Source organism: Microbacterium awajiense (genome assembly GCF_039536545.1).
GTDB lineage: Bacteria > Actinomycetota > Actinomycetes > Actinomycetales > Microbacteriaceae > Microbacterium > Microbacterium awajiense.
On sequence record NZ_BAAAYU010000005.1, the window covers coordinates 804,708 to 895,964 of the forward strand.

Annotated in this window: 83 protein-coding genes and 3 tRNA genes (1 of these 86 cut by a window edge); 53 read left to right on the plus strand and 33 right to left on the minus strand. The window is 69.2% G+C overall.

Features of this window, described 5'->3' with window-relative positions:
- Nucleotides 1-411: the 3' portion of a GNAT family N-acetyltransferase gene (locus ABD663_RS10475; RefSeq protein WP_344738237.1), read on the plus strand. Its footprint begins 81 nt before the window's first position; 411 of the gene's 492 nt are visible here — the last part of the coding sequence; the start codon falls outside the window, past its left edge; its stop codon occupies nucleotides 409-411.
- A 261-nt stretch (nucleotides 412-672) separates the two neighbouring features.
- Here the strand turns inward: ABD663_RS10475 and ABD663_RS10480 are convergent.
- Nucleotides 673-756, minus strand: a tRNA-Leu gene (locus ABD663_RS10480).
- A 143-nt stretch (nucleotides 757-899) separates the two neighbouring features.
- Here ABD663_RS10480 and ABD663_RS10485 point away from each other — a divergent pair.
- From ABD663_RS10485 to pknB, 7 genes are all read left to right on the plus strand, one after another.
- Nucleotides 900-1,640: an FHA domain-containing protein gene (locus ABD663_RS10485; RefSeq protein ID WP_344738239.1), complete on the plus strand. Its 741-nt coding sequence runs from the start codon at nucleotides 900-902 to the stop codon at nucleotides 1,638-1,640.
- The gene (locus ABD663_RS10490) at nucleotides 1,637-2,164 is read left to right on the plus strand and encodes an FHA domain-containing protein FhaB/FipA (protein WP_344738241.1); all 528 of its coding nucleotides are present in this window, start codon (nucleotides 1,637-1,639) and stop codon (nucleotides 2,162-2,164) included. The genes ABD663_RS10485 and ABD663_RS10490 overlap by 4 nt, the downstream gene beginning before the upstream one ends.
- Before the next feature lie 13 nt (nucleotides 2,165-2,177).
- Entirely contained in the window at nucleotides 2,178-3,422 is a 1,245-nt protein-coding gene (locus ABD663_RS10495; protein ID WP_344738243.1) for a PP2C family protein-serine/threonine phosphatase, read from the plus strand.
- Entirely contained in the window at nucleotides 3,419-4,813 is a 1,395-nt protein-coding gene (locus ABD663_RS10500) for an FtsW/RodA/SpoVE family cell cycle protein (RefSeq protein WP_344738245.1), read from the plus strand. The genes ABD663_RS10495 and ABD663_RS10500 overlap by 4 nt, the downstream gene beginning before the upstream one ends.
- 114 nt (nucleotides 4,814-4,927) lie before the next feature.
- Nucleotides 4,928-6,388 (plus strand): peptidoglycan D,D-transpeptidase FtsI family protein, encoded by a 1,461-nt coding sequence (locus tag ABD663_RS10505; RefSeq protein ID WP_344738248.1) that lies wholly within the window; start codon nucleotides 4,928-4,930, stop codon nucleotides 6,386-6,388.
- Nucleotides 6,385-8,091 (plus strand): serine/threonine-protein kinase, encoded by a 1,707-nt coding sequence (locus tag ABD663_RS10510; RefSeq protein ID WP_344738250.1) that lies wholly within the window; start codon nucleotides 6,385-6,387, stop codon nucleotides 8,089-8,091. Before ABD663_RS10505 ends, ABD663_RS10510 begins: the two co-directional genes overlap by 4 nt.
- Before the next feature lie 64 nt (nucleotides 8,092-8,155).
- Nucleotides 8,156-9,847, plus strand: a complete 1,692-nt coding sequence (pknB, locus tag ABD663_RS10515) for a Stk1 family PASTA domain-containing Ser/Thr kinase (RefSeq protein WP_344738252.1) — start codon at nucleotides 8,156-8,158, stop codon at nucleotides 9,845-9,847.
- Here pknB and ABD663_RS10520 read toward each other — a convergent pair.
- The 3 genes from ABD663_RS10520 to ABD663_RS10530 are packed head-to-tail and all read right to left on the minus strand — an operon-like array spanning nucleotide 9,819 to nucleotide 11,427.
- Entirely contained in the window at nucleotides 9,819-10,496 is a 678-nt protein-coding gene (locus ABD663_RS10520; RefSeq protein ID WP_344738255.1) for an anthranilate synthase component II, read from the minus strand. The genes pknB and ABD663_RS10520 overlap by 29 nt on opposite strands.
- Nucleotides 10,493-10,648, minus strand: coding sequence for a hypothetical protein (locus ABD663_RS10525; RefSeq protein WP_344738257.1), 156 nt, complete (start codon nucleotides 10,646-10,648; stop codon nucleotides 10,493-10,495). The genes ABD663_RS10520 and ABD663_RS10525 overlap by 4 nt, the downstream gene beginning before the upstream one ends.
- Nucleotides 10,648-11,427 carry a class E sortase gene (locus ABD663_RS10530; RefSeq protein WP_344738259.1) on the minus strand — a complete coding sequence of 260 codons (780 nt, stop codon included), beginning with the start codon at nucleotides 11,425-11,427 and terminating at the stop codon, nucleotides 10,648-10,650. Before ABD663_RS10530 ends, ABD663_RS10525 begins: the two co-directional genes overlap by 1 nt.
- Nucleotides 11,428-11,480: 53 nt before the next feature.
- Here ABD663_RS10530 and ABD663_RS10535 point away from each other — a divergent pair, with 53 nt between their 5' ends.
- A complete protein-coding gene (locus ABD663_RS10535; protein ID WP_344738261.1) occupies nucleotides 11,481-11,720 on the plus strand; it encodes a cell division protein CrgA in 240 nt (79 codons plus the stop codon).
- A gap of 75 nt (nucleotides 11,721-11,795) precedes the next feature.
- Here ABD663_RS10535 and ABD663_RS10540 read toward each other — a convergent pair whose 3' ends face one another.
- Both ABD663_RS10540 and ABD663_RS10545 read right to left on the minus strand, forming a co-directional pair.
- Nucleotides 11,796-12,671: a rhomboid family intramembrane serine protease gene (locus ABD663_RS10540; RefSeq protein ID WP_344738263.1), complete on the minus strand. Its 876-nt coding sequence runs from the start codon at nucleotides 12,669-12,671 to the stop codon at nucleotides 11,796-11,798.
- Nucleotides 12,672-12,676: 5 nt separating this feature from the next.
- Nucleotides 12,677-13,249 (minus strand): peptidylprolyl isomerase, encoded by a 573-nt coding sequence (locus ABD663_RS10545; RefSeq protein ID WP_344738265.1) that lies wholly within the window; start codon nucleotides 13,247-13,249, stop codon nucleotides 12,677-12,679.
- A gap of 97 nt (nucleotides 13,250-13,346) precedes the next feature.
- On the opposite strand from ABD663_RS10545, the gene ABD663_RS10550 reads away from it, so the two are divergent.
- Nucleotides 13,347-13,874 (plus strand): DNA helicase, encoded by a 528-nt coding sequence (locus tag ABD663_RS10550; RefSeq protein ID WP_344738267.1) that lies wholly within the window; start codon nucleotides 13,347-13,349, stop codon nucleotides 13,872-13,874.
- Between the two features lie 64 nt (nucleotides 13,875-13,938).
- Nucleotides 13,939-14,358, plus strand: coding sequence for an aminoacyl-tRNA deacylase (locus ABD663_RS10555; protein WP_425561795.1), 420 nt, complete (start codon nucleotides 13,939-13,941; stop codon nucleotides 14,356-14,358).
- A gap of 3 nt (nucleotides 14,359-14,361) precedes the next feature.
- On the opposite strand, the gene ABD663_RS10560 is transcribed toward ABD663_RS10555, so the two are convergent.
- The 10 genes from ABD663_RS10560 to dnaA all read right to left on the minus strand — a co-directional run bounded on the left by ABD663_RS10560 (nucleotide 14,362) and on the right by dnaA (nucleotide 24,954).
- Nucleotides 14,362-14,787: an NUDIX hydrolase gene (locus tag ABD663_RS10560; RefSeq protein WP_344738271.1), complete on the minus strand. Its 426-nt coding sequence runs from the start codon at nucleotides 14,785-14,787 to the stop codon at nucleotides 14,362-14,364.
- A gap of 34 nt (nucleotides 14,788-14,821) precedes the next feature.
- Nucleotides 14,822-14,894 (minus strand) — tRNA-Ala (locus tag ABD663_RS10565).
- A gap of 17 nt (nucleotides 14,895-14,911) precedes the next feature.
- A tRNA-Ile gene (locus tag ABD663_RS10570) sits at nucleotides 14,912-14,985 on the minus strand.
- A gap of 95 nt (nucleotides 14,986-15,080) precedes the next feature.
- The gene (locus ABD663_RS10575; RefSeq protein ID WP_344738273.1) at nucleotides 15,081-15,485 is read right to left on the minus strand and encodes a DUF3566 domain-containing protein; all 405 of its coding nucleotides are present in this window, start codon (nucleotides 15,483-15,485) and stop codon (nucleotides 15,081-15,083) included.
- Nucleotides 15,482-18,028: a DNA gyrase subunit A gene (gyrA, locus tag ABD663_RS10580; protein WP_344738275.1), complete on the minus strand. Its 2,547-nt coding sequence runs from the start codon at nucleotides 18,026-18,028 to the stop codon at nucleotides 15,482-15,484. Before gyrA ends, ABD663_RS10575 begins: the two co-directional genes overlap by 4 nt.
- Nucleotides 18,018-20,054 (minus strand): DNA topoisomerase (ATP-hydrolyzing) subunit B, encoded by a 2,037-nt coding sequence (gene gyrB / locus ABD663_RS10585; RefSeq protein WP_344738277.1) that lies wholly within the window; start codon nucleotides 20,052-20,054, stop codon nucleotides 18,018-18,020. Before gyrB ends, gyrA begins: the two co-directional genes overlap by 11 nt.
- Before the next feature lie 124 nt (nucleotides 20,055-20,178).
- A complete protein-coding gene (locus tag ABD663_RS10590) occupies nucleotides 20,179-20,688 on the minus strand; it encodes a DciA family protein (RefSeq protein WP_344738279.1) in 510 nt (169 codons plus the stop codon).
- Complete coding sequence (gene recF / locus ABD663_RS10595) at nucleotides 20,681-21,856, minus strand: DNA replication/repair protein RecF (protein ID WP_344738281.1); 1,176 nt, start codon at nucleotides 21,854-21,856, stop codon at nucleotides 20,681-20,683. Before recF ends, ABD663_RS10590 begins: the two co-directional genes overlap by 8 nt.
- 120 nt (nucleotides 21,857-21,976) lie before the next feature.
- The gene (gene dnaN / locus ABD663_RS10600) at nucleotides 21,977-23,128 is read right to left on the minus strand and encodes a DNA polymerase III subunit beta (protein WP_344738283.1); all 1,152 of its coding nucleotides are present in this window, start codon (nucleotides 23,126-23,128) and stop codon (nucleotides 21,977-21,979) included.
- Between the two features lie 410 nt (nucleotides 23,129-23,538).
- Nucleotides 23,539-24,954 (minus strand): chromosomal replication initiator protein DnaA, encoded by a 1,416-nt coding sequence (dnaA, locus tag ABD663_RS10605; protein ID WP_344738285.1) that lies wholly within the window; start codon nucleotides 24,952-24,954, stop codon nucleotides 23,539-23,541.
- A gap of 305 nt (nucleotides 24,955-25,259) precedes the next feature.
- Here dnaA and rpmH point away from each other — a divergent pair, with 305 nt between their 5' ends.
- The 12 genes from rpmH to ABD663_RS10665 all read left to right on the plus strand — a co-directional run bounded on the left by rpmH (nucleotide 25,260) and on the right by ABD663_RS10665 (nucleotide 32,455).
- Nucleotides 25,260-25,397: a 50S ribosomal protein L34 gene (rpmH, locus tag ABD663_RS10610; RefSeq protein ID WP_344738287.1), complete on the plus strand. Its 138-nt coding sequence runs from the start codon at nucleotides 25,260-25,262 to the stop codon at nucleotides 25,395-25,397.
- An 8-nt stretch (nucleotides 25,398-25,405) separates the two neighbouring features.
- Nucleotides 25,406-25,741: a ribonuclease P protein component gene (gene rnpA, locus ABD663_RS10615; protein WP_344738290.1), complete on the plus strand. Its 336-nt coding sequence runs from the start codon at nucleotides 25,406-25,408 to the stop codon at nucleotides 25,739-25,741.
- Nucleotides 25,738-26,094, plus strand: coding sequence for a membrane protein insertion efficiency factor YidD (gene yidD, locus ABD663_RS10620; protein WP_344738293.1), 357 nt, complete (start codon nucleotides 25,738-25,740; stop codon nucleotides 26,092-26,094). The genes rnpA and yidD overlap by 4 nt, the downstream gene beginning before the upstream one ends.
- A 3-nt stretch (nucleotides 26,095-26,097) precedes the next feature.
- Nucleotides 26,098-27,153, plus strand: a complete 1,056-nt coding sequence (yidC, locus tag ABD663_RS10625) for a membrane protein insertase YidC (protein ID WP_344738295.1) — start codon at nucleotides 26,098-26,100, stop codon at nucleotides 27,151-27,153.
- A 52-nt stretch (nucleotides 27,154-27,205) separates the two neighbouring features.
- Nucleotides 27,206-27,757 (plus strand): Jag family protein, encoded by a 552-nt coding sequence (locus tag ABD663_RS10630; RefSeq protein ID WP_344738297.1) that lies wholly within the window; start codon nucleotides 27,206-27,208, stop codon nucleotides 27,755-27,757.
- Nucleotides 27,758-27,774: 17 nt separating this feature from the next.
- Nucleotides 27,775-28,401: a 16S rRNA (guanine(527)-N(7))-methyltransferase RsmG gene (gene rsmG / locus ABD663_RS10635; protein WP_344738299.1), complete on the plus strand. Its 627-nt coding sequence runs from the start codon at nucleotides 27,775-27,777 to the stop codon at nucleotides 28,399-28,401.
- 117 nt (nucleotides 28,402-28,518) lie between these two features.
- Nucleotides 28,519-28,815, plus strand: coding sequence for a GIY-YIG nuclease family protein (locus ABD663_RS10640; RefSeq protein ID WP_344738301.1), 297 nt, complete (start codon nucleotides 28,519-28,521; stop codon nucleotides 28,813-28,815).
- A gap of 308 nt (nucleotides 28,816-29,123) precedes the next feature.
- Complete coding sequence (locus ABD663_RS10645) at nucleotides 29,124-30,053, plus strand: ParA family protein (RefSeq protein WP_344738303.1); 930 nt, start codon at nucleotides 29,124-29,126, stop codon at nucleotides 30,051-30,053.
- A complete protein-coding gene (locus ABD663_RS10650) occupies nucleotides 30,053-30,994 on the plus strand; it encodes a ParB/RepB/Spo0J family partition protein (protein ID WP_344738305.1) in 942 nt (313 codons plus the stop codon). Before ABD663_RS10645 ends, ABD663_RS10650 begins: the two co-directional genes overlap by 1 nt.
- A gap of 162 nt (nucleotides 30,995-31,156) precedes the next feature.
- Nucleotides 31,157-31,663, plus strand: coding sequence for a hypothetical protein (locus tag ABD663_RS10655; RefSeq protein WP_344738307.1), 507 nt, complete (start codon nucleotides 31,157-31,159; stop codon nucleotides 31,661-31,663).
- 4 nt (nucleotides 31,664-31,667) lie between these two features.
- Nucleotides 31,668-32,036 (plus strand): hypothetical protein, encoded by a 369-nt coding sequence (locus ABD663_RS10660; RefSeq protein ID WP_344738309.1) that lies wholly within the window; start codon nucleotides 31,668-31,670, stop codon nucleotides 32,034-32,036.
- Between the two features lie 77 nt (nucleotides 32,037-32,113).
- A complete protein-coding gene (locus tag ABD663_RS10665; protein ID WP_344738312.1) occupies nucleotides 32,114-32,455 on the plus strand; it encodes a tryptophan synthase subunit alpha in 342 nt (113 codons plus the stop codon).
- A 126-nt stretch (nucleotides 32,456-32,581) separates the two neighbouring features.
- On the opposite strand, the gene trxA is transcribed toward ABD663_RS10665, so the two are convergent.
- The 4 genes from trxA to ABD663_RS10685 all read right to left on the minus strand — a co-directional run bounded on the left by trxA (nucleotide 32,582) and on the right by ABD663_RS10685 (nucleotide 37,754).
- The gene (gene trxA / locus ABD663_RS10670) at nucleotides 32,582-32,905 is read right to left on the minus strand and encodes a thioredoxin (protein ID WP_344738313.1); all 324 of its coding nucleotides are present in this window, start codon (nucleotides 32,903-32,905) and stop codon (nucleotides 32,582-32,584) included.
- A gap of 93 nt (nucleotides 32,906-32,998) precedes the next feature.
- Nucleotides 32,999-33,985, minus strand: coding sequence for a thioredoxin-disulfide reductase (gene trxB, locus ABD663_RS10675; protein ID WP_344738315.1), 987 nt, complete (start codon nucleotides 33,983-33,985; stop codon nucleotides 32,999-33,001).
- A 77-nt stretch (nucleotides 33,986-34,062) separates the two neighbouring features.
- Nucleotides 34,063-35,664, minus strand: coding sequence for a murein biosynthesis integral membrane protein MurJ (murJ, locus tag ABD663_RS10680; RefSeq protein ID WP_344738317.1), 1,602 nt, complete (start codon nucleotides 35,662-35,664; stop codon nucleotides 34,063-34,065).
- Nucleotides 35,661-37,754 (minus strand): DUF6049 family protein, encoded by a 2,094-nt coding sequence (locus ABD663_RS10685; protein ID WP_344738319.1) that lies wholly within the window; start codon nucleotides 37,752-37,754, stop codon nucleotides 35,661-35,663. Before ABD663_RS10685 ends, murJ begins: the two co-directional genes overlap by 4 nt.
- A gap of 127 nt (nucleotides 37,755-37,881) precedes the next feature.
- Here ABD663_RS10685 and ABD663_RS10690 point away from each other — a divergent pair, with 127 nt between their 5' ends.
- From ABD663_RS10690 to ABD663_RS10720, 7 genes are all read left to right on the plus strand, one after another.
- Entirely contained in the window at nucleotides 37,882-39,402 is a 1,521-nt protein-coding gene (locus ABD663_RS10690; RefSeq protein ID WP_425561796.1) for a DUF7059 domain-containing protein, read from the plus strand.
- 102 nt (nucleotides 39,403-39,504) lie between these two features.
- Nucleotides 39,505-40,932, plus strand: a complete 1,428-nt coding sequence (locus tag ABD663_RS10695; RefSeq protein ID WP_344738323.1) for a CCA tRNA nucleotidyltransferase — start codon at nucleotides 39,505-39,507, stop codon at nucleotides 40,930-40,932.
- A 181-nt stretch (nucleotides 40,933-41,113) separates the two neighbouring features.
- On the plus strand, nucleotides 41,114-43,717 hold the full coding sequence (locus ABD663_RS10700) for a M14 family zinc carboxypeptidase (RefSeq protein WP_344738325.1): 2,604 nt from the start codon (nucleotides 41,114-41,116) through the stop codon (nucleotides 43,715-43,717).
- Nucleotides 43,718-43,823: 106 nt separating this feature from the next.
- On the plus strand, nucleotides 43,824-45,140 hold the full coding sequence (locus ABD663_RS10705; protein ID WP_344738327.1) for a GAF domain-containing protein: 1,317 nt from the start codon (nucleotides 43,824-43,826) through the stop codon (nucleotides 45,138-45,140).
- A gap of 159 nt (nucleotides 45,141-45,299) precedes the next feature.
- Nucleotides 45,300-47,468 carry a 4-alpha-glucanotransferase gene (malQ, locus tag ABD663_RS10710; protein WP_344738329.1) on the plus strand — a complete coding sequence of 723 codons (2,169 nt, stop codon included), beginning with the start codon at nucleotides 45,300-45,302 and terminating at the stop codon, nucleotides 47,466-47,468.
- A gap of 110 nt (nucleotides 47,469-47,578) precedes the next feature.
- Entirely contained in the window at nucleotides 47,579-49,129 is a 1,551-nt protein-coding gene (exaC, locus tag ABD663_RS10715; protein WP_344738331.1) for an acetaldehyde dehydrogenase ExaC, read from the plus strand.
- Between the two features lie 4 nt (nucleotides 49,130-49,133).
- Nucleotides 49,134-49,526 (plus strand): DUF779 domain-containing protein, encoded by a 393-nt coding sequence (locus ABD663_RS10720; RefSeq protein ID WP_344738333.1) that lies wholly within the window; start codon nucleotides 49,134-49,136, stop codon nucleotides 49,524-49,526.
- Between the two features lie 75 nt (nucleotides 49,527-49,601).
- Here the strand turns inward: ABD663_RS10720 and ABD663_RS10725 are convergent, their stop codons facing one another.
- The gene (locus ABD663_RS10725) at nucleotides 49,602-50,807 is read right to left on the minus strand and encodes a hypothetical protein (protein WP_344738335.1); all 1,206 of its coding nucleotides are present in this window, start codon (nucleotides 50,805-50,807) and stop codon (nucleotides 49,602-49,604) included.
- Nucleotides 50,804-51,805, minus strand: coding sequence for a hypothetical protein (locus ABD663_RS10730; RefSeq protein ID WP_344738337.1), 1,002 nt, complete (start codon nucleotides 51,803-51,805; stop codon nucleotides 50,804-50,806). The genes ABD663_RS10725 and ABD663_RS10730 overlap by 4 nt, the downstream gene beginning before the upstream one ends.
- A gap of 62 nt (nucleotides 51,806-51,867) precedes the next feature.
- On the opposite strand from ABD663_RS10730, the gene ABD663_RS10735 reads away from it, so the two are divergent.
- The 5 genes from ABD663_RS10735 (at nucleotide 51,868) to rplI (ending at nucleotide 54,991) form a co-directional block, all read left to right on the plus strand.
- On the plus strand, nucleotides 51,868-53,031 hold the full coding sequence (locus ABD663_RS10735; protein ID WP_344738339.1) for an acyl-CoA dehydrogenase family protein: 1,164 nt from the start codon (nucleotides 51,868-51,870) through the stop codon (nucleotides 53,029-53,031).
- A gap of 150 nt (nucleotides 53,032-53,181) precedes the next feature.
- Nucleotides 53,182-53,619, plus strand: coding sequence for a 30S ribosomal protein S6 (rpsF, locus tag ABD663_RS10740; RefSeq protein WP_344738341.1), 438 nt, complete (start codon nucleotides 53,182-53,184; stop codon nucleotides 53,617-53,619).
- A gap of 4 nt (nucleotides 53,620-53,623) precedes the next feature.
- The gene (locus ABD663_RS10745) at nucleotides 53,624-54,130 is read left to right on the plus strand and encodes a single-stranded DNA-binding protein (RefSeq protein ID WP_344738343.1); all 507 of its coding nucleotides are present in this window, start codon (nucleotides 53,624-53,626) and stop codon (nucleotides 54,128-54,130) included.
- Between the two features lie 144 nt (nucleotides 54,131-54,274).
- The gene (rpsR, locus tag ABD663_RS10750) at nucleotides 54,275-54,529 is read left to right on the plus strand and encodes a 30S ribosomal protein S18 (protein WP_045257356.1); all 255 of its coding nucleotides are present in this window, start codon (nucleotides 54,275-54,277) and stop codon (nucleotides 54,527-54,529) included.
- A gap of 9 nt (nucleotides 54,530-54,538) precedes the next feature.
- Nucleotides 54,539-54,991 carry a 50S ribosomal protein L9 gene (gene rplI / locus ABD663_RS10755; RefSeq protein ID WP_344738346.1) on the plus strand — a complete coding sequence of 151 codons (453 nt, stop codon included), beginning with the start codon at nucleotides 54,539-54,541 and terminating at the stop codon, nucleotides 54,989-54,991.
- Nucleotides 54,992-55,121: 130 nt separating this feature from the next.
- On the opposite strand, the gene ABD663_RS10760 is transcribed toward rplI, so the two are convergent.
- Nucleotides 55,122-56,330: a hypothetical protein gene (locus tag ABD663_RS10760; RefSeq protein ID WP_344738348.1), complete on the minus strand. Its 1,209-nt coding sequence runs from the start codon at nucleotides 56,328-56,330 to the stop codon at nucleotides 55,122-55,124.
- An 82-nt stretch (nucleotides 56,331-56,412) separates the two neighbouring features.
- On the minus strand, nucleotides 56,413-57,459 hold the full coding sequence (locus ABD663_RS10765) for a hypothetical protein (protein WP_344738350.1): 1,047 nt from the start codon (nucleotides 57,457-57,459) through the stop codon (nucleotides 56,413-56,415).
- A gap of 574 nt (nucleotides 57,460-58,033) precedes the next feature.
- On the opposite strand from ABD663_RS10765, the gene dnaB reads away from it, so the two are divergent.
- The 5 genes from dnaB (at nucleotide 58,034) to ABD663_RS10790 (ending at nucleotide 64,765) form a co-directional block, all read left to right on the plus strand.
- On the plus strand, nucleotides 58,034-59,398 hold the full coding sequence (gene dnaB / locus ABD663_RS10770) for a replicative DNA helicase (RefSeq protein WP_344738351.1): 1,365 nt from the start codon (nucleotides 58,034-58,036) through the stop codon (nucleotides 59,396-59,398).
- A 273-nt stretch (nucleotides 59,399-59,671) separates the two neighbouring features.
- The gene (locus ABD663_RS10775) at nucleotides 59,672-61,330 is read left to right on the plus strand and encodes a hypothetical protein (RefSeq protein WP_344738353.1); all 1,659 of its coding nucleotides are present in this window, start codon (nucleotides 59,672-59,674) and stop codon (nucleotides 61,328-61,330) included.
- Nucleotides 61,330-61,788 carry a DUF1643 domain-containing protein gene (locus ABD663_RS10780; RefSeq protein ID WP_344738355.1) on the plus strand — a complete coding sequence of 153 codons (459 nt, stop codon included), beginning with the start codon at nucleotides 61,330-61,332 and terminating at the stop codon, nucleotides 61,786-61,788. The genes ABD663_RS10775 and ABD663_RS10780 overlap by 1 nt, the downstream gene beginning before the upstream one ends.
- Before the next feature lie 11 nt (nucleotides 61,789-61,799).
- Complete coding sequence (locus ABD663_RS10785) at nucleotides 61,800-63,911, plus strand: prolyl oligopeptidase family serine peptidase (protein ID WP_344738357.1); 2,112 nt, start codon at nucleotides 61,800-61,802, stop codon at nucleotides 63,909-63,911.
- Between the two features lie 32 nt (nucleotides 63,912-63,943).
- Entirely contained in the window at nucleotides 63,944-64,765 is an 822-nt protein-coding gene (locus ABD663_RS10790) for an aldo/keto reductase (protein WP_344738359.1), read from the plus strand.
- Between the two features lie 34 nt (nucleotides 64,766-64,799).
- Here the strand turns inward: ABD663_RS10790 and ABD663_RS10795 are convergent, their stop codons facing one another.
- The gene (locus ABD663_RS10795) at nucleotides 64,800-65,438 is read right to left on the minus strand and encodes a DUF5701 family protein (protein WP_344738361.1); all 639 of its coding nucleotides are present in this window, start codon (nucleotides 65,436-65,438) and stop codon (nucleotides 64,800-64,802) included.
- Between the two features lie 114 nt (nucleotides 65,439-65,552).
- Between ABD663_RS10795 and ABD663_RS10800 the strand changes: the two genes are divergently transcribed.
- The gene (locus ABD663_RS10800) at nucleotides 65,553-66,419 is read left to right on the plus strand and encodes an alpha/beta fold hydrolase (RefSeq protein ID WP_344738363.1); all 867 of its coding nucleotides are present in this window, start codon (nucleotides 65,553-65,555) and stop codon (nucleotides 66,417-66,419) included.
- Between the two features lie 8 nt (nucleotides 66,420-66,427).
- Here ABD663_RS10800 and ABD663_RS10805 read toward each other — a convergent pair whose 3' ends face one another.
- The gene (locus ABD663_RS10805; RefSeq protein WP_344738365.1) at nucleotides 66,428-67,255 is read right to left on the minus strand and encodes a gamma-glutamyl-gamma-aminobutyrate hydrolase family protein; all 828 of its coding nucleotides are present in this window, start codon (nucleotides 67,253-67,255) and stop codon (nucleotides 66,428-66,430) included.
- Between the two features lie 20 nt (nucleotides 67,256-67,275).
- On the minus strand, nucleotides 67,276-67,719 hold the full coding sequence (locus tag ABD663_RS10810) for a hypothetical protein (RefSeq protein ID WP_344738367.1): 444 nt from the start codon (nucleotides 67,717-67,719) through the stop codon (nucleotides 67,276-67,278).
- Nucleotides 67,720-67,894: 175 nt separating this feature from the next.
- On the opposite strand from ABD663_RS10810, the gene ABD663_RS10815 reads away from it, so the two are divergent.
- From ABD663_RS10815 to ABD663_RS10825, 3 genes are all read left to right on the plus strand, one after another.
- Entirely contained in the window at nucleotides 67,895-69,271 is a 1,377-nt protein-coding gene (locus tag ABD663_RS10815; protein ID WP_344738369.1) for a threonine/serine exporter family protein, read from the plus strand.
- Nucleotides 69,272-69,362: 91 nt separating this feature from the next.
- Nucleotides 69,363-70,034, plus strand: coding sequence for a VOC family protein (locus ABD663_RS10820; protein ID WP_344738371.1), 672 nt, complete (start codon nucleotides 69,363-69,365; stop codon nucleotides 70,032-70,034).
- 69 nt (nucleotides 70,035-70,103) lie between these two features.
- Nucleotides 70,104-70,769 (plus strand): MBL fold metallo-hydrolase, encoded by a 666-nt coding sequence (locus tag ABD663_RS10825; RefSeq protein WP_344738373.1) that lies wholly within the window; start codon nucleotides 70,104-70,106, stop codon nucleotides 70,767-70,769.
- A gap of 168 nt (nucleotides 70,770-70,937) precedes the next feature.
- Here the strand turns inward: ABD663_RS10825 and ABD663_RS10830 are convergent, their stop codons facing one another.
- Nucleotides 70,938-73,115, minus strand: a complete 2,178-nt coding sequence (locus ABD663_RS10830; RefSeq protein WP_344738375.1) for a metallophosphoesterase family protein — start codon at nucleotides 73,113-73,115, stop codon at nucleotides 70,938-70,940.
- Between the two features lie 164 nt (nucleotides 73,116-73,279).
- Nucleotides 73,280-75,040, minus strand: coding sequence for a tetratricopeptide repeat protein (locus tag ABD663_RS10835; protein ID WP_344738377.1), 1,761 nt, complete (start codon nucleotides 75,038-75,040; stop codon nucleotides 73,280-73,282).
- Between the two features lie 214 nt (nucleotides 75,041-75,254).
- Here ABD663_RS10835 and ABD663_RS10840 point away from each other — a divergent pair, with 214 nt between their 5' ends.
- The 3 genes from ABD663_RS10840 to ABD663_RS10850 all read left to right on the plus strand — a co-directional run bounded on the left by ABD663_RS10840 (nucleotide 75,255) and on the right by ABD663_RS10850 (nucleotide 77,710).
- Nucleotides 75,255-76,232: an alpha/beta hydrolase gene (locus tag ABD663_RS10840; RefSeq protein WP_344738379.1), complete on the plus strand. Its 978-nt coding sequence runs from the start codon at nucleotides 75,255-75,257 to the stop codon at nucleotides 76,230-76,232.
- Between the two features lie 63 nt (nucleotides 76,233-76,295).
- Nucleotides 76,296-77,303, plus strand: coding sequence for a helix-turn-helix domain-containing protein (locus tag ABD663_RS10845; protein WP_344738381.1), 1,008 nt, complete (start codon nucleotides 76,296-76,298; stop codon nucleotides 77,301-77,303).
- 173 nt (nucleotides 77,304-77,476) lie between these two features.
- Nucleotides 77,477-77,710: a YkvA family protein gene (locus ABD663_RS10850; protein ID WP_344738383.1), complete on the plus strand. Its 234-nt coding sequence runs from the start codon at nucleotides 77,477-77,479 to the stop codon at nucleotides 77,708-77,710.
- 15 nt (nucleotides 77,711-77,725) lie between these two features.
- Here the strand turns inward: ABD663_RS10850 and ABD663_RS10855 are convergent, their stop codons facing one another.
- Nucleotides 77,726-78,856: a serine hydrolase domain-containing protein gene (locus ABD663_RS10855; protein WP_344738385.1), complete on the minus strand. Its 1,131-nt coding sequence runs from the start codon at nucleotides 78,854-78,856 to the stop codon at nucleotides 77,726-77,728.
- Nucleotides 78,857-78,884: 28 nt separating this feature from the next.
- On the minus strand, nucleotides 78,885-81,644 hold the full coding sequence (locus ABD663_RS10860; RefSeq protein ID WP_344738387.1) for an AAA family ATPase: 2,760 nt from the start codon (nucleotides 81,642-81,644) through the stop codon (nucleotides 78,885-78,887).
- Between the two features lie 126 nt (nucleotides 81,645-81,770).
- On the opposite strand from ABD663_RS10860, the gene ABD663_RS10865 reads away from it, so the two are divergent.
- Complete coding sequence (locus tag ABD663_RS10865) at nucleotides 81,771-82,595, plus strand: alpha/beta fold hydrolase (RefSeq protein ID WP_344738389.1); 825 nt, start codon at nucleotides 81,771-81,773, stop codon at nucleotides 82,593-82,595.
- Nucleotides 82,596-82,632: 37 nt separating this feature from the next.
- Nucleotides 82,633-83,463 (plus strand): alpha/beta hydrolase, encoded by an 831-nt coding sequence (locus ABD663_RS10870; protein ID WP_344738391.1) that lies wholly within the window; start codon nucleotides 82,633-82,635, stop codon nucleotides 83,461-83,463.
- 88 nt (nucleotides 83,464-83,551) lie between these two features.
- Here ABD663_RS10870 and ABD663_RS10875 read toward each other — a convergent pair whose 3' ends face one another.
- Complete coding sequence (locus ABD663_RS10875; RefSeq protein ID WP_344738393.1) at nucleotides 83,552-85,732, minus strand: glycosyl hydrolase family 28-related protein; 2,181 nt, start codon at nucleotides 85,730-85,732, stop codon at nucleotides 83,552-83,554.
- A 104-nt stretch (nucleotides 85,733-85,836) separates the two neighbouring features.
- Entirely contained in the window at nucleotides 85,837-87,036 is a 1,200-nt protein-coding gene (locus tag ABD663_RS10880) for an ROK family protein (protein WP_344738394.1), read from the minus strand.
- 216 nt (nucleotides 87,037-87,252) lie between these two features.
- Here ABD663_RS10880 and ABD663_RS10885 point away from each other — a divergent pair, with 216 nt between their 5' ends.
- The 4 genes from ABD663_RS10885 to ABD663_RS10900 all read left to right on the plus strand — a co-directional run bounded on the left by ABD663_RS10885 (nucleotide 87,253) and on the right by ABD663_RS10900 (nucleotide 91,097).
- Complete coding sequence (locus ABD663_RS10885) at nucleotides 87,253-88,566, plus strand: ABC transporter substrate-binding protein (RefSeq protein ID WP_344738395.1); 1,314 nt, start codon at nucleotides 87,253-87,255, stop codon at nucleotides 88,564-88,566.
- Between the two features lie 85 nt (nucleotides 88,567-88,651).
- Entirely contained in the window at nucleotides 88,652-89,626 is a 975-nt protein-coding gene (locus ABD663_RS10890; protein WP_344738396.1) for a carbohydrate ABC transporter permease, read from the plus strand.
- Entirely contained in the window at nucleotides 89,626-90,480 is an 855-nt protein-coding gene (locus ABD663_RS10895) for a carbohydrate ABC transporter permease (protein ID WP_344738398.1), read from the plus strand. Before ABD663_RS10890 ends, ABD663_RS10895 begins: the two co-directional genes overlap by 1 nt.
- Entirely contained in the window at nucleotides 90,477-91,097 is a 621-nt protein-coding gene (locus ABD663_RS10900; protein ID WP_344738399.1) for a hypothetical protein, read from the plus strand. Before ABD663_RS10895 ends, ABD663_RS10900 begins: the two co-directional genes overlap by 4 nt.
- The last annotated feature ends 160 nt before the right edge of the window (nucleotides 91,098-91,257 follow it).

Below are 91,257 nucleotides of genomic sequence, written 5' to 3' on the forward strand. Positions count from 1 at the left end.
GCGATGGCGGCCTTCACCGCCGAGGACCCCGACGACCGTGCTGCGTTCGACGCGTGGATCGCCCGCCAGCGTTCCGCCCAGGATGTCACCACGCTGGTGATCACCGAGGACGGGGGCTTCGCGGGCACTGCCGCCACGTTCTCGGTGGACGGTGACCGCGAGGTCTCGTTCTGGATCGCCCGCCACTCGTGGGGCCGCGCAGTGGCCACCGCCGCCCTGCGACTGCTCGTCGCGCGCGAGCCGACGCGCCCCCTGTTCGCGCGGGTCGCGGCGCACAACACGGCATCGATCGCCGTGTTGTCGAAGGTCGGATTCACCGAGGTGTCGCGCAACGTCGACTTCGCCCCGGGCGTGGGGCGCGAGGTCGAAGAGATCGTGATGACCCTCGTCCCGGCGCTCGACGGCGTCTGATTCCGTCGCACGCGCGGGTGCGCCCGGCGTCGCCCCGGTTCGGGGGGCGAGGGCGACGCCGGGCGCACCTCTACCGTCGTCCATCCCGCGGCGTCGTTGCTGCAGGAGCTTCTGTGGGGGGCACAAAACGGACAACGGTCGGTTCCGACCCTAGGGGCACGAGGCGGTGGGGCACCAGGCCTCTCATGCCATCGTTACCGAACGTCTCGCCCTGCCGTCCAACGACGAAGGGCCCCCTCACGGGAGCCCTTTGCACATGTGTGCGCGAGGGGGGAGTTGAACCCCCACGCCCTTTCGGGCACTGGCACCTGAAGCCAGCGCGTCTGCCTATTCCGCCACTCGCGCGAGTCGCCGCATGCGGTATGCCGCGAACTCAACCTAGCGAGGATATCACGGCGCCATCGATCTTCCGCGCGTCGACGGGTTCTCGGCGCATCCAGGCTGTGCAATTAGCATGTACCAACCGGAACCCCCGTGCGAGGAGCCCTGTGGGACTACTTGACAGCTTCGAGAAGGGTCTCGAGCGCGCCGTGAACAGCGCGTTCGCCAAGACCTTCCGCAGCGGCATCCAGCCGGTCGAAATCGCCTCGGCGCTGCGCAGCGAACTCGACAAGAAGGCCGCGATCGTCTCACGCGACCGCATCCTCGCCCCCAACTCGTTCAGCGTCCGGCTCTCGCCGGCCGACGACGAGAAGATGGCTGCGATCGGCGACGCTCTCACGGAAGAGCTGCACACCCTCGTCACCGCACACGCGAAGTCCCAGGGGTATACCTTCGCCGGTCCCGTGACGATCGCGCTCCAGCGCGACGATCAGCTGTCCACAGGAACACTGCGCGTCGATTCGTCGAGCGCCCAGGGCCGGGTATCGTGGCGCGGCGTGCTCGACATCGAAGGCCGGCGGCATCCGCTCGTGAAGGCGCGGACAGTGATCGGGCGCGGCAGCGACGCCGACATCACCATCTCCGACGCCGGCACCAGCCGCAAGCACGTCGAGATCCTGTGGGACGGCGAACGCGCGATGGTCCGCGACATGAACTCGACCAACGGCACGCAGCTCGACGGGCGCAAGGTCGTCGAAGCGGCGCTGCCGCCCGACTCGACGGTGACGATCGGTCGGACCGACATCGTGTTCCGTGTGGTCGCGCAGGCTGCGCCGCCCAAGCCCACCATGTCGGCGGTCGACGCGACGCGCGCGTACGACCTCCGCGACGGGGGGCCGCTGTCGTGAGCGAACTGACCCTGCTGCTGCTGCGCATCGGCTTCCTCGTGCTGCTGTGGTTCTTCGTGTTCGCCGTCGTCTACTCGCTGCGGGCCGACCTGTTCGGAGTCAAGGTGCGCAAGCTGCCCGAGCCGGCCGCCGCCGCACCGGCACCGGCGGCCGCCATGGGTGCGACGACACCGGTCGCCGGAAAGCCCGCCGCTCCCCAGAGCGACGGTGCCGGCGGCCGCGCGACCACGGCGACGGTCTCGCGCATCGTCATCACCAGCGGTCCCAAGGCAGGCCTGGAACTGCCGATGGGCACCGAGCCGCTCACGATCGGGCGCTCGAGCGAGTCGGGCCTGGTGATCCGCGACGACTACACCTCGAGCCACCACGCGCGCCTCGTGCTGTGGGGCGACCAGTGGATGATCCAGGATCTCGACTCGACCAACGGCACGTGGCACGACGGCAACCGCGTCAGCACACCCGTACCGGTGAACGTCGGCGCTCCGATCAAGGTCGGCGCGACGACGTTCGAGCTCAGGAAGTAGCGGCACCGCACGCATGGTCTTCCAAGGCTCGAGCGCCGCCATCTCGCATACCGGCAAGGTGCGCTCCAACAACCAGGATTCGGGCTACGCCGGCTCGAACCTCTTCGTGGTGGCCGACGGCATGGGCGGGCACGCCGGCGGCGATGTCGCCTCGAGCATGGCGGTCACCCGGCTCGAGGAACTCGACCATCCGTTCACGTCGACGTCCGAGGCCGAGCGAGCGCTGCGCGACGCGGTGGCGGATGCGGCAGCCGCCCTCATCGACACCGTCGCGGTGCGCCCCGAACTGGCGGGCATGGGCACGACGGTGAGCGCGCTGCTGATGGTCGACGACTACGCCGTCATCGCCCACATCGGCGACTCGCGCATCTATCTGTACCGTGACGGCACCCTGACCCAGATCACCACCGACCACACGTTCGTGCAGCGCCTCGTCGACTCGGGCCGCATCACGCCCGAGGAAGCTCGGTACCACCCGCGGCGCTCGGTGCTCATGCGCGTGCTCGGCGACATGGATCCGAATCCCGAGCTCGACACCTTCATCATGCCGACGCAGCCGGGCGACCGCTGGCTGCTGTGCTCCGACGGCCTGTCGGGCGTCGTGGACGACCCCCACACGGCGAAAGCCCTCGCAGCGGGCCTGGCCCCCGGCCGCACCGCCGACAACCTGCTCAAGCAGACCCTCGACGGAGGGGCGCCCGACAACGTCACGATCGTGATCGTCGACATCGGCGGCCAGCATCCGATGTTCTCGGGCACCGCGACCGTCGTCGGCTCGGCGTCGACCCCCCTCGGCGTCGAGGTGCCGTCGACTCCGGCGAAGCCGAGCCGAACCGGCTGGCTGCACCCCAACCGGCAGGCGGCGAACGAGCCGACGCACTTCGAGCCCGCGGCGGAGTTCCTCGAGGAGCTCATCGAAGAGGACCGCCGCCGTGCGAAGCGTCGCCGGATCGGCTGGATCGCCGGCCTCATCGTCGTGCTGGGTCTCCTCGCGGCGGCCGCGTTCGGTGCATACCAGTGGACGCAGACACGCTACTTCGTGGGCGCCGACGAGGACACCGTCGTGATCTATCGCGGCATCCAGCAGAACATCGGGCCCCTCTCGCTGTCGGAGCCGTACGAAGACACCGGCATCCCGCTCGACGACCTGCCGGAGTTCGCACGTGCGACCGTGGAGAGCACGATCACCGCGGCGTCGCTCGACGACGCACGGCGGATCGTCACGACGATCAGCGAGACCGCGGGAGGTGGAGGATGACCGGCACCCCGACCCAGCAGACCGGCCAGGTGACCGCCGACACGTCGGTGCTCAAGGCCCTGCGCAGCATCCGCGTGCCCCAGACCCACCGCAATCGCGAGCTGTTCCTGCTCGTGTTCGCCTTCGTGATCAACGGCTCCGCCGTCGCGCTGGTGCAGTTGGGGGCCATCGGCGCGATCGACTGGACGTTCCTGGTCTACTGCGGGGGCCTGACCGCCCTCGTGCTGGCCCTGCACATCGTGCTGCGGCTCGTGGCCCGCGACGCCGATCCCTTCGTCGTGCCGATCGCCACGCTGCTGACCGGCATCGGCATCGCCATGATCTACCGCCTCGACCTCGCGTGGGAACGTCACGGCTGGGAGGCCTTCTCGACCCGTCAGCTCGCGTGGGCGGCCATCGCGCTGGTGCTCGCGGTGATCGTCGTCGTCGCCCTGCGCAACTACCGCGTGCTGTTCCGCTACACGTATCTGTCGGGACTGGTGGGCATCGTGCTGCTGATCCTGCCGATCATCCCGGGCCTGGGCACCGACGCGAACGCAGACGTGTGGGTCTCGCTCGGATTCTTCTCGTTCCAGCCGGGCGAGCTCGCGAAGATCGCGCTCGCGATCTTCTTCGCGGGATACCTGGTGCGCACGCGCGAGAGCCTGAGCTCGGTGGGAACGCGGTTCCTCGGCATGACATGGCCGCGAGCCCGCGAGCTCGGACCGGTCGTGGTGATCTGGATCGTCTCGCTCGGCATCATCGTGCTGCAGCGCGATCTGGGCACCGGCCTGCTCATCTTCGGCATGTTCATCGCGATGCTGTACGTCGCGACCGGCAAGACGAGCTGGGTGCTGATCGGCGTCGTGCTGGCGGCCGGCGGGGCCTTCCTCGCGTCGCGGGTGCTGCCCTACGTCGGAGCCCGATTCACGAACTGGCTGGATGCCTTCAATCCCGCGCTGATGGACAACAGCAGCTTCCAGCTGGTCAACGGCATCTTCGGTCTCGCCCAGGGCGGCCTGCTCGGCACCGGACTCGGACAGGGTCGCCCCTATCTGACGCCGGTCGCCGAGAGCGACTACATCTTCCCGAGCCTGGGCGAGGAACTGGGCCTGATCGGCATCTTCGCGATCCTCTGCCTCTACATGGTCTTCACCAGCCGCGGCATCCGGATCGGCCTCGCCGGGCAGGACGACTTCGGCAAGCTGCTCGCGACCGGCCTGTCGTTCACCATCGCCCTTCAGGTGTTCATCATGGTCGGCGGCGTCACGCGGATCATTCCGCTCACGGGCCTCACCACACCGTTCCTCGCCGCGGGTGGCTCATCGCTCGTGGCGAACTGGATCATCGTCGCACTGCTGCTGCGCATCTCGGATGCCGTCCGCAGCCGCCCGAGGGTGGTGATCGGCTGACATGACGACCCTTCGCCCTTCGATACGGGCGCTGCGCGCCCTACTCAGGAACCCGAGCCGATGCGCGGCCTACTCGGGGACCAGCACGAGCTGCCCGCCGAGGGGGTGCAGCCGATGACGAAGGAGCTCCGGCGACTCAGCATCCTGATGCTGTTCATGTTCCTCGCGCTGTTCGCCTCGACCAGCTGGATCCAGGTCGTGCAGGCAGATGCGCTCAGTGCGAACCCCGAGAATCGCCGCGCGCTGTTCGACTCCTACGAGGTGCAGCGCGGATCGATCGTGGCCAGCGGTTCGGCCATCGCGTCGTCGGTGCCCTCCGACGACGCGTACAGCTGGCAGCGGGTGTATCCGGATGCCGCGATGTGGGCACCGGTCACCGGCTGGATCAATCCTGCGCTCGGCTCGGCCCCGCCCGGCATCGAGACGTCGATGAATCAGGTGCTCAGCGGCACCGCGAGTTCGCAGTTCCTCTCCCGGATCGAGCGCATCATCTCGGGCCAGCAGCCCCGCGGGTCCAACGTCGTGCTCTCGCTCGACGCGACCGTCCAGCGTGCGGCGTTCGAGGCCCTCGGCGGACTGCAGGGCGCAGTGCTCGCGATCGAACCGTCGACCGGCCGCATCCTCGCGATGGTCAGCAGCCCCAGCTTCGACACGAATCTGCTCGCCTCGCACGACACGACCGAGGTCAACGCCGCCTACGACGCACTCGAAGCCGACCCGACACACCCGCTCTCGAACCGTGCGATCGCCGGCGACCTCAACCCGCCGGGCTCGACCTTCAAGCTCGTCGTCGCCTCGGCCGCGCTGGCGTCGGGCGACTACACGCCCGAATCGACGCTTCCGAACCCCGCGATCTACCAGCTTCCCCAGTCGTCGAGCACCGTGCGCAATGCGAGCGGCGGCACATGCGGACCCGGCGACGAGGTCACGATCGCCGACGCACTGCGACTGAGCTGCAACATCCCCTTCGCCGAGCTGGCGGTCGAGCTGGGCGACACCGCCATCCGCGAAGAAGCCGAGAAGTACGGCTTCAACCTGGCGTTCGAGATGCCGCTCGTCTCGACGCCGTCGAGCTACCCGCGTGCGCTCGACGATCCGCAGACCGCGCTCACCGGATTCGGCCAGGGGCAGGTCACGGCCACGCCGCTGCAGATGGCGATGGTGTCGGCCGGCATCGCGAACGGCGGTGTCGTGATGAACCCGCGGATGGTCGATCGGGTCATCGGACCCGATCTCTCGGTACAGGAGCGGGTGGAGAGCACCGAGTTCGGACGCGCCCTGGAACAGGGCCTGGCAGAGGAGATGGTCGCGATGATGGTCGCCAATGTCAGTGACGGGGCCGCGTCGGGTGCAAGAATAGACGGGGTCGACGTGGCCGGGAAGACCGGAACGGCCGAGAACGGACCGGAGCAGCCGTACACGCTCTGGTTCACGGGGTTCGCTCCGGCGGACGATCCGCAGGTCGCAGTGGCCGTCGTCGTCGAAGACGGCGGTGGACAGGGGCAGTCGGGCAGCGGGAACACGATCGCGGCGCCCATCGCGAAGAAGGTCATGGAGGCGGTGCTGGGCAGATGAGACCGACGCAGGGTGTGACCTTCGGCGGCCGCTACGAGCTGGATTCGCGGATCGCGATCGGCGGCATGGGCGAGGTGTGGGAGGCGACCGACCATGTGATCGGCCGCACCGTCGCCATCAAGATCCTCAAAGACGAGTACATGGGCGACCCGGGCTTCCTCGAGCGCTTCCGCGCCGAGGCCCGCCACGCCGCGCTCGTCAACCACGAAGGCATCGCGAGCGTCTTCGACTACGGCGAGGAGAACGGCAGCGCGTTCCTGGTGATGGAACTTGTGCCCGGTGAGGCGCTGTCCACGATCCTCGAGCGCGACGAGTCGCTGTCGACCGACAAGACGCTCGACATCGTCGCCCAGACGTCCGCGGCACTGCAGGCGGCCCACGCGGCCGGGCTGGTCCACCGCGACATCAAGCCCGGCAATCTGCTCATCACGCCCGACGGCCGGGTCAAGATCACCGACTTCGGCATCGCCCGCATCGCCGACCAGGTGCCGCTCACGGCAACCGGACAGGTGATGGGCACCGTGCAGTACCTGTCGCCCGAGCAGGCGTCGGGACACCCGGCATCCCCCGCCACCGACATCTACTCGCTGGGCATCGTCGCGTACGAGTGCCTGGCGGGAAAGCGTCCGTTCACGGGCGAGTCGCAGGTCGCGATCGCGATGGCGCAGATCAACGAGCAGGCTCCGCCGATGCCGCCCACCGTGGGCGAGCCGGTGCGCAACCTCGTGATGGCGATGATCGCGAAGAAGCCCGAAGACCGCCCCGCGTCGGCCGCCACGGTCGCTCGCGCCGCCACCGCGTTGCGCCGAGGCGATCTCGCCGCCGCCGTCGCCGCTGTTCCGGCGATCGCCGCCGGCGCCGACACGGCCACGCTGCTGATGCCCGCCGGCGAGACCGCGGCCGCCACCCAGATCCTGGCAGCCCCGCTTCCCGAAGACGAGGTCGCCGCCGAAGAGCCACGCAAGCGCAGCCCGTGGACGTGGCCCCTCATCGCGCTCATCATCCTGCTGCTGCTCGTGCTCGGCGGCACGATCTGGGCGCTGCTGGCCAACCAGCAGCCCGAACCCGACCCGACCGGGTCGACGTCATCGGCCACGCCCACACCCACCGAGACCACCCCGACGCCGACGCCGACGACCGTCGACGTGAACGCGCTGGGACTCATCGGCATGCAGTGCGACGCCGCGCGGACGACGGCGCTCGACGCCGGCATCGAGACGGTGACCTGCACCGCCGGGCAGTCCGCCGAGAACCAGGATCAGGTGGGCACCGTCTACTCGGTCGAGCCGCAGGGCAACGTGCCGAAGGACCGCGAGCTCGTACTCACCGCCTACGCCGACCTGATCCCGATCGGCCAGCCGGGCGCACCGGTGATCGAAGTCGGCGGTTCGCAGGCCGCGTCGGTGGACGCCGGCTCGACCGTGCAGGTCAACTGGACGTCGTTCACCTGCCCCTCGGGCACCGGATCGGTGAGCTCGTACAACCTCACCGCGGTCAACGGCACCTTCGAGGTGAACGGCCAGTCCGAAGCGTCGTTCGGACCGACCGAGCGTCCCGTCAACCTGGTCGTCGCCGACCAGCCCGGCCAGTCGCTCTTCGTGACCTACACGGTGACCTGCACGGGGAACGACACGAACCGCACCTCCGACGAGTCGCCGCAGGCCCAGGCCACGATCAACCCCGCCCCCAGCCCCAGCCCGTGACACGCGGCCCGTTCCGGGCCTCGGCTAGGGTTGCTGGAAGGTACACCAGGGGGAGTGTGAGCAGGTGACAGCTGAGCGTGTGCTCGCGGGCCGGTACCGCGTCGACGAGCCCATCGGTCGCGGCGGCATGGCCAGCGTCTTCAGGGGATTCGACCTCACGCTCGGTCGTCAGGTGGCCATCAAGGTCCTCGACCCCGAGTTGGCCGGCGACAATTCGTTCCGCACCCGCTTCCGACTCGAGGCTCAGGCCGCCTCCCGCATGGCGCACCCGACGATCGTGCGGGTCTTCGACGCCGGCGAGGACACCGAGCGCGCATCGGACGGCACGACGCGTCCGGTGCCCTTCATCGTGATGGAGCTCGTGCACGGGCGGCTGCTCAAGGACATCATCGCCGCCGGCCCGGTGCCGGTCGACGACACGCTGCGTTACGTCGACGGCATCCTCGAGGCACTGGAGTACTCGCATCGGGCGGGCGTCGTGCATCGCGACATCAAGCCGGGCAACGTCATGATCACCGACACCGGCCAGGTCAAGGTGATGGACTTCGGCATCGCGCGCGCCGTCGCCGACGGCTCGGCCACCGTCGCCGAGACCACGGCGATCATCGGCACGGCGTCGTACTTCTCGCCGGAGCAGGCCAAGGGCGAGCCCGTGGATGCCCGCGCCGACCTGTATTCGACGGGGGTCGTGCTCTACGAGCTGCTCACCGGCCGCACGCCGTTCCGCGGCGAGTCTCCGGTCGCCGTCGCCTATCAGCACGTGAGCGAGGCTCCGCTGCCGCCGTCCGAGGTCAACGAGACGGTGCCGCGCGCGCTCGACGCCGTCGCCCTGCGCGCACTCGCCAAGGACCCGTTCCAGCGTTTCCAGGATGCCGCGGGCTTCCGCGAGGCGCTCGACGCCACCGTCGACGGTCGGTCGCCGACGAAGCGGCAGATGGGCGCGCTGACGAGCGAGCTGTACGGTCCGAATCCACGGCAGGCGGCCGAGACCGCGCGCTCGCTGAGGCAGCTGTCGACCGATACGACGATGCGACGCACGCAGGCCGGTCCGCCGGTGGCCTGGATCTGGGCGGGCGTGGCCATCCTCGCCGTCCTGCTGATCTCGGTCGTGTTCTGGGTGATGACGATCCGCCCGGGCGCCGAAGTGCCCGGCAACGCGCGCATCGTGCCGGATGTCACCGGCATGACCTACGAGCGCGCGAACGGCGAGCTCGCCGACGTGGATCTGCTCGCATTCCGCGTGGATGAGGACAACGCCGAGGTCGCCGAGGGCAACGTCATCCGCACCGACCCCGAGGCGGGGGCATCCGTCAATCCGGGCCAGGAGATCCGCGTGTACGTCTCACGCGGACAGGAGATGTCCACCGTGCCGGAGCTCGAGGGCCTGAGCCGCAGTGCCGCCGCCACGGCGATCAGCGACGCCGGGCTCGTCCTCGGCACGATCACCGAACGCAACGACCCCGTCCTCGCCGCGGGAACCGTGATGGATGCGGATCAGACCGCGGGCGCGTCGGTTCCGACGGGCACGGTCGTGAACCTCGTCGTCGCGTCGGGCGAGGTCGCCATCAACGACGTGACCGGCTACACGATCGATGCGGCCACACGCGAGCTCGAAGACCTGCAGCTGACCGTCGCGACGCAGGAGGACGCGGGCTGTCCCGGCGCGAATCCCCCGACGGTCGCGTCCCAGTCGCTGGCACCGGGCGACGTGCCGATCAACTCGACGATCACACTGACGTACTGCTCGGGTTCGTGAATCGGCGCCGCGGCTGCAACACGGCGCCGCGGCCCGCGGCATCCGGGTGACCGACGCCTGCCAGCCAGTTTCCGAGCAGCCGATAGCCGCCCTCGGTCAGCACGCTCTCAGGGTGGAACTGCACCCCCTCGATCGGCAGTGATCGGTGGGCGACGCCCATGATCACGCCGCCGTCGGTCTCGCTGGTGACGACGAGCTCGGCCGGCACAGTGCCGGGCACGATCGAGAGCGAGTGGTATCTGGTCGCCACGAAAGGATCGGGCAGTCCCGCATACAGCGCGCCGCCCCGATGGTGCACGAGCGAGGTCATGCCGTGCATCAGCTCGGGTGCGTGATCGACGCGCGCTCCGAACGCCTCGCCGATCGCCTGGTGTCCCAGGCACACACCGAGAAGCGGGATGCCGGCATCGGCCGCGGCCCGCACGACGGCGACCGAGGCGCCGGCCGCGGCGGGCGTACCCGGGCCGGGTGAGATCACGACCGCGCGATGGCCCGCGATCGCCTCGTCTGCCGCATCCGGGGCGATCACGTCGGCTTCGACCAGGTCGGTGTGCGCACCCAACTCGTGCAGATAGCCGACGAGCGTGTGCACGAAGCTGTCGTGGTTGTCGACGACGAGGATCGACGAACCGGGGTTCGGTCCGGTCACTGGACGGTGACCTCCTGCGGGTTGAGCAACGTGCTCACCCAGGGGAAGACGAAGGTGAAGAGCCCGTACACGACGACCGCGGCGGCCGCCAGGAGCAACACCACTCGCAGCCACGCCGGACCGGGCAGGATGCGCCAGAGGGCGGCGTACATCAGGCCGCCTCGATCGCGGCGACCGAGGTCGGCGGCCCGGCGGCACGCGGCGTGAACGACTCGAACACGCCGTACGCGATGATGCGCTCGGCCATCGAGCCGATCGGACTGCAGCTGATCATGGTGATGTAGGCCGTGCCCGCCGGCACCCCGGGCGCCTCGGGCACCGGAAGCAGCACCTCGACACGATCGGGAGGCACGTACTCGAGAGTGCGGAATCGATAGGTGTACCAGCCGTCGCGGGTCTCGACCACGATGGCGTCACCGAGCTGCAGCTCGCCGATGCGATGGAACGCCCCGCCCCACGTGGTCCGATGGGCGGCGATCACGAAGTTGCCGGGCTCGCCCGGCATCTGGGTGCCGGGATGGTGACCGATTCCGATCGGATCGAGCGTGCGAGCACGCGAGACGCCGCCGGCGATCTCGAACCGGTAGTCATCGCCGAAGCGCGGCACGCGCAGCACTCCGAACGTCTCGCCATCCGCAGGCTCCGCCAGGACGACCGGCTCGGCGACGACGGGTTCCGACGCGTCGTCGCCCTCTGTCGCGGCGGGCGGGTCCAGGGGGTCCTGGGAGGCTTCCGCCTGCCACTGTCCGGTCAGCGCGGCCCCGGCATCGTTGCGCTGGGCGCCGATGATCGCGTCTCCGATCCACAGGTACCAGACCACGAAGAGCAGCACCACGGCACCCGCAGTGAGGATGATCTCGCTCATGATCTGCGTGACCGACGCCCGTCGCGCCGCGGCGGGCGCGGCAGGTGCCCCGGAAGCGCGCTCCACAGGCCGATCATACCGAGCGGGGCTCGAAGGCCGACGGCGGTACGATGGACGGCATGGCACGATCTGGCAAAGACGACGACGCACTCGTGGAGCGCGCAGAGGGCGAAGCCGCCCCCAACCCGGTGTGGTTCAAGCCGATCATGATCGGCTTGATGCTGCTCGGCCTGGTGTGGGTCCTCGTCTTCTACCTCAGCGGCATGGCCTACCCGATCCCCGGCATCGAGGGCTGGAACCTCGTCATCGGCTTCGGCATCGCCTTCATCGGCTTCCTCATGACGACGCGGTGGCGCTGACCCCGCCCCGCACGACACCGAATGACATCGGTGTGATTCATCCCCACCTGTGGATGAAACTGTGGATAACTCCGCTCAGCCGTAGATGAGCGGCGGCACCAGCAGCAGCGCCAGCATCCCGACGCCGATCGCGATGAGCAGCCAGATCTGCAGCGTCCGCTGGCGCGCGGCGCGGGTGCGCGTGTAGACGAAAGCGACCAGCGCACCCGCGACGAGCCCGCCGACGTGCGCCTGCCACGACACGTTGAATCCGGGGATGAACCCGATCACCAGGTTGATGCCGAGGATGATGGCGATACCGGCGATGTTCGCGCCGAGGTGCCGACCGATGACCAGCAGCGCCCCGAAGAGCCCGAAGATCGCTCCCGACGCCCCCACCACGGGAGTGCCGAACGACAGGAGTGCGACGGCGACCGATCCGCCCAGAGCGCTCAGCAGATAGAGCACGATGAAACGCCATCGGCCCAGCAGCGGCTCGAGCGATCGACCGATCAGCCACAGCGCCAGCATGTTGAGACCGAGGTGCCAGAAGCTGGCGTGGACCAGCGCGACCGTCAGCAGTCGCCAGGGCTGGAACACTCCGGTGAACTCGGGGTAGAGGGCCGGCGCCCAGAACTGCAGGTACCCGACGACCACCCCGCCGATGCCGGGGATGAGCCCGATGAGATACGCGACCGCGGTGATCCCGATGATGGCGTACGTGACCAGCGGCCGCGAGTCACTCGCCACCGCCGCGGGTCGCGACCACCTGCGCTCGGCCTTGCGCTGTGCCGGCGTGCGGTCCTTCTGCTGGTCGCGCAGGCACTCGGGGCAGATGACCCCGACGGCGGCCGGGGTCTGGCATTCGGGGCAGATCGTGCGCAGGCATCGCTGGCACAGCACGAAGCTCTGCCGGTCGGGATGCCGGTAGCAGTAGTTGTCGCTGTTGCGGCGGAACTGGTCCGTGGACACGTGGGCTAAGCGGCCGCGATCTCGATCGACTCGATCACGACGGGCTCGAGGGGGCGGTCGCCGGCGGCGGTCGCGACCTCGCTGATCGTGTCGACGACGGCCTTCGACTCATCGTCGGCGACCTCACCGAAGATCGTGTGCTTGCCCTGCAGCCACTCGGGGCCCACTCCGCCGCGACCGGGCACGGTGATGAAGAACTGCGAGCCGTTGGTGCCCTCGGCCTTGCCGGTGATCGCGTTGCGGCGCAGTCCGGCGTTGGCCATCGCGAGCTTGTACGGCTCGGTGAACGTGAGTTCGGGATGGATCTCATCGTCGAACGTGTAGCCCGGGCCACCCGTGCCCTGGCCGAGCGGGTCGCCGCCCTGGATCATGAAGCCCTGGATGATGCGGTGGAAGACGACGCCGTTGTAGAGGGCGCCCTCGCCGGGCTTGCCGGTGGCCGGGTCGGTCCACTCGCCGGAGCCGTCGGCGAGACCGACAAAGTTCTGGACGGTGCGGGGGGCGTGATCGCCGAACAGGTTGACGCGGATGTCTCCGCGGTTGGTGTGGAAGGTGGCGACAGCGGTGGGAATCGGCATTCTCCCATTCTCTCAGAGTTCGGTGGGAACGCTCCGCGCACCGAACCCGTCTGGCAAGATGGGGACTTACCGACATCCCACCGACAGGGAGGGCCACGTGAGCCTCAGCCGCAAGCGCAAGAAGGAACTCCGCAAGCTCCAGGAGCAGGCGAACAAGCTGTGGGAGAGCCAGCAGGTGCTCGTCGGCGATGCAGCCGGCGTCGCCCGCGAGGCGAGCCGCCAGCTCGGCCACTACGGTCGCGAGCAGGTCGCTCCCCAGGTCAAGGCGACGTACAACCAGTACGCCGCGCCGTACGTCGACAAGGGCGTGAAGACCTCGAAGCATCTCTACAACAAGCGTCTCGTCCCGGCTGCCGGAGCCGTCGTGGGTTCCGCGCTGTCGGTGTGGGATGCCGCGAACGAGACCCGCGAGCGTCTCGCGGACGGCCGCGACCTCGACCTCGCCAAGATCTGGGGCAAGGCTCCGGTCGCACCTCCGAAGAAGGGCATCGGCGCCGGGGGCGTCATCGCGATCATCCTCGGCGCGGCTGCTGCGATCGGCGTGCTCTACGCCGCGTGGCAGACGCTGCGTGCCGATGACGAACTCTGGGTGGCCGACGACCCGCTGGCTGCGCCCGACGCGTAGACCGTCCGTGACGGAGGATCCGCTCGCGCGGGTGCGCGACGCGGCACAGCAGCGAGGCCTCACGGTGTCGTTCCGGCAGCGTCCGGCCGCCAAGAGTCTGCCTGAAGCCGCCGAACTGCTCGGCATCCCGGCATCGGGAATCGTCAAGACCCTGGTGGTGAAGCGTTCCGACGACACCTACCTGTTCGCCCTCGTGCCCGGCGACCGCGCGATCTCGTGGCCGAAGCTGCGAGCCGTGGTCGGCGTGAACAAGCTGCGTCTGCCAGAGCCCGACCTCGCGCTCGCGGCGACCGGCTACGAGCGCGGCACGATCGTTCCGGTCGGCAGCACCACCGACTGGCCGGTGTTCGCCGACGAGCGCATCGTGGGCGAGCACATCGCAATGGGTGCCGGCGCGCACGGATACAGCATGTTCGTCGACGCCGACGACCTCATCGCGGCGTACGCCGCGACCGTCGCCGACATCACCCAGGAGACGGCCTGACGTTCAGTGCAGACCGGCCATCCGCAAACCGATGTCGACGAGCTTGACCCGGCGCAGGTCGGCGACGCTGCCGAGCGGGAACCACTCCGCACGATCCGTCGATCCGTCGACCTCGTTGCGCAGCTTGCCGCCGGTGACTTCGGCGCGGTAGACGATGCGCAGCGTGTGGAGCGGATGCCCGGAGCCGCGATTGATGCGCCTTGACGCCGGGATCACCCGGGAGTGGATGCCGAGCAGGCCGCAGAGCTTGACGCGATACCCCGTCTCTTCGCGCACCTCGCGGCGCGCGGCTTTCTCAGGATCCTCGCCGGCCTCGAGTCCCCCGCCCGGCAGTGTCCAGCCGCTGCGGCCGTTCTCGTTCCAGTGGGCGAGCAGGATCCGCTCGCGTGTGTCGACGACCACGGCATAGGCGGCGACGCGCAGATCCATCGCGACAGCCTATCGGGAGGGGGGGCGAAGACTGTGGAGCCTAGCGGATTCGAACCGCTGACATCCTGCTTGCAAAGCAGGCGCTCTACCAACTGAGCTAAGGCCCCGGGGCTTTCGGGTTCTGTGGGGCTACCAGGACTTGAACCTGGGACCTCTTCATTATCAGTGAAGCGCTCTAACCGCCTGAGCTATAGCCCCGTTATAGGAGTCGCGACTCGCGTCGTGAACCTCCAAGACTTTACCCGACCCGCGGGCGATTCCGAAATCGGACGGGAGGTCTCGATACACGCTGTCTAGTTCGATGTGAAGCCGACGAGCAGGCCGCCGGTGACCTTGACCGCGAGGTTGTAGATCCCCGCGATCACGGCACCGAGCACCGTGACGACGACGAGGTTCAGGATCGCGACGACGGCGCTGAAGGCGAGCACCTGCGGCAGGCTGAGGAACTGGCCGAGCGTGAAGCTGCCGTCTGAGAAGCTGGCGAAGAACTCGTCGGCGCGCGTGATGAGTCCGGTTGCCTGCAGCACGAGGAAGACGAGAACGAAGCTGACCACGGTGACGATCGCGATCGCGATCGCAGCCAGGAACGACAGCTTCACCGCCGACCAGAAGTCGATGTAGACCAGGCGCAGCCGGACCTGCTTGGCGCTGGTCTTGTGGCTGGACTTCTTCGCGAGCTTGTCGGCAACCGTGCTCATGCGTCAGTACTCTCTTCGGGGATCGGGGCGGCGGGCCCGTCGGGCTCCACGGCGGCTTCGAGGTCGTCCGCCACGGCCAGTCCCCGCTCGCCGTTGCGCGCGATCGCGATGATGCGATCGTCGTCGTCGGTGCGGGCGAACACGACACCCATGGTGTCGCGACCCTTGGCTGGGACCTCGGCCACGGCAGAGCGTACCACCTTGCCGCTGGCAAGAACCACCAAGACCTCGTCGTCCTCGGCGACGATGAGACCTCCCGCGAGCACTCCTCGATCGTCGTTGAGGCGGGCGACCTTGATGCCCAATCCGCCGCGTCCCTGACCGCGATACTGCGCGACTTCGGTGCGCTTCGCATACCCGCCTTCGGTCACGACGAACACGTACGCATCGTCCTTCGCGACGGATGCCGACAGCAGGCTGTCGCCGGAGCGGAACGCCATTCCCTTCACACCCTCGGTCGAGCGCCCCATCGGGCGGAGGGTGTCGTCGGTCGCGGTGAAGCGCAGCGACATTCCGTTGCGGCTGATGAGGAGGATCTCGTCGTCCGGGTCGACGAGCAGTGCGCTGACGACCTCGTCCTCCTCGCGCAGCCGGATCGCGATGACGCCGCCCTGGCGGTTGGTGTCGTATTCGGTCAGGCGCGTCTTCTTGACAAGGCCCCCGCGCGTCGCGAGCACGAGGTACGTCGCGACCGCGTAGTCGCGGATGTCGAGGATCTGGGCGATCTCCTCCTCGGGCTGCAGCGCGAGCAGGTTCGCGACATGCTGGCCCTTGGCGTCGCGACCGGCCTCGGGGACGCGGTATGCCTTCTCGCGGTAGACGCGGCCCTTGGTCGTGAAGAACAGCAGCCAGTGGTGGGTCGTCGTCACGAAGAAGTGCTCGACGACGTCGTCGGCGCGCAGTTGTGCGCCCTTGACGCCTTTGCCGCCGCGGTGCTGCGAGCGGTAGTTGTCGATGCGCGTGCGCTTGATGTAGCCGTCGCGCGTGACGGTGACCACCATCTCCTCTTCGGGGATGAGGTCTTCGTCGGTCATGTCGCCGTCGAAGCCGAACAGGATCTCGGTGCGGCGGTCGTCGCCGTACTTGTCGACGATCTCGGTGAGCTCCTCGCGCACGATCGCGCGCTGACGCTCGGGCTTGGCGAGGATGTCTTTGAAGTCGGCGATCTGCGCCTCGAGCTCGGTCGCCTCGTCGACGATCTTCTGGCGTTCGAGAGCCGCCAGTCGGCGCAGCTGCATCGACAGGATCGCGTCGGCCTGGTCGTCGTCGATGTCGAGCAGCTTCTTGAGCCCCTCGCGCGCGTCTTCGACCGTGGGGGATCGACGGATGAGGGCGATGACCTCATCGAGAGCATCGAGCGCCTTGAGATAGCCGCGCAGGATGTGCATGCGCGCCTCGGCCTTGCGCAGGCGGAAGCCGGTGCGCCGAACGATGACCTCGATCTGGTGATCCACCCAGTGCGAGATGAAACCGTCGAGCGGCAGCGTGCGCGGCACGCCGTCGACGATCGCGAGCATGTTCGCGCCGAAGTTCTCCTGCAGCGACGTGTGCTTGTACAGGTTGTTGAGCACGACCTTGGCGACGGCATCGCGCTTGAGCACGATCACCAGGCGCAGGCCCGTTCGTCCCGAGGTCTCGTCGCGGATGTCGGCGATCCCGGTGATGCGGCCGTCGCGTGCGAGGTCGGCGATCTTCACCGCGAGGTTGTCGGGGTTGACCTGGTAGGGCAGCTGCGTGATCACCAGGCAGGTGCGGCCCTGGATCTCCTCGACGTCGACGACGGCGCGCATCGTGATCGACCCGCGGCCCGTGCGGTACGCCTCATGGATGCCGCGCGTGCCGAGGATCTGCGCTCCGGTCGGGAAGTCGGGGCCCTTCACCCGTTCGATCAGGGCCTCGAGCAGCTCTTCACGCGAAGCATCCGGGTTCTCGAGAGCCCACAGCGCGCCGGCGGCGACCTCCCGCATGTTGTGGGGCGGGATGTTGGTGGCCATGCCGACCGCGATGCCGACCGACCCGTTGACCAGGAGGTTGGGGAAGCGCGCCGGCAGCACGACCGGCTCCTGCGTCTGCCCGTCGTAGTTGTCCTGGAAGTCGACGGTCTGCTCTTCGATGTCGCGCACCATCTCGAGCGCGAGAGGAGCCATCTTCGTCTCGGTGTAGCGAGGCGCGGCCGCACCCTGGTTGCCGGGTGAGCCGAAGTTGCCCTGCCCGAGCGCGAGCGGATAGCGCAGCGCCCACGGCTGCACCAGACGCACGAGGGTGTCATAGATCGCGCTGTCGCCGTGCGGGTGGTACTGACCCATCACCTCGCCCACGACGCGGGCGCACTTCGAGAACGACTTGTCGGGGCGGTATCCGCCGTCGTACATCGCGTAGATCACGCGGCGGTGCACCGGCTTGAGACCGTCGCGCACGTCGGGAAGCGCACGCCCCACGATCACGCTCATCGCGTAGTCGAGATAGCTGCGCTGCATCTCCCCCTGCAGGTCGACCTGCTCGATGCGGCCGTGATCGTGCGGGGTGGTCTGATCAGATGTCAAGGAAACGCACGTCCTTCGCGTTCTTCTGGATGAACTGACGGCGCGACTCGACGTCCTCGCCCATCAGGGTCGTGAAGATCTGGTCGGCGGCCACCGCGTCGTCGATGGTGACCTGGCGCAGCGTCCTCGACGTCGGATCCATGGTGGTCTCCCACAGCTCCTTGTCGTTCATCTCACCGAGACCCTTGTATCGCTGGATGCCGTTGTCCTTCGGGATCCGCTTGCCGGACGCCAGTCCGTCGGTCAGCAGGGCGTCGCGCTCGACGTCGCTGTAGACGTACTCGTGCGGCGAATTCGACCACTTGAGCCGATACAGCGGCGGCATCGCGAGGTAGACGTACCCCGCTTCGATGAGACCGCGCATGTAGCGGAACAGCAGGGTGAGCAGGAGTGTCGTGATGTGCTGGCCGTCGACGTCGGCATCCGCCATCAGCACGATCTTGTGGTAGCGGGCCTTCTCGACGCTGAAGTCCTCGCCGATGCCGGTGCCGAAGGCCTGGATCATCGCCTGGATCTCGTTGTTGCCGAGCGCGCGGTCGAGCCGCGCTCGCTCGACGTTGAGGATCTTGCCGCGCAGCGCCAGGATCGCCTGCGTGTGCGGGTCGCGCCCCTGCACCGCTGAGCCGCCCGCCGAGTCGCCCTCCACGAGGAAGATCTCGCTGATCGACGGGTCCTTGCTCGTGCAGTCCTTGAGCTTGTCGGGCATCGAGGCGCTCTCGAACACGCTCTTGCGTCGCGCGGTCTCGCGGGCCTTGCGGGCGGCGATGCGCGCGGTGGCCGCGTCGATGGCCTTGCGCACGACGAGCTTGGCCTGGGTGGGGTTGCGCTCGAACCAGTCACCGAGCTGATCGCCGACGACCTTCTGCACGAAGGCCTTCGCCTCGGTGTTGCCGAGCTTCGTCTTGGTCTGGCCTTCGAACTGCGGCTCGGACAGCTTGATCGAGATGACGGCGGTGAGACCTTCCCGCACGTCGTCGCCCGAGAGGTTCTCGTCCTTGTCCTTGAGCAGGTTCTGCGCGCGGGCGTACTTGTTGACGAGCGTGGTCAACGCTGCGCGGAAACCCTCCTCGTGGGTGCCACCCTCGTGCGTGTTGATGGTGTTCGCGTAGGTGAAGACGTTCTCGTTGTAGCCCGTCGTCCACTGCATGGCCATCTCGAGCGCGATCTTGCGGTCGGTGTCCTCGGATTCGACCTCGATGATCTGATCGTTGACGACATCCGCGTGGCGCACCCTGTTCAGGTGCTCGACGTAGTCCACGAGCCCCCGCTCGTACAGGAACGAGTCGTGCGGCTGTTCGAGGACGATCTCGCCGTCATGCTCGACCTCTTCGGCGTGGTCGGGACGCTCGTCGTGCAAATCGATCCGCAGGCCCTTGTTGAGGAAGGCCATCTGCTGGAAGCGTGTGCGCAGCGTCTCGTAGTCGAAGTCGACCGTCTCGAAGATCGTGGGATCGGGCCAGAACGTGATGGTCGTTCCGGTCGCATCACTCTGCTCTGCCCGCTCGAGCGGGGCCAGCGGCACGCCGCCGTCGCGGTACGACTGGCGCCAGACGTAGCCCTGTCGCTTGATCTCGGCGTCGAGCCGTGTCGACAGCGCGTTCACCACCGACGAACCGACGCCGTGGAGTCCGCCCGACACGGCGTACCCGCCACCGCCGAACTTGCCGCCGGCGTGCAGAACGGTGAGGACGACCTCGACCGTGGACTTGCCCTCGGTCTTGTGCATGTCGACCGGGATGCCGCGGCCGTTGTCCACCACGCGGACGGCGCCGTCGGGCAGGATCGTGATGTCGATGAGGTCGCAGTGTCCGGCCAGCGCTTCGTCGACGGAGTTGTCGACGATCTCGTACACGAGGTGGTGCAGACCGCGCGGACCGGTCGATCCGATGTACATACCGGGGCGCTTGCGCACGGCCTCGAGACCCTCGAGCACCTGGATGGCGTCTGCTCCGTACTCGCGGAGGACCTTCGAATCGGGGTGCGATCCGGGATGGCCGGCTGCGCTTTCGGGATCAACAGGCGTCATGGGCTCTCGATTGCTCCACTTCGGTCGACGGGGGACGCCCCATCCTATCAACGGAGCGTGTCTTCCGGAGGCCTATGTGGCCCTGTGGCGCGATGAAATCGGCTAAAACGATATCTGACGTGGCTCAACCGTAGGTATCGCGTGGACCGCGCCCTGGAACGGCTCTGGGGCCCCATTTCCAGGAGGGGACGTCCGGCCCGATGAACCGGACCGCATCGACGCCCGCCTCGGGGAAGCGCCGGACGATCTCGGAGAGGATCTGCGCCCGCATCAGCTGGAGCTGCTTCGCCCACGCCGTCGAGTCGGCTTGGATCGTCAGCACACCGTCCGAGAAGGCCACCGGTCGGGTGTGGCGCGAGGTCTCTTCACCGGCGACCTCGGCCCACGTGCGCACGACGTCCTCGCGGGCGAGTTGCGCATCCCACCCCGACTGACGCGTGAGGTCGGCGATGACATCACCTACTCCGTGCGGATCGCGTCCTGGCGTGAAGGGTCCGTTCTCGTCGTCGTCGGCGCGGCGCCGGCGGCGACGACGCCACGAGTTCGGCGACGGCTGCAGCCCGCGCAGGCGCAGATAGGTCGCAACCGTCTCCGGCAGGTCGGCCGGCCGTGCGGGGTCGGCGGGTTCAGGCATCCGTCGTCTCCAGGATGCGCCCGCCCTGCACCCGGATGACCCGCGCACGCAGCGCGTCGGGCACGTCGTGTGCGACGGCGGCCGTCACGATCACCTGCTCGAACCCCTCGGTGAGCGACGCCAGCCGTTCCCGCCGCTCGGCGTCGAGTTCGGCGAAGACGTCGTCGAGGATGAGCACGGGGTCGCCCAAGCGCGATTCCGCCCGCAGCAGCTGAGCCGATGCCAGGCGAAGACCGAGCGCCATCGACCACGACTCGCCGTGCGAGGCGTATCCCTTGACCGGCAGCCCCCGCACGCGCAGGACCAGGTCGTCGCGGTGAGGTCCGACCAGCGTCACCGCGCGGTCGAGTTCGCTCGTGCGTCGGGCGGCGAGCGCCTCGCGGAACAACGACTGCACGGTATCGGGGTCGGGAGCGGCGATGTCGAGCGCCGCCCTGCCCGACGCATCCTCATCGTCGTCGTCGCCGGCACCCGCGACCGAGAGCGACCACTCGAGTTCCGCGCCATGGTCGGCGCCTGCGATGGCGGTGTACGCGGATGCCAGGGGCCCGGCGAGCTCGGATGCCAGCGTGAGCCGAGCACGGATCAGCTCGGACCCGAGCGCGACGAGCTTGTCGTCCCAGACCTCGAGTGTGGACAGACCCTCACCGCGGATGCCGCGGGCCCGGGCGGACTTCAGCAGTGCGTTGCGCTGCTTGAGCACGCGCTCGTAGTCGGCGATCACTCCGGCCAGCCGCGGGGACCGCTGCACGAGCAGCTGATCGGCGAACCGTCGACGGGCCGACGGGTCACCGCGGACGATCTGCAGATCTTCCGGTGCGAAGAGCACGACCTGCGCGTACCGCGGCAGTTCGGCCGCCTTGACGGCGGAACCGTTCACGCGCGCTTTGTTGGAACCCTGCCGGAAGATCTGGGCTTCGAGCTGCACGTGGCGTTCACCGTGCGCCAACCACGTTCGCACGACCGCCGATTCGGCGCCGTCGCGCACGAGCGGGGCGTCCTGCGCGACACGATGCGAGCCGAGGGTCGCGAAGAACGCGATGGCTTCGGCGAGATTCGTCTTGCCCTGACCGTTGCTGCCGACGAACACCGTTGCTCCGGGAGCGAGAGAGACCTCGGCCTCCGCATAGTTGCGGAAGTCGACCAGACTCAGGTGCTCGACGATCACGCGTCAACCCTAATGACCGGATACGACGGCCGGTCTTGATGATCTCGATACGCCCGCTTCGCGGGCTTCTCGATCTTGCGCTGCAGCCGCGTCGACGCTGCTTCGCAGCAGTGATCCGTCTCAGCGCAGGAGCAGGTTGGGCTGCAGCAGGTACTTGAAGGAATCGGCGCCCGCCTTGTCGACCGAGGTCTGCGGGGTGATGAGCACCGGGCTCAGCTTGTTGGCGTTCTCGCTCGAGGTGAACGTGATGCGCACGAACTCGCTGCGCACCGCACTGAGCGATTCGATGAGGTACTGCGGGTTGAGGCCGAGCGTCACGTCGTCACCGGACAGCGTGGCATCCACGGATTCGCTCGCACGCGCCTGCTCGGTACCCGAGGCATCCATCGAGACGCTGTCGGAAGTGAACGTGAAACGCAGGGGCGCCGAACGATCGAGCACGAGCGCCACACGGCGCACGGCCTCGACGAAGTCGGCGGTGTTGACCACCGCGTGGTGCTCGGTCTGCTCGGGGAACAGGCGCCGCACCGGCGGGAAGTTGCCCTTGATCAGCAGCGAGGTGACCGTGCGGTTGCCGGCCGAGAATGCGATGATCTCGCGATCGCCCGATCCCGAGAACGAGATCGACAGGTCGCCGCCATGGGCGAAGGTCTTGCCCACCTCGGTGAGGGTGCGCGCCGGCACGAGTGCCGCGGTCGACTCGTCGGATGCCGTTCCGCCGCCGTCCCACGGGATCTCGCGCAGGGCGACTCGGTAACGGTCGGTGGCCACGAGGCTCAGCTGCGTTCCCGACACCTCGAGTTGGACACCGGTCAGCACCGGCGTCACGTCGTCACGCGATGCGGCGAAGGCGACCTGCGCGATCGCCGTCGCGAAGTCTTCGCCGGGGACGACCCCCGATTCGCCGCTCACCTCGGGGATGGCGGGATACTCGGCGACGGGCATGGACGCGAGGGTGAACCGTGCCGAGCCGCACGTCAGTACGATGCCGCCGTCGTCGTCGACCTCGACCTGGATCGGTGCGTTCGGCAGTCGGCTCGCGATCTCGGACAGCAGACGGCCGTGGACCAGGATGGTTCCGGGGTCGTCGACCGTCGCCTCGATCACCGTGCGCGCGGATGCTTCGTAGTCGAATGCGGCGAGCGAGAGACCGGCATCGGACGCCTCGATGAGCACACCCGCCAGGATGGGCTGCGGATTGCGCTGCGGCAGGAGCTTGACGACGAACGACACGGCTTCGCTGAACACATCGCGATTGACGTGGAACCTCACGGGCGCTCCCTCAGATCGGGTTGGGCCTTCCCATGCTAGTGCCCGACCAGACGAACGCCAGTGCCCCGCAGGTCGGCCCGGGTTCCACAGCTCGAGGTGATGGGATCCGCCTTCATGTTCTCTTTCTTCGTCATGGTGTTAACCGCTGTGGAAACTGTGGACAACGTGGACGACCTCAGTGCGGACAGCGGAACTACAACCGTGTGAGATGTGGACGCGCTGCGGATGCGTGTTCCGTCGGCGTCCGGACGTACGACCATTCATCCACAGCCTCAGCGCGAAGACGGCACATGTTTCCGCAGGCGAATCGAGTTATCCACATGTTTTCCACACTGTGAAGAACGGCATGATGAAGCGTCGCGAGCCGCCTGTCAAGAACGGATCGCGACGTATGTCGCACGACGGCGGGATCAGCGGCCGTTGCGGCCCAGAGCAGCGGTGATCTCGGTCACCTGGTTGTAGATCGAGCGGCGTTCCTTCATCAGGTCGCTGATCTTCTTGTACGCGTACATGACCGTAGTGTGGTCGCGATTGCCGAAGAGCTGGCCGATCTTCGGCAACGAGAGACTGGTCCGCTCGCGGCACAGATACATGGCGATCTGACGTGCGGTCGCGACCGACTGCGACCGGCTGGACCCGTACAGGTCGTCGACGGTCAGTTTGAAGTACTGGGCGGTCGCCGTGATGATGTCGGTCGGCGACACCACGTTGGCGTCGTCCTGATCGACGATGTCGCGTAGCACCGTCTGGGCGAGCGACATGTCGAGGGTCGATCGGTTGAGACTCGCGAAGGCCGAGACGCGGATGAGGGCACCCTCGAGTTCGCGGATGTTCGACGAGACGACGGTGGCGATGTACTCGAGCACCTCGTCGGGGATGTGAAGACGTTCGGACTGCGCCTTCTTGCGCAGGATCGCGATGCGCGTCTCGAGGTCGGGTGCCTGCACGTCGGTGATGAGACCCCACTCGAACCGGCTGCGCATGCGGTCCTCGAAGCCGGTCAGGTGCTTGGGGGGCACATCGCTGGTGATGACGACCTGCTTGTCGTGATCGTGCAGCGTATTGAAGGTGTGGAAGAACGCCTCCTGGGTCTCGGCGCGGCCCTGGAGGAACTGGATGTCGTCGATCAACAGGATGTCGACGTCGCGATAGCGCGCCTGGAACGCGGATCCACGGTTGTTCGCGATCGAGTTGATGAAGTCGTTCGTGAACTCCTCGCTCGACACATAGCGGACGCGGATGCCGGCGTACAGGCTCAGCGCGTAGTCGCCGATCGCGTGCAGCAGGTGCGTCTTGCCGAGGCCCGAGTCGCCGTAGATGAAGAGAGGGTTGTAGGCCTTGGCCGGCGCCTCGGCGACGGCGACGGCGGCGGCGTGCGCGAACCGGTTCGACTGCCCGATGACGAAATTGTCGAACGTGTACTTCGGGTTCAGGCGGGTGTCTATGCGGGCGACAGGCGCGGTTGCGGCATCCTGCTCTTCCCTCGGCGCGCGTGTGACCGGCGAGGTCGTGTCCTGCACCGGGAGCGGTGAGGTGAGATGTGCGTCGGCGAGCTCGGGATTGACGACGACGCGGAATGTCGTCGCGACCGGGTCGACCTGGTCGGCGCGTGCGAGCGCCTCCATGATCGGCGTGCGCATGCGCTTGGTGAACTGCGCCGCGGTCAGGTCGTTCGGCACGTCGAGGTACAGCGTGCCGCTCATCACACCCTGCGGGACGGCGAGGTTGAGGAACCCCTGCAGCTGTGGCGTGATCCGCTCATCGTGGGTCAACTCGTCGAGCACGACCGACCAGACGGGAACATCTGGAATTTCGTGCGCTGACATGGCCCCCCCGGGTGTTGATGAATCCGCGGCCACCCGCGGAACGGTCACGCGGAGCCTGTGGATAACTGCCGGAGCAACGCTAGTTCGCGCTCGCCCCCTGAGCAAACCCCACTGTAGAGCGCGACCGCGTGTCAATGCCACCGCTCGAGCTCGCGGTGTGGATAATGCCCCGACATCCACTCGGTTTGAGTTCTCAGCCTTCTCGACGTAGCCTTAATCGGTTGACTTATGCCTTCACGGCAGTCCCTCTGTTCGTCGTCCCCGGTCTGAGCGTCCCGGTGACACCCTGATCCGGAAGAGATCCCATGAGCAAGCGCACCTTCCAGCCCAACAACCGCCGCCGCGCCAAGAAGCACGGTTTCCGCGTCCGCATGCGCACCCGCGCCGGCCGCGCCATCCTCTCGGCCCGCCGCGCCAAGGGTCGCACCGAGCTCTCTGCCTGAACGATCCGGTGCTAGCGCGGCCGAACCGACTCACCCGCGGGGCGGACTACAAGGCCGTCGTCCGTCGGGGCCGTCGGTGCGCCGCGCCGCATGCGATCACGTACGTCGTCGCCACCGGTGAGCAGCGCGCCCCCCGCTTCGGCTTCATCGTGAGCCGTCAGGTCGGGCCCGCAGTGGTGCGCAATACCGTGCGCCGTCGGCTGAAGGCCGTTTGCGCGGATGCGCTGCCGAACGTCTTGGACGGCAACGATGTCGTCATCCGCGCGCTGCCTTCCGCGGCTTCCGCACCGTACCGTCAGCTGCACGCCGATGTGTCGCGTTGCCTGTCTCGGAGCGCCGCATGAGCGTGCTGCCGGCGTACGCCCTCGGAACCGCGCACCTCGAGGCATCCGACACCGCACGCGCCCTGCCTCTCGTTCCACGCAACCTCGCGCTCGCCCTTCTGCACGGCTACCGCGCGACCATCTCGCACACCTACGGTGACGTGTGCAAGTACTACCCGTCATGTTCGGCCTATGCCGTCGGCGCCGTGCAGCAGCACGGAGCGATCAAGGGCATCGGCCTGACGGCTGCTCGGCTCGCCCGTTGCCACCCGTGGGCGGTCGGCGGCGTCGATGACGTTCCCCTTCACTCCGACTTCCGGCACGAGCTCACCCCGCGTGGGTTCGTCGTGCCGGGCTCCCCCCGAAAGGACTGATCCGTGCCGGACATCATCGGCGTCATCCTCTGGCCGCTCAAGTGGCTGGTCGAGCTCGTACTGGTCGCGTGGCACTGGGTGTTCACCGCCATCGGCCTGCCTCCCGGCGACGGCATCACCTGGGTGCTCGCCATCGTGGGTCTGGTCATCGTCGTGCGGTCGGCTCTGATCCCCCTCTTCGTCCGGCAGATCAAGAGCCAGCGCAAGATGATGGAAATTGCTCCTGAACTGCGGAAAATCCAGGAAAAGTACAAGGGCAAGCGCGATCAGCTCTCTCGTGAGGCGATGAGCCGCGAGACGATGGCGCTCTACAAGAAGCACGGCACCACGCCCGTCTCGTCGTGCCTCCCGCTGCTCGTGCAGATGCCGGTGTTCTTCGCGCTGTTCAGCGTGCTGAACGATGTCACCCGTCACGCCCAGGAGGGCATCGGCGGTGTGGGCCTGCTCAGTGCCGAGCTCACGCAGGAGTTCTACAACGCGAAGCTCTTTGGCGTCGCCTCGCTGCACGAGACGCTCATCGACGCGTGGAACTCGCAGAACCTGACGGCGATCATCATCCTCGTCGTGCTCGTCGTGCTCATGATCCTGTCGCAGTTCTTCACGCAGCTGCAGATCATCTCGAAGAACCTCTCCCCCGAGGCCAAGACCGGCCAGGCCTACCAGATGCAGAAGATCATGCTCTGGGTGCTGCCCTTCGCCTTCGTCTTCTCGGGTGTGTTCTTCCCGCTCGGTGTCGTCATCTACTGGTTCGTGTCGAACCTGTGGACGATGGGCCAGCAGTTCCTCGTCATCCGCGAGATGCCCACACCGGGGTCCGAGGCGGCCAAGCAGCGCGAAGAGCGTCTGGCGCGCAAGGGCAAGGCGATCGACGCCAACGGCAAGGTCGTGTCGATGGAGAAGTACCAGGCCGAGCAGCAGCGGTTGCTCGACGAAGCCGAGAAGCAGAAGTCGCAGGCGCCCAAGCGTCAGCAGCCGATGAACAAGCAGCGCGCGAAGAAGCAGGCCCAGAAGAAGGGCCCGAACGCGACCCCCGGCACGGCAGGTGCCACGGACGCTTGACCGGCGGCTTCCTGCACGTGCCCCCGTTCCGACCCACGCATAGAGGACAGTGATGACCAGCACTCTTCCCGAGACGCCTTCTGCGGGCGACTCCGACGCCACCCGCCCTTCGTCGCATGACGCGCACGTGCGTGCTGACGCCACGGTGGCGGAGCTCGAGCAGGAAGGCGACATCGCCGCGGACTACCTGGAGGAACTGCTCGACATCGCCGACATCGAGGGCGACCTGACCCTCGACGTCCGTGCGGGCCGTGCCTACGTGTCGGTGGAAGCGGACGGCGACGGCTCGCTCGATCTGCTTTCCGCACCCGACACGGTCCAGGCGCTGCAGGAGCTCACCCGCATCGCCGTGCAGAACCGCACCGGTCGGTTCTCGCGGATGATCCTCGACGTCGGCGGCTCGCGCGACATGCGCCGCCGCGAGCTCGAGAACCTCGTCGACCGCGCTATCTCGAGGCTCGACGACGGGGCATCGCAGGCATCCCTTCCCGCGATGTCGAGCTACGAGCGCAAGCTCGTCCACGACATCGTCGCCGACCGCGGTCTCGTATCGGAGTCGTATGGCGAGGGCGCGGACAGGCACACCGTCATCCGGCGCGCCTAGTTTCACGTGAAACATCGATGACGCACATCGAGCCGGAACCTCCCGAGGCGGTCGCGGTCTTCGGCGACCAGATCGATCTCGCCCGCCGATTCGCTGCGGCGCTCGGGGAGCACGGCGAAGAGCGCGGGCTCATCGGTCCGCTGGAGCCCCCACGGTTGTGGAGCCGTCACATTCTCAACAGCGCGGTGATCGCGCCGCTGTTCTCGGGGCGGGTGGCGGACGTCGGGTCGGGCGCCGGTCTTCCCGGGCTGGTGCTCGCCATCGCCCGTCCTGACGTCGACTGGGTGCTCATCGAGCCGATGGAACGCCGTGTGGCTTGGCTGAACGAGCAGGTGGACGGGCTCGGCCTCGCCAACGTGACAGTGGCACGCGCGCGTGCTGAGGACTGGCGCGACCTCGCGACCTTCGACGCAGTGACCGCGCGCGCAGTGAGCGCGCTGCGGACGCTGATTCCGCTCACGGCTCCCCTGCTGCGCGACGGCGGCGAGCTGATCCTGCTCAAGGGCGCGAGCGCCGAGGCCGAGATCACGGCGGCGCAGAAGCAGCTGCGCAAGTTCGGTGTGACGGATGCCCGAATGGAGCCTGCCGGCGAGGGTGTGATCGCCGAGCCCACCCGGGTGTTCCGCGGCACCATCCGCCGCTAGTCGTCCCGGTCCCCGTAGAGCCGCGCGGCCCCTGTCCGGTGATCGAGTGGCGCCGGGTTGTCCCTACTCGCCCCGGAGGGGTGAGTCCGGGGAGGCGGTCGCGAGCATCCTGCCGTCATGCCCTTCATGTACATCCTCGAGTGCCGCGACCGATCGCTGTATGTCGGAAGCACCCTCGATCTGGATCGACGGCTCGCACAACACGAGTTCGGAGAGGGATCCGAGTACACCAAGTCCCGACTGCCCGTGCGCCTGTTGTACTTCGAGGAGTTCGCTCGCGTCGACGATGCGTTCCGACGCGAGAAGCAGGTTCAGGGATGGAGCCGTGCGAAGCGGCTCGCGCTCATCAAGGGACGGACCGATCAACTGCGGCCGTTGAGTCGCAAGCGGTGGGGCTCCGTCGCTGACGAGTAGGTCCCGCCTCCGTGATCGAGTGGGGCCGCAGGCGAGCGATGTTTCACGTGAAACGGGTGCTCTCGGTCCGTCGGCTTCGCCGACTACTCGACCGCCGGAGGTGGGCGGGTTCCGGTGACCGAGTAGCGCCGGAGGCGCGTATCGAGATCAGCGCACGGGAAGAGGCTCTCGGTACGGCCGCTGCGCGGGCCACTCGACCGCCGGGGTAGGCGATGTTTCACGTGAAACGGGCGGGGTCGTGATGGGCGGGCGCGGGGGTGGGGTCGCGTAAAGTGGACGAGGTTCGAACGCGGCGAGGAGAGTTTCACGTGGAACAGGCCGATGAGGCGGATGCCGCAGCATCCTTCTCGCTCGACGACACCCCTCTCGCCCGCGAACTGGCCGACCTCTCGGCCCGACGCCGCGCGCTGGAAGACATCGACGTGCACCTCTCGGGTCGCACACGCGTGCTCACCGTCTCCAACCAGAAAGGCGGGGTCGGCAAGACCACGACCGCGGTCAATGTCGCGGCCGCGCTCGTGTCGATCGGCGCCCGAGTGCTGGTGATCGACCTCGACCCGCAAGGCAACGCGTCTACCGCTCTCGGGGTTCCGCACACGGCTGAGACCCCCAGCGTGTACGACGTGCTCATCGACGAGTTCCCCCTCGCCGACATCGTGCAGGTCAGCCCCGAGTCACCGAACCTCTTCTGCGCGCCCAGCACCATCCACCTCGCCGGCGCCGAGATCGAGCTCGTGTCACAGGTCGCGCGCGAACACCGACTCAAGACCGCACTCGAGGAGTATCTCGCCGGCGACCATCGGCTGGACTTCGTCATCATCGACTGTCCGCCTTCGCTGGGTCTGCTGACCATCAACGCCTTCACCGCCGCACACGAGGTGCTCATCCCCATCCAGTGCGAGTACTACGCCCTCGAGGGCCTGAGTCAGCTGCTCGGCACCGTCGGGATGATCCAGAAGCACCTCAATCCGAGCCTGTATCTTTCGACGATCCTGCTCACCATGTACGACGGTCGCACCCGGTTGGCGCAGCAGGTCGCCGAAGAGGTGCGCACGCACTTTCCCGACGCCGTGCTCGACACCGTCATTCCGAGATCCGTGCGCGTATCGGAGGCGCCGAGCTTCGGACAGACGGTGATCGCCTACGATGGGCAGTCGGCCGGCGCCATCGCCTATCGCGAGGCGGCCGTGGAGATCATCCAGCGCGATCGCGCAACCGTGAACGAAGGGGGCGCCTGATGGCCAAGCGCACAGGGCTCGGGCGGGGCATCGGCGCCCTCATTCCTACGACGGAAGCCGTCGAGAACCGGCCGGCCGACGTCTTCTTCCCTCGGGCGGTCGAGCCGGACGATATCGAGGCCGAACTCGTCGCGGTGCCCGGCGCGCATCTCGCTCACATCGACCCCCACAGCATCGTGCCCAACCCGCGTCAGCCGCGGACGCACTTCGACCCCGACGATCTCGCCGAACTCGTCCACTCGGTGCGCGAGTTCGGTGTTCTGCAGCCGGTCGTCGTGCGGCCGACCGGCGAAGGCACCTACGAGCTCATCATGGGTGAGCGGCGCACCCGCGCCGCGCGGGAGGCCGGACTCGACAGCATTCCCGCGGTGATCCGCGATACCGCCGACGAGCATCTTCTGCGCGACGCTCTGCTCGAGAACCTGCACCGCTCCGAGCTGAACCCGCTCGAAGAGGCGTCGGCGTACCAGCAGCTGCTCGAGGACTTCGGCATCACCCAGGAGGAGCTGGCCGGCCGCATCGGTCGCAGCCGGCCTCAGATCAGCAACACGATCCGTCTGCTCAAGCTGCCGCTGCCGGTTCAGCAGCGGGTGGCCGCGGGCGTACTGAGCGCGGGCCATGCGCGCGCGATCCTCTCGCTCGATGACCCCGAGGCGATGCAGCGTCTCTCGGACAAGATCGTCAACGAGGATCTCTCGGTGCGTGCGGCCGAGGCCGCAGCCAAGGTGCAGTCGGCCGGTCCGCGTCCGTCCAAGCCACAGGCCGGCTCGCGGCGGGCGCATCTCGACGAGGTAGCCGAGCGCCTCGGCGACCGCCTCAACACCAGGGTGCGCATTTCGCTCGGTGCCAAGAAAGGCCAGATCAGCATCGATTTCGCGAGCATTCAGGACCTCAACCGCATCGTCGCCGAACTCGGCGACGGCGGTTACGACGCGCTCTAGCCGCGACGCTCACGAACGCCGCGACGGCGCCCCGACGCCGGCGCGGTCCGCTGACCCTGCTCGCAGCCTTCCGTGTCCCCCGAATGGCCGACAGACGCACAGGCTTCTCCCAGGCTAGCTTTAGCTGCCGCACAGGGCGGTGCACAGAGAAAGCGGGTAAGTATGCGACACCTCACGAAGGCGGCGCTGGGAATCGCGGCCGGGGTAGGGCTCGTCCTCGGAATGACGACACCGGCGTCCGCGCTCGTCGACTACAGCTATCGCGTGGTCAACGCGTCGAAGTCGACGTACTACACGAACTTCGGCCAAGTGGTCGGATCATGCAAGGCGTTGACCACGGGCACCACGTGCACGATCTCGAAGGGGAAGACGGCGACGCGAACGATCGGCACGTCGCTGGGCTACACCCGTTCCGGTGTTGCTGCGAGCCTCAACATGAGCTCTGCGAGCTCGGTGACGATCTCGGTCTCGTGCACGTCGCCGGTGTTGAAGGCGGGGCAGACGTTCTACGCGTATCCGGTGGGCGATCGGTGGTCGTATCGGATCAAGAAGGACACCATCTACTCGTACACGAACACGGGAACCATCTACAAGACGACCACCGAGTACTCGAACTACCTCACCGCGTTCAACCCGTACGCATCGTCCATCGCGTGCCGGGTGGGGTAGAGCAGTGCGCCGGTGGGCCATCCTCACCGTCGCCGCCGCGGTGCTCGGGCTGAGTTCGGGATGCACGTCCACGGGTGGAGTAGCCGACGGCTGCGATTCCTCGCTCGACTCGACTGTCGGCTCTACGCTCGACGCCTTCGCCGCCTGCCTGTCCGACGACACGGACCTCATGATCCGCGATGTGAGCGTCCTCATCGGCGAGGATCCTTCCTACACCGATGTCGCGGAGCTGCGAGCCGAGTGGGTCGTCGTCGCAGCGTGCACGGTCGACGCCGATTGGCGCGACTCGGCGACGGTCGAGGTTGCCGTCGTACCGAAGCCGCATACGCCTTCCGACGCCGACTTCGACGGCACCGTGGCGTGTGAGCGATGATTCGTCGCGGGTCCCGGCCATCGGCGCACTCGCCGCCGCACGCGCCGCACCGCACTCGGTCGACGTACGCTGGACGGGTGACGGACGACGCGGGCACTCCCAGACGTCGGGCGAGTCTCGAGCTGCTTCGCGCCGAGGCGTCCGACGAGCTGTCGGTGCTGGTCGCCGAGCGGCTGCGCGGCGGTGAGGACCCGTGGGCGTTCATGGACGACCTGCCGACGGTCGACGAGCTCGTCGTGCTGCTGCTGCGCGCGGAGCGCAACGGCGGCACCGGTCGCCCGTCCGCGGCGCGCCACTACCGCGTGCTGCGGCAGATCGCGTTCGACTATCCGCCGCTCACCTCGACGGTGTGGCGGATGCTGGGCGACGAGGATTCCCATCGCCGATGGCATGCGACCGTCCGCGCGGACGCATCCTGACGTCGCAGCGATCCGTCTGCCGCCGCAGAATCTCACGCTGCCATCGATGGATGCCACCGATGGCATGTATCGGAAAGCCCCGGGCGTCCGCAGACGGCCCGGGGCTTCACCGGTGAACGGAAACGTTCAGCCGAGGTAGTCGGAGAGCTCCTGCTCGATGGCGTACTTGGGACGCGCACCGATGATGGTGGTCGCGACCTCGCCCTTGTCGAAGAGCTTCATCGCGGGGATGGAGGTGATCTGGTACTTCATCGCCAGGTCGGGGTTCTCGTCGACGTTGAGCTTGAGCACCGTGATCTTGTCGGGGTGCTCAGCCTGAATCTCGTCGAGCACCGGCGCGACCATGCGACACGGCCCGCACCACTCTGCCCAGAAGTCGACGAGCACCGGACCCTCGGCCTGGAGCACGTCCTGCTCGAAAGTGGCCGAAGTGGTGGCCTTGGCGGTCATTTTCTCTCCTTCAATCGGAAGTCGTGGGGAAGCATCCACACTGTGTGAACGTCGCGGCCGGCAGGAATGTTCCGGGCCCGCTTCGTGAACGTGTCAGGCGGCGTCGGCCTCGGGGAGTCCTTCGATCTGATCACCGGTGGCATCCGGGGCGCCGGCTTCGCCGAGTGCGGCGAGATAGTGCTCGACGTCGAGTGCAGCGATCGTGCCGCTTCCGGCCGCGGTGACGGCCTGCCGATAGGTCGGGTCGAGCACGTCGCCCGCGGCGAACACGCCGGGAACCGAGGTGCGCGACGAGCGGCCGTCGACCCAGATCGTGCCTTCGTCGGTCAGGTCCAGCTGTCCGTGGACGAGATGCGTGCGCGGGTCGTTGCCGATCGCGACGAAGATGCCGTCGAGCGCGAGCTCGCTGCGCGACCCGTCGACCGTGTTCTCGAGGACCACACCGGTCACGGCCTCGTCACCGAGGATGTCGGCGACCGCACTGTTCCAGACGAACTCGATCTTGTCGTTCTTGAAGGCGCGCTCCTGCATGATCTTCGACGCACGCAGCTCGTCGCGGCGGTGGATGACGTAGACCTTCGAGGCGAACTTGGTGAGGAACGTGGCTTCCTCCATCGCCGAGTCGCCACCGCCGACGACCGCGATCGTCTTCTCGCGGAAGAAGAATCCGTCGCACGTGGCGCAATACGAGACGCCGCGACCCGACAGCCGCTGCTCGCCCTCGATGCCGATCTTGCGCGGTGCCGATCCGGTCGCGTAGATGAGCGAGGATGCCTCGTGAACGGCGCCGCTTCCCATCGTGACCTTCTTGACCGGGCCGTCGAGCTCGACCGACACGACGTCGTCGTACACGACCTCCGCGCCGAAACGCTCGGCCTGCGCCTGCATCTTGGCCATCAGCTCGGGGCCCTGGATGCCCTCGGGGAAGCCGGGGAAGTTCTCGACCTCGGTGGTGTTCATGAGCTCGCCGCCCGCTTCGACCGAACTCGCGAGCACCAGGGGCTCGAGATTCGCGCGCGCGGCGTAGATGGCCGCGGTGTAGCCTGCGGGGCCCGAACCGATGATGATGACGTGACGCACAGCGCCCCCTTCTCGTGTTTCCACGTACTGCAACCAATGCTACGCACCGGTGATTCCGCCTTGGTTAACGGAAGCTGTCAACGACGACCGGGCAGCAGTCGCCGCGCCAGCGCGAGGGCGGGGGTCAGCTCCGGGGCGCGCAGGAGCGCCAGCATCCCGAGATAGACGGCGAGCACGACCACCGCGATGAGGCCCGCGCCGAGCGCGCCCCACCACTTGTCGGCGAGCATCCAGCCGTCGACGCCTCCGTTGAGCAAGAAGACGAGCCACCCCGCACCCGCCGCGGGGATCGCCGCGATTGTGAAGCGGGCCAGCGCAGTGAGCCACGTGCCGATCCGCAGTCCGCCGAGGCGGCGTTCGAGCAGCCACGTGGCGATGACGACCTGGATGATGCCCGCCAGCGACTGGCCGAGGGCGACACCGGCCGCCAGCCACTCGAGCGGCAGCAGGGCGCTCGCGATGAGCGCCGTGACCACGACGAGCACTGACTGTACGAGCATGAAGAAGAAGGGGGTGCGTGTGTCGTCGTAGGCGTAGAAGGTCCGTTGCACGACGAAGAGCACGGCCAGCGGCACGAGGCTCACGAGGAAGGCGACCAGCACCCACGCGGCGGCGACGGCGTCTTCGGCGCTGTTGGTGAGCATGCGCGACGCCGGTGCCGCGGCGACGGCGAGCGCGGCGGTGGCGACGACGACGAACAGGCCCAAGGTGCGGATGCTGCGCACGATGTCGCCACGCACCTCGTCATCGCGGCCGGCCTTGGCGTGTTCGCTGAGCTGTGTGAAGTAGGGGGTTCCGATCGAGAGCACGATGATCGAGTACGGGAGCATGAACAGCAGCCACGCGTTCGCGGTCGCGAAGTTGGCCGGACCGACGCCGGACGCGGGCGAGAGCACCCGCGACTGCACGATGCCGGCGAGCTGGCCGACGACGACCATGAGGAACGTCCAGCCCGCGAGTCTGCCGATGAGGCGGAGCCCCATGCCGCGCCACCGGAAGTCGGCGTGCAGACGCAACCCCGCTCGGCGCCAGAAGACGAGCAGCACCAGGCACTGGACCACGATGCCGAACGTGGCCGTTCCCGCGAGCAGGGTGATCATCTCGGGCGTCCAGCCGTCGAGGGTCTCTCGTGGGCCTCCGAACAGCGCGATGAACACGAGGAAGCCGACGATCGAGACGAGGTTGTTCGCGATCGGCGCCCACGTATAGGGGCCGTACACGCGCCGGGCGTTGAGGATCTCGCCGAGGATCGCATAGACGCCGTAGAACACGATCTGCGGCAGGCACCAGTACGCGAACGCGGTCGCGAGCGCCTGTTGCTCCGCGCTGAACCCGTCGGCGTAGAGCGCCACGAGAAGCGGCGCGCACAGCGTCGAGACGATCGTGACCGCCAGCAGCGCCACCGTGCCGAGCGTCACGAGCTTCGAGATGAACGCCTGTCCGCCGTCGGGGTCGGCGCCCGCGCGTACGATCTGCGGAACGATGACCGCCGCCACCAGACCGGTCGCCACGATGGCGTAGATGTTGTTGGGCAGCTGGTTGGCGACACCGAAGGCATCGGATGCCTGGCCGATGGCGCCCACGGCCGACACCAGCACGGCGGTGCGCAGGAACCCGGTGAGCCTCGAGACGATGGTGCCCGCGCCGATGATGACGCTCGCGCGTCCGATTCCGCTCATCGATCGGTCTCCGCCTCGTCGTGCACGACGGCGGGGTCGGGCCGCCCACGCCGCCGACGGAAGGTGCGGAACAGCCCGATCACCAGAAGGCCTCCGACGACGATCGCGAGCGCGGCGATGCCGACGCCCTCCCACTCGGCGCGGACGTTGACGTCGACGAACTCGGTGTCGCCGATCGCGACGCTCGTGGGGCTGCGCAGCTGCAGGGCGAGCGTCACCTCGCCGTTGCCGACGCGTGCCTGGACCGGCACCTCGACGCGCGTGTTGCTCGCGGCGGTCGCCGTGACGTTCGTCGCGCGCTGCACGTCGAGGCGCAGGTCGTCGGGCATCGCGTACAGCACGAGCGTGACGGGGTAGGGCAGGTCGTTGCGCACACTGAAGCGCAGGCCCGCGCCCGAGCCGACGAGGTTGACGGTGCTCGTCGGCAGCAGCCCGACCGAATCGAGCGTCGTCGCCGTCGCTTCTTCGTGGTCGACGACGGCGCGGCGCCACTCGCCCGGCTGCGGCCGCCAGGCGAGCCCGAGCAGCTGCAGGATCTCGGCGCGCTCCGGACCGGTCAGCAGCGCGGGGTCGTCGAGGATGGTCGCGAAGCGGCTGAGCTCGACCTCCTGGGCGAACAGATCGGATGCCGCAGCCGCGCGTGCGTCGTCGCCGGCTGACGCGGTGACGCGCGCCGTGACGGCGTCGGTGGCGATCAGGGTATCGAGGTCGCGCGGCGACAGGCCCGGGGCATCCATCGCCGTGGCGATCGCGGTGCGCAGCGCGATGCGCGAGCGGTCGTCGGCGCGGCCCACGGTCACCACGATGGGGCGGCCGGCGGATTCGGCCCGTGCGAACGCCAGGAATGCCGTCGCGGCTGTCAGCGACGAGGCGCGCAGCGCGGTTCCCTCGCGCAGCGACGCCTGTTCGAGCATCCTCGACACGTCGGCGTCGTAGACCAGCAGCGACGCGTCGTCGGCATCGGCGCGGGCCGACGCCGCGCTGCGATCGACCTCGGCCGAGGACAGCACGGTGAGGGATGCCGCCTCGTCGTCGCCGAGGCCGCCCAACGCGGCCACGGTGTCGGCGTCGACCGTCCCCGCGCCGGGCCAGTACACCGACGCGCGGGCCGGTCCGATGTCCAGCAGCTGCGTCAGGCTCGGCGGACTCGTCTCGGCGTCGGCGCTCTCGGTCGAGTCGGGGGTGGGCTCGCCGGCGGAGGCGGTCGAATCCAGATATGCGGTCAGCGAGGTCGGGCCCACCGGGCGCGTCTGCCCGGCGGCGAGCTGGGCGACGGGATCGGCATCGCCGAACTGCAGTGCGAAACGGCTGTTCGTCATGGTCATGAGACGCGCCAGCCATGCGGTGGCGTCGGCGGGCGCCTCGTCGCCGAGCACGCGGATGGCGGCGGGGATCGCCGGGTCGACCGCCAGGATCGCGCCGGTGCCGTCTGCGGCGTCGAGGGCGGCCGTGAGAGCGCCGGCCGGCGCCGTCAACCCGGCGACCGCGTCGGCCCCGAGCAGCCCGACGTCGATGGCGCCGGCCGTGATCGGCACGATCACCCCGACGCCCGACGCCGGGCCGTCGGGATCGGGCACGGTCATCACGCTCGTTGCGGTGAGTGGTTCGTCGCCGAGGGTCGCCTCGATCAGCAACGGGTAGACACCCGGCACGAGGCCGGTCAGCCGCGGATCGTCACCGGGAACGGCGATCGGCGTCGCCCCCGACGACGCGGCATCCACAGACGGGAGCACCGCTGTTCCCGCCGCTGCCACCGTCACGCCCGATGTCTGTCCGGCCAGCCATGCCGTGAGCGCACTTCGATCGGCGAAGGGCGCCGCGCCGATCGACAAGGTCGCCGGTGCGGGGACGGTCGGCGACGACGAGGCGTTCGCGAGCGCGACCGAAACGGTGAGCGCGTCGCCCGGCTCGACGATGCCGTTGCCGACCGGCGCCAGCGTGAGGGTGATGCCCAGCGGTGCGGCGCTCGCCTTCGGCGGGGCGATCGCGAATGCCAGCACCGCCAGCAGAGCCGCGAAGACCGCGAACGCCGCGCGGGCCCGCGGGGGGTGGTGCGCGGTCCGGCCGGGGCCGAGGGGGGTCACGGTCATCCTGGATTTCGCTCCTGTGCGATTTCGGACCGCACGATTCGACCCCGATTCTACGTTCCGGGCCTGCGCCCGCCCGCCGCGAGACGGTCAGTCGCGGTTGAATGGGCGGATGCCACCGATTGGACGGATGTCGCCGGTTCCCGACGCGCGCCTGTGCGGATCGCTCGCCGACGACCTGCGCGAGGCCGGTTTCACCGCGAGTGCGGTGCGTGAGGCGTGGGGTGCCCTCGCCGACGACGCTGTCGGACGCGGTCTGCGGTCACCTGCGGAGCGAGCGCTCGCGGGGAGGGCGGATCCGCTCGCCGTGCTGGCGCTCCTGCTCGCGCTGGGGGTGGCGCAGCCGCGGAGCGCGGTCGACGCCGCCCTTCCGCGCACGGGCGCGACCGGACTCGCCCACCTCGGACTCGTCGCCCTCGACGGTGACGCCGTCGTTCCGGCCGCCCTCGTGCGGCCGCAGGCGTACGCGGATTCCCGCGATGAGCGTGCGTGGTGGATCGCGAGCGACCTCGATGAGGCGGCGCTGCGGGGGCCGCTGCCCGAAGACCACGTCCTGGGGGTCGGCGGGGCATCCCTCACACTCGCCGCGTTGGTGGTTCCGACGCCGGCCGAGAGGGCGCTGGACCTGGGCGCGGGGTGCGGCATCCAGAGCCTGCGCGTGCGCCGCGACGTCGACGCCGTGGTCGCGACCGATGTCTCGGAACGCGCCTTGCGGTTCACCCGCCTGAACGCCCTGCTCAACGGTGTCGAGCACATCGAGACCCGTCGGGGCAGTCTGTACGAGCCTGTCGCGGGCGAGACGTTCGACCGCATCGTGTCGAACCCGCCCTTCGTCATCACACCGCGGCTCGACGCCGTTCCCGCGTACGAATACCGTGACGGCGGGCTGGAAGGCGACGCCCTGGTCGCGTCGGTGATCAGCGGAGCGGGGCGACATCTTCGACCCGGCGGTATCGCTCAGCTGCTCGGCAACTGGGAGACGCGAGACGGCACGCCGGGGCTCGAGCGTGCGGCGCAGTGGGTCGCCGCATCCGATGTCGCCGTCGACGCGTGGATCGTCGAGCGCGAGCGGCTCGACCCGCTCGCCTACGCGGCGCTGTGGGTGCGAGACGGCGGCACGGTTGCCGGCACCGACGAGTACGAACGGCTCATCACCGCGTGGCTCGACGACTTCGCACGTCGCGGTGTGACCGAGATCGGGTTCGGGTACGTGCTGCTGCGGCGCCCGGAATCAGGCAGCCCGACGCTGAGCCGCTACGAGACCGTGACCACCCCCGTCGCCGAGGGCGTGCTCGGCGGGCACTTCGCCGCTGCGCTCGCCGCGCACGACCGCCTCGCGGACCTCGACGACGATGCGCTGTCGGCGACGGTCTTCGTCGTCGCCGGCGACGTGACCGAGGCACGTCACCACCTGCCGGGCAGCGAGTCGCCGAGCGTGATCGAACTGCGCCAGGGCGCCGGCTTCGCCCGCGTGGTCGAGGTCGACCCGGCCCTGGCCGGCGTCGTCGGAGCCTGCGACGGCGACCTGCCCGTCGGCGTGCTCATCGATGCCGTCGCCGAGCTGCTCGACGCCGATGCGGCCGCGCTGCGCGCCGACCTGCTGCCGCGCATCCGCGAGCTCGTGATGACGGGATTCCTCGCGTTCCCCTGATCTGAGAATCGGCGTGCCGGCCGACAATCACCGGCGCGCCGCCGATTCCCGCCCGGCCCGCTGATTCTCACGGGGGTGGGCGACCGGCCGTAGGCTCGAACCATGCTGAACATGGCCGAGGGCGTCGCCCGATTGGGTGCACTCGCGACCTCGCCGGTCGTGTCGGCGCTCGCCGAGGCATTCGCGGCCGCCGGCCACGATCTCGCGATCGTCGGCGGTCCGGTGCGCGACGCGCTGCTGGGCCGCACCACCAACGACCTCGACTTCACCACCGACGCCCGACCCGACGACATCCTGCGCATCGTGACCCCGATCTCGCAGGCCCAGTGGGACATCGGCCGCGCGTTCGGCACCATCGGCGCGAAGGTGCGCGGCGAGCACGTCGAGATCACCACCTATCGGGCCGACAGCTACGACGGCGCCAGCCGCAAGCCCGTCGTCGAATTCGGCGACAGCCTCGAGGGCGATCTGCTGCGCCGCGACTTCACCGTCAACGCCATGGCGCTGCGGGTGCCCGCCCAGAACCTCGTCGACCCGACGGGGGGCGTCGAAGACCTCGTTGCGGCCCGACTGCGCACGCCGATCGACGCCGCGGTGAGCTTCGGCGACGATCCGCTGCGGATGCTGCGCGCCGCCCGCTTCTCGTCGCAGCTCGGCTTCGATGTCGACGCGGCCACGGTCGAGGCGATGGTGCGGCTGCGCGAGACGCTCTCGATCGTGAGTCCCGAACGGATCCAGGGCGAGCTGGTGCGCCTGCTGCAGACCGACGACCCGGTGCGCGGCGTCCGGCTGCTCGTCGACACCGGGCTCATGGAGCTGTTCCTGCCCGAGGTGCCCGCTCTGCGGCTCGAGGTCGACGAGCACCACCACCACAAGGACGTGTACGAGCACTCGCTCACCGTGCTGGCCCAGGCGATCGAGCTCGAGCATGCGCGGCATCCCGATGCCCCGCCGGACGTGCCCCTGCGACTCGCAGCGCTGCTGCACGACATCGGCAAGCCCGCGACCCGCCGACTCGAGCCCGGCGGCGGCGTCACCTTCCACCATCACGACGTCAAGGGCTCGCGCATGGCGCGCAAACGGATGAAGGAGCTGCGGTTCGACGCCGACACCACCACCGTGGTCGCCCGGCTCATCGAGCTGCACCTGCGCTTCTTCGGCTACGCCGAGGGCGCGTGGACCGACTCGGCGGTGCGCCGCTACGTGCGTGACGCCGGCGATGAGCTCGAGAGGCTGCATATCCTCACCCGCGCCGACGTCACGACCCGCAACAGACGCAAGGCGGCCAAGCTCGCCCGGGCGTACGACGACATCGAGAACCGCATCGCCGATCTCGCCGCACAGGAAGAGCTCGAGGCGATGCGTCCCGAGCTCGACGGCAACCGCATCCAGGAAGTCCTGGGGATCGGTCCGGGCCGCGAGGTCGGCGAGGCGTACCGGTTCCTGCTCGACATCCGCCTCGACGAAGGCCTGATCGGGCCCGAATCCGCAGAGCAGCGGCTGCGCGAATGGTGGGCTTCGCGAGGCTGAGTCGTTACACAACCGTAACGGGGCGCCTCTCCACGGAAACATCGCGATCGCTAGGTTCGGAGGCAATCCGCCTTTGCGGATCGTCAGTGGACCCCCCATCCGTCGCCGCGATCGCACACCCTGGGTGCCGTCGTGGCCCACCCGAATGGAGCAACCCGTGCTCAGACGTACCCTCGCGGGCGTGACCGCCTCCGCCGTCGTTTTCACGACGGTGCTGGTCGCCGCGCCCGCCGCCAACGCCGCCGTCGAGCCGCCCGCGCTCGACATCGTGCGGCCCTTCTCGCCATACATCGAGATGCCCACGTCCTACCCCTCGCAGCAGGCGCTCACGGTTGTTCCCGACGACCCGACCGACGCCTCGATCCACCGCGGTGTGATGCCGTACGACGAGATCGCGCCGTTCATCAACGACCTGATGGAGCAGAGCGACCGCGTCTCGGCGCAGGTCGTGGGCATGTCGGAGCTCGGCCGCGAGATCTACATGGTCACGGTCACCGCCCCCGAGACCGCCGCCGAGGTGAAGCAGCAGGCCGCGTGGCGCGACAAGGTCAAGTTCCAGCCCGACGCGGCGGCAGCGGATGCCGCACTGCAGGCCGGCTACAAGGTGCCGATCTGGTTCAACAGCAACATCCACGGCAACGAGTGGGAGGGCACCGACGCGAGCCTCAACTACATCGAGGACCTCGCGCTGAGCGATGACCCCGAGGTGCTCGAGATCATCGAGAACAACCGCCTCTACTTCACCGTCACCAACAACCCCGACGGCCGCGCTCTCGGTCAGCGGGCGACCGCCAACGGCTACGACGCGAACCGCGACATGGTGACCGGCGCCACGTCCGAGGCCGCCGTGATCCGCGACCTCTCGTCGATCATCCAGCCGACCTACTACATCGACATCCACGGCTACACCAACGTGCTTCAGATCGAGCCCTGCGGCCCGCCGCACGGTGAGAACTACGAGTACGACCTGTTCCTTCCCCACGCCTACGCGACGGCTCTCGAGATCGAGAAGAACGTCACCGAGGCTGACATCCCGGGCAACACCTACCTGGATGAGAACGGCCGCACGACCACGGAGAACACCGGCAAGATCCGCATCCCGTACCGCGACATCCGTGCCGGGTGGGACGACTGGCCGCCGATCTTCACCCCGCAGTACGTCGCGTACCAGGGTGCGATCACCAACACCGTCGAGCTGCCGCTCGGCCGCACGAGCAGCTCGACCGTGAGCGCTGAGCGGTCCGCGATCAACATCGAGGTGGCCGAGATCGTCATCGACACGATCGTCGACTACATCGAGGTCAACAGCGACGCGCTGCTCGAGAACCAGATCGAGATCTTCCGCCGCGGCATCGCGGGTGAGCCGAGCGTGGTCATCCCGGCCGACGTCGAGGCCTCGGACCTGCCGGCCGACATGCCGACCGAGTGGGTCGAGATCTGGGACGAGACCGACGTCTACAACGCGGACTACCCGCGTGCGTACGTGATCCCGATGGACGAGACGCAGCGCTCGACCTCCGACGCCGAGATGCTCGTCCAGCAGCTGCTGGTCAATGACATCCAGGTGTCGAAGACGAACGCCCCGTTCAAGTACGAAGGCGTCTGGTACCCGGCCGGCTCGTACTACGTCGACATGCACCAGCCGCTGCGCGGCCTCGCCAACGTGCTGCTCGACGAGGGAAGCGACATCTCGGAGCGCGTGCCCGACATGTACGACATCTCGGCATGGAGCCTCGCCCTGCTGTGGGGCGCCGACGTGCTGCCGATCGGAACCTCGGGCGGCTCGGTGCCGACCAAGGCGATCAAGCCCGTCACCGAGCTGTCGCTGTCGGGTTCGCTGCCGAAGAACCCGAAGAAGTGGGAGACCTACCTCGCGTTCGAGCCCCGCGGTGTCGCCGACTACCAGGCGATCAACGAGCTGCTCGGCGAGGGCATCGCGCTCTCGCAGCTCGAGGACGGCACGGTTCTGCTGAAGGCGGATGCCGCAGGCAAGGCAGCCGCCACCGAGGTCGCCGCGATCTACGGCGTCGACTTCACGGCGAGCGACGGTGCGGTGCTGGCGAGCGAGGAGTCCACGGCGCTGAGCCCGGTCACCGTCGCGTACGTCAACAGCACCGACGACCGCGACATGCTGACCAAGCTCGGGTTCACCGACATCGTGCCGGTCACGACCACGACGCTGTCGAACGGCACCGTCGACCTGTCCACCGTGGACCTGCTGTTCGTCGGGGGCAACCTCAACTTCGGCAGCTCGACCGCGGTCGGCCGTCAGCAGGTGGAGGACTTCATCGCGGCGGGTAAGCCGGTCGTGGGCCGCGGCAGCGCGGGCGGCAGCTTCGTGAACACCTTCGGGATCACGACGGTGTCGACGACCACGGGCACCGGCGGTTCGAACGGCATCGCGCTGGTCGACACCCCGGCCGACGGCGTGCTCGGCGACTACCCGCAGGACACGGTGTTCGGCTACCCGTTCGGCTGGTTCACCGGTCTCGGTGACAACGCCACCGTCGAGCAGACCTACGCCGCGACCGACCCGTTCGTCTCGGGTCACTGGGCCGCGTCGACGGGTCGTTCGCAGGCGGACTCGGCGGGCATGCCCTCCGCGTTCTCGGCGATCGGCGCCACCGGCACGAAGGCGTTCGTCTTCGGCAACAGCCCCACCTTCCGCACCCACCCGGTCGGCGCGTTCAGCGACATCGCGCGCGCGATCTTCTGGGCGGCACCGGAGGGCGCGGCCGTCGAGGTTCCGACCTCGGGCAAGCCGGGCAACGGCCCCAAGGGCTAGAGCCACCACACGCGGAGGGGCCCGGGCACTGCGCCCGGGCCCCTCTCGCGTGCGCGGGCGGCGCCTACACTGGTGGGCACGCTCCACCGACGTCGATCGGAGCCCCATGTCATCGCCGTGGTCGTCTCGGCGGGACGTCTCGGCTGAGACCTCCCGGCTGCTGATCGAGCGTGCGCACGAAGAGCTGCTCGCGGGCAATGCGGCCGATGAGCGGCTCGCCGACGTGCGCGACCTCGTGCGCGACTCGTGGCGCCGGTCGCTGGAAGGACTCGTCGGCGTCGAGGGCCTGCCGCCGCTCGACCTCGATTCCGACAGCCTCGACGAGTACCGACGGGCCCACCCGCTCGGCGGGGTGATCGACATGGTGCGCGGGCTCCTCCTGCCGGGCGGGGCCGAGGACTCGGGCGTGATCGTGGCGGTGGGGGATGCCGCGGGCCGCCTGCTCTGGGTCGAGGGCGACCGCTCGGTGCGGGCGCTCACCGCCGACATGGGCTTCGTCGCGGGAGCCAACTGGTCGGAGGCCGCGGTGGGGACGTCGGCGCCGGGCACGGCGCTGGCGCTCGACCGTTCGGTGCAGATCCGCGGGGCCGAGCACTTCAACCGCCTCGTCCAGCCGTGGTCGTGCACGGCAGCGCCGGTGCACGACCCCGAGACCCGCCGCCTCATCGGCGTGATCGACGTGACCGGCGGCGTCGAGGCGGTCTCACCCCAGGCGCAGCTGCTGGTCGACGCGACCGCCCGCGCGATCGAGGGCGAGATCATGGTCGCGCGCCTGCGCGAGAAGTCGATGACGCCCGCCCGTTCGCGGCGCTCGCAGCCGCGCGAGATCGAGCGCATGACCCTGCGGGTGCTGGGTCGCGACCGCGGGCTGCTCGAGGTGGCCGGCTCCGACGGCGAGCGCATCGTCGAACTCACCACTCGGCACGCCGAGATCCTGCTCATGCTCGCCACTCACCGGCAGGGTCTGTCGGCCGAACGGCTCGGCGAGCTCGTCTACGGCACGGCGGATGCCGCGGCCACGCTGCGCCCTGAGATGGTGCGTTTGCGCAAGTCGCTCGAAGCCACGGCTCCGGCGCTGGTCCCCACGTCTCGGCCGTACCGGCTGCCGGCGCGGCTCGAGACCGACGTCCAGCACGTGCTGTCGTTGCTCGATCGGGGTGCGCACCGGGTGGCGCTGGCAGCGTTCCGCGGCGAGGTGCTGCCCGACTCCGTCGCGCCGGGGGTCGAAGAACTGCGCACCCGGGTGACGGCGACCCTGCGCGAGGGCCTCATGGCCGAGGCATCCGTCGATGTCCTGCTGGCGTACGCCGACACCGAGGCCGGAAGCGAAGACGCCGACCTGCTGCGCCTGTGCCTGAGCATGCTGCCCGCCCGCTCGCCGCGCCGCGCGGGCGTCGTGGCCCGCCTGGAACAGCTGGAGTGACCGCACCCCGCGCAACTCCGCTGAGAATCGGTGTGCCGGCCGGGAATCACCCGCGCGCCGCCGATTGTCATCCGGCATGGCGATTCTCGCGGGAGGGGCGGCGAGCGTGCGCGGCGGGCGCGCGACCTGGCAGGATCAGGCGTGAGTCCGGAGGAACCGATGCCCACCGACACATCCGAACGCGATGACACGGATGCCGCGCCCGACGCGGCCCTCGTCGCGCTGGCCGAGGCGCACGGCGTCGCCGCGTCGTACTGGTCGTTCTTCGGCGATCACGTGCAGGTGCCCGCCGGCACCTTGCACGCGGTGCTCTCGGCAATGGGTGTGGATGCCTCCGATCCGGCGGCCGGCCTCGCCCGGGTCGAAGACGATGCGTGGCGTCGCCTGCTGCCGCCTTCCGTCGTCGTCGTGCAGGGCGCGGGTGAACTGCACGTCCACGTGCGCGACGGCCATGACGTGCGGCTCGAGATCAAGCTCGAGGACGGCTCATGGCGCGACCTGCCGATCCCGTGGCAGCAGCCTCGCCAGCGCGTCGTCGACGGAGTGGCGCTGTGGCGGGTGCGGGTGCCCGTGCCGGCGGATCTGCCGCTCGGCTGGCACGAGGTCTACGCGCAGCAGATCGCACACGGCGAGGGCGGCGCCGACGCCGACGCGAGCTGCGTGCTGGTGGTCACCCCGCGGCGGCTCGACCCGCCGCCGTCGCGCCCGGGATACGGCGGTCGCGCATGGGGGCTCATGGCGCAGCTGTACTCGGTGCGCTCGCGGGGGTCGTGGGGCATCGGCGACTTCGCCGATCTCGCCGATCTCGCCTCGATCGCCGGCGACCGCGGTGCTGACTTCCTCCTCATCAACCCCGTGCATGCCGCCGAGGTGACGTCGCCGATCGAGCCGTCGCCGTACCTGCCGGCGACCCGTCGATTCCTGGCTCCGCTCTATCTGCGCCCCGAGGACATCCGCGAGTCCGCCTACCTGTCGGCCGCCGATCGGGCGCGCGTCGACGACCTGCGCGCGCCGGTCGCGGCCTCGGACGACGATCCCGAGCGGATCGACCGCGATGCCGCGTGGGCGGCCAAGCGCGCGGCGCTCGAGATCGTCCATCGCGCGCCGCGTTCGGCGGCGCGCGCGCTCTCGCTCGAGGCCTTCCGCACGGCGCACGGCCGGCCCCTCGAGGACTTCGCGCTGTGGTGCGCGCTCGAGGAGCACTACGACGGCACCGATCGTCCGGTCGAGGCGTGGGACATCCACTCGTCCCTCGTGGCCGACCTGCGCGCGCAGTTGGCCGACCGCGTCGACTTCCACGTCTGGCTGCAGTGGATCGCCGACGAGCAGCTCGGCGCGGCGCAGCAGGCCGCCTGCGAGGCGGGCATGCGCATCGGCGTCATGCACGACCTGGCTGTCGGTGTGCACACGCAGGGGTCGGATGCCTGGTCGCTGCGGGACATGTACGCCACCGGGATGACCGTGGGCGCCCCGCCCGACATGTACAACCAGCAGGGGCAGAACTGGAACCAGCCGCCCTGGCTGCCGCACGCACTCGAACGCGCCGGATACGCGCCGCTGCGCGACATGATCCGCACGCTGCTGCGCAACGCGGGCGCGCTGCGGATCGACCACATCATCGGGTTCTTCCGGCTGTGGTGGATTCCGGCCGGCATCGGCGCGGACGCCGGCACCTACGTCCGCTACGACCACGAGGCGATGATCGGCGTGCTCGCCCTCGAGGCCCACCGTGCCGGCGCCGTCATCATCGGCGAAGACCTCGGCAACGTCGAGCCCTGGGTGCGCGACTACCTCTCGGCCCGCGGCATCCTGGGCACCTCGGTGCTGTGGTTCGAGCGCGACGGCGACCGGCCGCTCGCCCCCGAGCGGTACCGCACCGCGCTGCTGGCGACCGTCAACACCCACGACCTGCCCCCGACCGCGGGGTATCTCGCCGAAGAGCACGTGACCCTGCGCGCTCGCCTGGGTCTGCTCGAGCAGCCCGAGGCCGAGGCCCGCGCGCAGGCGCGCGCCGAACGCGAGGGCATGCTCGCCGCGCTGCGCGAGCGAGGGCTGCTCGGCCCCGATGCGTCCGAGGAGGACGTCATCGAAGCGCTGCACCGCTATCTGATCGCCGCTCCGAGCGAGCTGCTCGGCGTCGCGCTGGTCGACGCCGTCGGTGAGCGGCGCGTGCAGAACCAGCCCGGCACCGACACGCAGTACCCGAACTGGCAGGTGCCGCTGGCCGACTCGGACGGGCGGGCGGTGCTCGTCGAGGACTTGCCCGGATCGGCCCGCTTCGCCGCGCTGGCCCGTGCCGTCGACGAGGCCCTGCGCGACCGCGGCTGACGTTGCCCGGCGGGCCCCGGCATCCGCTCTGCAACGCGTTGCAACGTGGCGGGCCCTACCGTCGACGGCACACCGCGACAGCATCGTCGCGTACGTCGAAGGAGACCAGCATGACCATCGTCGAAGAAGGCGTCTCGAGCGTCTACGCCGCCCCCGGGCAGCGCGGTTCGATCGCCGACTATCGCTCCCGCTACGGCCACTACATCGGCGGCGAGTGGGTGGAGCCCGTCAAGGGCCAGTACTTCGAGAACATCTCGCCCGTCAACGGCAAGCCCTTCTGCGAGGTCGGCCGCGGCACCGTCGAAGACATCGACCGCGCCGTCGACGTCGCCTGGAAGGCATTCGAGTCGTGGAAGCGCACGACCCCCGCCGAGCGCGCCGTCATCCTCAACAAGATCGCCGACCGCATCGAGGCGAATCTCGAACAGATCGCCGTCGCCGAGACGTGGGAGAACGGCAAGCCCGTGCGCGAGACGCTCGCCGCCGACATCCCGCTGGCCGTCGACCACTTCCGCTACTTCGCCGGTGTGCTGCGGGCCCAGGAGGGCTCGCTCAGCCAGCTCGACGACGACACTGTCGCCTATCACTTCCATGAGCCGCTGGGCGTGGTCGGCCAGATCATCCCCTGGAACTTCCCGATCCTGATGGCGACGTGGAAGCTGGCGCCGGCGCTCGCGGCGGGCAACTGCGTGGTGCTCAAGCCCGCCGAGCAGACCCCGGCCAGCATCCTGTTCCTGTTCGACATCATCGGCGACCTGCTGCCGGCCGGCGTCGTCAACATCGTCAACGGGTTCGGCATCGAGGCGGGCGCGCCGCTCGCGCAGCACAAGCGCATCCGCAAGGTCGCCTTCACCGGCGAGACGACCACCGGCCGGCTGATCATGCAGTACGCGTCGCAGAACCTCATCCCGGTGACGCTCGAGCTCGGAGGCAAGAGCGCCAACGTCTTCTTCGAAGACGTCGCCCGCTCGACCGACGACGCGTACTACGACAAGGCGCTCGAGGGCTTCACGCTGTTCGCCCTCAACCAGGGCGAGGTCTGCACCTGCCCGTCGCGCGCGCTCATCCAGCGGTCGATCTACGACGGCTTCCTGGGCGACGCGCTGCAGCGCGTCGGCAAGATCGTGCAGGGCAACCCGCTCGACCCCGAGACGATGATCGGCGCGCAGGCCTCGAACGACCAACTCGAGAAGATCCTCAGCTACATCGACATCGGCACGCAGGGCGGCGCGAAGCTGCTCGCGGGCGGCGAGCGCGTCGACCTCGGCGGCGACCTGTCGGAGGGCTACTACGTCGCCCCGACGGTGTTCGAAGGCACGAACGACATGCGGATCTTCCAGGAGGAGATCTTCGGTCCGGTCGTCTCGGTCACGTCGTTCGACGACTTCGACGACGGGATTTCGATCGCCAATGACACGCTGTACGGCCTCGGCGCCGGTGTGTGGAGCCGCTCGGGCGACATCGCCTACAAGGCGGGTCGTGCCATCGAGGCGGGTCGGGTCTGGACGAACACCTACCACCAGTACCCGGCGCACGCTGCGTTCGGCGGATACAAGCAGTCGGGCATCGGCCGCGAGAACCACTTGAAGATGCTCGACCACTACCAGCAGACGAAGAACCTGCTCGTGTCGTACGCCGAAGGCGCGATAGGGTTCTTCTAGGCCGATGACCACCCACACCGTCAGCAGGGTCGCCGTGTCGGACGACGCGGCGGCTCTGCTGCGCACCCTGACGTTGCAGCACGGCCCGCTCATGTTCCATCAGTCGGGCGGATGCTGCGACGGCAGCGCCCCCATGTGCTACCCGGTCGGCATGTTCGTCACCGGTCCCTCCGACGTGCATCTCGGAACGCTCGAGGTGGGACTCGCCGACCCCATCGAGGTCTTCATCTCGGAGGCGCAGTTCGAGTACTGGAAGTACACGCACATCACGATCGACGTGGTGCCCGGTCGCGGCGCCGGCTTCTCGGTGGAAGGGCCGACCGGCAATCGATTCATCATCCGGTCTCGGATGCTCGACGCCGCCGAGCTCGACGCTCTCGGCCTCGGCCCGGGGTGACGCCAGTGCGCCCGGCGACGGTGCGCCCGGCGCCGGTGCGCCCGGCGAGGTTGCGTCCGGCGACCGAGCGCCGCGTCAGCGCAGCAGCGCGGCGAAGAACGCGAAACCGCCGAACTGGATGAACAGCCAGAACGCGACGAAGCCGCCGATCACCGCGATCGCCACCCACGGGATGCGACGGCGCAGACGTTGACCGCCGGCCGCGACCCCGGGGGGCGGTCGCAGCCGATCGGTCGGCGCGTCGAACGGAACGGTCGCCGACCACGCGGGAGGGGCTGCGGATGCGGCGTCCGTCGTCGTCGGTGCGGCCGCCGCCTGCGCCAGGCGGTCGTCGCGCCAGCGCTCCCACTGCGCGAGCTTGTCGAGGAGGGCGGCGACGACCGTGAACAGCCAGGCCCACATCGCCGGGTCGAGGGTCGAGAAGTCGCGTTTGGCATACAGGAACAGCCAGTCGTCGACGATCTCGACGTCGAGCGCCGCCGCGTTGTCGATGAAGCGCGCCATGATGTCGGGCGTGAACAGGTACAGGGCGTCGCGCTCGTACCCGGCCGGGCAGTAGAGCGAGAAGAACCGGTCGAAGTCGCCTTCCAGGCTGAGCCGCTGGTCCTTGTCGAAGGATGCCGGCAGGTTCGAGCCGAACAGGGTGTTGTTGCCGACCGCGTCGAGCACGATGTGCGGCAGCGGCACGTCGAGCTTGACGGCGACATATCCCCACTTGTGCACTGTGCGGTTGCGGCCCGAACCCGTCGTGTACCGATAGTTGGCGAACTCCACGAACCGCGGCCGGTCGCCGCGGACGACATCGCTCGCCTGGCGCGACCCGCCCAGACCGAAGATCATTCCGGGCAGCGGCGGGGCGCCGATCGCCGGCAGGTAGGTCATCGCGTTCGCCCGCGCGAAGTGGTCGAGCCGGTACCACTTGGCGTGCGAGCCCGACATCAGCCGCAGGAACGCGACGACGATGGCGACGACGACGCCGGCGAAGACCAGCAGGCCGAACATCACGACGAGCACGATGACGATGCCGGCGAACGCACCGCCCTCAGCCGACAGCACGGCGGCGAGGGCCCCGAACACACCGAAGAAGACGGGGATCGCGGTCGTCAGGATGAAACCTCCGACCATGACGAACACGATGATCGCGACGATGTTGGTCGGGGTCGACGGCAGCCGGCCCTCGGCGCGCATGCGGCGGGTGTGCTCGGCGACGGCCGACCGGTCGACGGGCTGCACGAGCGCCCGCGCATCGAAGGTCGGCGCCCAGCGCTGCGCGGTGCTCACCGGTTCACCTCATCGGCGTCCCACTGCAGGCGCGCCTCTGCCGGAAGCCCGAGCGCCTCGAGCCGGGGATCGGCGCACACCGCCGCGACCGTCTCGGCCGTTCCGCCGATGATCGTCGAGTCCCAGTCGACCTCGGTCACCGCCACCCACGCGCGGTCGGCCGGCCACACCAGACTCGGTGACAGGGCGCTCGGGTCGAAGCCGTGCTCCTCGGCGATGCGATCGCGCCACGGCACGTGCAGGGCCCAGTCGGTGCGCGCCAGCTCGGACACGCCCCCGCGGAACAGCACATGCGCGCGTCCCGGCAACTCCAGTCTCGGTCCCTGCGAGACGTCGTCGGGCAGCATCCCCTGCTGCCAGGTCGGCTTGCGGAACACGTTGTTGAACGGGTCGCGCACGGTGCGTTCGAGGAAGCTCCGATGCCGCGGGTCGTCGGTCTCGGGCGTCTGCTCGAACGTCAAGAAGGCCCGCGACGGCGTCTCGCCGTAGAAGCCGAGCAGTCCCCCGTGCCCCTCCCACAGCCCGACGATGCCGTCGTCGGGGGTCGTGGTGTGCGCGGCCAGCACCTCGGCGAGGGCGGCGACGGTCGCAGCATCCAGCCGGCCCTCTTCGGGGGCATCGTACTGCCAGCCGTCGGCGGCCTGCACCTGCTGCCACGCGTCGGGATTCCACTCGTCGCCGCGCGAACGCACGAGCGCACCCCACTGCGCGAGCGGGTGCAGCCGGGTGCCGAACACCCGAGCGGCGTCGGCCCAACGGATGCGCTCGCTGTCGATCTCGACGCCCGACCTGCCGAACGCGTCCCACTCGCGCTCGTGCGCGAGGTAGGGCAGCGGCGGCCAGGCGCGGCCGACGGGCCGCGACCGCACGGCGGGATGAAGCACACGGGCGTAGGCCTCGAACCCCCGCGGCACCACGTCGTGGATGGTGCCGCCCCACGGATCGTCGATGCGCTCGCGGATCCAGTCGCCCGCACTGACGTCGGCGGTCCACTCCATGCGCCCACGCTACCGGCGCATCCGCCAGACTGATCAGCGAACCCCCGACGAAGGGAGCCGCCATGCCGCAGACCGCCGATGAGGTGCTCGGTATCGACGATCGGCTCACCCCCGACGAGCTGCTCACGCGCGAACGGGTGCGGGCCTTCGTCGACGCCGAGGTGAAGCCGCATATCGCGGGGTGGTTCGACCGGGCCGAGTTCCCGGTGCACCTCGTACCCGCACTCGGCGAGCTGCAGCTGCTCGGCATGACGCTCGAGGGCTACGGATGCCTTGGGCGCAGCGCCGTCGAGTACGGCCTCGCCGCCATGGAACTTGAGGCCGGCGACTCGGGCCTGCGCACGTTCGCCTCCGTTCAGGGGTCGCTCGTGATGGGCTCCATCCACCGCTGGGGGTCGGAGGAGCAGAAGCAGCGGTGGCTGCCGCCGCTCGCGCGGGGCGAGAAGATCGGATGCTTCGCACTCACCGAGCCCGAGGCCGGCAGCGATCCCGCGAACATGCGCACCTTCGCCCGTCGCGACGGCGACGACTGGGTGCTGTCGGGCTCCAAGCGGTGGATCGGCATGGGCACGATCGCCGATATCGCCGTGGTCTGGGCGCAGACGGATGCCGGGGTGCGCGGATTCCTCGTGCCGACCGACAGCGTCGGCTTCGAGGCATCCGTTCTCGAGCCCAAGGGTTCGATGCGCGCGTCGATCCAGACCGCGCTGCGCTTCGACGGGGTCCGGCTGCCTTCCGGCGCGCTGCTGCCCGGCGCCGAGGGCCTGCGCGGGCCGTTCTCGGCGCTCAGCGACGCGCGGTACGGCATCGTGTGGGGTGCCCTCGGCGCGGCCCGCGACAGCTTCGACGCGGCCCTGACCCACGCGCTGCGCCGCGAGCAGTTCGACCGGCCGATCGCCGGGTTCCAGCTCACGCAGCGCAAGCTCGTCGACATGGCGGTCGAACTGCACAAGGGAGCGCTGCTCGCGCTCGAGCTCGGACGCGCGAAGGATGCCGGAACGCTCACCCCCGCGCAGATCTCGCTGGGCAAGCTCAACAACGTGCGCGAGGCCATCGCGATCGCCCGCGAGGCGCGCACCATCCTGGGCGGCGACGGCGTGCTGCTCGACAACCCGCCGATCCGCCACGCCGCCAACCTCGAGTCGGTGCGCACCTACGAGGGCACCGACGAGGTGCACACCCTGATCCTCGGGCAGCACCTGACCGGCATCCCGGCGTTCCGCTGATCGAGCCGATTCGGCGGGCGCCCAGGCATCCGGTACCATAGGAGGGTTGTCCGCACGCCCGCGATCCGCGAGCAGCCGGACGACGTGCAACACACCCTCCTGCTGTCGGGAAGTGCCCGACAGCCGTTCAAGTCCGAAGGAGGTGGGTTAGTGACGCACCAGTACGAGCTCATGGTCATCCTGAGCCCCGAGATCGACGAGCGCACGGTCGCCCCGAGCCTCGACAAGTTCCTGAAGGTCATCACGAACGATGGTGGCTCGATCGACAACGTCGACATCTGGGGCCGCCGCCGTCTCGCGTACGAGATCCAGAAGAAGAACGAGGGCATCTACGCCGTCGTGAACTTCACCGCCACCAGTGAGGCGACGCAGGAGCTGGACCGCCAGCTCAAGCTCGACGAGCGCATCATGCGCACGAAGGTGCTGCGCGCCGAGGAGGCCATCGCGATGGTCGCCGCCGAGAAGGTGCGCGCCGACGAGAAGGCCGCCCGCAAGGCCGCCGCCCCGGCGAAGGCCCCCGCGAAGTCGTCGGCCCCCAAGGCCGCCGCCCCCGCCAAGGCCGCCCCCGCCAAGGTTGCGAAGGCCTGACGCCATGGCCGGAGAGACGATCATCACCGTCGTGGGCAACCTCACGGCTGATCCCGAACTGCGCTACACGCAGAACGGCCTCCCCGTCGCGAACTTCACCATCGCGTCGACTCCGCGCAACTACGACCGTCAGACCAACGAGTGGAAGGACGGCGAAGCGCTGTTCCTCCGCGCGAGCGTGTGGCGCGACTTCGCCGAGCACGTCGCCGGTTCGCTCACCAAGGGCATGCGCGTGATCGCATCGGGTCGCCTCAAGCAGCGTTCCTACCAGGACCGCGAGGGCAACAACCGCACCGCGATCGAGCTCGAGGTCGACGAGATCGGCCCGTCGCTGCGCTACGCGACCGCGCAGGTCACCCGTACATCGGGTGGCGGTGGCGGTCAGCGCCAGCAGGTCGCTGCCGACGAGCCGTGGGCGACCCCCGGCTCGCAGAGCAGCGGCGGCAACAGCGGCGGCGGCGACGCCTGGAGCACCCCCGGCGCCAACTACGGCGACGACACCCCGTTCTGAGTCGACGGGGAGCAATGCGGCGCAGCCGCGTTGATGCCCCTGCGAGTCAAGATCGAGTAGCCGCCGCAGGCGGCGTATCGAGATCCAACGAATTCGAAGAGCCTCGATCAGAGGCATCCGATCTCTGCAAGTAAAGGAATCCCCATGGCTGGAAAGTCGAGCGGCGACCGCCGCAAGCCGCGGAAGGGTGGCAAGCCCACCGCTCCCGCGAAGTCCATCCGCGTGGGCGTGATCGACTACAAGGACGTCGCCACGCTTCGCAAGTTCATCTCGGAGCGCGGCAAGATCCGCGCCCGTCGTATCACCGGTGTCTCGGTGCAGGAGCAGCGTCTGATCGCTCGCGCGATCAAGAACGCGCGCGAAATGGCGCTCCTGCCCTACGCCGGCGCTGGCCGCTAAGGAGTACCGATGGCAAAGCTCATTCTCACGAACGAGGTCGCCGGGCTCGGCGGCGCCGGTGACGTGGTCGAGGTCAAGAACGGGTACGCCCGCAACTACCTCATCCCCCAGGGGTTCGCAGTGGCGTGGACCCGCGGCGGCGAGAAGCAGGTGGCGTCGATCCGCGCCGCCCGTGAAGCGCGCGCGATCCACGACCACGAAGACGCCGTGGCGCTCAAGAACGCCCTCGAGACGAACACCGTCCGCCTGGCCGTGAAAGCCGGCTCGGAGGGTCGCCTGTTCGGCTCGGTCAAGACCGCGGATGTCGCGGACGCCGTCAAGGCCGCGGGCCTCGGCGACCTCGACAAGCGCAAGATCCACATCACGTCGCCGATCAAGTCGACCGGCGAGCACGAGGCGACGGTTCGCCTGCGTGACGACGTGACCGCTGTGATCACCCTTCAGGTGGTCGCCGCGAAGTAGACGCGCACGCACGCGAACGCGCAACGGATGCCGCGACTCCCCCCGGGGTCGCGGCATCCGTCGTTCTCAGCGACGCGTGCAGGTCACGCGGGCGACCGGTCCAGGCACGGTACCGACCGCCCGCGAGACCCTACGCGGTGCGCCGCCGCACGAGGCGCCCGGCCAGGCCGGCCGCCACGAGCAGCATTCCGAACAGCAGCACGGGCAGGATGCCTGCGCTGCCGGTGTCGGGCAGCATGCCGGCCGTCATCGTGACGGCCGAGCCGGTGCCGCTGGTGCCACCCGGAGTGCCGGGCGTACCGGGCGTGCCGGGCTCGCCGGGGTCGCCCGGGTCGCCGGGGTCGCCCGGGTCGCCGGGGTCGCCCGGGTCGCCGGGGTCGCCCGGGTCGCCGGGGTCGCCCGGGTCACCGGGGTCGCCGGGGTCGCCCGGGCCACCCGGACCCGTCGTCGAGCCCGTCGTGGTGGAGTCGCCGATCACCGAGACGGCATTGCCGCCGATCGTGATCGGCAGGGTGATCGGTGCCAGGATCTGGGTGCCGCCGAGGATGGAGTCCTCGCCGTTGGTGATCCCGATGACGCCGCCGCCTGAGGTTCCGCCGGTGGTGGTGGCGTTCTCGGAGGTGGAGTCGCCGATCACGCTGACGGCGTTGCCGCCGACGGTGATGGGCGCGGTGATCGGTGCGAGCACCTGGGTGCCGCCGAGGATGGAGTCCTCGCCGTTGGTGACGCCCGCGGTCGTGCCGTTCGTGCCGCTGCTGCCGCCGGTGGTGGTGGCGCCGTCCGTGTGGCTGTCGCCGATCACGCTGACGGCGTTGCCGCCGATGGTGATCGGCACGTTCACCGACACGATGCCCTGGGTGCCCGAGAGCAACCCGTCCTCACCCGAGGTCTGCGCGACCACGGGCTCGGCTGAGGCGCCGCCCGACGGCTCACTGCCGGCAGGGGCGGTACCCCCCGACGTCTCGGCGTTCGACGACGAGCTGCCGCCGACGACCGAGACGGCGTTGCCGCCGACGGTCACCGGCGCGTTGACGGTGACCACCGCCTGCGAGCCGGATGCTGCGGCATCCTCACCCGATGTCGTCGCCGTCACCGGGGCGGGGGCCGCAGCGGGCGCCGACGTCGCGGCACCTTCGCTGGTGGAATCACCGATCACGCTGACGGCGTTGCCGCCGACCGTGATCGGGAGGTCGACCTCGATGAGGGCCTGGGTGCCCGAGAGCAGCCCGTCCTCGCCGTCGGTCGTGAGTTCGGTCGCGTTCGCGACCGTGGCGCCCAGCAGCGTGATGCCGCCGGCGAGCACGGTGCCCAGCAGGGCACGCGTGAGAAACGCGTTCATGGTGAAACTCCCTTGAGTTGACGGTTGGGTGCGCGCGAGCGCGCGGAAGACTCGTGCCGCTCAGAAGGCGGCGCGGTCCCCGTCAGTCAGGGGAGACGTCGGTGCCGTAGTACGGCGCCCGCGGGATGCGGTCGTCCTGCTGCCCAGCCCGCCGCGCCCAGGCACGGTGTGCGGCAAGCGGGAAGAGGGCGAGAAGCCCCAGGGCGCCCAGGCTCGCAGAGGCGGAACCTGGCGGGGATGTCGCGAGTGGACACACTCCGACACCGAGAGCAAGAGAAGATGTGGTCGTCGTCGCCGAGTTCGAGGCGACGACGAGGTGTGCGGCCGTCCCCGCACGCACGTGGGCGGCGGCGAAAGTCGAGGCGAAGAGGCTGGATGCGCGCACCATGGCGCCGTCCGTTGCGTCGGCGGCGAGCGGGGATCCGGTGAGGACTGCGGGAAGCTCGACGCCGCCCGGAAGCAGATCACCCGGCAGCACTCCCCCGGGTGTCGTGTCACCGGGCAGAACGCCCGGGATCTGGGTCACGGCGTCCGTCGCCGTGTCGGCGACGACGGTGACGACGCCGCCGACCGTGGAGTCGACCGTGCCGGCGAGGCTCTCGACCGCATCGGACAGGCCGATCGGGGCGACGATCTCTCCGAGGACCGGGGCTTTCTCGACCGCCTCGACGACCGTCACGACCGGCGCGACGACCCCCGAGACCAGGTCGTCGGTGACGACTTCAGCGACCTTATCGACGACCGGTTCGACGACCTTCGCGGTCGCCGATGTCGCGACCTTCTTCACCGTCGCGGTGGTCTTCGCGACCACCTTCTGAACCGGCGCGGGCGCCGCTTCGACGACCGGCTGGGTGGTCTCGGCGACGACCGTCGTCGCGGTCTCGGTCACGGCCGCAGCGGTGTTCGAGACGGCACCCCCCACGTCTGCGACGACGTCGGTGACCGCCGACGTGGTCGATGCCACGGTCTTGGTCACGCCGCCGAGCAGGCCGCCCGAGTCGTCGTCGGACGCGCGGGCCCCATCGCCGCCGATCAGCAGCGAGAGCGCGATCCAGGCGAACGCCAATCCGAGCCCGATGAGGGCCAGCTGGACCAGCCTCGGCGTCTGCCTGGCGGATGCGGATTCCACGTTCACCTCCCACGACGAACTAGACGTCACGTGTTTCCGAGCGGAATCACGTGCGAGGGGTGCCTGGACTCGCCAAGCTACTCCGGTCGGCGCGCCGTTGTAAAGCCCCCGCGCCGAGATGCCACGCCCGGCGTCTGGCCCGACTTGCGGAATCCCGCAGGTTGTGCACAACTTCCCCCTCGGCAACCCAACCTTCAATGCCGACTTCAATCACATCTCGATCCACAGGGTGTGAATCAGAGAAGCCCAGATCAAAGGCTTTTTCCTGAGCGCCGCGGACTGATCACGGCCACGTTCTCCACAGGTGTTGTGCACAGGCATCCCGGCGTTTCACGCAGGCTTTCCACACAGTTATCCACAGGGTGTGTTGCGGCACCGAAACGGCATCCCTAGCGTGGGGTGCGGCCCATCGGGAGGCGCGCAGGGGGCACGTCTCGAAGCCCGATGTCGGGGGTTCATGCTCTGCTCGAGCATGCGTACACGGATGCTGCGGCATCCGCGGTGCTGGGGATTCGCCCGGGCCCAGGGCCGGTGTGCGCGAGCGTGCCTGAGGAAGTGACGAGAGAGGACGCGGATGTCGATCGCCGATATCTCCGAGGACCGGCTGGGGGGCCCTCGCGAACCGGAGCGCACGCCGCCCCACGACCTGCTGGCCGAGCAGAGCGCACTGGGCGGCATGCTGCTGTCGAAGGACGCGGTGGCGGACGTGCTCGAGACGCTGCGGGGCGCTGACTTCTACATCCCGAAGCACGAGCTGATCTTCGAGGCCATCCTCAGCCTCTATTCGCACGGTGAGCCCACCGATGTGATCACCGTCACCGACGAGCTCATCAAGACCGGCGAGCTGCAGCGTGCCGGCGGCGCCGACTACCTGCACTCGCTGACCTCGATCGTGCCGACCGCCGCCAACGCGGCCTACTACGCGTCGATCGTCGCCGAGCGTGCGCTGCTGCGCCGGCTCGTCGACGCCGGCACCCGCATCGTGCAGATGGGGTATTCGGGTCAGGGCGACGCGGTCGACCTGGTCAACAACGCGCAGGCCGAGATCTACGGCGTCGCCGGTCACGAGACCGCCGACGACTACGTGCCGCTGACGACGGCGGTCGACGCCGCCGTCGAAGAGATCGAGGCCGCCCGCGGGCGCGACGGCCAGATGACCGGTGTGCCGACCGGGTTCCAGCAGCTCGATCAGCTCACCAACGGTCTGCACGCCGGCCAGCTCGTGATCATCGCCGCGCGACCCGCGCTCGGCAAGTCGACGGTCGCGCTCGACTTCGCGCGGTCGGCGGCGATCAAGCACGACCTACCCACGATCTTCTTCTCGCTCGAGATGGGGCGCAGCGAGATCGCGATGCGCCTGATGAGCGCCGAGGCATCCGTGCCCCTGCAGAACATGCGCAAGGGCACGCTCGACTCGCGCGACTGGACGACGATCGCGGCGACCCGCGGCCGCATCAACGACGCACCCCTCTATATCGACGACAGCCCGAACATGACGCTCGTCGAGATCCGCGCCAAGTGCCGGCGGCTCAAACAGCGCAGCGGACTGAAGATGGTCGTGATCGACTACCTGCAGCTCATGACCAGCGGCAAGCGCGTCGAGTCGCGCCAGCAGGAGGTCAGCGAGTTCTCGCGTGCGCTCAAGCTGCTCGCGAAGGAGCTGCAGGTTCCCGTCGTCGCGCTCTCGCAGCTGAACCGTGGGCCCGAGCAGCGCGCCGACAAGAAGCCCGCCCTGTCGGATCTGCGTGAGTCGGGCTCGCTCGAGCAGGATGCCGACATGGTGATCCTGCTGCACCGCGAATCGGCCTACGAGAAAGAGAACCCCCGCGCCGGCGAGGCCGACTTCATCGTCGCCAAGCACCGCAACGGCCCGACCGACACTGTGACCGTCGCCTTCCAGGGCCACTTCTCGCGCTTCACCGACATGGCGGTGGTGTAGCGCGGAGTCGGTCAGGGTACACGCGACTCCAACTTGGTGATGCTGGTACCCGAGGTTCAGCAGGCCTGCGCAGGCGGCGGAACGTCATTGCGGCACGAGACCAGCTTCGGTGTGCGCCATGCTTGGCGTATACGCGTTCTGGGGAGATCAATGAGACGTGCGGGGGTGCGGCTCACGGCCGCGGCAGTGGCAGTGGCGATAGCCGCGGGGGCTTTGGTGGCTTGCTCGCCTGAGACGCCGACGTCGGCCGGTCCTGGCGAACTCACCGTCGACATGGCCGGAGGAACGCAGCCTGCCATCGAACCAGCGATGCTCTCGGCGCCGGCGGCCGCCGAGATCGACGGGTTGGAGAAAGTCACCGACTTCATCATGGGCACCCCCATGGACATCGCACATGAGGGAGGCTTCCCGGTCGGGGGCGCGACGCTCACTCGCTCCTATGCGACCCCGCTGCCCCAGGATGTAGCTGCGACGTTCGCGTACTGGGACGAGGATCACGAGACCTGGCAGGCGGTTCCGACAACCATCTCGAACGACCGACTCACCGTCAGCGCGACCGTCGATCACTTCTCGATATGGACCGACTTCGTCTCGGGTTCACAGCAGGCGCTGACTGCGATCCGCGACCGCGCCGCCGAGGCGGGCCAGGCCGTCGCCGAGTGGACGACGAACGCTGTGACCACGGCGAGCGAGGCGCTGCATTGGTCGATCGGCAACATCTTCACCGAGCGTGTCGAGCTTCCCGAATGCGAACTGCCTACGCCGAACTGGGTGATCGATCTGCCGACCGGGACAGGCGTCAACGATTCGGTCCGCTTCTGTGCCGGTCACGACGCAGCGAACCCGAAGCTACTCGTCCTGAAGGCGCGAGCGAACCGAGGCTTCGGGTTCCCCGTCGCCCTCGACGCTCAGCCGTCGTGGGAATACAACTCCACGTCCGAGAACGGTCTCGGAAATCTCATCGAGCAGATCGGCAACCTCGATCAGGCAGTAGGGAGCAAGACCGCTGAGCTTCTCAACGAAGGGCGGTACGTCGGCGCCGGCGAGGAGATCAGCTTCGGTATCCCGTCCTCCTCTCTGGAGGGCTTCACTTCGACGTACCTCCTCGAGCTCCCTGCGCCGTCCGCTGCCCAGTTCGTGATGTCCACGATCGCTGGGCAGATCGTCGCGTGGGGGGCTTCGAAGGTCGAGGGGACATTGGCTGCCGCGCTTGCCATCGCCAGCTGCGGCTCCGCCTTGTCCGCCGTGACGGAGGTCGGCTCGGCCGCGGGTGCTGCGCTCAGCTGTGTGCGCGAGGGGGACGAGGAGATCGCACAGATGGTCGGACTGGTGCTTCTCGCGGGCGGCATGCAGGAGAACGCGGCCGGGAAGCTTGCGGGCAAGCTGGTCGGACGGGCAAGCGTTGCGCTGGCGCTTCTGCCGACGGCAATCAACATCGCCGACTTCACGCAGGAGGTGGGACTGCCGCGAAACGCTCGCGCACTAACCATTTCCATCGACAGCATCGAAGCGACAACGGACGAGTCTTGGCCGATCACCGCGGACGGTGTCGGCCCGATCAGACTCGCTCACGTCGAGGAGGACTTCTCACAGATCCGAGAACGGCGCTACATCTGTTCGGGGGACCAGGTGGCGTGGGGGGTTGGCGGATCGGCCGACGACGACATCGGCGGCGGTGAGCGCGGCCCCTGGATCCAGGTGAGCCGTGTGGGCGACGTCCAAGGCGACGTTCCCGCGCCACGAACGGCGGATGGAATCACTCTTGGCTCCACCGTCGCAGACCTGAAAGCGGCCGGCTACTACTCCAACGTGGACAGTGAGTTCTGGTTCACGACGCTCGATGGTGTCGTTCTGACTGCAGTCACCGGCCAGGGAGTGGTGACGAGCCTCGTCCTCGGCAAGGAGGGGCTCGGACTCTACGGTTGCGGATAGTGACTGACTTCGTCTCTGCGACCGCTGACATCCGCGGCGCCTACCGGTACAGCCTGACGCGAGTCTGGGATGCGTCGCTGCCGACGATCACGTTCGTGTTGCGGAACCCGAGCACAGCCGACGCGGTCGACCTCGACCCGACACTGCGTCGATGCGTTGGCTTCTCCAAGCGCGATGGGTTCGGAAGCATGGTGATCCTCAACCTGTACGCGTACCGCACACCGAGCCCAGCGGTCATGCTCGCGGCGACCGACCCTATCGGCCCGGAGAACGACCGTGTGCTGGCCAGCGCGATCGGGACCGTGGTGGCGGGATGGGGAACGAACGCGAGCCCGGCGCGAGTTGCTCACGTTCTCAGGCTTCTGCCTCCGCTGAAGGCGCTCAAGATCACGAAGGACGGCCACCCGCAGCACCCGCTCTACGTCAAGGGCGACTCGCCTCTCGTCGACTGGCCATAGGCTGAACCGCGATGAGCGAGACCGCCCCGACCCCCGACGATCCCTTCCTCTGGCTCGAAGACATCCACGGGGCCGACGCGCTCGCGTGGGCCGCCGAGCGCACCGCCGAGACCGAGGCGACCTACGCCTCCGCCGAGCGCAGCGCGCTCGAGGCACGGCTGCTGCGGATCCTCGACGACCCCGACCGCCTCATCGTGCCGTCGCGCCACGGCGACCTGCTCTACAACCTGTGGCGTGACGCCGAGAACCCGCGCGGACTCTGGCGGCGCACCTCGCGGGAATCCTTCCTCGCCGGAACCCTCGAGTGGCAGGTGCTGCTCGACGTCGACGCCCTCGGACGCGCCGAAGGCACCGCATGGACCTTCGCGGGCGCCGTGCACGGCCCGCGAGGAACCGGCCGCGCGCTCGTGCAGCTCAGCCCCGACGGCGGCGATGCGACCGTGGTGCGCGAATTCGACCTCGACGCCGTCGCCTTCGTCGACGACGAGCCGTTCGCGCTCGCGGTCGGCAAGCACCGGGTCGACTGGCTCGACCGCGACACCCTGCTCGTCGCCACCGCGCTCGACGGCGGCGACACGACCGACTCGGGCTACCCGATCTCGGCCCGCACCTGGCGACGCGGCACCGCGCTGGGCGACGCAAAGACGGTGCTCGAGGGCGTGGCATCCGATGTCGGCGTCTTCGCCCACGTCGACCACAGCGACGCCCGGTCGACGGCGGTGGTGCACGTCGCGCACGACTTCTTCCACGCCGAGGTCTGGGTGTGGGATGCCGCCAACACCGCAACAGATCCAGCTGCGCCCACGCTCATCGCCGTGCCGCAGGATGCCGACGTCGACGTGCACGGCGGTCATGTCGCCGTGCGCACCAAGACCCCGTGGACGGTGGGCGGAACCGAGTATCCGTCCGGCGCGCTTCTCGTCGGCTCGCTCGACGCCGTCGCCGGGGGCGACACCTCCGCGCTCGAGGTGGTTTTCGCGCCGACCGAGTCGACGATCCTCGAAGGGTGGCGGTGGACGCGCACCCGCCTCGTGCTGACCCTGCTCGACTCGGTCTGCGGCAGCATCCGCTCGCTCGACCCGGCCGACGGATGGGCGAGCACGCCGCTGCACTCCGGTCTCGGTGCCGACGACCTCTACTCGACGAGCGTCGCGTCGACCGACGCCGACGAGGACGACGCGCTCTTCCTGGTGACCCGCGGGTTCCTGACCCCGCCGACGCTCGTCGCGACGGATGCCGCATCCCCCGCGCCGCGCGTGCTGCGGGCGAGCCGCGCCGCGTTCGACCCGACGGGCCTGACGGCGACGCAGCACTTCGCCACGTCGGAAGACGGCACGCGCGTTCCCTACTTCGAGGTCGGTCCGGCGCAGCGATCGGGGCCCCTGCCGGTGCTGATGAGCGGATACGGCGGCTTCGAGCACGCCCTGACGCCCGAGTATCCGTCGATCGTGGGGCCGGCGTGGCTCGAGGCCGGACGCGTCTTCGTCGTCGCCAACATCCGCGGCGGCGGCGAGTTCGGGCCCGCCTGGCACCTCGCCGCCCTGCGCGAGAACCGCCACCGCGCCTACGAAGACTTCGCAGCCATCGCCCGCGACCTCGTCGCCCGCGGGGTGACGACGCCTGAGCGCATCGGATGCCACGGCCGCAGCAACGGCGGACTGCTGGTCGGCAACATGCTGACCCAGTACCCCGACGACTTCGGCGCGATCGTGTGCGGTGTGCCGCTGCTCGACATGCGTCGATACACGCGGCTGTCGGCCGGGGCGAGCTGGATCGCCGAGTACGGCGACCCCGACGACCCCGCCGACTGGGAGTTCGTGCGCACCTTCTCGCCGTACCATCTCATCGACCCGAGCCGCGACTACCCGCCGTCGCTGATCTACGCCGCCGCCAGCGACGACCGGGTCGGCCCGGTGCAGGCCCGCAAGATGGCGGCGCGACTCGCCGACGAGACGGACGCCGAGGTGCACTACCTCGAGCCGAGCGAGGGCGGCCACGCCGGCGCCGTCGACAACGCCGCGACCGCGGCGCTGCACGCCACGATCCACGCCTTCCTCGACGAGGTGCTGACCCGGCCGGATCGATCACGCCGCGCCGGAGCGGGGCGAGAGGAGAGCCGATGACGACGAGTGTCCAGCTATCGAATGGCCGAGGGATGCCTCAGATCGGTTTCGGCGTGTATCTCATGTCAGACGTCGCGGTCTGCGAGGCGAGCGTGAAGACGGCGCTTCAGGAGGGATACCGGCTGATCGACACGGCGATCCTGTACCGCAACGAGCGCGCCGTCGGTCGCGGCATCCGGGCGTCCGGCGTGCCCCGTGACGAGATCCTTCTCACGACGAAGATCTGGCCGAACGACTACGGATACGACAAGGCCCGCGCAGCGATCGCGGGCTGCCTGGAACGCATCGACGCCGGCTACATCGACCTGATGCTCCTGCACCAGCCCGTGGGTGACGTGCGCGGAGCCTGGAAGGCCCTCGAGGAGGCCGTCGCTGAGGGAACCGTCCGGGCCATCGGCGTCAGCAACTTCACCGCGGCGGATCTCGAGAAGCTCCTCGGCTACGCCCGCGTCGCGCCGGTCGTGAATCAGGTCGAGCTGCATCCGTACTGGCAGCAGGCCGATCTGCTTCCGACGCTCGCCAAGCACGGGATCGTGGCCGAGGCGTGGTACCCGCTCGGCCACGGGTCGAAGGCGCTCCTCGCCGAGCCCGCGATCGTTGCCGCAGCCGCCGCGCACGGGAAGTCCGCCGTCCAGGCGATCCTGCGGTGGCACGTGCAGCGCGGGTTCGTCGCGATCCCCAAATCGACGAACCCGGCTCACATCAAAGCGAACCTGGACGTGTTCGACTTCGAACTCAGCGACGCCGAGATGGACAGCATCAACGCGCTCGGCAAGTCCCATCCGATGTTCCGCATGCCACGGTGGGCGAAGGCCGCCGTCATGCCGCTCATGCGATCCCGCCCGTTGGATTGACGCTCAGGACTTTCGCGCCCACGCTGGTCCGCCATCACGGTCGAGTCGAAGCGAACCCGAGCCAGGTGTGACGGTTCCGGTTCCAGCACCATCCGACCTTCGGGGCCCCGCGGTTGGCGCGGCCGTCGCGACCGGTTCCTCCGCTGATCCAGATCGCCGGCGTGCGCGCATCCAATCCGGCCTTCTTGTGCAGACGCGACGCGATCGTCATGAAACAGTGATTCGGCTCGAGCTGCTCCGGATGCTGCAACAGCCAGGATATGCCCTCGCCGATCGTGAGCGGGCGCCGACCGTCGGCGGTGATCTTCGCCAGCGCCTCTTCGGGGCTCCAATTGCGCATGTCGTCGCCGCGTTCGACGTGCGTGATGACGTAGAGCGGTCGTGCCGGGATGTCGACGTCGGCGATGGGGGCGAATGCGTCGAGATCGACCATGTCTTCGACGACGAAGCCGCGCTTGCCCTCGTGGTCGAGCAGCGGGGCCAGTCGCGACGGAGGCACCAGCGAGTCGTGGACGACGACGATTCCTTCGGCGTCGCGATCCAGCGCCGACGCGAGAGCGCGGAACTCGTCGTCCGACAGGCTCGCCAGTGACGCGACTCCCAGGTCGATGAGACGCTCGATCTGTGCGTCGATATCGGGTGTGGAAGCCGGGGTGGCGGTGGCAGCGCTCATGGGCACCTCTCGCGAGCGGTCGAGCTGACTCAACGGCATTCTCGCGCGAACCATTCCCGCCGGCATGCCCGCGGCCCTACGATCCAGTGAGTTCGTTCCCACCGAGGAGGCGCCATGACGCAGCACACGCTCGAGTTGCCCGATGTCGACCTGGTCTACGACGTGCACGGGCCGTTGCCCCCGGCGGATGGTCGCGCGCCGCTCATGATGATCGGCCAGCCGATGGAGGCGAGCGGCTTCCAGGCTCAGGTGCGGCTGTTCGGCGACCGCACCGTCGTGACCTACGACCCGCGGGGGCTCGGGCGCAGCACGCGCAAAGACAGCGGGGTCACGAACGAGCCCGTGACCCAGGCTGAAGACGTCCACGCGATCATCGAGGCGCTCGGCGCCGGCCCCGTCGACCTGTTCGCGAGCAGCGGCGGGGCGGTGACAGCGCTCGCCCTGGTGACGGCGCACCCCGACGACGTGTCGACGCTCGTCGCGCACGAGCCGCCGATCGACTGCGTGCTGCCAGACGCGGATGCCGCCCGCAGGGCCCGCGCGGCCTACAACAAGGCGTACCAAGACAACGGCTGGGGCGCCGGCATGGCCGCGTTCATCGCCCTGATCTCGTGGGAGGGCGAGATCACAGAGGAGTTCCTCGCGCAGCCCGCGCCGGATCCCGCCGCATTCGGGCTGCCCACCGAGGACGACGGCGCGCGAGATGACCCGCTGCTGTCGGACCGCTCCTCGGCGGTGACCGACTACCAGCCCGACATCGAGGCCCTGAAGGCGTCGCCGACCCGGATCGTGATCGGCGTCGGCGAAGAGTCGATGAAGGTCTACACCGGTCGCTCCGCGATCGCGCTGGCCGACCGGCTCGGCCAGCAGGCGACGGTGTTCCCGAGCCACCACGGTGGCTTCATGGGCGGCGAGTTCGGCCAGGCCGGCCAGCCCGAGGCGTTCGCCGCGAGACTCCGCGAGGTGCTCGACCAGGTCTGACCGGCCGGCTACACCGCCTCGTCGACCAGGGTGCGAGTCTTCGTCTCGGCGGCCTCGGTCACGATCGCCGCGGCCGGTCGAGCCGCTGCGCGCGCGAAGTCGGCGAGCAGCCGCCGAAGCTGCGACGGGTCGCTGGCGACCTCTTCGGGATGCCACTGCACGCCGATCGCCCAGCGGGCATCCGGCAGCTCGATGGCCTCGACGACCCCGTCGGGCGCGACCGCACTGACGACGACCCCGTCGCCGAGACGATCGATCGCCTGGTGGTGTCCCGAGCGCACGTCATGGGCTCCGGCCCCGAGCACACCGGCGAGGCGGGTGTCGGGGTGCACGGCCACGGCGTGCGTCACCATGTCGTCGTTCGGTTCGCGGTGGATGCCGCTGCCGAGGTCTTGCACGAGCGTGCCGCCCCGCACGACGTTGAGCAGCTGGGTGCCTCGGCAGATCGTGAACAGCGGCATGTCACGCGCGATCGCCTCGCGCATCAGCGCCGCCTCGAACGCGTCGGCGGAGGCATCCGATGAGTCCATCCACGTGCCGTCGGGCGTCGCGTCGTACAGCGCCGGGTCCACGTCCGCGCCGCCGAGCACGATCACGCCGGCGGCCCGCTCGACCAACTCGCGCGTGCCGGCATCCGGCGCAGCGGCGTTCACCCAGCGCGCCTCGAGGCCCGCACGGCGCAGGAAGATCGAGGCATTCTCGGCCAGCTCGCGCAGCTCTCGCGTGAAGGCCGCGTCGTGACGCGTAGTCTCGCTCGCGTACGACACCACGACGGGGATCATGGCGTGCGCTCCAGGCTCGGTGACCGAGCCGGATGCCTCGGGAATGCCGCTCATGAGCACAGCATAAGCGTCCGTCAGACCGCCCTCTTCACCAGCGCCCGCACCCGCTTCTCGACGTCTGAGGTCACGTTGACCACGGCGAACGACGTCGCCCACATGTCGCCGTCGTCGAGCGTGGCCGCTTCGTCGAAGTTGACCGTCGGATACCGCGTGTCGAACTTCGACTTCGGCTGCACGAAGATGACGACCTTGCCGTCGGACGCATAGGCGGGGAACCCGTAGAACGTCTTGGGGTCGAGGTGCGGGGCTTCTTCCGAGACGACCCGGTGCACCATGCGGGCGACCTCGCCGTCGATGCCGTCGAGCCCCTCGATCGCGTCGACGCACGCCTCGAGCTCTCGGGCGAGCTTGGCCGCCCCCTTGAGCCCCTTCGTCGAACGCAGCTCATCGGCGCGCTGCTTCATCGCGGCCTTCTCTTCGTCCGAGAAGCCGACCCCTTCGCTCTTCTTGCCCGCCATCGTGTCGTCCTTCCTGCCGGTGCGGGTGCCGACACCCGCCGCGTTCCGTGTGCTCGCGACCACGGTACGCGGGCTCGCCGCGCGGTGCTTCTCCTTTTCTGCTCGGCATGATTCATGCGCCTGTCAACCCCGGTGGATGCGCCGAGCCGCCTGCGACAATCGGGCCATCCCGATCATGATCCCCTCCTACCTCCTCTCGATCCTCATCGCGGCCGGCGTCCTCGTCGCGGCCGCGATCATCCTGGTCGCCGTGCGGCCGCGGGCGGTCCGCGACGTCGAGGTCGACGCGCGCGCCGCGGCCATCACCGGCAGTCTGCCGATCTCACCGGACGACGAACCCGACGCGCAGGCGATCCTCGATGCCACTCAGGCGGTCGGCCAGGCGATGACCCAGGCGGGGTACTCGGTCGAGACCGTGCAGCGCGCGCTCCGCGACATCGCGCACGCGAACGGACTGGTCGAGAGTGAGGCGCTGGTCTTCCCCAACGCCGTGCTCATGTCGGCGCGCGGAGCCGGGCAGCACCAGACGGGCGCGGTCTCGAGCGATGACGGGAAACTGCTGCTGTCGCAGATCGACGAGCTGCAGCGCACGGTCGATGCCGCGCGCACCGGCGTTCTCGGACCACTCTCGGTCGTGGAGAAGATCGCACGGATCCGCGACATGAAGCCCGAATACGGGCCCGTGATCCGCGTCGTGGCCTACGGGTTCCTCAGCGGCGCGCTCTCGGTGCTGCTGGGCGCCTCCTGGAACGGCGTCGCGATCGCCGCGGGTCTGGGGCTCGTCGCGGGCGCGGCACTCATGATCAGCGAGCGGATGCCGCGTCGCTACGGCGCACTCAACACGGTCGCACTGGCCTTCTTCGTGTCGCTCGCCGTGTTCCTGCTGCTGCGCGCAGGCTTCGGTTACAGCATCCTCCCCGCCCTCGTGGCGCCCCTGGTCCTTCTGCTGCCCGGAACGCTGCTCAGTACGGCGATGCTCGAACTGACGACCGGCCACCTCATCTCGGGTGCCGGGCGTCTCGCCGGCGGCGCCACCCGCCTGCTGCTTCTGGGAGCGGGCATCCTGAGTGCTGCCGCGGTCGTCGGCGTGCCCGACATCGACTTCGACGTCGACGCCAGTCTGCTCGGGCCGATCGCGCCGTGGATCGCCGTCGCGGTGCTCGGCGTCGGCATCTCGGTGCACGCGAGCGCACCTCGGCGCGCCCTGCCGTGGATGCTGCTGGTGCTGTACGTCGCCTATGCCGCACAGGTGCTCGCCGATCAGATCGTCGGCGGCGTCATCTCGGCGTTCATCGGCGCGCTCGTCTTGACGCCGGTCACCTCGCTCGTCGCCCGTCAGCCGACCGGGCCGGCCGCGCTGGTCACCTTCACCGCCGGGTACTGGCTTCTGGTTCCCGGTGCGCTCGGCCTCATCGGTGTCACCGACCTGCTCGATCAGGACAGTGCGGCATCCGCATCGCTTCTGGCGACGCTGTCGACGATGGTCGCGATCGCGCTCGGCGTGCTCGCCGGCTCGGCGATCTCGAACCGGCTCGGTCGGCCGGCGCTGTAGAGCCCCCACCGCCGACCCGGGCCGATGTCGGGCGCCGTCGGTACGCTCGCCGAAGGCGGCACGGCCCTATGGTGACGTCGAGGGGGCACGCATGGACGAATCGGCCGACACGACGGGCTGGATCACGGCGGCGGAGTTCCATCGAGCGCCCGGGGTGTCGGACTGGCGCGTGACGGGCACCGGACCGCAGGCCGTGTTCGCTGCGAACTCATTCGCGGACGCAGCAGAACTCGTCGCTCCCGTCGTGACCGCGGCCGATCGCTTCGCCGTCGAGCCCGACGTCGACGTCCGCGCCGAGGGTGTGGTCGTGCGCGTGCCGCTGCGCACGTTCGACGGCATCCCGGCGGCCGCTCCTCGGTTCGCCGCCGCTGTATCGCATGCGGCCGCTCTGCTCGGCCTTCGCGCCGACCCGACACGTGCGCAGTCGGTCGGCGTCTACGTCGCCCAGCACTCGGAAGCCGACGTACGACCGTTCTTCCTCGCCGCGCTCGGCTACGAACCGCTCGGCGAGACGGATGCCGTCGATCCGCTGCGGTGCGGACCTCAGCTCGCGTTCAACCCCATCACCGGCGACGCGGCCCGACGCGGTCGCACGCACTTCGACGTCTTCGTACCGGCCGATCAGGCTCGGGCGCGAGTGGATGCCGCGCTCGCGGCGGGCGGTCGACTGGTCAGCGACGCGCACGCACCCGCCTTCTGGTCGCTCGCGTCGCCCGACAACCACGGTGTCGACATCGCGGCGTGGACCGACACCGCCGATTGAAGGCCGCCCTTGTCGACGGTCGGCCGGCTGGGCAGACTGACGTCAGCGACGCGAGGAGACGGTCGAAGCATGCTGGTCGAGGTTGCGTCACGGGTGCTGGTCGCGACGAGCCGCATCATGTCCACGACGTCGACGGCGATCCTCGGCGACGACCGTGCGCTGCTCGTCGATCCCGCGTGGATGCCCGACGAGCTCGGCGCGCTCGCCACCGAGCTGCGGCAACGCCGGCTGGAGGTGATCGGAGGCTTCGCCACCCACGCGCACCACGACCACCTGCTGTGGCACCCGGGCTTCGGCGACGCTCCCCGATGGGCGTCCGACACGACCGCCGCGCTCGCGGTCGAGGAGCGCGAGGCGCTGGTCGACGAGCTCGGGGCGGAGGTTCCCGCCGAACTGGTCGACCTCACGGGCCGGGTGGCCGGCTGCGGAGATGCCATCCCCGACGAATCCCTGCCTGCCGGAGTGGAGGCGACGCTTATCGTGCACGACGGCCACGCTCCCGGACACACCGCGGTCTGGTTGACCGACCAGCGTGTGCTCATCGCCGGCGACATGCTCAGCGACATCGAGCTGCCGTTGCCGTTCGATCCCGACGACCTGCCCGCCTACCTCAGTGCGCTGGATGCGCTCGCGCCGTTCGCGGCTCAGGCATCCGTCGTCATCCCCGGCCACGGGACGGTCGGCTCCGACGCCTCGAGCGGGTCGACCGTGACCGGCGATACCTCGACGACATGATCCGCACCGGAGCCTCCGACGACCCACGCATCCGCAATGCCGGCATGGCCGCGGAGCACGCTCGCGTCGCCGACTTGGCGGCCGCTCTGCGCGACGCGGGCGGGTGACGCCACGGCCGACGTAGTGACGGAGGAGGCGGAAGCCGCCCCCTCCGTCACGCGGTGCGCGTCAGCGGCCGCAGGTGATGCCGTCGAACGGCACCGTCTCGATCTCGGTGATCGTCTCGCCGTCGACCGTCGCGCTGGCCACGACCGTCAGTTCGCCCGCGGTCGCACCCTCGCGCGTCACGATGTTCGCCGACTTCGAGGCGCCGGGCTTGACCGACGCAACGCGCGCGTCGCCGTAGACCGACTCGATCTCGGCCGACACGCGAACGTCGAACGTGTTCGCGACCTCGACCGTCAGGCGCGTGTTCGGACCGGCGCAGACCGCGTCGATCGACACGTCGACGAGGTCGGGCTCGGGCTCACCGAGCGAGAACCGGTCGATGATCCAGGGATCGACGTCAGGCGTGCGCACGTCGTACGCGTACGAGACGAGTTCGTTCGCACCCGTGTCGAGCATGGCGAACACCGCGAGGTCGTTCGACTGGACGAACGGCTGCGGCGTGCCATCGGCGGCGAGGAACGGCGAGACGTTCGGCACGATCGCCTCGAGCCCACCGGGGTTGCCCTGGGCGAGATAGTTCGAGGCATCCCACGGCGCCGGCGGGATCGGCCGCGAACGCCCGCTCAGCGGGTGGTACGCGCCATAGCTGTTGCCGGTGTTCGACGTCTCGAGGTAGTTGACGCCGTTCTCGGACTCGAACCGGTTCCACAGGTGCGAGTGGCCGTTGTGGACGAGATCGACGCCCGCCTCTTCCAGGAGCGGCGACAGGTCGCCGAGCAGCATGTTGTCCTCGGCCGGGTACTCGTAGCGCACGCCGATCACGTTGCCCGCGGCATCGGTCTCTTCGATGCGCACGGGGTTCGCGAAGTGCGGCATGACGTTGTCGCCGAGGCCCTGCGGCCCCTCGTGCAGCATCACGATCTGGAAGCGAGCATCCTGGAACTCGTCGCTCGCCAGCTCGTCCTTCAGCCACTCGTACTGGGGAGTGCCCGCTTCGAGCGACTCGAACACGAATTCGCCGTATCCCTGTTCGAGCGGAGCATCGAGGGTGCGGGCGGCCTCCTGGTAGCGGGTGTTGACGGTGCGGACGGCGGGGTCGGCCTGCGCCCCCGTGCCGCGCCAGATGCGGGTGGAATACAGCGAGACGAGGCGGATGTCGCCGAACGTCACCGCGTAGTACGTCTCGCCGCCGGGCGAGTCGTCGGGCAGCGTGAACATCTCCTCGTAGGTGGTGGTGCTGAACGAGTTGTCCTCGATCCACTGCGCCTTGACCGCGGCGCTCCCGGTCGGGTTCACCTGCGCGGCGACCAGCTCGTACTGCGCTTCGGCGACCTCGACGGGCACGGGGGCGCCGAACGACGAGCCGATCGAGGTCACGCCGTCGACGCGACCCTGCACTTCGTGGTTGCCCACCGCCGGGAACAGCGGCGCGTTCTGCACGATCTCTCCGCCGACGTACTCCTGCACGCCGTTGTTGTCGACACGGCCGCCGTTGCCCTGGAGCGCTGCGAAGAACGAGCTGCCACGCGTGTCGTCGAACCACTCCGACGCGCGGTCGGGGTGGTTGACCAGGTCGCCGGCGAGGAACACGGCGTCGATGTCGCCGATGGTCTCGGCGGCCTTCTGCAGATTCGCGGGAGTGTTCGCCATCGCCTGGTGGTCGCTGGTGATGAGCACGCGCACGTCGTCGCCGAGCCGCGGCGTCGGAGCCAGCGAGAACGTGCCCGACACGGCGGTACCCTCTCCGTCGATCGACACGACGCGGTACGGCGTACGCGTGCCCGCGGTGAGGCCGCTCACGGTCGACTCGTGGCGCCAGACGTCGCGCGCGACGATGCCGTCGGCCGCAGCGGGGCGCTCTGCGTCGGGGATGCGCGAGGACGCGTCCTCGGCCAGCCGCGAGAATTGCGTCGTCTCGGCGACGAACACGCTGACGCCACGGAACTTCTTGCCGGATGCCGCTGCGCGCGCCTCGTCGACGGTCAGCTCGGCCACGGCCTCGCCCACGAGAGCGACGTTCTTCGAGCCGGCGTACTCGGTCGTCCAGACCACCCGGACCCCATCGGCGGTGGGGAGCTGGAGGAAGGGGTCGGACAGCAGGGGGAGGTCACCGACGGCGTCGGTGACCGACGTCGTCACCGGCTCGGCGGCGACGGCGGGCGCGAGCGGCAAGGCCAGCGCGGTGCAGAGTACGGCGCCCAGGGCGGCCGTGGTGGCTCGCGATCGGCGTCTGCTCATGGGGGGAATCCTCTCGTCGGCGCACGGCGGCGGGTCCGCCGTGCAGTCGGGGTGGGTTTCCGACGCTAGGAGGGGCGGACGACCGGCCTGCCGGTGGAGGGTGAACGCGCTGGGGAAGTCCGCGTGAACGTCCGGTGACCACGGGGCGCGCCGGGCGCGACGGCTCAGCCGAGGTGCGGTTCGTGACCGTTGTGGTGGTGCCCGTGGTGGTGGGCGTCGTGACCGTGGTGGTGCTGATGCGCGGTGCGGTCTTCGCCGACCTCCAGCCGGCAGAAGCACGAGGCCTCGATCTCGACGTCGGCCAATGCCCGCGCGAGGGTCAGCTGCCGCTCGATGATGCGCGATTCGTCGTGACGACCGAGCGCGCAAAGGCTCTCGTGGTAGCCGTGCAGGGCCCAGACGTTGCCGGGATGCTGCAGCGCCCGCGGCAGCTCGTCCGAAATGCCCAGGTCCGCCTCGTACACGCGGGCGGCCTCGCCGATACGGCCCTGCTCGAGCAGCAGCGCACCGTAGGCATGCCGTGTCGGCTGCATCCAACCCCACGGCTCGTCGTAGGGCAGATCGTCGTCGAGGTCGATCGCACGGCGCAGCTCGCCGAAGGCGTCATCGATGTCACCCTTGCGGTAGGCGATCTCGCCCGCCTGCATGGCGTCGGCGACCTCGAGTATGTCGCGGCAGGTGTTGTTGAAGAGCATGCGCGTCTCGGGCACGGCGGACTTCGCCGTCAGGAAGGATGCGCGCTCGCGGTCGGCGTCCTCGATCAGCCCGAGCGCAGCGGCGGCCACGCCCCTGGCGTAGCGGATCATCGCGGTGGTCGTCGCGTAGAGCGTGGCATCCTCCGGAAGCTCCAGCGCCAGGATGTCGTGCCACCGACCGAACCGGATGAGCACATGCACCCGCATCGCGAGGAAGCCCTCGAGCCAGTCCGCCATCGGGGGCGACTCCACGCGGAGCAGGTCGTCGGGGATCGCGCGCTCCAACGCGTCTGCGGCCTCGAGCGCGACCTGCGACTGTCCGAGGAACATCGCGCCGTAGATGCGGAAGTGGTGGTCGTGCGCACGGTAGAGCGTGTAGAAGTTCATCGCCCCGCGACGCGCGACGAAGCGATCGTCCGCGCGGATCGCCTCGGTGTTGCCCTCGACCACGCGGCGGTAGTCGCCGCACAGCACGTCGAGGTGCGTGGGCATGTGCTGCAGATGACCGGCGTCGGGCACGAGTCCGCGCAGGCGGTCGGCCACGACGAGAGCCTCCTCCGGCACCGAGGACATCTCCATGAGGTGGATATAGAGGTGCAGGACTCCGGGATGCTCCGTGCCTCCCGGCAGCGAGAGCGCGCGGTCGAGGACCTGACGGGCGTCGAGGGCCCTCGAGCCGGGAGCAGGCTCACCCGTGCGCAGATCCCACAGCTCCCACGGTGTGAGGTTCATGAGCGCATCGGCATACAGTGTCGCGACGTCCAGGTCGTCCGGACACTGCGCGTAGACCTCGGCCATCGCCTCGGCGTAGGGCGGGTTCCAGATCGCGCAATCCTCGGCCGGCACATCCTGCGGATACCGGTGCCGCAGGGCGCGCACGAGCGACGCTTCGATGGGGTCGATGTCGACGACACCCGGTGCCTCGATCAGACCCAGCGCGGTGTCGACGGCCTCGTGCGTGAGATGCACGACATCGCCGAGTTCGTCGGGATCGAACGCCTCCCACGGCTTGTTGTAGTTCGGACCGAGCGTGTACGCGAGGCCCCAATACGCCATCACGCAGCCGGGGTCGGCCTCGATCGCGGCACGGAAGCACGCGGCCGCCTCTTCGTGGTTGAACCCGTAGGTCCAATTCAGCCCGCGGTCGAACCAGAGTTGGGCGGTCTCGGATGCGGTGCCCACCGGTCGTCGATGCGCGCCCAGGTCGAAGTACTCCTGTGCGGAGTCCATACGCCGATCATGGCATCGTCGGGCGCAGGGCGCCACGGCTCGGACCGCCGCAGTCCCGTAGTGTGACGGCACGTGCGACGCCCTGCGAACCGATCCGCCGGTTGGCGGATCTCGAGCCGCGAATGCGCCGCACGCGTCGGTCGCGGCAACCCGGCGTACGGCGAAGGATCGATGCACGCCGCACGGAAGCGGCATCCCGACCAAAGGAGGTCACATGTCCACCCCCGCAGTCACGACCCCGCCCGCACCGCCGTTCGACGCCGAACTCGGTGCCGCGCTCGAACTGATCTCAGCGACGATGCCGTCGAGCATCACCCCCGAGATGATCCCGGCGATGCGCGAGACGCCCTTGGACCTCGGTCTCGACGAGCAGATGGGCGCGATCGGGGCCGTGCGTGAAGACCGCACTATCCCCGGCTACGACGGCGCCGAGATTCTGATCTCGATCTTCCGGCATCCTGACAACACCGGAGTCGGCCCCGGCATCTATCACACGCACGGCGGCGGCATGATCGTCGGCGACCAGCTCGCCGGGGTCGGCATGTTCCTGCCCTATCTCGTGAGTCATGGTGCGGTGATCGTGTCGGTCGACTACCGTCTCGCGCCAGAGTTCCCCGACCCGGTGCCCGTCGAGGACTGCTACGCCGGGCTCGTCTGGACCGCCGAGAACGCTGCCGAACTCGGCATCGATCCCGAGCGGATGATCATCGCCGGCGGCAGTGCCGGGGGCGGCCTCGCCGCCGGAACGACGTTGCTCGCGCGCGACCGCCAGGGGCCGAAGCTCCACGCGGCTGCGCTGATCTGCCCCATGATCGATGACCGCAACGACTCGATCTCCGCTCGCCAGATCGACGGGTGCGGTGTGTGGGATCGCACGGCCAACGAGACCGGTTGGACGGCCCTTCTCGGTGACCGCCGTGGCACTGAGCACGTGTCGATCTACGCCGCACCGGCCCGCGCCGAGGACCTCTCGGGGCTGCCTCCGCTGTTCATCGACGTCGGCAGCGCCGAAGTGTTCCGCGACGAGGACGTCGCGTTCGCCTCGCGGGTATGGGCGGCGGGCGGCACGGCCGAACTGCACGTGTGGGCGGGTGGCTTCCACGGATTCGACATCATGGCGCCTCACGCCCGCGTCAGCCAGGTGGCGAACGACGTCCGCAACCGCTGGCTCGCGCGCATGCTCGACGCCTGATCGCCCTGCGTGTGCGTCCCGCTCGTCCTAGGGTGGGACGCACACGGTGTCAGGGGAGACCCGATGAAAGAACTCGTGGGACGCCTGAGTGCACTCGACCCCGAAGCGAGTGAGACGCTCAAGGTGATCGCCTACTTCGATCGTCTCGTCGACGGTCGTGTCAGCGCGGACGTGATGCTGCGCGGCGCGGCGGTCCTCTCGGGCGCGCCCATCGGATACCGCAAGGGGTCGGATGCCGCAGGCCGCCGATTCGGCTCGCAGGGCGAGGACCTTCACCCGGGACCGTCCGACGACTGGGCCTTCGCGACAACGGGAGCCGGCGACGTCGTGTGGCTCGAGCGCGAGGGCCCGGAGCACGCGAACGACGCGATGGTGCTCGAGCGCCTGGCCATCGGGCTGTCGATCCTCTCCACCCGGGTCGACACCTCGGCCCCCTCCCGCCGGGCGGTCGAGGTGCTGGTGTCGGGCGACACGTCGGACGCCGAGCGCGACGAGGCCGCGCATCGGCTGTCGTTGGCGGCTCACGCGGGCGTGTACGCGCTGGCGGTTCCGGTGACGGCGCCCGTGAGGGCGCCGGCGGCTTCGGCGATCGTGACCTCGCGGTTCGGGACGGTGCGCGCGGTGTTGAGCAGGGAGCCCGTCCGCGGGACTGCGCCGTGCGGCATCGGCACAGTCGCGCGGTCTCCCGCGGATGTTCATGCGTCGTGGCGTTCGGCGCTCGTCGCCCTGCGCCTCGCCCATGCCGGCTGCACGGTGGTCGACGCGGCGGAGCTCGGACCCCTGCTCGTCCTCGCCGAGATCGAGGACGAGCGGGCCGAACCGCACCCCGACGTCGCGGTCGTGGAGACGCTCGCCGCGGGTCACTGGACCCTCCCCCTTCTGCGGGCGCTCGCCGACGGCGAGAGCCAGCGCAGCCTCGCAGCGCGGGCGGGAGTTCACCATTCGACCCTGGGCGCACGTCTGCAAGATCTGCCGGGATCCCTCGGCTTCGACCCGCTCACACCGTCGGGCCGTACCCGCCTCGATGTCGCCCTGATGCTCCACCGCCTCGCGACGACCCGGTTCGACTGACGATGCCCGGCGGGTCTGCAGGCCGGGTGCGTCGCGTCACCGCGCCCGCACGGCTTGTCAGGGCGCTGCACGAGCCCTGACGCGCGTCGCGCAGGCTGGCGGATATCTGCGACAACCTGGGGATCCGCCGGAAACGAGGGCTGATCGGCGGATCGTCGCGCACACTGGGATGCATGTGGTTGAACTTCCTCAAGGCGGTCAAGAACCGTGAGCACCGCGTGGCGCCGACCACGTGGGTCGCTGCGATCGCCGCTGTGGTCTACACCGTGGCCCCCATCGACCTCATCCCCGAACTCGTGCTCGGTCCCCTCGGCTTCGTCGACGACCTCGGCGTCTGGACGGTCTTCGCCGTGCTGTTCACCCGCGAGATGAGCCGCTGGGCGCGCACTCGACCCGCAGCGGCCTGACTCCCGCGCAGCACCTCACCCGGGCGAGACCTGCTGGAAGGAAGCCAGCAGGGGCATCGTCCGCTCGCCGAGTTCGACCTGCGTGAGCAGAACGGCCGCGGTACCGTCCGGATCGACCCGGAAGTCGGTGCCGAGACCTCCGGACCAGCCCCAGCGCCCCGCGTGGGCGCCGTTCGTCTGCACGCCGACACCGAACCCCCACCCCATTCCCTCCCAGAATCCGGGAAAGAAGCTGTCGGGTGTCTTCGCCGCGGCCGGAACCTGATCGGTGGTCATCATCCTGACGTGTTCGGGTGTCAGCATCCTCACTCCGTCGGTCTCGCCGCCGCGCGCCAGCATTCGCAGGAGGCGCAGGTAGTCGGCGGCGGTCGAGACGAGCTCGGCATGGCTGACGTCGAACGGCGGATCACCCACGTAGAAACCGCCGACGGCCGGTTCCGTCTCGACCATGCCGTCGGCGGAATGCGAATAGGCGGCAGGAAGTCGATCCGCGCGGTCGGGGGGCACCGTGAAGTCCGTGTCGATCATGCCGAGAGGCTCGAACAGCTCCTCGCGCAGGTGCCGGCCGAGGGGCATGCCGGTGATGCGTGAGAGCAGAATGCCGAGGATCCCGAACGACTGGTGGTACCGCCAGCCGTCGCCGGGCTGGAAGGCGAGCGGAAGCTCGGCGAGCCGTGCAAGCCATTCGTCGGCCCCGAGTGAGACGGGCTCGGGGCCGGCATAGGTTCCGTTCGCCTGCATCGCGTGCATCAGGGGGGACTCGACCACCATCCCGTAGCCGCTCATGTTGGTGAGCAGGTGGCGCACAGTGATCGGGCGGACCGCCGGCACCGTGTCGGCGAGATCGGCGTCGGGCGTGATCAGCACCCGCCGGTCGGCGAGCTCCGGCAGCCACCGCTCGACGGGGTCGTCGAGACGCAATCGCTTCGCTTCGACGAGGCGTAGGGTCGCCACCGCGGTGACCGCCTTCGTCATGGACTGGATGCGGAAGATCGCGTCGGGGCGCATCGGCGGCCCACCGACCCACGCCGCGCCCACGGCGACGAACTCGGGGTCGGCATCGGGGCGCCCGACCGCCGCGACAGCGCCCGGGATCATGCCGTCGTCGACGGCGCGTGTCAGGAGTTCTTCGAGGGGGGTGCTCACGGGGCGATTGTGGCATGTGGCCGGGACATCAGGCGTCGTCTGCGAGCCGGTCGGCGAGCTGGCGGCGCGACGCCACTCCGAGCTTCCGGAACACCTTGCGCAGGTGATAGTCGACCGTGTTCGCACTGATGAACAGTGTCGCCCCGATCTCGGCGTTGGTCGCGCCGGCCGCCGCCAGGCGCGCGACCTCGGTCTCCTGCGCGGTGAGAAGCGGCTCGCTGACGGCACCCTGAACGGCTGTGGCACCGGCCGCGAGCAGCTCGCGCCGAGCGCGCTCGGCGAAGGCGGTCGCACCCTGCAACTCGAACGTGTCGAGCGCACTCCGCAGCTCGATCCGCGCGTCGCTGCGGCGCCGCTGACGTCGCAGCCACTCGCCATGAAGCAGCCGGGTGCGCGCGGCATCCCCCCGGTGCCCCGGAGTGTCGAGCAGCCTCACCGACTCGACATAATGGGCCTCGGCGCCGCTGTCGTCGGCGAGCAGGGCGCGGGCACGTTCGAGGTGACCGAGCGCGGCGGGTGACCCGCTCGTCTCGGCGAACTGCGAGATCTGGTCGGTGGCCGCACGCGCCGCGGCGAGGTTGCCGCTGCGCGCCGCCGCTTCGACGTAATCGGCACGGTAGAAAAAGCCGGCCTGCATGAAGGGATGACGCACGAGCGGGGTGAGGCGCTCGAACGCCTGAGCGTACTCGCCGGCGGCGATCTCCTGGATCGCGATGGCGGCGTGCGCCATCCGCGCGATGCCTCCCCAGCCGGCTTCGTTGATCGCGTGCGTCACCTGCTCGACGATCGGCAGCGGAACACCCTGCCAGGCCATGAGGGCGGCATTGACCGCCTGGTCGTCGACCGAACCGAGCGCCCGACGCAGCTCCTGCGACTGATCGATGTACGTGGCCGCGAGCGCCGGGTTCGTGCGCGACAGCTCGACGGCGCTGAGGGTCCACAACGCACCATCGGCCTCACGCAGCGCGCCGATGCGTCGGCCGACGTCGGCGACGCGGCGCAGCAGGCGGGATGCCGCATCCCAGTCCCACAGCGCGATACTCGGCACCGTGACCGAGAAGGCGAACTCGAGTACCTGCTCGTCGCCGAGGGTCTCCAGCGCGGCCAGTGCCGCGCGCAACGACGGAACCGCATCGGGGTACGGATCGAGGATGAACGCGCTGACGCCATGCAGCACGAGCGACGCCGGATCGTCGGCCGACGGAAGCGAGCGGATCGCCCGGGCCAGGTCGCCGATCTCGGCATCCGTCGCCCGGTCCTCGGTCACGGTGGCGTTGTTGACAGCGAGCAGCAGTGCGCGCCGCGCCACCTCGGGGGCCGAGTCGCGCAGCAACGCGGCTGCTTGCAGCAGCATCGAGAGCCCGCCGCGCAGGATCGTCGGATCGGCGAGGTACAGGCCGCACATCGCCTCGACGATGAGGCGCCGACCGCGGCCGACCGCACCGAGCACGTCGACCTCGGCGTTCGCGACCAATCGCAGCGCAAGGGTTCCGGCCCCGGCGCTGAGTGCCGCCTCGGCGGCGGCGAGGGCGCGCTCACTGCGCAGCCTGCGGTCGGGCGTGAGTTCAGCGGCACGGGCCATCAGATGCGCGCGCGAGAGGACGCCGCCACGGGATGCGGCCAGATCGGCGGCCGCGGCGACCTCATCGGCGACCTGAGGATCGAGGCCGTCGACAGCCGCCGCCGCGTGCCACGCCGCGAGCTCGATCCGGTCGTTTTCGCGCGCGTGCAGGCTGAGCGCACGGTGGGCGCGACGGCGCTCGTCAGAGCCGGCGGCCGCATAGACGGCCGACCGGATCAGTGGATGCCGGAACGTGACCTGGTCCCTCACGGTCACGAAGTCGATGGCCTCGGCCGGCCGGTACGAGGCGGGGTCGACGCCGACCTCGGCAGCGGCATGGCCCACGGCCTCGAGGTCGCCGGTCGACTCGGTCGCCGCCAGGAGCAGCCAGGCGCGCGTCTGCTCGGGCAGCTCCGACAGCCGTGCGGAGTAGATCTGGTCCAGGCGGCGGCCAATCGGAACCGGGGAGTGCGCCAGTGCCGACGCGGTGAGCTCGTCCGCCGACCACTCTGCGGCGAGCTCTCGCAGGGCGAGCGGGTTGCCGCCGGTGTACTGGACGTAGTCGGCCGCGATCGTCGGGTCGAGCTCGCCGTCGACCGCACCGCGCAGCAGCACGGCGGCGTCCTCGCCGTCGAGCCCTCCGAGCTCGAGCCGGGGCACACCCGCCAGCAGTCTCGCGACCCGCTCGTCCGGTCGACTGGCGACCACGACGCACGCCGACTCGGCCGACAGCCGCCGCGCGACGAAGCCGATGACCAGCAGCGACTCGGCGTCGACCTGCTGGGCATCGTCGACGATGCAGACCGTCGGCTTGTCGTCTGCGGCACGTGCGAGCACCGAGAGCGTGCCGAGCCCGACGAGCGGGGTCTGCGGCGGGTTGCCGTCGTCGAGCCCTACCGCGACCCGAAGCGCCGCCCGCTGTGTCTCGGGGATGTCTTCCGCGTATCCCGAGAGCGCGCGGCCGAGACGCTGCAGCGCGCCATACGGGATCGCGGCCTCGACATCGACGCCCTGCGCGCGGATCACCCGCAGCCAACTCTGGTCGGCCAGTGCCTCGTCGATCAATGTGGTCTTGCCGATCCCCGGGTCGCCTTCGACGAGGAGGGCGCCGCCCACGCCGTTGCGGGCACCCGAGAAGAGCGCGCGGAGGCGATCGAGTTCCGCGGCGCGCCCCAGCATCCGGGTGTCGTCGATGCGATCACGGTACTGCTGCGCGCCGATCCGCAACAGAGCCGCCTCTGCGCGCCTCCACGTGGTCGCGGGAACGCGCGGCGGACTACGAGCTTCACGTGGTGCGCGACCCGCGGGGCGGGGAGCATCCTTCACTCATCCGTACGACCGCAGGAGGATGCCATGCCCTTCGTGACCGCCGACGACGGCGCCCGGATCTTCTACAAGGACTGGGGCGCCGGGGGATCCCCCGTGCTGCTGAGCCATGGCTGGCCCCTGAACTCGGACGCCTGGGAGGCCACGGCGCTGTTCCTCGCCGACCACGGTCATCGGGTGATCGCGCACGACCGCCGAGGGCATGGCCGGTCGACCCAGACGTGGCACGGCAACGAGATGGACACGTACGCGGACGACCTCGCGTGCCTCATCGACCGACTCGATCTCACCGGGCTCGCCCTCATCGGCCACTCCACCGGCGGAGGTGAGATCGCCCACTACGTCGGCCGCCACGGCAGCGGACGCGTCGCGAAGGTCGTGCTGGTGTCGGCCGTGCCCCCGCTCATGCTGCGCACCGACGACAACCCGGGCGGGCTGCCGATCGACGTCTTCGACGACCTCCGCGCCGGTGAAGCCGCGAACCGATCGCAGCTGTACCGCGACCTCGCAGACGGACCCTTCTTCGGCCACAACCGCACCGCCGACGTGCCGCAGGGCACGCGCGACGCGTTCTGGCTGCAGGGCCTCGCCTCGGGCACCCGCAACGCCTACGAGTGCATCGCCGCATTCAGTGCGACCGACTTCCGCCCCGACCTCGCGGCCATCGACGTGCCGACGCTCGTCATCCACGGCGACGACGACCAGATCGTGCCCTTCGAGATCAGCGGCCGGCTCTCGGCCGACCTCATACCCGACGCGCGCCTGCTCGTCTACGAGGGCGGCGCGCACGGCCTGCCCGACACCGCCCGCGAGCGCCTGCATCGCGACCTGCTCGACTTCCTCGACGTCTGAGTCCCCGCATCCATCCACCGAACGAAAGGCGAATGCCATGAGCACCACCGACGCACCCGACACCATCGTGCTGATCCACGGGCTGTGGGTCACTCCGCGCAGCTGGGAGGAGTGGAAGGCTCGATACGAGTCGCAGGGGTACCGGGTGATCACCCCTGGCTACCCAGGACTCGAGATCGAGGTCGAAGCCCTGCGCGAGAACACCGACATCATCGCGAACCTGACCGTTCCCGAGACGATCGCCCATCTCGCCGGCGTCGTCGAGGCGCTGCCGAAGCCGCCGATCATCATGGGCCACTCGTTCGGCGGCCTGCTGACACAGATGCTGCTTGCACGCGGGCTCGGCGCGGCCGGCGTGGTCATCGACTCCGCGCCCACCGAGGGAGTGCGGGTCACGCCGCTCTCGCAAGCGCGGTCGCTGTTCCCGGCCCTCAAGAATCCCGCCAACTACCACCGCGCGGTCGGCTTCACGCCCGACGAGTGGCACTACGCGTTCACCAACACGCTCACGCGTGAACAGTCGGATGCCGTCCACACGCGCTACGCGATCCCGGCGCCCGGAAACTGGGTGTGGGCGTACGGGCTCCTCGCCAACTTCCAGCCCGGGCACCAGGAGACATGGGTCGACTACTCGGTCGACCGAGCGCCGCTGCTGTTCATCGGTGGGAGCGAGGATCACATCATGCCGCCGGCGGTGAACAAGTCGAACGCGAAGCACTGGGGCAAGTCGCCCGCGCTCACCGAGTACTACGAGTTCGAAGGCCGCGACCATTGGACGTGTGGCGCGCCCGGGTGGGAGGCCGTCGCCGACCACGCGCTCGCCTGGGCGCTCGCGCACGCGCGACCGGTCGCGGCGGCGACTGCGTGACGGGTTCGCGCGACGGGCACGGGCCCCCGGCGCACAGTGCTGCCGGGGGCCCGTGCCCATCGTCCTGACGTCCTCGGTCAGAGGACGACTACGCGGTGCGGTGCACGTAGAGCGGGATCACCCACTGGTGACGGCGTCCCGTTCGCTCGGGAAGCTCATCCCACATGATCTCCTTGGTCGTGGTGCCGTCGGTGTCGCGCAGCACCGTGTGGAACTGCGGTGCGTTGGCAGGCTCGGGGTGCGGAGCATCCTGCCCGTTGCTCGCGAGCACCAGCGTCATCTCGCCACCTGTGCCGATGAACGCCACATCCTCTGCGCCCGAGCCGAACGACGTCGGCGCGTAGCTGTTGCAGACCCCGCCCAGCACCTCGAGCTTGGCGCCCGGTGCCACGGTGAAGTTCTGCGTGCCGCCCTCGACCTTGTAGCCGAGCACCCACACCTCGGCCCCGGCGCCGATGGGGTGGTTGGCGACGTCCTTGGCCTCGGTGTTCTCCCACCGCATCCAGACCTTCTGGTTGCGCAGTTCGCCCGTCGGGGCCTTGTGGCCGTTGGTGTTGGTGAAGAAGAGGTCTCCACCGCGACCCTGGGCTCGACCCCGATAGAGCTGGCCGCCGAGAGCGCCGCCGGTGCGGATGTTGCGCAACGACAGCGTGCGGGGCATCGCGTGGTCGACGAGCGGCACCGCGGTGCCGTCCACGGCCGAATTGGGGCCGCCCGAGCGGTGCAGGTCGATGATGGTGAGCGGCTTGCCGCGCCCCCCGCTGGCCACACGGAAGATCGGCTCGCCGCTCGTGCTCAGGATCGACGAGAAGGTGCCTTCGATGCGCTCGACCTGCGGGGGCACCTGGAGGGTGCCCGACACCCAATACGCCTGCTTCGGGAAATAGACGACGGTGCGCCCCGAATTGAGGGCGGCCTGGATCGCGGCGGTGTCGTCGGTGCCCTCGGCGCCGGCGGCGCCGTAGTCGTCGACATTCGCCCAATCGCGGTGGGCGGGCCACGGGGCATCCGGGATCTCTTCGATCTTCAGGCCCATCGATCGCGACTCGCCGTGTTCGTCGAAGCGGAAGACCGGCCCCGACACGTACTCGTCGACGGCGCCGCGCACCAGCGTCGTCGAACCCTGCTCGATCGTCGAACGGTAGCCCTGGGACTCGACGTTGCGGGCGAACAGGTGTCCGGTCTGGAAGTCGATCGCCGGTGTCGTGGCAGATCCGCCGCGCAGTGCGCTGTCGATGAGGACGACGTGGGCGCCGGCGCCGACGATCTGCACGGCGGGGACGGAGTTCTCGCTGACCAGGTCGCGCAGTGTGGGCAGGCAATCGCCCACGAGGACCCCGGCGACGCGCTGGTTGCGCACCGTGATGTGCTCCATCGTCGGACTGATGAAGTGGTACTCGCGCATCTCGATGCCGTAGTCGAACCCGTCGACGAGGATGTCGCTGTAGTAGCCCGACGTGATGCCGATCGGGAACTGCAGGCCCGCGACGCCCTGCCCGTCCCCGCTGACGATCGCAACGCGGTCGATCGCCGCGTTGTTCGCCCCGAAGAAGTCGACGGCGATCGCCCCGGGGTTCCCACTGCCGGTGTGCACCGTGACATCGCGCAGGATGTTCTGCGCCGACCAGTTGTCGAATGTCGCGGCCTGCGAGTAGTCGATGACCGCCCGCTGCTCGCCGGCGCCGAACCCCGTCGCGCCGTCGACCAGTCGGATGACGCTGCGATCGCGGTGCGCGCCGAGGATGCGCATGTGGATCCACGCCGAGAGCACGGCGCTGTTGGGGATGGTGATGACGGGGCCGGAGTACTGGATCGTGCTGTGCACATGGAAGGTTCCCTCCGGCACATAGATCGCGTAGCTCAGGTCGACGCGGTTCTGCGCGTCTCGCACATCCGGCAGGGCGCGAAGCTTCGCGGCGTACCAGTCGAGGATGTAGTTGAAGGCGACGGCGCAGTCCACACTGGGGTCCCCCGCGACCGCGTTCGTGCCGGCAGGAGCACCCAACGACTCCTCGACCTTGGTGATGTCGATGAACTTCGCCCCCGGGTTCACGTGCATGAACGCCGCTGCCGGATAGTGGCTTGCGGTCGCCGCCGCGCGGGCACCCGTGTTGACGAAGGATGCGGCGGCGGGTGTCATCGCGGCACGAGCCTGCCGCGGGTCGAGGGCGGCCAGCGCGGCGGCTCCGGCGAGCCCGCCTCCCAGCGCGAGGATGCCGCGACGGCTGATTCCGACGCCGGCAGGGATCGATGGAGTGTCCTTGGTCATGCTGCTCCTTTGCGACTGACAGGACGACGCCGTCCTGCGCCGTCCTGTGGCATGGTGTCGCACGGCGGGTATTAGTGTCAAGAGCACGACTAAATCGGTGAGGACTACTCCAGCAGATCTCTCGAGAACGATGTGGGGCTGCGCAGGAACGCGTCCAGTGCCATCGCCGCAGCACCTCTCAGCCACTCCGCCGGCGTGAGCCGCGACAGCTCGATGTCGGGATCAGCCCCCGTCGTCGCGATGCTGCGCTGCCGCGCTGTGGCGAGGCACAGGCGGGCGTCGTCGTCGGTGCCGATGTTTCCGGCGATGACGGTCACGTCGGGACCGATGACCGCGATGAGTCGAGCGACGAGGTCGCCGAGACGCTCGGCGCGCACCCGGAACAGCTCACGGATCCCGGCGGGTGCGTCCGGGTCTTCCGGCGTCAGCGCCGTGAGGTCGGCGTCGGCGGGCAGGATGCCGCGAGCCTTCGCCTGTCGAAGGATCGCATCGGCCGTGACGGCGACGCCGGCGCAGTCCAGCGCGCCGCACGGGCAGCGGAACCCGGGGCCACCCGGCACCGGCAGGTGCGAGACGTCGCCGGCCATCGCGCCCGGACCCCGGTGCAGGTGGCGGTCGACGATCATCGCCGAAGCGATGACGCCGCCGACGAACACGACGAGCAGCGAATCCGGCGCCTCGTCGGCCCACCAGAGGCGTTCGAGCGCGAACGAGCGGACGGTCGAGTCGACGATGATCGGCATCCCGGTGGTCTGCGCCAATGGCGTGCGCATGTCGACGTCGCTCCACGGGAACAGCGGGCTGCGGATGAGCCGGCCCGACTCGTGGTCGATCACGCCACCGGTGCTGACGCCGACGGCCAGCACCCGTTCGGGGTCGTACTCCGACTGCACCGCGCTCACCAGGTCGCGGGCGGCCGCGAGCGTGTCGTCCGCAGAGCCCTCGGGCGTCGGCGCGGTGAGCGCGAACAGCGGCTCCCCGCGCAGGCTGAATGCGCCGGCGTGGACGACGTCGCGTGCGATGTGGCACCCGATCACGACCTTCCCGTCATCGGGGATGCCGAGAGGGACCTCGGGGCGACCGCGACCCGCACGTGTCGCGGTCGTGCGGGGACGTTCGGCGATGATCCCCGCATCGAGCAGCAGCGTCGTCAGCCGAGTGATGGTGGTGAAGCTGATGCCGGTGCGTCGCCCGAGCTCTTTTCGCCCGCAGTCGCCTTGCAGCAGCACGCGGAGGATGCTCTCGACGTGGCGATCGCGCACCGACCGCATCAGCGGGGTCAGCGCAGTCCGGGGTTCCCTCACGGCTTCGTACTCCTCCTCGATGCCACAGTAGTGGACGGACGAAAATAAATTATCGGTAGAGTTTGACTAATTCGTCGAGGAGTCGCATCATGTGTGAAGGCACCCACCGAGGAGTGCTGGAATTCACACACAGCGATGTCAGTGAGAGGACAGACAATGAAGTCATCGGGCACCACCGGTTCACGCTCCCCGCGGCGAGCGCTTCGAAGCCGACGCATGCTCGCGGCGGGTGCAGCGGCGGCGAGCACGGCGATCATCCTCGCCGGCTGCAGCAGCGCGGCACCTGAAGCGGAGGCTCCCGAGGAGGGCGCCGAACTCACGCTCTGGATCAGCTCCAGTGGCGCCGCCGAGCCCATCCAGGAGTACATGCTCGACTGGGCCGAGGAAGAGGGCATCGCTCTCGACATCGAGATCCATCCGCAGGACCAGTACCAGAACACCGTCCAGCTGGCGATGACCACCGGCAACGCCCCGGACGTCTTCCAGCTGAGCTCCCCGCGCAACCTCATGCAGGCCGGATACCTGCTCGAACTCGAGGGCCTGCTCAGCCAGGAGCTGCTCGACGTCTACGGCTCGGAGTTCGTCGAGAACGGCCCGATCTCGATCGACGGACACCTCTACGGCGTGCCGACCACCGCGAACCCCGTGCGGCTGACGTACAACAAGGAGATCTTCGAGCAGGCCGGCCTCGACCCCGAAGCGCCCCCCACCACGTTCGATGAGCTGCGGGACGCCTGCGAGGCGATCTCCGAGCTGGACGGCATCTCGTGCTTCGGACTGCCGCTCGCGTGGGTCGCCCTGACGACCTGGATCCTCGAGCCCACGATTTCGACCACCTCCGACGTGCTCGCCTCGCCGGGTCTGTTCGACCGTGAGGCCGGCGAATTCGTGTTCACCGAGTACACGCCGGTCGTCGAACTGGCCCGCGAGATGATCGAGAAGGAGTGGGCGTTCCCCGGTGCGAGCTCGCTCGACGGCGGGCCCATGCTCAGCGCCTTCGGCGAAGGACAGATCGCCATGTACATCGCCGGCTACCAGTCGAGCATCGTGGCCGATTACCCCGAGGCGGTCGAGAACTGGGGCGCGGCGTCCGTGCCGGTGCCCGACGGCGCGACCAGCGTGCGAGGCACGTTCAACTCGGGTGGTCCGTTCGGCGCGTTCGCCGGCACCGAGTACCCGGCTGCGGCCGCGGCCGTGATCGAAGAGCTGGCGTCGAACGAACTCGCCGCCGAGCTCGTGCAGGCAGGACTCGCCCTGCCCATGCGCAGCGACTTCGACGCCGGTGCCATCACCGACATCTCCGACTTCACGCGCTCGTACTGGCCGACCGAGGCCGACACGCAGTGGCCGCTGTCGCCGGCGCCCGATCTCGAGATCCAGGGCGAGACGTACATCCAGGTGATCCAGCGGCTCATCCTGGGCGACGAGGACATCGAGGGCGCGCTCGCCGAGATCCAGGTGAAGTACCAGGAGGCGTACGACGAGGCCGTCGCCGACGGCGACCTCGACGGCGAGTACTTCACCGGCTGATCATCGACTGATCATCGGCTGCGGGTTCCGTCGCACCCGACGGCGGAACCCGCAGCCGTGCCAGGCACCAGCACCGAGGAGAACCATGGTCACCGAGCTCACCCGGCCCGCCGAGCGCGTCCGGCAGAGCCCACCCAAACGGGCTCGACGCCGCGCCGGCACCGCACCCCTGCGAGAGCGCCTGCTCGCCACGGCGATGTCGCTGCCGGTGCTGCTGCCGTTCATCGTCTTCTCGCTCGTCCCGATCGTCTACGTCGTCTTCCTGAGCTTCACCTCGTTCAACGGCTTCCGTCCGCCCGAGTGGATCGGCCTCGAGAACTACGAAGACCTCATGGGCGACGCCTCATGGTGGCAGTCCGTCATCAACACCCTGGTGCTCGCAGTGGGCATCATCGCGATCCAGATCCCGCTGGCCCTGCTGCTGGCCGTGGTCGTGAGCGGTCGCATCCGCGGCGCGGGGGCGTTCCGCACGGTCTACTTCATCCCCGAGGTCATCTCGCTGGCCGTCGTCGGCGTCATCTTCTACTTCCTCTTCCGCCCCAACAACGGCGTCATCAACGAACTGCTCCAGGGCATCGGAATCCTCCAGTCCGACGTCGACTGGCTCGGCAACGGCACCACGGCGATGATCGCGCTGATCATGGTCGGCGTCTGGTCGGGGTTCGGCATCAACACCGTCTTCTTCATCGTCGGGCTTCAGACCATCCCGGGCGAGCTGTACGAGAGCGCCGAGATGGACGGGGCAGGCCCCTGGCAGCGATTCCGCCTCATCACCCTTCCGATGCTCGCGCCGATCATGCGCGTGGTCATGATGCTGTCGATCGTCTTCACCATGCGCTCGTTCGACCTCGTCAAGACCCTGACCAACGGCGGCCCCGCCGGACAGACCGAGGTGATGTTCACCTATCTCTTCGAGTACTACTTCGGCACCACCCGAGCGCCGCAGTACGGCTACGGCTCGGCGCTGGCGGTCGTGTCGAGCATCATCATCGCCATCATCTCCGTCGCCTATCTCTGGCTGAGCCGCAATCGCGACGCGAACCCGAAGGCAGGTCGTTGATGGCTCCGAACTATCGCCTGCGCCGTGCGGGCCGCGTCACGGTCAGCTACGTCATCCTCATCGGCGCCGCACTGCTGACGCTCACACCGCTGGCCTACGCGTTCTTCGCATCGTTCAAGTCGCAGCGTGAACTGCTGAGCTCGGGATCCCAGCTTCTTCCCGAGCAGTGGACCTTCGAGAACTACGAGCGCGTGTGGGAGGTCGGCGACTTCGCCCAGTACTTCGCGAACTCGGTGCTCGTCGCCGTCGGCGTGGTGATCCTCAACGTGCTCGGGTCTGCGATGCTCGGGTACCTGCTCGCTCGCAGACTCGTCATCGGGTCGCGGGCGATCGAGATCACCTTCGGCGCCGTCCTGTTCCTTGGGGTGGGAACCGCCACGCTCTATCCGCGGTTCATCATCGCCCAGCAGCTCGGCCTCGACAACCTGTGGGGCGTCATCCTCGTCGAGGTGTCGGGCATCGCCGTGATCCACACGTTCCTGGTGCGCGCGTTCGCGCAGACCCTCCCGCAAGAGATCGAAGACGCCGCGAAGGTCGATGGCGCCGGGCTGTGGCGCACGTTCTGGGGCATCGTGTTCCCCCTGCTTCGGCCGATCGTCGTGACCATCCTGATCCTGTCGTTCCAGATGGCGTGGAACAACTTCCAGATCCCCTACGTGTTCACCTTGGGCGACGCCGCGCAGCGGACGCTCGTGGTCGGGGTGTACGCACTTCGGGCGACCGACGAGGGCCTGCAGGCGTACGACCTCATGCTCGCCGGGGCGATGGTGATCGTCGTCCCGATCGTCATCATCTTCCTGTGCCTGCAGCGGTACTTCATCCGCGGGCTCGTCGAGGGAGGGGTGAAAGGATGACCGACCCCCGGTGGTTCCGCATCCTCACCGTCTACGCCTCGTTGGTGACGCTGTTCCTCTCGTGGGCGGTGTGGGCCATCACGCTCGTGGGGCTCGCCCCCGCCACCGTCGCCGCGGTCGCCGCAGCGCGTCGGATGCTGCAGGAGGGCGAAGCCGTCACCTTCAGCGCCTTCAGCGCCGACGTGCGGGGAGGCTTCCGCCGGAGCATCCCCGTCGCGGCCGGCATGGCCACGACGATGCTCATCGCCTGGGCGGCGACGACGACGGCGGGAATGGCGCGAGGGATGCTGTTCGCGATCGCCGTCGCGGTCGGCACGGCCACGTTCGTCGTCGCGCTGGTGCTCGGGGTGGACGATCGCCCCGCGGGTCCGGTGCTCCGACGTGCGGTGCTCCTCATGGTCTTCCGGCCCGGGGCGACCGCGGTCGTCGCCGCCGTTCTGGTGCTCGCGCCGCTGGTCCTGTCGCTCGTGCCGACGTCTGCCGCGCTCGTCGTGGGCGTCGCGCTGGCGGGCTTCGTGCCGGTGGCATTGGTGTTCGGCTTCCTGCGGCCGCTCCGCCGTCCGTTGCCAGGCGCCGTGGTGCCCGAGCTGATCCTGACCGAAGGAGTCCGCGTATGACCGTGCGTCTGATCACCGGTCCCGCGAGCGTCGCGGTCGGCGCCGCCCGGCACGCCTACCTGCCGTTCCACAGCCTGTGGGGGCGCGACGCGTTCACCGTCACCGGTCCGTTCCGTCTCGATCCCGCCGCGACGCCCGCCAATGCGACCAGCGGTGCACC

Excerpts from the sequence above, each read along its gene's own strand:
- ABD663_RS10495 (WP_344738243.1), top strand. The coding sequence starts at position 2,178 with ATGGTCTTCCAAGGCTCGAGCGCCGCCATCTCGCATACCGGCAAGGTG.
- ABD663_RS10500 (WP_344738245.1), top strand. The coding sequence starts at position 3,419 with ATGACCGGCACCCCGACCCAGCAGACCGGCCAGGTGACCGCCGACACG.
- ABD663_RS10505 (WP_344738248.1), top strand. The coding sequence starts at position 4,928 with ATGACGAAGGAGCTCCGGCGACTCAGCATCCTGATGCTGTTCATGTTC.
- ABD663_RS10510 (WP_344738250.1), top strand. The coding sequence starts at position 6,385 with ATGAGACCGACGCAGGGTGTGACCTTCGGCGGCCGCTACGAGCTGGAT.
- ABD663_RS10525 (WP_344738257.1), bottom strand. The coding sequence starts at position 10,648 with ATGTACGCCGCCCTCTGGCGCATCCTGCCCGGTCCGGCGTGGCTGCGA.
- ABD663_RS10535 (WP_344738261.1), top strand. The coding sequence starts at position 11,481 with ATGGCACGATCTGGCAAAGACGACGACGCACTCGTGGAGCGCGCAGAG.
- ABD663_RS10545 (WP_344738265.1), bottom strand. The coding sequence starts at position 13,249 with ATGCCGATTCCCACCGCTGTCGCCACCTTCCACACCAACCGCGGAGAC.
- ABD663_RS10560 (WP_344738271.1), bottom strand. The coding sequence starts at position 14,787 with ATGGATCTGCGCGTCGCCGCCTATGCCGTGGTCGTCGACACACGCGAG.
- ABD663_RS10575 (WP_344738273.1), bottom strand. The coding sequence starts at position 15,485 with ATGAGCACGGTTGCCGACAAGCTCGCGAAGAAGTCCAGCCACAAGACC.
- gyrB (WP_344738277.1), bottom strand. The coding sequence starts at position 20,054 with ATGACGCCTGTTGATCCCGAAAGCGCAGCCGGCCATCCCGGATCGCAC.
- ABD663_RS10590 (WP_344738279.1), bottom strand. The coding sequence starts at position 20,688 with ATGCCTGAACCCGCCGACCCCGCACGGCCGGCCGACCTGCCGGAGACG.
- dnaA (WP_344738285.1), bottom strand. The coding sequence starts at position 24,954 with ATGTCAGCGCACGAAATTCCAGATGTTCCCGTCTGGTCGGTCGTGCTC.
- rpmH (WP_344738287.1), top strand. The coding sequence starts at position 25,260 with ATGAGCAAGCGCACCTTCCAGCCCAACAACCGCCGCCGCGCCAAGAAG.
- yidD (WP_344738293.1), top strand. The coding sequence starts at position 25,738 with ATGAGCGTGCTGCCGGCGTACGCCCTCGGAACCGCGCACCTCGAGGCA.
- ABD663_RS10630 (WP_344738297.1), top strand. The coding sequence starts at position 27,206 with ATGACCAGCACTCTTCCCGAGACGCCTTCTGCGGGCGACTCCGACGCC.
- rsmG (WP_344738299.1), top strand. The coding sequence starts at position 27,775 with ATGACGCACATCGAGCCGGAACCTCCCGAGGCGGTCGCGGTCTTCGGC.
- ABD663_RS10640 (WP_344738301.1), top strand. The coding sequence starts at position 28,519 with ATGCCCTTCATGTACATCCTCGAGTGCCGCGACCGATCGCTGTATGTC.
- ABD663_RS10650 (WP_344738305.1), top strand. The coding sequence starts at position 30,053 with ATGGCCAAGCGCACAGGGCTCGGGCGGGGCATCGGCGCCCTCATTCCT.
- ABD663_RS10655 (WP_344738307.1), top strand. The coding sequence starts at position 31,157 with ATGCGACACCTCACGAAGGCGGCGCTGGGAATCGCGGCCGGGGTAGGG.
- trxA (WP_344738313.1), bottom strand. The coding sequence starts at position 32,905 with ATGACCGCCAAGGCCACCACTTCGGCCACTTTCGAGCAGGACGTGCTC.
- murJ (WP_344738317.1), bottom strand. The coding sequence starts at position 35,664 with ATGAGCGGAATCGGACGCGCGAGCGTCATCATCGGCGCGGGCACCATC.
- ABD663_RS10685 (WP_344738319.1), bottom strand. The coding sequence starts at position 37,754 with ATGACCGTGACCCCCCTCGGCCCCGGCCGGACCGCGCACCACCCCCCG.
- ABD663_RS10690 (WP_425561796.1), top strand. The coding sequence starts at position 37,882 with ATGTCGCCGGTTCCCGACGCGCGCCTGTGCGGATCGCTCGCCGACGAC.
- ABD663_RS10695 (WP_344738323.1), top strand. The coding sequence starts at position 39,505 with ATGCTGAACATGGCCGAGGGCGTCGCCCGATTGGGTGCACTCGCGACC.
- ABD663_RS10705 (WP_344738327.1), top strand. The coding sequence starts at position 43,824 with ATGTCATCGCCGTGGTCGTCTCGGCGGGACGTCTCGGCTGAGACCTCC.
- malQ (WP_344738329.1), top strand. The coding sequence starts at position 45,300 with ATGCCCACCGACACATCCGAACGCGATGACACGGATGCCGCGCCCGAC.
- exaC (WP_344738331.1), top strand. The coding sequence starts at position 47,579 with ATGACCATCGTCGAAGAAGGCGTCTCGAGCGTCTACGCCGCCCCCGGG.
- ABD663_RS10720 (WP_344738333.1), top strand. The coding sequence starts at position 49,134 with ATGACCACCCACACCGTCAGCAGGGTCGCCGTGTCGGACGACGCGGCG.
- ABD663_RS10730 (WP_344738337.1), bottom strand. The coding sequence starts at position 51,805 with ATGGAGTGGACCGCCGACGTCAGTGCGGGCGACTGGATCCGCGAGCGC.
- ABD663_RS10735 (WP_344738339.1), top strand. The coding sequence starts at position 51,868 with ATGCCGCAGACCGCCGATGAGGTGCTCGGTATCGACGATCGGCTCACC.
- ABD663_RS10745 (WP_344738343.1), top strand. The coding sequence starts at position 53,624 with ATGGCCGGAGAGACGATCATCACCGTCGTGGGCAACCTCACGGCTGAT.
- rpsR (WP_045257356.1), top strand. The coding sequence starts at position 54,275 with ATGGCTGGAAAGTCGAGCGGCGACCGCCGCAAGCCGCGGAAGGGTGGC.
- rplI (WP_344738346.1), top strand. The coding sequence starts at position 54,539 with ATGGCAAAGCTCATTCTCACGAACGAGGTCGCCGGGCTCGGCGGCGCC.
- ABD663_RS10760 (WP_344738348.1), bottom strand. The coding sequence starts at position 56,330 with ATGAACGCGTTTCTCACGCGTGCCCTGCTGGGCACCGTGCTCGCCGGC.
- dnaB (WP_344738351.1), top strand. The coding sequence starts at position 58,034 with ATGTCGATCGCCGATATCTCCGAGGACCGGCTGGGGGGCCCTCGCGAA.
- ABD663_RS10775 (WP_344738353.1), top strand. The coding sequence starts at position 59,672 with ATGGCCGGAGGAACGCAGCCTGCCATCGAACCAGCGATGCTCTCGGCG.
- ABD663_RS10785 (WP_344738357.1), top strand. The coding sequence starts at position 61,800 with ATGAGCGAGACCGCCCCGACCCCCGACGATCCCTTCCTCTGGCTCGAA.
- ABD663_RS10790 (WP_344738359.1), top strand. The coding sequence starts at position 63,944 with ATGCCTCAGATCGGTTTCGGCGTGTATCTCATGTCAGACGTCGCGGTC.
- ABD663_RS10795 (WP_344738361.1), bottom strand. The coding sequence starts at position 65,438 with ATGAGCGCTGCCACCGCCACCCCGGCTTCCACACCCGATATCGACGCA.
- ABD663_RS10800 (WP_344738363.1), top strand. The coding sequence starts at position 65,553 with ATGACGCAGCACACGCTCGAGTTGCCCGATGTCGACCTGGTCTACGAC.
- ABD663_RS10805 (WP_344738365.1), bottom strand. The coding sequence starts at position 67,255 with ATGAGCGGCATTCCCGAGGCATCCGGCTCGGTCACCGAGCCTGGAGCG.
- ABD663_RS10810 (WP_344738367.1), bottom strand. The coding sequence starts at position 67,719 with ATGGCGGGCAAGAAGAGCGAAGGGGTCGGCTTCTCGGACGAAGAGAAG.
- ABD663_RS10815 (WP_344738369.1), top strand. The coding sequence starts at position 67,895 with ATGATCCCCTCCTACCTCCTCTCGATCCTCATCGCGGCCGGCGTCCTC.
- ABD663_RS10820 (WP_344738371.1), top strand. The coding sequence starts at position 69,363 with ATGGACGAATCGGCCGACACGACGGGCTGGATCACGGCGGCGGAGTTC.
- ABD663_RS10825 (WP_344738373.1), top strand. The coding sequence starts at position 70,104 with ATGCTGGTCGAGGTTGCGTCACGGGTGCTGGTCGCGACGAGCCGCATC.
- ABD663_RS10830 (WP_344738375.1), bottom strand. The coding sequence starts at position 73,115 with ATGAGCAGACGCCGATCGCGAGCCACCACGGCCGCCCTGGGCGCCGTA.
- ABD663_RS10835 (WP_344738377.1), bottom strand. The coding sequence starts at position 75,040 with ATGGACTCCGCACAGGAGTACTTCGACCTGGGCGCGCATCGACGACCG.
- ABD663_RS10840 (WP_344738379.1), top strand. The coding sequence starts at position 75,255 with ATGTCCACCCCCGCAGTCACGACCCCGCCCGCACCGCCGTTCGACGCC.
- ABD663_RS10845 (WP_344738381.1), top strand. The coding sequence starts at position 76,296 with ATGAAAGAACTCGTGGGACGCCTGAGTGCACTCGACCCCGAAGCGAGT.
- ABD663_RS10850 (WP_344738383.1), top strand. The coding sequence starts at position 77,477 with ATGTGGTTGAACTTCCTCAAGGCGGTCAAGAACCGTGAGCACCGCGTG.
- ABD663_RS10865 (WP_344738389.1), top strand. The coding sequence starts at position 81,771 with ATGCCCTTCGTGACCGCCGACGACGGCGCCCGGATCTTCTACAAGGAC.
- ABD663_RS10870 (WP_344738391.1), top strand. The coding sequence starts at position 82,633 with ATGAGCACCACCGACGCACCCGACACCATCGTGCTGATCCACGGGCTG.
- ABD663_RS10875 (WP_344738393.1), bottom strand. The coding sequence starts at position 85,732 with ATGACCAAGGACACTCCATCGATCCCTGCCGGCGTCGGAATCAGCCGT.
- ABD663_RS10885 (WP_344738395.1), top strand. The coding sequence starts at position 87,253 with ATGCTCGCGGCGGGTGCAGCGGCGGCGAGCACGGCGATCATCCTCGCC.
- ABD663_RS10890 (WP_344738396.1), top strand. The coding sequence starts at position 88,652 with ATGGTCACCGAGCTCACCCGGCCCGCCGAGCGCGTCCGGCAGAGCCCA.
- ABD663_RS10895 (WP_344738398.1), top strand. The coding sequence starts at position 89,626 with ATGGCTCCGAACTATCGCCTGCGCCGTGCGGGCCGCGTCACGGTCAGC.
- ABD663_RS10900 (WP_344738399.1), top strand. The coding sequence starts at position 90,477 with ATGACCGACCCCCGGTGGTTCCGCATCCTCACCGTCTACGCCTCGTTG.